The organism is Sphingomonas sp. S-NIH.Pt3_0716 (genome assembly GCF_003950715.1).
Classification (GTDB): domain Bacteria; phylum Pseudomonadota; class Alphaproteobacteria; order Sphingomonadales; family Sphingomonadaceae; genus Sphingobium; species Sphingobium yanoikuyae_A.
Genome location: NZ_QLJK01000007.1, coordinates 1 through 113,061, shown reverse-complemented (window position 1 = coordinate 113,061; position 113,061 = coordinate 1). Strand labels below are relative to the sequence as shown.

Genomic DNA, 113,061 nt, shown 5'->3' with positions numbered 1-113,061 from the left:
TCTCGATCTCGCCACGGGGCGAGAGGGCGATCGTGTCCTTGAGCCATTCGGTGTTCGGGACCAGGCCGATCTGGACGAAAATGCCTTCCAACTCGACATCATGCTCGGTGCCGCTGTTGCGGTCCTTGTAGCTGAGGCCGCTCACACGCTCGCCATTGCCGTTCACCTTGGTGGTCAGCGCCGAGGTGATGATCTTGACGTTGGGCAGGCTGGCGAGCTTGCGCTGCAGCACCGCGTCGGCGCGAAGCTGGCTGTCAAACTCGATCAGCGTCACATGGGCGACGATGCCGGCCAGGTCGATCGCGGCTTCGACGCCGCTATTGCCGCCGCCGATCACCGCCACGCGCTTGCCCTTGAACAGCGGACCATCGCAGTGCGGGCAGTAGGCGACGCCCTTGTTGCGATATTCGTCCTCGCCGGGCACGCCCATCTGGCGCCAGCGGGCGCCGGTCGACAGGATGATGGTGCGGCCCTTCAGCGACGCACCATTTTCCAGCACGACCTCATGATAGTCGCCTTCGGTCTTGGCCGGGATCAGCTTCGCCGCCTTCTGCAGGTTCATGATCTCGACGTCATAATCCTTGACGTGCGCTTCCAGCGCCGAGGCGAGCTTGGGGCCTTCGGTGCGGCTGACCGAGATGAAATTCTCGATATCCATGGTGTCGAGCACCTGGCCGCCGAAGCGTTCCGCCGCCATACCTGTACGAATGCCCTTGCGCGCCGAATAGATGGCCGCCGCCGCGCCGGCGGGGCCGCCGCCGACCACCAGCACCTCGAAGGGATCCTGCTTGCGGATCTTCTCCGCCGCCTTCGCCTCGGCACCGCTGTCGATCTTGGAGACGATCTGCTCCAGCTCCATCCGGCCCTGACCGAAGGGTTCGCCGTTGAGGAAGATGGTCGGCACGGCCATGACCTTGCGGGCGTCGACCTCATCCTTGAACAGGCCGCCGTCGATCGCGACATGGCTGATCCTGGGGTTGAGCACGCTCATCAGGTTCAGCGCCTGCACCACGTCGGGGCAGTTCTGGCACGACAGCGAGAAATAGGTTTCGAAGGCATAGTCGCCGTCCAGATCCTTCACCTGCTGGATCAGATCCTGCGCGGCCTTGGACGGATGACCGCCGACCTGCAGCAGGGCGAGCACCAGCGAGGTGAATTCATGGCCCATCGGCAGGCCGGCGAAGGTGACGCCGATATCGGTGCCGACGCGGCGGATCATGAAGCTGGGCTTGCGCTTGTCATCGCCCGTGGCGAGGCTGACCTTGTCCGACAGTTCGGCGATTTCGGTCAGCAATTCGTTCATTTCGCGCGACTTCGCGCCATCATCCAGCGAAGCCACCAGCTCGATCGGCTGGGTGATGTTCGCCAGATAGGCCTTCAACTGCCCCTTGAGATTTGCGTCCAACATGTCTGTCTGGCTCCGTGGAAAAAATGGCGGGCCGTCCCGATCGGGAGGACGCGACGGCCCGTCCGGGGAATTGGTGCGACCCAAAAGCCCCGTTGAAACTAAGATAAGTCTGTAGAAAGCGTTTTGAAGGTCCGCCGGGTCCCCTCAATCTGGGCGAACCCGGCGGCCTGTCAGCACCTAATGGTGCTTAGATCTTGCCGACGAGGTCGAGCGAGGGGGCGAGGGTTTCCGCGCCTTCTTCCCACTTGGCGGGGCAGACTTCGCCCGGATGGCTGGTCCAGTACTGCAGCGCCTTGATCTTGCGCAGCAGTTCGGCCGCGTTGCGACCCACGCCCTCGGGGGTGATTTCGACCAGCTGGATCACGCCTTCCGGATCGAGCACGAAGGTGCCGCGATCGGCCAGGCCGACGCCTTCGCGCAGCACGCCGAACTGGTTCGAGATGTCGTGGTTCTGGTCACCCAGCATGTAATAGTTGATCTTGCCGATGGCCGGCGAGGTGTCGTGCCAGGCCTTGTGGCAGAAATGGGTGTCGGTCGACACCGAGTAGACTTCCACGCCCATGCCCTGCAGGGTGGGGTAGATGTCGGCCAGGTCTTCCAACTCGGTCGGGCAGACGAAGGTGAAGTCGGCCGGGTAGAAGAAGAAGACGGCCCACTTGCCCTTGACGTCGGCATCGGTGACGTCGACGAACTTGCCTTCCTTGAAAGCGGTTGCCTTGAAAGGCTGCAGGGGGGTGTTGATGAGAGCCATGGGCTATCCAGTTCCTTGATTAGGGTTGCTGTTGCGAAGCCTGTTTAGGGAAGCGGATGATTCGGGGGAAATTGGTTTTCTCGGACATGTTGATAGATAAAAGCGATCACACGCTATCCGATTAATCGAACGGTTCATTGATCCCGCAGGGCATGACCCATGGCCCGTTCGACCAGCTGCTGCGCCTCCGCCGCGCTGAAACTGGTGGGGTCGAGGCAATATTCCAGCCACAGCCCGTCGACCAGCGCGGTCAGGCCGATCGCCTTGAGCCGTACTTGCGCGGGCGAGAAGGCCGGCGCGGCGGCGGCGACCAGCCCCTCCAGCTGCGCGCGCGAGGCGGCATAGATGTCGGCATGGGCGGCCGCGACATCGGCGTTGGACTTGATCAGGCTCCAGAAGGCGATCCAGGTGGCGAGCAGGTCGGCGTCCAGCACGGGCTCGCGGAAATTGGCCTGGAGAAAGGCGCGCAGCCGGTCCAGCGGATCATCGCCCGCGCCTATGATCGCATCGTCCATCGCCTGGGACACGCGCTGCCCGACATCGCGGTAGGTGGCGAGGATCAGCGCGTCGACGCCCTCGAAATAATGGGTCAGCAGCCCGGACGACACGCCCGCGGCGGCGCAGATGGCGCGGACAGAGGTGCCTGCCACGCCCTTTTCCGCCAGACATTTTGCCGTTGCGTCGATCAGTGCCTGCCGCCGGACATCGGCGGACTCCCGTACGAATTTCGCTCTCACTTGCCCCCCGGCATGGGACGACCCGGCGCCCCGAACATGCTATTCTGTTGCCGCTCATTGTGCGGAAATGACGGGCGCTGGCAAGCGCCGTTCGACCCGATTGCGGATCGATCCGGCCGGTTCGCCCGTTTGCTCCGCATATTGTCGTCATGACAGCAAGGAGACCATGGATGATCCGACAGCCCGCCACCACGTCCGCCCTTCGCCTGATCCTGCCCGGTCTGGGCGCGGTATTGTTGCTGGGTGGCTGCGCCAAGGGCGTGGACAACGAAACGGTGGCGAACAATGCGAGCGTGCCGGCCCATGCCGAAGCGATCGAGGATACGGACTCTGTCGCGGCCCCGGACAATGTAGGTGCGGCGCTGCCTACCGACGAATGGGTCGGGCGCTGGACCGGGCCGGAAGGGCTGTTCCTCGACATCCAGCCCGCGCCCGATGGCAAGCCGGGCCATTATGCGCTGGCCAACAAGGATAATCTCGACCGGGAGGCGACCTATAGCGGCCTGGCCGATGGCGCGACGATCCGCTTCGTGCGCGATGGCCGCGATCTCGCCATTCGGCCGGGCACAGGGGCGGAGGCGGGCTTCAAATATCTCGCCGACAAGCAGGACTGCCTGATCGTGAAGCCGGGCGAGGAAGGCTATTGCCGATAAAGCGGGAACGGCAAAGGTCATACCGACGCGACAGGGCCGAAGTTCACGGTGTCGTGCGGCATTCAGGGCCGTTTGCACGGGATACGCGCCTGCGACGCGCCCATGACGCGACCGTCGCGCGTCAACGGGGTCAGGACAGCCTCGCACCGACGCGCCGGTCGGGCCATGTCGACGCGACAGGGAGGCGACACATGGGTCACCGCCTGTTGTGGGCTGCGGTCGGGGCGAGGGAAGGGCGCGGTGCTGGTGCATCGCCCAGGGTAGATCAGAGATTGGGCGAGTAGGACAGGACTTCGCTGCGCTTGGCTGACGCTGTCGGGTTTTGACGGCTGAGGACCAGAAGCTGACGTTTCCAGTTCCTCCCCAAGCTTGCTTGGGGAGGATTTCGGACGGTTCGCTTCCCCCCAACTTCGTCATCCACGCCTTCGGAGGGATGACTGTGCCAGAGACGTTCAGTTTCTGCTCCGTCTCTGGGCCTTGCTGGGGGGGGGCGCGGCAGCGGAATCAGGCGCCGGTCGTTGCCTGGCCGAGCTGGCGGGCGAGGGTGACGAATTCTTCGACGCTGACGGTTTCGGCGCGGCGTTGCGGGTCGATGCCGATCGCTTCCAGTGCGTCGAGCGCGCCTGGGACGGACTTGAGGCTCTGGCGCAGCATCTTGCGGCGCTGGCCGAAGGCGGCGGCGGTCAGGCGTTCCAGGATCTTGAGCTGCACGCCTTCGGGCGCCGGCCTGGGGGTGATGTGGACCACGGCCGACATCACCTTGGGCGGCGGGGTGAAGGCGCTGCGATGCACTTTCATGGCGATGCGCGCGTCGCTGCGCCACTGGGCGAGGACGGCGAGGCGGCCATAATGGTCGGTGCCCGGTTTCGCGACGATGCGTTCGGCCACTTCCATCTGGAACATCAAGGTCAGGCTGGACCACCAGGGCAGCGGTGCCCATAGCGCAGACAGCCAGCCGACCAGCAGGGCGGTGCCGACATTATAGGGCAGGTTGGCGATGATATGGGCGCCATCGCCGGCTTCGGCATGGGCGTCGATCTCCATCGCGTCGCCGGAAATGACGCGCAACTGACCGGGGAAGGCCAGCTCCAGTTCGGCGAGTGCAGGCAGGCAGCGCCGGTCGCGCTCGACCGCGACCAGCTTGCCGCCGGCGCGCAGGATCGCGCGGGTCAGGCCGCCGGGGCCGGGGCCGACCTCGAACGCGGGCTGATCCTGGATGCTGCCGGGAATGGCGGCGATCCGGTCGAGCAACTGTTCGTCGAGCAGGAAATTCTGGCCAAGCGCCTTGCTGGCCTGAAGCCCATGGGCGGCGATCACGTCGCGCAGCGGCGGCAAGGTAGGGCGGGCGTCAGCCGGCATAGGCAATCCGTGCGCGGGCGGCTTCGGCCGCCATCTTGAGGGCGGCGATCATCGCGCCGGGATTGGCGCTGTCGGTGCCGGCAATGCCGAAGGCGGTGCCATGATCGGGCGAGGTGCGCACGATCGGCAGGCCCAGGGTGATGTTGACGCCATCGTCGAAGTTCAGCGTCTTGATCGGGATCAGCGCCTGATCATGATACATGCAGAGCGCCGCGTCATAGGCTTCGCGGGCGCGGGCATGGAACATGCCGTCGGCCGCCAGCGGGCCGACAATGTCGATCCCTTCCGCGCGCAGCGCTTCGATCGCCGGGCGGATCACCTCAATCTCCTCGCGGCCGAGTGCGCCATTCTCCCCGGCGTGCGGGTTGAGGCCGGCGACGGCGAGACGAGGACGGGCGATGCCGAAATTGCGCTGCAACCCCTTCACCGTGGTGAGGGCGCGCGCGCGGATCAGATCGATGGTCAGCGCCGAGGGCACATCGGCCAGCGCGATATGGATGGTGATCGGCACCACCTTGAGCGACGGGCCGGCGAGCATCATGACCGCGTTCTGGGCCGAGACGCCGCAGCGTTCGGCGACGAATTCGGTCTGGCCCGGATGGGTGAAGCCGACGCCGTACAGTTGTTCCTTGCCGACCGGCGCGGTGACGATGCCGGCAGCCGATCCGGTGCGGGCAAGGCCGACCGCGACCTCCAGTGCCTGGAAAGCGGTGCGGGCGCCGTCGATGCTGGGCGTGCCGGGCACGATCTCGCCCGCTTCGGCCACCTGCATGCAGGGCAGGGCGCGCTCGAACACCTGCGCGGCTTCCTCGGGCGATCCGACGATTTCGACCGGGCCGAGCCACACCGCGCGCAGCGATGCGGCATCGCCGACGGCGAAGAAAGTGGGCAGGCCACGCGCTTCGCGCATGACCCAAGCCTTGGCGACGATTTCCGGTCCGATGCCTGCCGGGTCGCCGAGTGAGACGGCGAAGGGCGGCAGGCTGACCGGATCAGTTATATTCGATAACGGCATCGCGGCGAAGATCGCGCAGATAGATGCGGGCGCGCTTGTTGACGCGTTCCTCTTCCAACTGGGCCTGGATCTGTTCGGGATTGGGGGCGTTGGCCGACTGCGGCTCGTCGCGGCCGCAGACGATCAGGACGCGGACGCCATCGTTGATCGAGCCGAAGGGCGGGGTGGATTCGCCGACCTGCAGATTGACCAGAATGTCCTGCAGCTGGGGCGGCAGGTCGCGCAGCTTCACATTGTCATTGTCGACCACGTCGGCGCCGATGCGGGCACCGATCTCGTTCGCCTGGCCGCAGCCCTTGATCTCCTTGACCGCGGCGGCGAAGGTCGCGGCTTTCTGGCTGGCGGCTTCCTTGCTGGTGCCGGCCGGGAAGAGGACCGACAGCTGCTTGAGGCTGAGCAGCGAATCGCGCGGATCGGCGGTCAGCACCTTGCGCTTGTCCATCACATAGATGATCGACATGCCGCCCACCGTCTCGATCGGGCCGGCGAGCTGGCCGACCTGCAATTCGGTGGCGGCCTGCGCCAGTTCGGTCGGCAGCTGGCTGGGGCGGACCCAGCCGAGATCACCGCCGACGACGGCGGTGGAGGCTTCGGAGAACTGACGGGCATAGGCGGCGAAGCTGCCGCCCTGCTTGATCTGTTCGATGATGTTGCGCGCGTTGGCCGTGATCTGGTCACGGTTTTCCGGCGTCGAGGACAGGTAGATTTCGCTGATCCGCACTTCGTCGCTGCCCTTGGCGGCGTTGAGGCGATCGACCACCGACTTCACTTCGTCTTCGGAAACGTTGACGAAGGGCTGGATGTTGCGGCGGAGCAGGCGGCTCCAGGCCAGTTCGCCCTCGATCTGGCGCTTGATGCTGCTGGCCGAGCTGCCCTGTTCGCGCAGATACTGGTCGAACTGGGGCGGCGACTTGCGGAAATTGGCCGCAACGCGCTCATAGCTCTGGTTCACTTCGGCCGGATCGATCTTGATGTCGTTGGCGGCCGCTTCCTGAATCTGCAGCGTTTCGTCGATCAGGTTGCGCAGAACCTGGACGCGCAGCCGTTCCTTCTCCTCGGCCGACACCTTGCCGCCATTGGCGGTGATGATCAGGGCCAGGCGCTGGTCGACGTCGGTGCCGGTGATGATGCGGCCGTTCACGATCGCCGTTGCCTTGCGGACATTGGGATCATTCTTGCCGAAGATGGTGACATCCTTGGGCAGGTTCAGGCCCTGATCGGCGTCATCGTCAACGGCCTGGGCCGATGCGGTCTGTGCCGCCATGCCCAGAAGGGCGGTAGACAGAAGCAGGGTGCGCAGGCCCGAGCGAACGGATTTGGGCGAGAAAACGACAGAAAGCATCGTCGGCAAAAATCTCCAATACGGTCGGGAGCCAATGCCCCGTTCCGCCTTAACCGGTCCTGAGCGGACGGCGGGAAGGCAGTTCCTTATATGCCAATATTGCGAAAAGCCAGCCGCAGCTGGAAGCTGTTGCCGGCTCGCGCGTCACCGTTGGTCTGATAGTCGCGCCGCCATGTAAAGCCCAGCGTCAAACAATCATCCTCATAGGCAACGCCGAGGCGCTGGCGCACCGGCTCATAGCCGTCGGCCGTGGTGCCCGGATCTTCCTGCGCGCCGGTAAGATCGATGACGGTCGAGCCGAACACCGACCAGAAGCGGGCGAACTGGATGCGGCCGCCAAGGCGCAGTTCCTCGCGGTCCTGCAGATCCTCCAGCGTGATATTGGCGTTGCGGTTGAGGCGCAGATAGCTGATCTGGGCATAGGTCTTCTTGCTGCCCACGGTCGCGTCGACCTCGTTCCGGCGGACCGCCAGATTGTCCTTGTCGACCCGGAAGCGCTGGGTGAAGCTGACGAAATCCTTGTAGCGGATGGTCCAGCGGCCGACGATGTCGGACATGCGGTCGGACAGGCCGGTGCCGTCGGGCAGGATGCTGGCGCGGTTGTCGAGCCGGTAGCTCTGGCCGACATTGGCGTCGAGCGTGAAGTCGGGCAGCGCCAGATTATATTCCAGGCCATAGGTGATGCGGCTCGAATCCTCGAACCGGTCATAGCCCGCGAAGCGGTTGAGCGCGAAGAGGTTGCTGTCCTCCAGATCGACCGACCGGGCATCCTCATTGGGCACCGACAGGTTCGCAAGGTGCGGCGAGGCGACGATCTGGACGCGGGGGGCGATACGCTGGACGCCGCCGAACGCCTCACCCATGAAGGGCCAGCGCATGTCGACCGCGGCGGCGGCGATGCCGCGCGCCTTCCAACCCGGATCGCCGGCATAGCTGATCGTGTCGGTCAGCAGATTGTCGCTGCTGTGATAGACATCGCCGCGCAGATAGGTGGTGAAATTCACTTCCTGGCCAAGGCCGGTCAGCTTGCGCAGATTCCATTCGAACGCGGCAAAGGCGCGCTGGGTATCCTGCCCGTCGGTCCGGGTGATCGCCAGCGTATTGGCCTGGAACTGCATCTGGCCGCCGAGCAGCGGATCCTTCATCCGCAGCCGATAATCCATGACCGGCAGGGCGATCGGCATCTGGCCCTGGGGATCGTCGACGCGCAGCGTCTGCACCGCCCAGCCGGCGAGCGAGAAATAGCTGTTCTCGCCGATCCGCTGGACGCCCAGGGTCGAACGCAGCCGGTCGTCGCGGCTGATGTCGTAGCGGCGCAGGAAGGTGCGGTCGGTGGCGACCCGGATCGATCCGTTGACGCTCCATTCGGGCGACAGCTGCATGCCGCCGCTGGCGTCGATCGCGCCACGAATATCCTTTTGCGAATCGGTCGGCGTGATGCCGCTGGATCGGCTGCCATAGGTGGCATAGCCGGTGATCTGATAGGCGCCGCGATCATAGAGATGGCGGAAATTGCCTTCGATCATCGGCAGCGAATCGCTGTAGACGTGCGGCGTGACGGTCAGGTCGCGATTGGGCGCGAGCTTGAGATAATAGGGGACCGCGACCTCGAAGCCGTTGACCCGGTCATAACGGATATTGGGGACCAGAAGGCCGCTGCCGCCGTCGTCGCCGACCGGATGCGACAGGCCCGGCACCGGGATCAGCGGCAGGCCGAACAGCTCGACATTGGCGCGGGTATAGGAGACGCGCTGCTTGGTCGGGTCATAGACGACCTTGACCGCGTTGATCTGCCAGGTCGGTTCCTTGGGGCAGCCGTCGCTGCCCTCCACCGGACAACCGGTATAGGCGGCGTGGTGCAGCGTATAGACGCCATTGACCCGCTCGCCCTTGGTCGCGGCCATGCGGCCGCCCTTCTGGAGGACCAGCAATATATTGTCGACCGCGCCATCCTTGAGCGTATCGGTGACATCGAAGCGGTCGCCATAGGCGACATTGCCGTCGGGATCGATCACCGAGACGGCGCCCTGCGCTTCGACCTTGCCGGTGTTGCGGTCCCACACGATCTTGTCGGCGCGCAGCCGGTTGCCGTCGCGCAGCAACTGGACATTGCCGGTGGCGGTCACGACCTGACTGTTGGTGTCATATTCCAGCGTATCGGCGGCGAAGCCGATTTCCTGGTCATTGTCGGGCACCGGCGCGTCGGGCGCGCTGATCGGCGTCTGGGGCTCGTTCAGCTTGGGCTCGGGCGCCTGTTGCGCATGGGCCAGCGGCGCCGCGAGCAGGCAGGACGAGGCAGCGCCGGCAAGCAGCGCCTGTTTGAACGACAGGGGAAACACGGAAATCTGCAAGCGTAGGGGCCTCTTTGTGGGCACTTCTGGTCCCTGCCTATCGCACTGCTTGGCCCGCGCCGCAATCGCTGCTCGCATTCGGGACGGCGGAAATCCGCCGAATGGCTTTGCAGAGCGGCAAAGCCGCACTATCTGGCTGAAACAAGAACGACACGGCATTCCAGAGAAAAGGCCCCCAGATGGACATCCAATTCAGCCCCACGCGCCCCCAGGTCGACACGTTGGTCCTTGCCGTGGCGAAGGGGTCTGTCGACAGCCTGCCGCTCGCCGCATCGGCCACGCTGGTCGCCGGCGCCGCCGCCGCGCGCTTTGCCGGTGAGGCAGGCGGCAGCGTCGAGAGCTTCGTCGAGGAGGGCGGCGCGGTGCTGCGCGTCCTGCTGCTGGGCATCGGCAATGGCAGTGCGGCCGACCTGGAGCGGGCTGGCGGCGCGCTGACCGCCAAGCTGTCGACCAGCGGCGCGACCCACGCAGCGGTCGAATTCCCGGCCGGCGTCAGTGGCGAGGATGCCGCCCGGCTGGGCCTGGGCGCGCTGCTGCGCAGCTGGCGGATCGATACCTATCGCACGCGTCAGCCCGAAAAGGCCAAGTCGACGCTGGCGACCGTGACGATCGTCGCGACCGGCGCCGAGGCCGAATGGGCCAAGCTGTCGGCGGTCGCCGCCGGCGTTGCCTTCACCCGCGAACTGGTGTCGGAACCGGCGAACATCCTCTATCCCGAAAGCTTCGTCGCGCGCTGCCAGCATCTGGCCGAGCTGGGCGTCAAGATCACCGTGCTGGACCGCGCGGCGATGACGGAGCTGGGCATGGGCGCGTTGCTGGGCGTGGCGCAGGGGTCGGCGCGTGAAGCGCGGCTGCTGGCGATGGAATGGGACGGCACCGATGGCGCCGCCGACAAGCCGGTCGTGTTCATCGGCAAGGGCGTGACCTTCGACACCGGCGGTATCTCGCTCAAGCCTGGCCCCGGCATGGAAGACATGAAGTGGGACATGGGCGGCGCCGGTGCCGTCGCTGGTGCCATGAAGGCGCTGGCCGGTCGCAAGGCCAAGGCGCGTGTGGTCGGCATCTGCGGCCTGGTCGAGAATATGCCCGACGCCAATGCGCAGCGCCCCGGCGACATCGTGACGTCGATGTCGGGCCAGACGATCGAGGTGCTGAACACCGACGCCGAAGGCCGTCTGGTGCTGTGCGACGCGGTGACCTGGGCGCAGAAGACCTATGAACCCGAAGTGGTGATCGACCTCGCCACCCTGACCGGCGCGATGATGATCGCGCTGGGCAGCGAGCATGGCGGCCTCTTCGCCAACGACGATGCGCTGGCCGACGACCTGCTGGCAGCGGGCAAGACCAGTGGCGAGAAGCTGTGGCGCTTCCCGCTGTCGGAGGCCTATGACAAGCTGATCGACAGCCCGATCGCTGACATGAAGAATATCGGTCCGCGCTTCGCCGGCTCGATCACCGCTGCCCAGTTCATCAAGCGCTTCGTCAACGAAGGCGTGAAGTGGGCGCATCTCGACATTGCCGGCATGGTCTGGTCGGACAAGCCCGGCGCCACCGCCGACAAGGGCGCGACCGGCTATGGCGTGCGCCTGATCGACCAGTTGGTGGCCGACAAGTTCGAGCGCTGAAGCCGGTGCAGGTCGACTTCTACCAGCTGAGCCGCGATCCCGTGGAAGGGGTGCTGCCCGCGATCGCGGCGCGCATCCTGGACATGGGCGCGCGGCTGCTGGTGGTGGCCGACGAGCCGGAGCGGCTGGCCCGCATATCGGCGGGCCTGTGGGCGGGGCCACCCGAAAGCTTCCTGGCCAATGGCCTGGCAGGCGACGGGGTGGACGCCGCCCAGCCGGTGCTGTTGGCGCAGAGCTGTGACGCGGCCAATGGCGCCAGGCATATCGCGCTGGCGGACGGTGTATGGCGCGAGGAGGCGCTGGGCTTCGATCGCGCCTCCTATTTCTTCGGTGCGGACACGATCGACGGGGCGCGGGCCAGCTGGCGGGCGCTCAGCAAGCGTGAGGGCGTGACCCCGCGCTTCTGGCGGCAGGAAGGCCGCAAATGGGTGCAGGGGCCGTGAACGCCCGGAAATAGGGACTTCTACCAAGCCCACTCGCGCCCCTCTTGCGAAGTGATCCGGCCCAGTCTAAAGGGCGCGCAACTTTATTCCAACAATCCGGAGTTATGAGGGCCATGGCCGTCACGCGCACTTTTTCGATCATCAAGCCCGACGCAACCCGTCGCAACCTGACCGGCGCCGTCACCAAGATGCTGGAAGAAGCCGGCCTGCGCGTCGTCGCTTCCAAGCGCATCCGCATGAGCCGCGAACAGGCCGAAGGCTTCTATGCCGTTCACAAGGAACGCCCCTTCTTTGCTGACCTGGTCGCCTTCATGATCTCGGGCCCGGTCGTCGTCCAGGTTCTGGAAGGCGAAAACGCCGTGACCCGCAACCGCGACATCATGGGCGCCACCAACCCGGCCAATGCCGACGCCGGCACCATCCGCAAGGAACTGGCCGAATCGATCGAAGCCAATTCGGTCCATGGTTCGGACAGCGAAGAAAATGCCGCGATCGAGATCGCCTATTTCTTCAAGCCCGAAGAAATCGTCGGCTAAACCCGACACCCGTCCACGGACGAGCAAAAGGCCCGGCGCTCCCCCAAGGAGCGGCCGGGTTTTTTTGTTGCCAGGATGACAAAGTTGAGTGGGAACAAGACATAGCCCCTCCCTTCCAGGGAGGGGTTGGGGTGGGTTGCGAGCGTAGCGAGCTTCTGCCCTATCGACCGTAGGCCGCCGCTACGCGGCGCACCCACCCCCGGCCCCTCCCTGGAAGGGAGGGGAGTAGGGAACGTCCGCTTCTGGTCGCTTGCGGCCTGCCTGAACGTGGCCGGGCGGGCCTAGCCTTTCGTCTGGCGGGCCCAGCGGGCGTCGATTTGGGACTGGGCGTCGGCGCCCTGGGCGTGGCTGACCAGGGACAGGCCGCGCAGGGTCAGCTTATGGCCGGACAGCCATTTGCCGGCGATGCCATAGCCGATGTCGTAGACGGCGGAATCGCTGTGGGTGTCGCCATTGACGACGAACTGGGTGACGATGGTCACCGGCAGTTTCTCGTCACCGATGCTGTCATCGGGCAGCTTGGCGGCATTGCGCGCCTTTTTCAGCGCATCCTCGAACCAGCCGGCCTCGATCCGCGGTTCGCCGGTCGTGTCGACCGGGGCGATGCCGAGCGCCCTGGGGAAATGGATGGTCTGGCTCTGCACCAGTTGATCGGGATCGGCGGGCTTGAGCGTCAGGCGGCTGTCGCCATCGGCCGAAGCGTTGAGCACCAGCCGGGCGGCGCGGGCGGAGGCCTTGCTGCTTTCGGCGGCCTTGCTGGCGCGTTCGTCCTTCTTGTCGGCCCAGTTGAGATAGAGGGTGAGGGCGGAGATCAGCACCGCCGCCACCGCCAGCAACTCACCAAGCGTGATCCAGCGTCGGCGGATACGGGCGGCTTCCTCCTTGCGGGTCTCCTGCTTGGCCTCGGGGCTGTCGCTCATCGGATCAGGCCGTCTGTGGCGGGACTTCGAACTTGTCGATCACCCATTCCTCGGCCTGCGCCTCGCCGATCCATTCCTGCATCCAGGGATGGGCGATGATCGCGCGCATATAGGCTTCGGCAAAGCGGGCGACCGGCAGCTGATAGGTGATGAAGCGGGTAACGACCGGCGCGAACATCAGGTCGACGGCGCCGAACTCGCCAAACAGGAAGTCGCCCTCGCCACCATAGCGGGCGCGGGCCTGGGCCCAGAGCTGCATGATCCGGCTGATGTCATGGGCGACGGCCTCCGACGGCGGGACCGGATCATAGATCTGGCGGATGTTCATGCTGTGCTCGCGGCGGAGCGCAGCGAAGCTGCTGTGCATTTCGGCCGCCATCGAGCGGGCCATGGCGCGGGCGCCCGGATCGGTCGGCCAGAACTGGTCGCCTCCGGCCTTTTCATTGAGATATTCGACGATGGCCAGGCTGTCCCACACGACGATGTCGTCGCCATCCCACAGGATCGGCACCTTGCCGGAGGAGGGGGCGAACTCATCGCCCTCGCGACGCTTTTCCCATTCCTCGTCATAGAGGGGGACCACCACTTCCTCGAACGGAAGGCCGGAGAGCTTGCACGCCAGCCAGCCGCGCAGCGACCAGCTCGAATAGGCCTTGTTGCCAATGAACAGCTTCATCATGGGCATGTCTTAGCCGGGCGGGCTTCGATAAGTCGAGAGCCGATAGAGAGGGCTTTCCACTTCGCGTCGAAACGCCTAAGGGGCGGCCATCCCCGGGGGGCCGCTCATGCGCGGCTGAGAGGTGGTCAGCAGACCACGACCCGCTGAACCTGATCCGGCTGATACCGGCGTAGGGAGGGCAAGGCGGCAGGTCCGTCGTCCCTCCTGTGGAGTGGACGTGAGATGAAGACTGCCCGATTACCCCATGTTGGAAGCGCCTGCCTGACGCTGGCCCTGTTGATGATTGCATCGCCCGCGATGGCGGAGGATGAGCTGGACCAGTCGACCAATATTCAGGTCGTCGGCCATCCCGACCCCGAAGGCCTGTTGCCCGACCAGAGCGCGCCCAAGGCGGTCAGCGCGATCTCCACCGACTTCATCATCAAGCAGGCGCCGACGCTCAACGCGTTCCAGCTGGTCAACCTGCTGCCCGGCGCCAATGTCTCGTCCAGCGACCCCTATGGCCTGTCGGCGTCCTCCAGCCTGACGCTGCGCGGCCTGGGCCAGGACCAGATCGGCGTATTGATGGAAGGCGCGCCGCAGAACGACATCGGCTATTATTATGCCTATCCCTCGCAATTTGCCGATGCGGAGAATGTGCGGCAGGTGATGCTGGCGCAGGGCGCGGCAGACATTGACTCGCCCGTGGTCGCGGCCGCCGGTGGCCTGTTGTCGCTGACGCTGGATGATCCCAGGGCGGAGGCGGGCGGCCTCGTCAACCTGTCGGTCGGTTCCTATGACGAGCGGCGCGTCTTTGCGCGGATCGACACGGGACGGATCGGATCGACCGGGCTGAAGGCCTTCATTTCCTATTCCAACAACCGTGCCGACAACTGGCGCGGGGCGGGCCATGATCAGCGCCAGCATATCGATGCCAAGCTGCTGAACGAATGGGGCGATGGCAACCGGGCGAGCATCGCCTTTTCCTTCAACGACGCCAAGACATCGACCTATCCCAGCCCCAGCAAGACGGATTGGGAAGCCTCTGGCCGCGGCTATAATTTCGACGAGACCTATAGCGAGGGGAACACCAACTACTGGCGCCTCTATCGCGCGCCGTTCCGCAATTTCTATGTCGCGGCGCCCGTCCACCTGAAGCTGAGTGACACGCTGAGCTTCGACAGCAGCGCCTATCTGCAGATGGGGCATGGCAATTCGCCCTATGGCACGCAGCTCGCCACCACCGGCAATTATCTGGGCACCGAGGAACTGACCCAGCCGATCGACCTGCCCGGTGCGGTCGATGGCGTCGCAACGGTGCTGGGCAACTGGACCGGCAAGCAGTTCCGCGTCGGCGACGTCAGCAAGCTGACGCTGCAGGCCGGCGCGCATCGGATCGTGGCTGGCCTCTGGTTCGACTATGGCACCGACCGGGTGACGCAATCCTATACGTCGATCGATGCCGATGGCCGGCCGGTCGACCAGTGGGGCTATCAGGACAAGGCGATCCGCACCGCCGACGGGCGGCTGCTCGCCTATGAAAATCAGCGCACGGAGACGGTCACCAAGGGCTTCTTCCTGGCTGACAGCATCGCGGTGACGCCCAAGCTGGGCATCGACATTGGTTTCAAGGGCGTCAACCTGCTGCGCAACGGCCGCAATTATCTGCCCGGCCCGCAATCGACGGTGCGGATCGACAGCTTTGCCGCGCTACCGCGGGCGGCGATCCATTATCAGCTGGACGACCGGCAGCAGCTGTTCGCCAACATCACCACCAATTTCCGCACGCCCAACGAGTTCGCGCTCTACAACAGCTATTATGGCGGAGAACTGGTGAGCCAGGGCACCGACGGCCTGAAGAACGAATATTCGATCTCGCAGGAACTGGGCTATCGCTATATCGGCCCCAGCCTGTCCTTCTCGCTGACCGGTTTCCATTATCATTTCCGCAACCGCCAGGTGGCGACGGTGATCGACAGCGGCGGCGCGCTGGTCAATTCGACCATCAACGCCGGCAGCCAGAGCAGCTATGGCCTGGATGGCGAGATCGACTATCGCCCGGCCAAGGGGATGAGCATCTATGCCTCGGCCGAATATCTGCACACGCGGCTGAACGACGATCTGGCGATCAACGGCGATTATCTGCCGACCAGGGGCAAGCGGGCGGTATCGGCCCCCAGCTTCCAGTTCGCGCTGGGCAGCACCTATGATGATGGCCGGCTGTTCGGCAGCAGCGCGCTCAAATATGTCGGCCGCCAATATGCGACCTTCATGAATGACGAGAGCATCAAGGGCTATGCCACGCTGGACCTGTCGGTCGGCGTGCATCTGGCCGGGCTGATCGACGCGCAGGTGATGGACCTGCGCATCAACGCGATCAACGTGACCAATCCGCGCGTCCTGTCGGGCGTCTATGCGATCAGCACCAACGCGCAGGACACGGTCGGGCGCAACGGCACGCTGATCGCCGGTTCGGCGCCGACCTATCATGTCGGCAGCGGGCGCGCCGTGGTGGCGACGCTGTCGCGCGCCTTCTGACGATGAGCGCCGCCGCCCCGCATCTGGTCCATGGCATGGGGCTGGCGCTGGAGGCGCCGGCCTGGCCGGCGATCACGGTGGACGAGGCGGCGGCGGTGCTGGCCCATTTTCCCGACGCTGGCCGGCTGGCGGCGCTGGCCTGGCATTCGCCGCGCCCCTTTTCGGCGGCGGCGCTGGTCGAGACGGATCGCGGCCCGCTGTTCCTGAAGCGGCATCACCAGCGCTTGCGGACGCCGGCGGCGCTGGCCGAGGAGCATGGCTATATGGCGCATCTGCGCGGTGCCGGACTGGCGGTGCCCGATGTGCTGCGCGCCGCCGATGGCGCCGGCGCGATGGCGCTGGGCGAATGGAGTTACGAACTGCATCGCCAGGCGCCGGGTATCGATCTCTATCGCGATCGCCAGTCCTGGACGCCCTTCCTGTCGCCCGATCACGCCTTTGCGGCCGGCGTCGCGCTGGCGCAACTGCATCGGGCGGCGGCCGGTTTCGCCGCGCCGGCACGCGGGCGGCATCCGCTGGTGTCGAGCTTCACCATATTGCCTGCCGTTGATCCACTGGCCGCAGCGGACGCCTATGTCGCGGCGCGGCCGGCGGTGGCGGCCTTCCTGGCGGACATGCCCTGGCGGTCGGAACTGGCGCGGCTGTTGGCGGCATTGGGGGAGGGGCTGGCGCCGCGGCTCGCAGAGCAGCCTGCGCTCTGGACCCATAATGACTGGCACCCCTCCAACCTGCTCTGGTCGGCGGAAGGCGCGGTCAGCAGCATCTTCGATTTCGGCCTGTCGACCCGCAGCTGCGCCCTGCATGACCTGGCCACCGCGATCGAACGGACGGCGATTCCCTGGCTGGCGCTGGAGCAGGGGCGACTGGCTGAGCCGGCGGATATGGATGGGGCACTGGCCTTGCTGGCGGGCTATCGCAGCGTCCTGCCGCTGGGGCCTGGCGAGATCGATACGCTGCTGCGCCTGCTGCCGCTGGTCCATGTCGAGTTCGCCCTGACCGAGATCGACTATTTCTTCGGCATATTGGCCGATCGCGAAGGGGCCATGCTGGCCTGGCAAGCCTATCTGGTGGGCCATGCCGACTGGTTCCTGTCTGGCGAGGGGCAGGACTTTCTGGCGCGACTCCGTGAGGGGGTGGCGGCCTGATGTCGATGCTGGAGATCGTCGCTGTCATCATCAGCTTCCTCGGCATCTGGCTGACGGCGCGGCGGCATTTGCTGTGCTGGCCGATCAACCTGATGGCCTGCGCCCTGTATGCCAAGCTGTTCCTGGACGTGCGCCTCTATGCCGACATGGTGCTGCAGGGGCTGTTCGGCATCGCCATCATCTATGGCTGGATCGGCTGGGCGCGGGGCAAGCGGGACGAGGGCGAGGTAAGGGTGGTGCCGCTGCCACCGATGCGGGCCGCCAAGGGGCTGGCGCTGGGCGCACTCTGTGCCGGCGCGATCGGCTGGTTCACCCATCATTATACCGATGCGGCGCTGCCCTGGATGGATTCGGCGCTGAGCAGTTTCAGCCTGGTCGCCCAATATTGGACGGCGCGGCGCCATGCGGCGAGCTGGCTGCTGTGGATCGCGGTCGACATTTTCTATGTCGGCATGTTCATGTTCAAGGGATTGTGGCTGACGGCCGGCCTTTATGCCGCGATGATCGGACTGGCAGTATTGGGCTATTGGCGTTGGCGGCAGGCGATGCGTCGCAACACAGCCTGAGCAGGGCTGGTGCCTTGAGTCGGCAGGGATCGGATCTATCTGGAAAATGGAGGCCCGAGCCGGAATCGAACCGGCGTGCAAGGATTTGCAGTCCTCTGCGTCACCACTCCGCCATCGGGCCTTCCGTGCGGTGGAGGCGGCAAATGTCCGCCTTTGATCGCAAAGTCAAGCGCGGGAAGGCGAACAATCCCAAGAATCTCGCTCTCCATCGTGGAAAGCCGCTTGGCGCGGGGGAAATGCTGATTTAGAGGTCCGGTAATCCCCTAAGTGTATTGCATTGCCAATACAGTTGTGCCAAGCGAGGAACTATCGTGACCGAGCAGAACTTTTCTTCGATGCGGACCGCCATGGTCGAGAGCCAGCTGCGCACCAGCGCCGTGGACGATCAGCGCGTGATCGCCGTGATGGCGAAGGTGCCGCGCGAGGACTATGTCCCCGCCGAGCGTCGGGCCATGACCTATGTCGATCGCCCGATCCCGCTGGACGGCGACCGTGCGCTGAACCCGCCGCTGGTCACTGGCCGTCTGCTCAAGGAAGCCGATGTCCAGGCCGGCGAGAAGGTGCTGCTGATCGGCGCCGCGACCGGTTACAGCGCGGCGCTGCTCGCCGAGCTGGGTGCGCAGGTGACGGCAGTGGAGGTCGAGGGTGGTGCGGAGATCGCAGTGCCCGGCGTGACCGTGGTGCGCGGCCCGCTGGCCGCCGGCGCATCGGCCGGTGCGCCCTATGATGTTCTTTTCATTGACGGCGCGGTGGAGGAAGTCCCCGCTGCGCTCGTCCAGCAGCTAGTCGATGGGGGACGGGTGGTGACGGGCGTCGTCGAACGCGGTGTCGCTCGCCTGTGCAGCGGCCGCGCGGTGGCGGGCGTGCTGGGTCTCGCCAGCCTTACCGACATGGAAATGGTCGTGCTTCCCGGTTTCGCCGCGCCGGAGCAGTTCGTTTTTTGAGACAGGATAGATGACAGCAAAGCGTATGACCCTTCGGCGCCAAGCCGCTACAGCCTTGCTGTTGCTATCCTCCTCCATGGCAGGGGTGGCGCATGCCGAAACCCTGCAGGGCGCGCTGGCCAAGGCCTATCGCACCAACCCGACCCTGACCGGCGCACGCGCCGGTCAGCGGGCGACGGACGAGAATGTCCCGATCCAGAAGGCAGCGGGGCGGCCCACGGCCAATTCGCAGCTCCAGTTCCAGGAACTGGTCATCCGCCCGTCGAACAGCTTCCTGGCGCCGCATCGGTCCGCCAGCGCCAGCGGCAGCATCGATGTGCCCATCTATTCCGGCGGCACCGTGCGCAACAGCGTGAAGGCGGCGGAAACGCGCGTCGAATCGGGCCAGGCGAATCTGCGCGGGACCGAGGCGAGCGTGTTCTCGCAGACGGTCGCCGCCTATATGGATGTGATCCGCGATATCGCGCTGGTGTCGCTCAATGCCGCGAATGTGAAGGTGCTGGAGGTCAATCTCCAGGCGACCAACGACCGGTTCGAGGTCGGCGATGTCACTCGCACCGACGTCGCCCAGTCCGAATCGCGTCTGGAACTGGCCCGCTCCGACCTGCAGCGCGCCGAATCCAACCTGATCACCAGCCGCGAAAATTATATCGCGATGGTCGGCGAGGCGCCGGTCGATCTGGAATCGCCGCCCGCTCTGCCGGGCCTGCCGGCCGATCCCGACAGCGCCGTGCGCGTCGCGCTGGCCGATAATCCCGATATCCTGGCTGCGCAGAAGTCGCGTGAGGCGGCGCGTTATGACGTGAAGGCGGCCAAGGGCGCCACGCTGCCGACCCTGAGCGGTTTCAGCCAGGGCAGCTATACCGACTATATGGACAAGGACATTGCGGCCAACAAGCAGGCGGCCGTCGGTGCGACCCTGACCATTCCCTTCTACCAGGGCGGTCGCCCGGCCGCACAGGTGCGCCAGAACCAGGCGCTCGAGTCGCAGGCGATCGAGCGGCAGATCGAGGTCGAGCGCGGCGTGATCTCGCAGGCGCGTGCCGCCTATGCCGCGTTGCAGGCGTCGCTGCGCACGATCCAGTCGAGCCAGAAGGCGGTCGATGCCGCCGAACTGTCGCTGGAAGGTGTGCGGGCGGAAAACTCGGTCGGCAGCCGCACCATCCTCGACATCCTCAATGCCGAGCAGGAATCGCTCAACGCCAAGGTCGAACTGGTGACCGCGCGCCGCAATGCCTATGTCGCCGGCTTCACCCTGCTGGCCGCGATGGGCCATGCCGAGGCTGACGATCTGGGCCTGGAAAGCGGCACCCTCTATGACCCGATGGTCAATTATGACCGGGTCGAGGGCAAGTGGTTCGACTGGGACTATGACGGCAAGCCCCAGGCGGTTTCGACACGTACCGTTGACACGCCGGCTCAAAACGCCAAAGTCGATGCCGCGCAGCCTTAACCGCTTGTTAACCTGAACAGGTAATCTTGGCGGAATAGGTGCGGAATGAAATTTGGACGGGAATTATCCATGGGTGACATGACCAAGGAACCCTCGATGGAAGAGATACTCTCGTCCATCAAGCGGATCATCGCCGAAGAGGGCGAGGACGCCGTTCAGGCCGCGCCGCAGCGCCGCCAGAAGACCCCGATCGACCTGAGCGCCGCGTCCCATGCGGTGATGTCGGCTGAGGTCGAGGAAGTGCTGGAACTGACCGACGAGATTCCGGTGGAGGAAGTGATGCCCGCGCCCAAGTCGACCCGCGCCGTGAAGGCCGTGGCCCCGTCCGAATCGGACGGCGACTCGATCCTGTCGGTGGAAAGTGAAGTGGCCGCGCGTCATTCGCTCTCGGCCCTGTCCACCATGCTGGTCAGCCCGCGCGAGGGCGAGGACAATACGCTGGAGGCTCTGGTTCGCTCGATGCTGCGGCCGATGCTTAAGGAATGGCTCGACGCGCGCCTGCCCGCGCTGGTCGAGGACATGGTCGCCAAGGAAATCTCCCGCATCACCGGCCGCTGAGGCCGACAGGCCGGCGATCGCGCGCCGGCCTCTTGCCGGGGGCGTAAGGCACGCCTAGACCACGGATCATCTCATCGACGCGCCCGGCCGTGCATCGCATGCGCCGGCACGCCGTGTTTTCGATCCGAGGGTGATTTTTCCATGAAACATATCCTGCTTGCCGGCCTTGGCGCACTGGCCCTGTCGCCGATGCTGTCGTCTGCGCTGGTGGCGCCGGCGGCTGCCCGTCCCTTCACGCCCAATGACATGGTGTCGCTGGACCGGGTGTCGTCGCCGACGGTGTCGCCGGACGGCAAGTGGATGGCCTATCAACTGCGCAGCACGGATCTCGCCAATAATCGCGGCCGCACCGACCTGTATCTGCTGGCGATCGACAAGGCGGGGCAGGCGCCCCGGCTGATCGCGTCGGTGCCCGACAAGAATGAGGCATCGCCGGTCTTTTCGGCTGATGGCAGCGCGCTTTATTATGTCTCCAACGCCAGCGGCGACGATCAGCTGTGGCGCGCGCCGATCGCGGGTGGTCAGCCGGTGCAGATCAGCAAGGCGCCCGGCGGCATTTCCGGTTTCCTGCTGAACCCCCAGGGTGACAAGGTGGCGCTGTGGGCCGACCGGCCGGTCGGTGCGCGCACGATCGACGATGTGAAGGCGCCGACTCCGCCGAGCGCGGGCAGTGGCCGGGTCTATGACCAGCTGTTCGTGCGCCACTGGGATACGTGGAGCGACGGCCAGCGTTCGCAGATTTTCGTCATGCCGGTCGCGGGCGGCAAGGCGGTGTCGGTGATGGGCGGTCTGGTCGGCGACAGCCCGTCCAAGCCGTTCGGCGGAGCGGAGGAACTGGCCTGGAGCGCGGATGGCAAGACGCTGTTCTTCACCCTGCGCGAGGCCGGGCGGATCGAGCCGCTGTCGACCAACCTCGACATCTTCAGCGTGCCGGCCGACGGCAGCGCCAAGCCGGTCAACCTGACCGACGCCAATGATGCGACCGACACGATGCCCGTGGTGTCGTCCGATGGCAAGTGGCTGGCCTATGCCGCGATGAAGCGGCCCGGTTATGAGGCTGATCGGCTGGTCCTGATGCTGCGCAACATCGCCACCGGCGAGACGCGCGCGCTGACGCAGGGCTGGGATCGCTCGATCGGCTCGATCGCCTGGGAAGCCAATGGCAAGGGGCTGCTGGTCACCGCCAATGACGTGCTCGACAATCCGGTGTTCCGGGTCGATGCCGCATCGGGCAAGGTGACGCGCCTCACCGAAAAGGGCCATGCCGGTAGCGTCGTGCCGCTGCCCGATGGCGGTTTCGTCTATGCGCTGGACAGCATCCAGTCGCCGGCCGATTTCTGGAAGATGCCGGCGAAAGGCAAGCCGGTGCGCCTGACGAATGTCAACGCGCAAAAGCTGGCCGGGGTGGATGACGTGTCGGTCCAGCGCTTCAGCTTCAAGGGTGCCAATGGCGACACGGTCTGGGGACAGATCGTCAAGCCCATGGCTGCCAAGGGCAAGCTGCCGGTCGCCTTCCTGGTGCATGGTGGGCCGCAGGGCAGCTTCAACGACAGCTGGTCCTATCGCTGGAACCCCAAGGCGTTCGCCGCCCATGGCTATGCTGCGGTGATCGTCGATTTCCATGGTTCGACCGGTTATGGCCAGGCCTTCACCGATGCGATCAACAAGGACTGGGGTGGCAAGCCGCTGGAAGATCTGAAGCTGGGCCTCGCGGCCGCTGCGGCGAAGGATGCCAATGTCGATGCCAAGAACGCTTGCGCGCTCGGCGCCAGCTATGGCGGCTATATGATGAACTGGATCGAAGGACAGTGGGCCGACGGCTTCAAGTGCATCGTCCAGCATGACGGCGTGTTCGACGCCCGCGCCATGGCTTATGAGACCGAGGAACTGTGGTTCGACGAATGGGAGCATGGCGGCCCCTATTATGAGAAGCCCGAAGAGTTCGAGAAATGGAACCCGGTCAATCATGTCGCCCAGTGGAAGACGCCGATGCTGGTCGTGACCGGCGAGAAGGATTTCCGCATTCCCTACACCCAGGGGCTGGCTGCCTTCACCGCGTTGCAGCGGCGCGAGATCCCGTCGCGCCTGGTCGTCTTCCCGGACGAGAATCACTGGGTGCTGAAGCCCAAGAACTCGCTGCAATGGTATGATGAGGCGCTGGGCTGGCTGGACCAGTGGACCGGCGCGACCAAGGGGAAATGAGCCTTTAAGGGCCTGGCCCGGCCTGCTATATTGGCCCCATGGCAAAGATGAAGGTCGATATCGTCGATGGTCCCATCGACCTCGGCAAGCCGGGCAAGCCCAGATACCGGACCGTCCACAAGGACGGCAAGGCCGTGAAGCTGCGGGTGGTCGATGCCGACAGCCCGCAGTTCGAGGCCGAATTCCTCGCCTCCTTCCGCGCCAGCGTTCGCAAGGCGCGGGAAGAGAATAAGGCGATCAGGGACAAGATTTGATCGGCAAGGGCCATGCGCGGCCGCGCCTGTGGATCGTCGCGGGCCCCAATGGCTGTGGCAAAAGCTCGGCCTATGGTCGCAGCGACGTGGCCGAATTTGATGGTTCGGTCTGGATCATCAATCCCGACCTGCTGACCGCCCGGTTGCGGGAAAGTGAGGGGCTGGCGCAGGACGCCGCCAATCTGGCGGCCGTGCAGCGGATCGAGGCCTGGCTGGATGCGTCGATCGACGTGCATCAGACCATCGGCGTGGAGACCGTGCTGTCCAGTCCCAAATATCGGCGATTGGTGGAGAAGGCGCGGGCGCGCGGCTTCGAGATACGGCTGATCTATGTCTATCTGGATTCGGTGGAGCGCCAGCTGGAGCGGATCGCCTATCGCGTGGCGAAGGGCGGGCATGATGTGCCGGCCGACAAGGTGGCGGCGCGGCGCATAAGATCCTTTGCGCAACTGCGCTGGTTCTTCGACCAGGCGGATCGGGCCTGGGTGTTCGACAATAGCCTGAGCGAACCGCAACTGGTCGCCCGAAAGGGGGATGGTAGCATCACGATCCGCGCTGGCCTGCCGTCCGAAGTCATGGATAGCCTGATCTGACGCGCGCCATGCCTTGCGTGTCGTGCGGCAGGCGTTAAAGCGCGATCATGACCGAACTGCCCAAAACCTTTGACCCCGCCGCCATCGAGACCCGCTGGTACCAGCATTGGGAGGCCAATGGCCTGTTCCGTCCGGACCGTCCGGGCGCGGAACCCTTCACCATCGTCAATCCGCCGCCGAACGTGACCGGCAGCCTGCATGTCGGCCATGCGCTCGACAATACGCTGCAGGACATCGTCGTGCGCTATGAGCGGCTGCGCGGCAAGGATGCTTTGTGGGTAGTCGGCACCGACCATGCCGGCATCGCGACCCAGATGGTGGTCGAGCGGCAGCTGAACGCGGCCGGGCAGAAGCGCACCGATTTCAGCCGCGACGATTTCGTCGCCAAGGTGTGGGAATGGAAGGCGGAAAGCGGCGGCGCGATCACCAGCCAGCTGCGCCGCCTGGGCTGTTCGATGGACTGGGCCAATGAACGCTTCACCATGGACGAGGGCTTTTCCAAGGCCGTCATCAAGGTGTTCGTGGAACTGCACCAGCGCGGCCTGCTCTATCGCGACAAGCGTCTGGTCAACTGGGACCCGCATTTCCGCTCGGCCATTTCCGACCTGGAGGTCGAGACCAAGGAAACGCAAGGCGGCTTCTGGCGCTTCCGCTATCCGCTGGCCGACGGCGTGACCCTGGCCGATGGCAGCGACCATATCGTCGTCGCCACCACCCGCCCGGAAACCATGCTGGCTGACATGGCGATCGCCGTGCATCCCGAGGATGCCCGCTATCAGGCGGTTATCGGCAAGGAGATTCTCCAGCCGATCACCGGCCGCCGTTTCAAGATCGTTGCCGACGAACATGCCGATCCGGAACTGGGTTCGGGCGCGGTCAAGATCACGCCGGGCCATGACTTCAACGATTTCGAGGTCGGCAAGCGCGCGGGCATGAAGGCCGCGGACATGCTCAACATGTTCGATGCTGACGCCAATGTCGTGCAGACCGCCGACGGCCTGATCCCCGATCGCTTCCTGGGGCTGCACCGCTTCAAGAAGGACGGCGTGGACGGCGCGCGCGAGATCGTCGTCGCCGAGATGAAGGCGCTGGGCCTGCTGGTGCCGCATGTCACGAAGAACAAGGAAGGTGAGGAGGTCGCCGCCGATTTCGAGCCGCGCACGATCCAGACCCCCTATGGCGACCGTTCTGGCGTGGTGATCGAGCCCTGGCTGACCGATCAATGGTATGTCGACGCCGGCAAGCTGGCGGTGGCGCCGATGCAGGCAGTGCGCGACGGCCGGATCGAAATCGTCCCCAAGAGCTGGGAAAAGACCTTCTTCAACTGGATGGAGAATATCCAGCCCTGGTGCGTGTCGCGCCAGCTCTGGTGGGGCCACCAGATCCCGGCCTGGTTCGATGACGAAGGCAATGCCTATGTCGCCGAAACCGAGGAAGAGGCGCAGTCGCAGGCCGGCAACAAGAGGCTGGTCCGCGATCCCGATGTCCTCGACACCTGGTTCTCGTCCGCCTTGTGGCCGTTCGGCACGCTGGGCTGGCCGGAACAGAGCGAGACGCTCAGCCGCCATTATCCCAATGACCTGCTGATCTCTGGCTTCGACATCCTGTTCTTCTGGGATGCGCGCATGGCGATGCAGGGCATGGAATTCATGGGCGATGTGCCGTGGAAGAAGCTCTATCTCCATGGTCTGGTGCGCGCCGCCGACGGCCAGAAAATGTCCAAGTCCAAAGGCAATGTGGTCGATCCGCTGGGCCTGATCGACAAGTTCGGCGCGGATGCGCTGCGCTTCTTCATGGCGGCGATGGAAAGCCAGGGCCGCGACGTGAAGATGGATGAGAAGCGGGTCGAGGGTTATCGCAACTTCGCGACCAAGCTGTGGAACGCGGCGCGCTTCCTGCAGGCCAATGGCGTCACCGCCTCGACCAGCCGCGAAGCGCCGCATGCGACGCTGCCGGTCAACCGCTGGATCATCGCCGAAACGGTGGCGACGGTGCAGGCGATCGACACCGCCATGGCCGAACTGCGCTTCGACGCGGGCGCCAACGCCATCTATCACTTCGTCTGGGACCAGTTCTGTGACTGGTATATCGAACTCACCAAGGGTTCGATGGATGAGGAGACGAAGGCGGTCGCTGGCTGGGCGTTCGACCAGATTCTGGTCATGCTGCACCCCTTCATGCCCTTCATCACCGAAGAGCTGTGGCAGCTGACCGGCGAGCGCGCGCAGGAACTGATCGTGGCCGAGTGGCCGGTCGCCCTCTATGAGGTCGACACCGACGCGCAGGGCGAGATCGACTGGCTGATCCGTCTGGTGAGCGCGATCCGCACCGCGCGGACCGAACTCAACGTGCCGCCGGGCGCCAAGCTGCGCATGGTCGTGCGCGATGCGGCGGACGCAACCCGTGGCCGCCTGGATCGCCAAGGCGCGGCGCTGGCGCGTCTGGGCCGGATCGAGAGTCTGGCCTTTGGCGAGGATGTCGCCGGCGGCGCGGCGCAGATCGTCGTCGACGAGGCGACCTTCATCCTGCCGCTGGAAGGCGTGATCGACATTGCGGCGGAAAAGACCCGCCTCGAAAAGGCGCTGGCAGCGGCGGCCAAGGAACGGGATTCGCTGGGCGGTCGCCTGTCCAACCCGGCCTTTGTCGAGAAGGCCAAGCCCGAGGCCGTGGCCAAGGCGCGCGAGGACCATGCCGAAAAGACCGCCGAGGCGGAAAGGCTGAAGGCGGCACTGGACCGGCTGGGCTGAGCCGCCTAGCCTGCGCCGCAATCGGGGATAAGGGGTAAGGGCGAATGGCAGCAGGGGCACAAGGGGCGCGGGACCTGACACAGGGGCCGATCGCCTCCACCTTGCTGACATTCGCCATCCCGACGCTGGCGTCCAATATCCTCCAGTCGCTGAACGGATCGATCAACGCGATCTGGGTCGGACGCTTCCTGGGGCCGCAGGCGCTCGCCGCGACGGCGAACGCCAATATCATCATGTTCCTGATGTTCTCCGTCGTGTTCGGCTTCGGCATGGCGTCGACGGTGATGATCGCGCAGGCGGTCGGCGCGCGCGACATGGACGCGGCGCGGCGGGCGTTTGGTTCGGCGGTCGGCTTCTGCTTCCTGCTGGCCATGGGCGTGGCGGTGGCGGGCTGGTTCGGTGGGCCGGCGCTGCTCCATCTGCTGGCGACCCCGCCCGAAGCATTTGATATGGCGCTGACCTATTTGCGCGTCATCTTCGTCGCGATGCCGGCCTCGTTGCTGAGCGTCATGATGATGATGGGGCTGCGCGGCACCGGCGACGCGCGCACGCCGCTGATCTTCATGATCCTGTCGGTGGCGATCGACCTGGTGCTCAATCCGGTGCTGATCCTGGGGCTGGGGCCGATCCCGGCCATGGGCATTGGCGGTTCGGCAGCGGCAACGGCGGCGGCCGGCTTCGTCAGCCTGATCGCGCTCGTCATCTATACCTATGCCAAGGATCTGCCGTTGCGGCTTCGCGGCGCGGAGCTTGGCTATCTCAAGCCCGCGATGGACGAGATGCGGGTGTTGTCGACCAAGGGCCTGCCGATGGGCCTGCAGATGATCGTCATGTCGACGTCCGGCCTGGTGATGATCGGCCTGGTCAATCGCGAGGGGTTTCTGGTGACCGCCGCCTATGGCGCGGCGCAGCAGATCTGGACCTATCTGCAGATGCCGGCGATGGCGATGGGCGCGGCGGTCAGCGCCATGGCGGCGCAGAATATCGGCGCGGGTCGGTGGGACCGGATCAGCCGGATCACCGGCTATGGCATATCCTATCTGCTGGCGATCACCGGCGCGATGGTGGTCGTCATCCTGATCTTCCATGAAGCGCTGCTGGCGCTGTTCCTGAGCCATAACCAGGCGGTGATCGATGCGGCCTGGAACATGCAGTTGCTCGCAAGTTGGAGCTTCATGCTGTTCGGCTGCACCATGATCCTGTTCGGGGTGATGCGCGCCAATGGCGTGGTGGTGGCGCCGCTGCTGATCCTGGTCTTCACCCTCTTCGCGGTGCGGCTGGGCTTCTATTATCTCGCCTATCCCCGGATCGGCGCGGATGCGCTGTGGCTGAGCTTCCCGGTGGGATCGGCGGTATCACTGACGCTCGCGGCTCTGGTCTATTGGCAGGGCGGCTGGCGCAAGGCCAAGCTGATGGTGCCGATGCACGAAGAGGAATGCCGCGAGGCGGTGCATAGCGAGACCGAGCCGGCCGGCCGGATTGCGCCGACCGGCTGAGGCCGATACGCCGATCAGCGGCCCTGGTTGCGCCAGCGGGTGATGGTGCGGGTGAGGATGTCGTCCTCGCCGCCGGCCTGGCGCCAGAGCTGGGTGAAGCTGGGATCGCCGGAAGCCGGGCGCCGCGCTTCTTCCAGATTGTCGAGCGCGACGCGGATCGGCACGGCGACACCTTCGCCGCAGATGATGGCCTCGCGGTTGCGCAGGGCTGGGATCGAATCGAGGAAGCCGCGCGCACCTTCGGGCATCGCCGCCTTCACGAAGGCCTGGTCGCGGTCGTTGTTGAGGCGCATCGAGATGATGGTGCCGCACTGCGACAGCACGCCCTCGGCCAGATCCGACGGACGCTGGGTGATAAGGCCCAGCGACACGCCATATTTACGGCCTTCCTTGGCGATCCGCTCCAGGATGCGGCGCACCGCCTGGCCGCCGCCGGCGGTGCTGGCGGGAATGTAGCGATGGGCTTCCTCGCAAACGAGCAGGATCGGCCGTTGCGGTTCGTCGCGTGCCCATAGCGCATAGTCGAACACCAGCCGGGACAGCACCGAGACCACCACCGAGGTGATGTCCGAGGGCATGGAGGACACGTCGATGATCGAGATCGGCTTGCCGCCCGAGGGCAGGCGGAAGACCTTGGCCAGGAAAGCCTGCATCGAATCGGCCACCAGCATGCCGGAGAACATGAAGGAATAGCGCGGGTCGCCCTTGATCTCGTCGACCTTGGACTTGAGGCGCAAATAGGGAAGCGATCCGGTGCCTTTGTCGAGCTTGCCCATCTCGTTCTGCAGGATCGCGGTGAGATCGGACAGGAGATAGGGGACGGGCGAATCCACGGTCAGGCGGCCGATGCTTTCGGCCAGACGGTTCTTCATCCGCGCGGCGAGCAGGCATTTGGCCAGGATGTCGCAATCCTGGGTGCGCTCTGCGCCTTCGGAGGTGACGAACACCTCGCAATGTTCCTCGAAATTCATCAGCCAATAGGGCAGGGCGAGATTGTTCACGTCGAACACTGCGCCATTCTGCTGGAAGGCCGCGCCATATTCGCCATGCGGGTCGATCATGACGATATGGCCCTGGGGCGACAGGTCGCAGATGCGGTGCAGGATCAGCGCCGCGCTGGTCGACTTGCCGGTGCCGGTGGAGCCGAGCAGCGCAAAATGCTTGCCCAGCATCGAATCGACATAGAGCGCGGCGCGCGTGTCCATCGTGGGATAGACAGTACCGATCTGGACATGCGGCCGGTCGTCGGCGGCATAGATTTGCTGCATGTCATAGCTGGACACCGGATAGATGTCGGTGCCGGGCGTGGGATAGCGGGTGACGCCGCGCCGGAAGCCGTAGATGCGGCCGGTCAGCTTTTCCTCATCGCCTTCGCCCAGAAAATCGATATCGGCGATGATCGCCCCGCCATCGCGCCGGTCGAGCATCAGCGACCGGATATTGGCAATCAGCCAGCGTTCGCCGACACGCATCTTCACCTGGCTGCCGACCTGGCCGGCCATGGCGAGGCAGGTGTCGGGATCATGGGCCAGCGCCGCGAGGCTGTTGGGATCGACCAGGATCTTGGAACTCGACCCGGCGATCTGGAACACCATGCCCAGCGCCTGGTGCAGGCCGGCAGACGATGCGGCAGCGCCCGTGTCGTGCGAAAATTGATGTGCGCCCGGCATCTGGGTCATGAGCCTCTATTGTCCCCCGCAGCCGGCACGCGTCCGGCAATCGACCAGATTGCTATCGGGGGGAGGTAAATATTGGATTACCCACGGGCCGAAATGCCCTTTGCGGAGCGGCCCATGGAGAGCGGAAATCCGCGCTGATGCGTCCCATGATCCCGCTTCCGGCTCGCTCCGTCGCGGGGGACGGGGAACAGGAGCCGGTTTCGGGCATTGGAAACCTGCCACAATCAGGATTTTTGCTTGCCCGATATCGTCTTGGCCAATGCGACGCGCCGTTCCGACGCGATCGCGATTGCGCGTGTGATCTGCATTCTGGGTGTCGTCTATGTCCATGCCTGGACCGGACGGAACGGCCAGGATCTGGAATTGCTGCGTGGCTCCCCGCAGGAAGGGTTGCGCTGGGTGCTGATGGAGATTTTCGGCCGTAGCGCGGTGCCGCTGCTGGGCCTGATCTCCGGCTGGCTGGTCGGCGGGTCGGCGCGCACGCGCAACTGGCTCGATCATGTCGGGCGCAAGGCGCGGACGATCCTGCTGCCGATGCTGTTGTGGAATGCGGTGGCGATCCTGCTCGTGTCGGGCGCGGCCTGGCTGCTGGGCCTGTCGGCGCCGGTACCGCAGTCGGGCGGCTGGATCGCCGAGGAATTGTTCATCATCAACCGCAATCCGGACATCAATGTCCAGATGCCGTTCCTGCGCGACCTGTTCCTGTGCATGGTGGCCGCGCCCTTGCTGGTGCGGTTGCCCAACTGGATGCTGATGGCGGTCGCGCTGGCGGCGCTGTCATGCCAGATTGCGGGGCTCGGGCCGCCGGTGCTGATGCGTCCGTCGATCCTCTTCTTCTTCACCATCGGCATATTGGCCCGGCGCGAGGGCTGGGCGGACCGGGCCGCGGCGGTGCCGATGCTGGCAGCTTCATTGCCCTTTGGCCTGCTGATGGGCGCCCAGCTCTATGTCTCGCTCAAGGGCGGGGCGGGGCTGGCGCCGCTGGCCCTGGCGTGCCTCGACATGGCGGTGCGCATGGCCGCATCGCTCTGCTTCTGGCGCTTGGCCTGGGCACTGGCGGAAAGCCCGGCGCGGGGCCTGCTGATGCGGGTCGAGCCCTATGCCTTCTTCCTCTTCTGCGCCCATCTGATCCTGATCTGGCTGGGCGGGCCGCTACTGGGGCAATTGTTTGGTCCGCTCGGATCGCCGCTCTATCCGCTCTATCTGATCGCTCAGCCCTTCCTGGTGCTGGCGGTGGTGATCCTGATCGGCAACCTGATGCAGCGCCTGTCGCCGACCATGGCCGGGCTGATGAGTGGCGGCCGGCTGGCCGCCACCTGAGGCATCAGGCCAGTTCGCGGGCGGCGATCGCCTGCGCCGCTGCCATGGCGATTTCATAGCTGCGCTTGCGCGCCGCCGGATCGAAGATCTGGGCAGCGATGATCACCTCGTCCACGCCGGTGCGATCGATGAAGGCGGCCAGGTCGCGCTCGACATCTGCCTGGGTGCCGATGCTGGAGGCGCTCAGGACATCGGACAGCATCGCCCGCGCCTGCATTGGCAAGCTGTCATAATAGCCTGCCAGCGGCGGTTGCAGCTTGCCGGGCTGGCCGGTGCGCAGCCGCACGAAGGCCTGCTGCATCGAACTGGCGACCAGTTCCGCCTCCGCCGCACTATCGGCGGCGAAGATATTATAGCCGGCCATGGCATAGGGGCGGTCAAGCTGGGCCGAAGGGCGGAAGTCGCGGCGATAGATGGCCAGCGCCTCGTCCAGCGCGGCCGGGGCGAAATGGGAGGCAAAGGCGTAGGGCAGGCCGAGCGCGGCCGCCAGTTGCGCGCCGTAGAGGCTGGATCCGAGAATCCAGAGCGGCACATTGGCGCCTTCGCCCGGCGTGGCCTGAATGCCCAGCCGATCGTCGCCGGCGAAATAGGCCTGGAGTTCGAGCACGTCGCGAGGGAACTGGTCTGCTCCGCCGCTGAGGCTGCGGCGGATGGCCTGCGACACTTTCTGGTCGGAACCGGGCGCGCGGCCCAGGCCCAGGTCGATGCGGCCGGGGAACAGCGCGTCGAGCGTGCCGAACTGTTCGGCAATCAGCAGCGGCGCGTGGTTGGGCAGCATGATGCCGCCAGCGCCGATGCGGATGGACGATGTCGCCTGGCCGATATGGGCGAGCACGACGGCCGTGGCGGCCGATGCGATGCCGGGCATGCCATGATGTTCGGCCACCCAGAGCCGGTGATAGCCCAATGCTTCGACATGGGCGGCCAGATCGGCAGCGTCGGCAAGGGCGGCGGACACGTCGCTGCCTTCGCGGACAGGGACGAGATCAAGGACGGAGAAGCGGGTCATGGCCGCCATATGGGGCCATGGTCAGTTTTATTTCAATACCGAATATCAGCCGGCGCGACCAAAGCCCTGCGGTTCGACGCGGCGGCCGAAGGTGGGACGGCGCGCGACCAGCGGATTGGCGTCGCGATCGAGCAGGGCCATGGTCTCGGTAAAGCAGGGGCGCAGCGCCACCACGGTCTCGATCAGTTCGTCCGGGCTCTCGCGAAATTCGACGCAGCGGCGTGCGACCATTTCGATCTCCTCGGCCATGGCACTGAGCCGATGGGCGCCGAACTGAGCCGATTCGCCCTTCAGCGTATGAGCCGGACGGACGAGGGAGACGGCATCGCGGTCGCGAAAGGCCTGCTCGATGGTGCCGATCGCCTTTTCACCATCTTCGCGGAAATAGCCCAGAATGCGCATGAAGGCCGTACCCAGCTCCGTGCGGGTCCGGGCAAAATCGTTCCAGTCCACCAGCTCGGTAGCGTGTTCGGGCACCTGCGCACTCCTTTCCTGACGCTCGCGAGATTAACCGGCGGGCGTAAACAGCCGGTTAAGCCGGCACCTTGCTGAGCGCGAAACGCTGCGGGGAAAGGGCGGAAAATTGCCATCCATGCTGCTGCGCCAGCGCTGCCAGTTCGCGCGGGGCGATAGCGTCGTCGGCATCGATCGTCACATGATCTGCGTCACGCATCGCTCGGGCGGCGCGCAGGACGGGCCAGGGACATTTCATGCCCCTGGCGTCGACATGAGAGGGGGCGGCATCGGGGCCGCCCGCCTCATTTGGCATAGGGGTTCTTGGCGCTGCGCAGCGTCAGGCGCACCGGCACGGCGCCGAAGCCCAGTTCCTTGCGGATGCCGTTCACCAGATAGCGACGATAGCTTTCGGGCAGTTCGTCGAGCCGCGTACCGAACAGAACGAACGTCGGCGGGCGCGTCTTGTTCTGGGTGATGTAGCGCAGCTTGATCCGCTTGCCACCCGGTGCCGGCGGCGGATTGGCCTCCAGCGCGGCTTCGAACCAGCGGTTGAGCACGCCGGTCGAAATGCGCTGCGACCAGGCGGTGCGGGTTTCGAACGCGACCTTGATCAGGTCATCGAGCCCCTTTCCGGTGGCGGCCGACACGGTCATGATCGGCACGCCGCGGACCTGCGCCAGGCCGTCGAACAGCGCCTGCTTGATGCCCTGATAGAGGGCCGAGCCATGTTCCACCGTATCCCATTTGTTGAGGGCGACGATGAGGGCGCGGCCTTCCTCCAGCACCTTGTCGGCGATGCGCAGATCCTGCGCCTCCAGGCCGCGGGTGGCGTCGAGCAGCAGCACCACGACTTCGGCGAAGTTCACGGCGTTCAGGCCATCGGAAACGGCCAGCTTTTCCAGCTTGTCCTGCACCTTGGCGCGCTTGCGCATGCCGGCGGTGTCGATCAGGCGGACGGGGCGTTCCTCGCCCTCATAGCTGGTCCACATCCAGTCGACGGCGATGCTGTCGCGGGTGATGCCGGCTTCCGGTCCGGTCAGCAGGCGGTTTTCGCCAAGCAGCCGGTTGATGAGAGTCGACTTGCCGGCATTGGGACGGCCAACGATGGCGAGCTTGAGCGGCGCGCTCTCCTCGTCCTCGTAAAATTCCTTCTCATGCTCCTCGCCATCCTCGCGTTCGAGATAGGGGAGCAGCGCCTGGAACAGGTCGGCCAGACCCTGGCCATGTTCGGCGGAGAAGGGGATAGGTTCGCCCAGGCCCAGTATGAAGGCTTCCATGACGCCGGCTTCGGTCGCCTTGCCCTCGGCCTTGTTGGCGACCAGGATCACCGGGGCATCGCCCTCGCGCAGCCAGCGGGCGATTTCCTCGTCCAGCGGGGTGATGCCGGCGCGGGCATCGACCATGAACAGGGCGACGTCGCAATTCTCGACCGCGGCCTGGGTCTGCATGCGCATGCGACCGGGCAGGCTGTGGGGATCCTCATCCTCATAGCCGGCGGTGTCGATGATGGTGAAGTCGAGGCCCAGAAGATGAGCCTCGCCCTCGCGCCGGTCGCGGGTGACGCCGGGCTGGTCATCGACCAGCGCCAGCTTCTTGCCGACCAGGCGGTTGAAAAGGGTGGACTTGCCCACATTGGGCCGCCCGACAATGGCAACTGTGGGCAGCATGATGTGGGCCCGTTTCCTTTCTATCGCTGCCCTTAACGCAGCGCCGTCAGCTTGCCGTCATCGGCAAGGATGTAGAGCATGTTGTTGGCGACCACCGGCGAGAGCGACATGGACTTGTTCATGTCCACTGCCTGCTGGATGGTGCCGGTCGCCGGATCGACATAGTTCAGATCACCATGGGTCGATACCAGAATCAGGCGGCCACCGGCAAGGACCGGGCCGGTCCAGCGGATCGCCTTGTCCTTCTTCTTTTCCTTCTGCCAGCGGCGCAGCTGGCTGATCCAGCGGATCTTGCCGGTCGCGCGGGCGACGCAGAGCAGCTTGGCATCGCTGGTGACGGCAAACACCCACTCACCCGCGATCCAGGGGGTGGAGATGCCGGCGATGTTGATTTCCCACAGGCGCTGGCCGCTGGTGAGTTCATAGGAGGCCATGCGGCCGCCCTGGCCGATCGCGAAGACGCGGCCGCGGTCGATCACCGGATCGGCGTCGATGTCGGTCAGCGAGGCGACGGCGGTGGAGATGCTGGTGCGCGAGAGCGCATCGCCCCACAGGGTGCGGCCATTTTCATAGCGATAGGCGTTGATTTCGCCCGAGCTATAGCCCGCGATCACCGTGCCCTGCGCAGCGGCCGGAGCGGCCACGCCGAAAATGCCGGTCACCTGCAGCGTGCCGCTGTCGGTCCACTGGGTCGCGCCGTCGCTCTGGTTGAGGGCGAAGATCTGGTTGTCCTGGGCCATCACATAGACATGGCCATTTTCCAGCGTCGGGGCGCCGCGCAGCGGGCCGCCGGGATGGACCTTCCACCCGATCGAGCCATCGGCGACATTCATCGACACGACGTCGCCGACGCCGGTGCTGGCGAATAGCTTGTCGCCCAGGACGCTGACGCCGCCGCCGAACAGGGCGCGGCCATTGCCTTCGGCCGGAAGGCTGGTCTGCCACAGCTTCTGGCCGGTGTTGGCATCCATCGCGATGACATGGGCGCCGGCGTCGATCACGAACAGCTTGCCGCCGGACACGACGGGGGCGGAGGCCAGGCGCGCCTGGGGCGTGCTGCCTTCGATCGATGCGGTCCAGGCCTGCTGCGGCGATGCGCCCAGCGCCAGATGGCCCATCGCCTTGGACGGATCGCCGCCGGGCTGCGACCATTGGTCATTGGCGTAGGATTCGGGCAGGGCGACGGGCACGTCGGCCAGGGTCGGATCGACTTCGATCCCCTGCTCGTTGGACAGGATCGAGGTGCGGTTGCCGACCACCGGGGTCTTGGGGCCGCCCTTCTTGCCGCCGACCACGCCGCAGCCCGCCAGCATCGCAACCAGGGCGACGGTGGTCAGGGTACGGCCCATCGGGCCGAATTTCGTGATGCTGTGCTTAGCCATGCGCTTGCTTATCCCTGTACCGGTTCGGCGGGCGTTTCGACCGCATCAATTCCCAATAGCCCCGCCATCTGTCGCGCACGTGAACGGATCGACTGGGGCACATTCTCATCCTTGGCCATGGCCGCGAACATCGGGCCGGCCAGTTCGGGCTTGCGCATCTTCATATAGGCGATGGCAACCAGTTCGCCGGCGCTGCCGAACCAGGGCGCACCCTCGACGGCGAGGGGCTTGAGGCGGTCGACCACCTGCTGCGGCTTGAGCGCATCGAATTCGATCGTGGTCTGACGGATCAGGGCCAGGTCGCGATAGGGCTGGTCGAGCGAGCTGTCCGCCGCCATTGCCTTATAGGCTTCGATCGCGGCCTTGTTGTCGCCCTTGCGCGCGGCGAGGCCGGCCTTCACCAGCAGGGCGGAGGCGCGATAGCCGGGCTGGCTGGCCTTCGCCAGCGCATCGACATCCTTGGCATCGGGTGTGCCGCCGCCGACCGCAGTCGCCAGCATCTTGTCCATCTGTTCGGACACGGCTTCCGACTGGGTCTTGCTGTAATGCTGCCAGTAGAGCCAGCCGCCAAAGGCGGCGAGGCCGACGATCAGCAGGACGGCCAGGGCGCGGCCATAACGCTGCCAAAAGGTCAGGAGCTGGTCCTGGCGGACGGCGTCATCGACCTCCCGCATGAAGGCTTCGCTGTTTTGCGGCGTCAGGGCCACGGGAATCTCCGAAAAATGGTCAGTAGGGGCAGCCGGAAGGCGGGATCATTAGCGGCGTGGCAGAGACTCGCAAATCACTTTTTCGGCCGATAGACCTGATCATCGCCCGGAAAGCTGCGATTGCGCACCTCTGCGGCATAGCTTTCTGCCGCCTGGCTGATCGTTTCGGCAAGGTTGGCGTAGCGTTTCACGAAGCGGGCGGTGCGTTCGAACATGCCCAGCATGTCCTCCGCCACCAGCACCTGGCCATCGCACCGGGCCGATGCGCCGATGCCGATCACGGGTATGTCGACGCTGGTGGTGATGATGTCGGCCAGTTCCTCCATCACCCCTTCGACCACCATGCCGAAGGCGCCGGCAGCGGCCACGGCCTTGGCGTCGCCCAGGATCTTGGCATGTTCCTCCTGGCTCTTGCCGCGCGCGCCATAACCGCCCAGCGCATTCACCGCCTGCGGCGTCAGGCCGATATGGGCCATCACCGGGATGCCGCGCTGGGTCAGGAAGCGGATCGTCTCCGCCATCGCCTCGCCGCCTTCCAGCTTGACGCCGGCGCAGCCGGTTTCGGCCATGACCCGGCTGGCGCTGGCAAAGGCCTGCTGCGGCGATGCCTCATAGGAGCCGAAGGGCATGTCGACGAGGACGACGCTGTGATAGCTGCCGCGCACCACGGCGGCGCCATGGGCGATCATCATGTCGAGCGTGACCGGCAGGGTGGAGGGCAGGCCATAGATGACCTGCGCCAGCGAATCGCCGACCAGCAGCATGTCGCAATGCGGATCGAGCAGTTGCGCCTGGCGCGCGGTATAGGCGGTCAGCATCACCAGCGGCTCGTCGGTCTTGCCCTCGAACTTGCGGCGCTGGATCTGGGGCACGGTCAGCCGCTTCATCGGCGCGGGCGTGGGATTGGCGCGGCTGGTCGCGGTGTCGAGCGTGAAGGTCGTGGACATGGGGCGCGGTCTAGCCCAGCGCGGGGCGGCGTGCAAATGCCGGACCGGCCGGCGCGGCATGATGCACGCGCCGGCCGGCCGTCCTGTCCGTGTCCGATCGGATCAGAAGGAGAATTTGATCGTGCCGCCCCAGGTCTGCGGATCGCCGACCTGGCCGGCGATCAGGCCGGTATTGCCCGGCGCGACCTGAAGATTTTCGATATAGTTGACGTCGAAGGCGTTGCGCACCCAGCCGAACACATCGAAGCCTTCGCCGCGGAAGCCGGCGCGGACGTTGGTCAGGGCATAGCCCTTCACTTCGGTGTAGATGGATGGCGAAGCATTGCTGTTCCAGTGCGAACGGTAATTGCCGTCGACGCCCAGATAAAGCTGCCCGTCCTTCGCCAGCAGCGTGACCGGGATGTTATATTCCGCGCCGTAGGAGAAGGCCCATTTCGACACGCCGGGCAGGTTCTGCCCCGAAATGTCGCACTGGCGCGGGCTGAGCGCGCCGGGGACGCCGGGCTGCGAATAATCCGGGGTGGCGCCCGACGGCTGATAGGTGCCGCCGGACAATTCGGGCGGGCAGGGGGCGTCGACGAACTTCTTGTACTTGGCGTCGGTGAAGGCGCCATTGGCATAGGCGGTGAAGCGGTCGCTGGCGACGATCTTGAAATCCGCCTCGATCCCCTGCGAGCGCACCTTGCCGGCATTGGCGAGATAGCCGCGCACCGTGCCGAACTGGCCGCCATTCACGGTCGCCTGGAAATTCTTGATGTCGGTGCGGAAGGCGGTGAGGTTGAAGGTCGCCCGGCGATCCAGGAACTGGGTCTTGAGGCCGATCTCATAATGATTGACCGATTCCGGCTTCACCGTGCTGGCGTCATAATTGACCGTGTTGTCGGCGTTGAGCGGCAGGCCATTCTGGTTGATGCCCAGCGTCTTGAAGCTCTTCGCATAGGTCGCATAGGCCAGCACGTCCGGCGCGATCTTGTAATTGACGTTGAAGTCATAGGTGAAGTTCCAGGCGCTGTCGGACGGGGAACTGACCTGCGGCTGATAGACGCCGCACTGTTGCGTCGTCCCCTTGATGGTGCCGGGCTCCGCAACCGTGGTGCAGCTGATGGCCTGGCCCTGCGCATTGGTGACGACACGCTGGTAGAAACCGGACTTCTTGTCATAGTTCAGGCGCACGCCGGGCTGGATGGTCAGGGCATCCGTGACCTTCCAGCTGAGCTGCCCGAACAGGGCGGCGCTGTCGGCCTTGAGCCATTGCGTGTTGCTGGCGGTCAGGCCGGCCAGAGTGGCCGGAATATTGGCGGGGTTGGTCGGGTCGGTCGAGGGGGCAAGGCTCCACTGGGCCGCATCTTCGCCCTGCTGTTCGGTGCCCTGGGTGTCGATCCGCTGCTTGAAGCCGAACAGGCCGACGACGAAGTCGATGTCCTTGCTTTCGTAATTATAGCGGAATTCCTGGCTATACTGGTCCTGCTGCGAGGGGTTCTGCGACTTGGAGACGATCGACAGGCCGGTGAAGTCGCGGTCATTTTCCGGCTTCCAGTCCCAGAAGCGCCAGGCGGTGACCGAGGTCAGCGTGCCGGGGCCGACATCCCATTTGATCTTGGCCGACACGCCGCCAATCTTGTTGCCGGCATTGAGGTTGGAATCGAGGTCGGTCAGTCGGTCATAGGGGTTGCGGCTGGGCACGACATAGCCCTGGGCAGCGGCCAGCGCATCATATTGGCGATTGAGCGGACGCTGGGTCTTGCCGACGCGCACGAAGGTGGTGCCGCAGCATTCGGGATCCTGCTTGCTATAGTCGCCCGACAAGGTGAGGCTGAAATCCTCGGTCGGCTGGAACAGCAACTGGCCGCGAATGCCCAGATTGTCCTGCTCGTTGATCCAGCGCTGGCTGGTCACATTGTAGAGCGTGCCGCGGCGGCTGGTGGCGGCGACGGCGATGCGGGCGGCGATCGTGTCCGTCAGCGGGCCGGAAATGGCGGCCTTCGCCTGCTTGTAATTGAGGTTGCCGACCGTCAGTTCGGCGCGCCCCTCGAAGTCGAAGGTCGGCTGGTTGGTCGTGATGTTGATCGCGCCCGCCGTGGTGTTCTTGCCATAGAGCGTGCCTTGCGGACCGCGCAGCACTTCCACCTGGTTGACGTCGAGGAAGTCGAAGGTCGCGGCAGCGACGCGGCTGTTATAGACATCGTCGACATAGATGCCGACGCCCTGTTCGAAGCCGTCGCTGGTGAGGCCGAACGGCACGCCAAGGCCGCGGATGTTGACCGAGGTGTTGCGTGGATTGGTGGTGTAGACCTGCAGCGTCGGTGCGAGCTGCTGCAGCTTCACGATGTTGAAATTGCCGGTCGCCTCGATGCTGTCGCCCTTCACCACGGAAATGGCCAGGGGCACTTCCTGCGCGGTTTCCTGACGGCGGCGGGCGGTGACGACAATCACGTCGCCGCGCGGGCTGCTGGCCTGCTGGTCATCGGCGGCAGCGGGTTGGGCCGCTTCGGCCGCAAAGGCGGCAGGCGTGACAAATGACGCGCTCGCCACGCTGGCGAGCAACAGAAAACGCGCAATCATGTTCTTCCCCTTGGTTCCGGAGGTCCGGTGAGTTTTGATCGCGGCGTTTCCGGTGGTCCGGTCAAAGCCGTGCTGGGGTCGTTTCTGGTGATGCGGCGTCCCCAGTGCCGCATCGGCATGCCATCCCCGACATGCCCTGATCTATGCGCTTGCCCTCCCTTGATCGGTCAGGCGGTCAGGCGCGTCTTTTCGGTGACGTCGATCTGCACGACGCGGGCGTCATGGACGGTCAATGTGATGGAGCCGAAGCGCAGCCCTTCCAGTACGTCGCGCACCTTGTCGATGCTGGCGATGATGTCGGGGCGCTGGCCTTCGGCGCGGCTGTGGCGAAGTTCGATGGTTCTATGTTCGGTCATGTTCATCCCTCTGGCCGCGTTTTAACTCAACTGCATTAGTAGACAAAAAAGCAAATATAAGGGGCGCGCAAGATTCTCTTGTCGCGCCCCGGCGATGTCTGGGGCCGATATCAGCTGGTCATGCGCAGCCCGTCGGACGGGCGATCGAGCCGCGCCATCGGCATGGCCGGGCGCATCTGGCGCACGGCGGACGCCTGTTCCTGCGCATTGTCGATCAGCCGTTCCAGCAGCGCCTGGCCAAAGCCCCAGGCGCCCAGCCCCGAATCCGCGTTGATATGGCCGCTATGGCCGGCATCGACGAACTGGCTGCCCCAATTCTTGCCGATGCTGTGGGCGCGTTCGAAGAAGATATAGGGGTCGTTGCGACTGGCGACGAGAATCGACGGGAAGGGCAGGGGCGTGCGCGGCGTCGGGCCGAATCCGCCGATCGTCTCGGGCGTTTCCATCCGGTCGCAATCGGGCGGCGCGACCAGCAGCGCGCCGGTCACCGGCCAGCCATAGGCCTGGCTTTGCAGGGCGCCCCACCAGGCGACGGCCAGGCAGCCCAGGCTGTGCGCCGCCAGGATGACCGGCCCATCCGCCTGACGAATGGCAGCGTCGAGCCGCGTGACCCAGGCATTGCGATTGGGGCTGGCCCAGCTGCCCAGGTCGACGCGCTGGCAATCGCCGCGTCCGCTGTCCCACAATGTCTGCCAATGATCCGGGCCGCTGTTGTTGAGGCCGGGGATGGTCAGCACGACCGGCTGGCGCGCGTCACCCGAATGTCCGAATCGCTCCATTATCCTTATCCTCGTCCTATATTCTGAGCCTCCCAAAATAATACTATTCATCTGGTAGACAATGGGTGAGCGCCGAAATGTGTCAGAATCTGGGCAACCTGAATGGCAGATAAACGGGCGCGTCGACCCCATGGCCGCGCGCCCGCATCAAGCCCCTGAACGGGCAGGGAAAAGCTACCAGGGGTAGATCAGCCCATAATATTGGTAGACGTTGCGGCCATAGGCATCGTCGAAGGCCGGCCGGTCCTCGTCCAGATAATGGGGCGCCTGTTCCAGCACCTCCTTGGCCAGTTCGATCACATAGCCGCCCTTGTCCATATCATAGGCCAGCATCGACCAGGGCAGGGGATAATGTTCATTGCCCATGCCCAGGAAACCGCCGAAGGACAGCAGCGCATAGCGCACATGGCCGCTGCGCTTGTCGACCATGAAATGGGATATCTTGCCAAGCCTGTCGCCCTGGCGGTTGTAGACGGCGGTGCCCTCGACCCGGTCGGACGCGATCAGGTCATGGCGATGCGCGCTCATCATCTCGGCCATTGTCACTCTCCTGCAAAAACATTCTATTCTGATGCAACCATGGGGAACCGCTGGGGTTCCTCCGCTTCACAGCAAGGAGCATCGGCATGAAGATCAATCGCAGCGGTTCGGCGGCCTGGAGCGGCGGCCTCAAGGACGGCAAGGGCACGATCTCGACCCAGAGCGGCGCGCTCGACGCCTATCCCTATGGCTTCGCCACCCGGTTCGAGGGCATGCCGGGCAGCAATCCGGAAGAACTGATCGCGGCGGCCCATGCCTCCTGCTTCACCATGGCATTGTCGCTGATCCTGGGCGAAGCCGGACTGACGGCGGAAAAGATGGAGACGAGCGCGGTCGTCACGCTGGAGCAGCAGGAGGGCGGCTTTGCCATCACCGCGAGCAAGCTGACGCTGAAGGCGAAGATCCCCGGCGCCGACGACGCGACTTTCCAGGAACTGGCGGCGAAGGCCAAGGCCGGATGCCCGGTATCGAAACTGCTGAAGGCTGATATCAGCCTGGACGCGGAACTGCTGGCCTAACCCGTCGCGATACGCCTGGCGTGGCGATGTTCACGCCAGGCGATATAGAGGCCGCTGGCGATGATCAGTGCGGCGCCGATCCAGGTGGTCCACATCGGCCAGTCGCCCCAGATCGCCCAGCCCAGCAGGGTGGTCCACAGGATCGAGCTATAATCCATCGGCAATACCACCGACACCGGCGCCCAGCGCAGCGCGGCGGTGAGGCAAAGCTGCGCGATGCCGCCGAACAGGCCGATCATCAGCAACAGGCCCCAAGTCTGCGCGTCATGCGCCTGCCCATAAAAAAGCATGCCGATGCCGAGCGGCGGCACCGACAGGGCGGTGAACCAGAAGACCACGACTCCGGCACTTTCGGTGCGGCCCAGTTCCCGCAGCACCAGGCTGACGCTGGCCGTCACCAGCGCGGCGGTGATGGCAACGGCGACGCCCATCGGCGGGAAATGGCCGCCTTCGGGCCGAACCATGATGAGGACGCCCAGAAAGCCGATCAGGACCGCGGCCCAGCGATGGATACCAGTCGGCTCGCGCAGGATCAGTGCCGACAGGATCGTGCCGAAGATCGGCATGGTGAAGCCGATCGTCGTCGCCTCGGCCGGCGGCAACAGGATATAGGACAGGAAATTGAGCGCCATGCCGGTGAGGCCGATGACCATGCGGGTTGCATGGACGCTGATCCGCCGGGTGCGGATGGCGCCGATGCCGCTGCTCATCGCCAGCCAGGCGAAGACCACGGGCAGGGCAAGCGCCTGACGGTAGAAGAGGGTTTCGACCAGATGGACGCCATGGGCGTCGGCAACCCGGCCGGTCACGAACATCACCGCCAGACAGATGACCGCGACCAGGCGCAGGCCGATGGCGAAGAGCGGGCGATGCGGGCGGGACGGGGCGGCGGCGCTGGACACGCCGCTTCCTTAACCCGGTTACGCGATGGCGCAACCGGGCTGGGTCGGGTTTCTTACTTGAGCGGCTTGCGGAATTTCAGCGTCATGCGGTCGCTTTCGCCGATCGCAACATACTTCGCCCTGTCAACTTCGCCGTTACGCAGCGTGGGCGGCAGGGTCCAGACGCCCTTTTCCCAGTCGGCCGTGTCCTTGGGATTGGCGTTCACTTCCGATGCGCCGACATATTCGAAGCCCGCGCCTTCCGCGATGCGGCGGATGGTCGAGACCTTGAGATAGCCGCTGCTCTTTTCGAGCGCCGTGTCGCGATCTTCGGGCAGGCGATGGTCGACGATGCCCAGTGTGCCGCCGGGCTTGAGCATGGCGAAAAAGGCCTTGAAGGTCGCATCCTCGCTGCCGCCCATGACCATGTTGTGGACATTGCGGAAGGTCAGCACGGTGTCGACGCTGTTGGCCGGGATGCTGGCGGCTTCCTCGGGATAGGCGACCAGCTTCACCTTGTCATAGGCCTGCGGCTTTTCGGCCAGGAACTTCTTGTAGCCGTCAAGATAGCGGCCGGTCGGCTGCAGCGCGTAGAAGCTGCCCTTGTCGCGCAGCAGCGGCGCCAGGATTTCCGTGTACCAGCCGCCGCTGGGCGCCCATTCCACCACCGTCTGGGTCGGCGTCACGCCAAAGAAGGCGAGCGTTTCCTGCGGATGGCGATATTTGTCGCGGGCGACATTGGCCGGGGTGCGGCTGGATGCGCCGATGGCGGCTGCCACCGGATCGGCGCCATGGCCGGCATGCTGGGCGACGGCCGCGCCCAGCGGCAGGAGGGCAAGGGCAGCGGCAAGCGCGATCGATCGGCGGGGAAAAGCGGACATGGGCAACCTCTCAACGGATCTGGAGCGCAGGGTGTGCCGTGCCCGCATCCCACTGGCAAGGAAATCCGGTGCTTATGGACCGGTTGGTCAGGACCAACTGCCCGCGATCGACTCCGCCGTGGCGTCGATCGCGGCCGGTTCATCCTCGCCGGTCAGCGCGTAGGACATGTCGCCGCGCCGCCAATAGGCCACCGACTGGGCGCCCTCGCGCACCGAATCCGGCCGTTCTGGGGCGTCGGTGCGCCGGTGCATGGCATAGATGGACAGGTCGCGCCCTTCGGGCGTGCGCAGCGCGATCAGCAGCGCGGGCGTGCGTTCACCGGGGAAGAGCTGGACATCGGTCACGCGCCAGTCGGCGGGCAGGCCGGGAATGTCGATATGGGTGCTGGCCAATATCTCGCGCGGGTCGAAGCTGGGCGATTCGATCTGCCCCTGCATCCGGGCGCGGATCATGGCGACGCGGTGGGAGGTTGCGGCATCGACCACATAGGCGGGCGGCCCGTCGCGCACCATGAGCAGGGCAACGAAGCTTGCCGCCAGCAGGCCGAGGCCGCCGCCAGCGCCAATCGCAAAGCGACGATGGCGCGTGGCGGGCGGGCTGATCGCGCTCGCCTGTGCCGCCATGGCTTCGGGCAGGGGCGCGCGGTCCTGCGCCAACAGGCGCAGCCCGGTGCGGGCGCTGAGGTCGCCCATCACCTGCGCGGCGAGGTCGGGCCGGCGCGACAGGCGGGTTTCCACCGCAAAGCGCCGGCCGGGATCGAGCTGGCCGTCGACATAGGCCATCAGTTCGATCTCCGAAGGATCCTCACTCATCCTGTCCTCCCACGATGCGCAGCCGATCGCGCGGCTGCCTGTCCCTGTCCTGTCGCAATGTCGCCCGCGCGCGGGCAAGGCGCGACATCACCGTGCCGACCGCTATGCCCAGAAGGTCGGCGCTTTCCTGATAGCTCAGCCCTTCGACGACGGTCAGGTGCATGACGGCGCGCTGATGGTCGGGCAGGTCGGCAAAGGCGCGGGCGACCTGCATCAGGTCGGCGCGCACCTCCTGTTCGGGATCGGCATGATCGACCTGGATCTGGGCAAAGGCCAGATTGCGGCGTGTTTCCGCAGCCTCGCGCCGCTTGGCCGAGATGAAGACATTGTGGACGATGGCCAGCAGCCAGCGGCGGCGGCTGCGATCGGGCTGGAACTGGTCGCGCCGTTCGATCGCGCGCATCACGGCGTCCTGCACGACATCGTCGGCGACGACATGGTCGCGCGACAGGGCGCGGGCATAGCGGCGCATGGCGCGCAGGTCCGCCTCCATTTCCATGTCCGTCCGCTTGCCCGTCATCCACATCATTCCATTGGGGCGTCCGCCAGTTCGCGATAGACGCGCGCCACCGAATCCAGGACATGGTCCCAGCGATAGTCGCCTGCTGTCGCCTCCGCCGCGCGGCCGAGCCGCCGCCTTAGGCCGGTGTCGCGGACGAGGGAAGCCAGGCCGCGGGCATAGGCGCCAACGTCGCCCGGCGGGACCAGCAGTCCATTGACGCCATTATCGATCAGCGCGGATGCGCTGGGGACGTCGGCCGACAGGACGGCAAGGCCGCTGGCCATCGCCTCCAGATTGACGTTGCCGAATGCTTCTGTGACGCTGGGATTGACCAAGATGTCGGCGCTGGCGACCAGCGCGCCGAGACGTGCCCCTTCGACATGGCCGGCAAAGCTGGCATTGGGCAGATGGCGGGCGAGGGCATCGCGTGCCGGGCCATCGCCCAGGATCAGGGGGCGCAGCGACAGGCCGTTGGCGCGCGCCGCCATGATGGCGTCGGCAAAGATATCGAGTCCCTTTTCCCGGACCAGCCGGCCGAAGAAGAGCGGCACGACATCGTCGGGCGCATAGCCAAGCTGGGCGCGCAGGCTTTCATCTCGCATCGCCGGATGAAAGACGGATCGATCGACGCCCCGGCTCCAGAGGGCAATGCGCTCGGCGCCATGGATTGCGGCGAGGTCCGCGGCAATCGGCGGGGTCGGGGCGAGGATGCGGTCGCAATCGCCATAGAAGCGATCGAGATAGGCCTCGACCTTCGGGCGCAGGAAGCCGAGGCGATAATAAGCAAGATAGGTCTCGAACCGGGTGTGCAGGCTGGCGACGGTCGGCACGGCGTTGCGCCGCGCCCAGTTCAGCGCCTGCCGGCCGAGCAGGTCGGGTGCGGACAGATGCACGATGTCAGGCTGGAACGTCTCCAGATCGGCGCGGGCGGCACGGGTCAGGCCGATCGCGAGCCGATATTCCGGGCGACCGGGGATGCAGAGCGAGCGCACCGATCGGACATCGCCGGCCGAGGCGAAGGCCGGCGTCGGCGCGGTCGGCGAATAGATGCGCACCTCTGCCTTATGCTCGTCCAGCATATGCCGGACCAGGCGGTTGAGTGCCCGGTTCGCGCCATCGCGCACGCAATCATAATTGCCCGAAAACAGCGCGATCTTCAGCGGCCGGGATGATGTCGGCGCCGTGGCGACCGGCAGGGCGGCATGAATATGGGCGCGAAGGGAAGAGAGCGGGGAATGCAGCGTCATGCCCCGCATACGCTTGTCGGATCGCGCCTATTCCATCGATGGGCAATTAAAATTGACGAATGATGCGCAGGCCAGCGGTGGGACGGAAGACATCGCCGCGCGGCCGTTCCGCTCCAAGCCCTGCCTGCATGGCGAAATTGCCGCCCAGTTGCTGGTGCAATTGCGGCATCAGCAGCAGGCCGCCCTCGCTGCCGCCCTGATAATTGATCTCCAGCCCCAAGACCTGCCCTTCGCGGCTGTCATAGAAGGCTGAGTGGTTGAGGATCACGCCATTGCGACCATGGCCGCCCGACAGCGTGACGTCGGCAAGCCCTGCCATCGTCACGCTGCTCCAGCGGTTGTTGTAGCGATGGGCCGCCATATAGGCGAAACTGCTGCGATATTGTTTGGCGCGGCGGTCATAGATGCCGAGATATTGGACGCCATGACCGGTGCGCCCGCCGCCGGTGGTGCCGAAACTCGCCTGCAAACCCAGCTTCAGTTCAGCAAGCCGGCCGTTGACGAAGGGCAGTTCGCCCTCGATCGCGAAGCCGTCGGCAAAGGCATATTCGATTTCCGGCGCCCAATGGACGGCGTCGTCATCGCCCGACAGCGGAACGGTCGCCAGCGTGTTGACCTCCAGTTCGCCGCGCTTGGCGCCCAGCGGCCGCATCATGTCGAAGATCATCGGTTCGGGCACGTCGGGATAGGCGTCGGACGCCAGCGCGACATCGCCCAGAAAGGCGCTCGCCATGGCGGCAAGGCCATGGCGCGAAAGGGATCGAACGGACAAGGAAGGCTGCTCCCGCGATGAGGATGTGAGGATTCACATCCCCGTCTACGCGGGAGCGGAAGCCTTTATTCCCTGAGGGTCAGAGACAGGCTTCGAGGAAAGGCTGATCGAAGCCGAACATGCGGGCCTTGTCGAGCGTATAGGGGCGCAGGCCCATCGAGCGATATTCGCCGATGATCTTACCGCTGTCATCCTCGTCATGATATTCGAACTTGAACAGTTCCTGGGTGACGATGACGTCGCCTTCCATGCCGATCACCTCGGTGACGTTGGTGACGCGGCGCGAACCGTCGCGCAGGCGCTTCACCTGGACGATCAGGTCGACCGAGTCGGCAATCTGCTTGGAAATGGCTTCCTTCGGGATCTTGATGTCGCCCATCAGGATCATGTTCTCCATACGGCCCAGGCATTCGCGCGGGCTGTTGCTGTGCAGCGTACACATGGAGCCGTCATGGCCGGTGTTCATCGCGGCGAGCAGGTCGAAACATTCCGCACCACGAATTTCGCCCAGGATGATGCGGTCCGGGCGCATACGCAGCGCGTTCTTGACGAGATCACCGATGGTGATCGCGCCCTGGCCTTCCAGGTTGGGCGGGCGGGTTTCGAGCGGCAGCCAGTGCGGCTGCTGCAGGCGCAGTTCGGCCGCGTCCTCGATGGTCAGCACGCGCTCGCCCGGATCGATCATCTTCGACAGCGCATTGAGCATCGTCGTCTTGCCCGAACCCGTACCGCCCGAAATGACGATGTTGAAACGGCAGGCACCGGCGATCTTGAGTGCGGTCGCCATCTTCTGGTTCATCGCGCCCCATTGGGCGAGCATGTCGATGGTGATCGGCTTGGCCGAGAATTTACGGATCGAGATGGCCGTGCCCTTGAGGCTGAGCGGCGGCACGATCACGTTGACACGCGAACCGTCGGGCAGGCGGGCGTCGGCCAGCGGCGTGGTCTGGTCGACGCGGCGGCCGACCTTGTTCACGATGCGCTGTGCGATCTGGAACAGATGCTCTTCATCGCGGAACTTGATCGGCGCGATCTGGAGCTTGCCCTTCTTTTCGACATAGGTCTGCTCGGGACCGTTGACCATGATATCGCTGATGTCCGGGTCGGCCAGCAATTCCTCGAGCGGGCCAAGGCCCAGAAGCTCGTCGACCAGCACCTTTTCCAGCGCGAACTGCTCGCGCCGGTTGAGCGTCAGCTTCAGCTCGGCCAGCACTTCCATGATGATCGGCCGGAATTCCTCCGCCAGTTCATCCTTGGTGAGGGTCGCGGCCGCTTCGGGATCGACGCGTTCGAGCAGGCGGGGAAGCACCTGTTCCTTGATCTTGTGAACCGACGCCTCGAACCCTTGCGGACCGGCATCGGCGACATGTTCGGCATTGGCGCGTTCCGACAGGCGCGACATGGCGTCCGCATTGCGCTGCATCTGGCTGGTCGGGGCCGACAACGGATCGAGCGGAATTTCGCCGGGCAGGGCGGCCAGATCGAGCGGCGGGAACTGCTCGCCGCCGCGCGGGGCCTCCTCGCGCGCTGCGCCGCCGCTGTGCATCGGTCGGGCGACGCCGAAACCCGGCTTGATGCCGGCAGGTCCATTTTTCCGTCCAAATGCGCTCATAACTCTCCGCCGGAATTCTGCGATCGGGCCAGCCACCCCAAAATGGGCCGATTCACCATGGCTGGAGAAGGTGAATAAGCTGGAAACTTTGACAAATGGCTAATGCGCCGGCGCCCATTCTGAGGATCGCGGATCGCCGGCAAGGATGGCGTCGTGCCGGATCGGGGCGAAGGGCGGGGCACGGTTACCCGACATTAACCAATCTCGCCGATAGGGATTGCAGGCTTTCAGGATTTCGGTGCCATGCGAACCTTGTCCATCGTCATTCCCGTTTTCAACGAACAGGATGGCATCTCCCTTTTCCTTGATGCGGCGCGGCCTGCAGTGGATGAGGCGCTGTCCCTGATCGGCGCCGACGCGCGCGCCGAATATCTGTTCGTCGATGATGGCAGCGCGGACCGCACCGGTGACGTGCTGGAGATATTGTCGCGGTTCAACCCGGACCTGCGCTATGTCCGGCTGTCGCGCAACTTCGGCAAGGAGGCCGCCCTGGCGGCCGGCATCGACCATGCTGTCGGAGACGCGGTCATCCCGATCGATGTCGATCTGCAGGATCCGCCCGAAGTGATCGTCGACATGGTTCGCCTCTGGCTCGCTGGTGCCCAGGTGGTCAATGCGCGGCGGGCCGATCGATCGAGCGACAGCTGGTTCAAGCGCTGGAGCGCGCGGGGCTTCTATGCGCTGCTCAACCGCCTGTCCGATTATCCCATCCCCGAAAATGTCGGTGATTTCCGCCTGCTTGACCGGCAGGCCGTCGATGTCGTCAAGCAATTGGGGGAACAGGCCCGGTTCAACAAGGGCCTGTTTTCCTGGATCGGCTTCCGGGTCGCGACGGTCGATTATGTCCGGGCGCGGCGGGAAACCGGACGCAGCAAATGGGGACTGGGCAAGCTCTGGTCCCTAGCCGTGGACGGCATCACCGCATCGACCACCATGCCACTGCGCATCTGGTCCTATGTCGGTGGCGCGATCGCGCTCATCGCCTTTGCCTATGCCGGTTTTCTGGTCGTGCATACGCTGGCGACCGGCGTCGACGTGCCCGGCTATGCCTCGATGATGGTTGCCGTCCTGGGCCTTGGCGGGCTCAACCTGCTCAGCCTGGGCATCATGGGCGAATATGTCGGGCGGATCGCCCGCGAGGTGCGGCAGCGGCCACTATATATCGTCGCCGCCGATGCCGGGGCGCGCAACGTCGGGGGCGCCGCGACCCCGACGCTCGATCAACTGGAAAGGGACGAAGAATGGACCGCTCAGCCTATACGAGCATGAATGCTCAGGAGGGCGAACATTAGTGGTTCGTCGCCCGCCGCGCCATCATCGATGGCCTGATCCGCGATCATGTCGCCTTGCCCGATGACGCCCGCATCTTGGAAGCCGGCTGCGGTACCGGCGGCAATCTGGCGCTTCTGGCGCAGCATGGTAGCGTCGATGCGCTTGAATATGATGACGAAGCACGGGCCATCGCGGCCGCGCGGGGCGTCGCCACCGTGGAGGCAGGCGCCTTGCCGGAGAAGGTCGGCTTCGGCGATCGGCGCTATGACCTGATCGCCCTGCTCGACGTGCTGGAGCATGTCGACCAGGATGAAGCGTCGCTCACCGCACTGCGCGACCGGCTTGCGGCAGGCGGGCGACTGCTCGTCACCGTGCCGGCGGTTCCCTGGCTATGGTCCGATCATGACGTGCTGCACCATCACAAGCGCCGCTATACCCATGATGGCCTTGCTGGCGTCGCCGCGGCGGCCGGCTTGCGGGTTGAGGCATCGGGCTATTTCAACAGCCTGTTGTTCCCGCTCGCCGTTGCCCAGCGGATGGCGCATCAGTTGCTTCGGCGGGAAGCACCGCTCGATGCCCGCCCGGCCCCCTGGCTCAATCGCTCGCTGCAACAGGTGTTCGCGGCCGAACGCCACATGCTGGGCCGCATCAATTTCCCGATCGGCCTGTCACTTTACGCGATTCTCTCCGCCTGATCCTGGCTGCCGGAAATTATGCGGACTGAACCATAGTCCGTCCCAGCACCGGGCTGGTTCGCTGGCAGGAACAGGTGTGGGCCTTGCCGGTCGCACCAGGGCGGGCATGGCGGGCAGGGGCGCGAAATAGGATCCCTTGGGGAAGGCGGCAAAGGTCTGATCCCACGCCTTCGATACCGAACAGCGCACTTCGGGCGCAGGCGGATGGACAAGCGCGCGGCGGATTTCGGCCAGCCCCGTCAGGCTGCCGATCAGCAGCATGGCGATCAGCCAGGTGCGCCGTTCGTTCCCATTGCCCAGTTCATCGGCCAGCATCGCTGTCAGGATGGCCAGCGCGGTGATGGATGCCCGCGCCATGAAATCGATCGACCAGCCGATCTGCACGAACGGGATCAGCATCAGCCAGGCGAAGGCCAGCCAGAGCGTGTCTCGGCCAAATCGCGACGGTCGGGCGACCAACAGCAACGGCAGCAGATAGGGCAGGGTCTCGATCCCCTGGAACATCAGCCATTGCAGCGGCGGAATCGGCTGGAACCGCAGTCCCACGTCCGCGCCAGATGCCGCGCCGAGATAGAGAAGGGACGGGACGGCCAACAGGCTGGCCAGAGCCGGGAGCAGCATTTCGGCGATACGCAGCCGGCGCGCCGCCAGGGTACGGATGCCGGCCAGCGCGGCAAAGGGCATCGCGCCCATCAGGCCGAGCGGGGACCATAAGGCCGTCAGCGGCAGCAGCGCGAGATAGGGCGCCAATGGCAATCGCTCGCGGCGCCAGAGCAGATAGCCCATCGCCCCGATCCAGCCGGACATGGCATGTTGCGGAACCCAGAAGGCCAGGGTGATGGTCGAGGAATATTGGAGGCCGATCCAGTCCTCCAGATGGTCGCCCAGCCGGCCGTTGAGGAGCAGGTCGCCGATCGCGTCTAGGCCGCTGAAGCCGAGGAAGACGAGCAGCGCGACCAATCGACCGCGCCGGCCGTCGAACAGTTGCGCGGCAAGCGCGAGAGTCAGGCCCAGCAGCAGGGCATTTTGCGCCAGCAGTGCGATATCGCCCGCGCGCACGCCCAGCGCCTTGTAGAGCAGGGCAGGGGCGAGGAACATGCCGATCGGCGCCCGCAACAGGTCGGGGACAGCCCGTTCGGTATAGACGAAGGGCCAGGGATTGACGGCCATGTCGCGAAGCGCGGCGAGCCGCACCTGCCAGTCGACATTGGCATAGAAGAACCGGCCTTCGCCGCCGAGCATCAGCAGCAGCAGAGAGACCCCCGTGCATAGCAGCAGCGTGCCGATGCTCGGCCCCGATCGGTCGGGCATGGTGCGCAGCATGACGGTGCACAGCCCGCCGATCAGCAGCAGGGCGAGGGGATAGGCCCAGGACGGGGCGACATCCAGGAAGCGCCAGAGCAGCAACTGGTCGAGGCCGAGCCAGGCAAACAGCGCGGCGATCAGCCAGCCGGCCGGAACGGTGTGCGCGAGCAGGCCGCCAGAGCCGGCCGGTGGCGCAGAAACAGCGGTCTTGGCGGCGAGGGCGGTCATCGGCGGGCGGCACTCACAAGAAAAAGGGGCGCGAAGCGCGCCCCTTGGTCCGTTCGTCTGGCATGAATGCGGCAGGTTGGAAAGAGCCTGGCTCCCACATCGGCCTGCGCGCCAGGAAGCCTCAGCCCGCCTTTTCGGCGAGAACCGTCAGGCCCTTTTCATTGACCTCAGCAAAACCGCCCTCGACCGGGATGATTTCCGGTGCGGCGCCAGCCGATGCGAAGATCTGGATCGCGCCGTCGCGCACGGTCGACATGAAGGGCGCGTGGCCCTCCAGCACGCCGAAGTCGCCATCGGTGCCGGGAACGACGACCTGATAGACCTCTTCCGAGCGGACGAGCTTTTCAGGGGTCACGAGTTCGAAATGCAGTGCCATTCTAAAATCTCCCCCCTCCCTTCCAGGGAGGGGCCGGGGGTGGGTGCCATCGCGATGCGATGGCCTGCGCCCTAGCCGAGAGACAGGAAGCGCGCTTCGCTCGCTACCCACCCCTCAATCCCCTCCCTTGGAAGGGAGGGGAGGGTTTGTTGCTTAGGCTGCTTCTGCAGCCAGCTTCTTCGCCTTTTCGATGGCTTCGTCGATGCCGCCGACCATGTAGAAGGCGTTCTCGGGCAGATGGTCATATTCACCATCGACCACGGCCTTGAACGACTTCACCGTGTCTTCGATCTGGACGAACTTGCCCGAGATGCCGGTGAAGACTTCGGCGACGTGGAACGGCTGCGACAGGAACTTCTGGATCTTGCGCGCGCGGGCGACGGTGATCTTGTCCTCTTCCGACAGCTCGTCCATGCCCAGGATCGCGATGATGTCCTGCAGCGACTTGTACTTCTGCAGGATCGACTGGACGGCACGGGCGGTGTCGTAATGTTCCTGGCCGACGACGCGGGGCTCCAGAACGCGGCTGGTCGAGTCCAGCGGATCGACCGCCGGATAGATGCCCAGTTCCGAAATGGCGCGGTTGAGAACGGTGGTGGCGTCAAGATGCGCGAACGAGGTCGCCGGCGCCGGGTCGGTCAAGTCGTCCGCGGGGACGTAGACGGCCTGAACCGAGGTGATCGAGCCCTTGTTGGTCGAGGTGATGCGTTCCTGCAGCTGACCCATGTCGGTCGCCAGGGTCGGCTGATAGCCCACGGCCGAAGGAATACGGCCGAGCAGAGCCGACACTTCCGCGCCCGCCTGGGTGAAGCGGAAGATGTTGTCGACGAAGAACAGCACGTCCTGGTTCTCGACGTCGCGGAAATATTCGGCGATCGTCAGACCCGACAGGGCGACGCGGGCACGGGCGCCCGGCGGTTCGTTCATCTGGCCATAAACCAGGGCCACCTTCGAACCTTCGCTGATCGCGTTGCCGTCGGCATCCTTGGCGATGACGTTGGCGTCGAGGAATTCATGGTACAGATCGTTACCTTCACGGGTGCGTTCACCCACGCCCGCGAAGACCGAGGTGCCGCCATGGCCCTTGGCGATGTTGTTGATCAGTTCCTGGATGAGAACGGTCTTGCCCACGCCGGCGCCGCCGAACAGGCCGATCTTGCCGCCCTTGGCATAGGGGGCCAGAAGGTCGATGACCTTGATGCCGGTGACCAGGATCGAGGCGTCGGTCGACTGGTCGACGAATTCCGGTGCCTTGGCATGGATCGGCGAACGCAGTTCGGTGGCGACCGGGCCGCGCTCGTCGATCGGCTCGCCGACGACGTTCAGGATGCGGCCCAGGGTGGCCGGGCCGACCGGAACCGAGATCTGCGCGCCGGTGTCGGTGACTTCCTGGCCGCGGGTCAGACCGTCGGTCGAGTCCATCGCAATGGTGCGGACGGTGTTCTCACCCAGATGCTGGGCGACTTCCAGCACCAGGCGCTGGCCGTTGTTGCTGGTTTCCAGCGCCGAAAGGATCGCCGGGAGCGCATCGGGGAAGGTCACGTCGACGACGGCGCCGATGACCTGCGAGATGCGGCCTACATTGTTGGTGGTTGCCATGACTATGTCCTTGCCTGCTTGTCCTTAGAGGGCTTCGGCGCCCGAGATGATTTCGACGAGTTCGGTGGTGATCGCGGCCTGGCGGCTGCGGTTATACTGGATCGTCAGCTTGTTGATGAGATCGCCGGCATTGCGGGTCGCATTGTCCATCGCGGTCATCGACGCACCCTGTTCGGACGCGTTGTTTTCCAGCAGTGCCTTGAAGAGCTGCACCGTGACGTTGCGCGGCAGCAGGTCGTCGAGGATCGCTTCCTCGCTCGGCTCATATTCCACTGTGGCGGCGATCGCGTTGCGGTCGGCGTCGGCGGGGATCTTCACCGGGATGATCTGCTGTTCGGTCGGGATCTGCGCGAGCGCCGACTTGAAGCGCGAATAGAAGAGATGGGCGACGTCGAACTTGCCGTCGAGGAACATCTGGCTGAGTTCCTGCGCCACCGCCTGGGCCTGGGCAAAGCCCGGCTCCTTGGCACCGGTGGTGTCGTAATTGGCGACGATCTTGCCCGGATAGGTGCGGTTGATCACCGGACGGCCCTTGCGGCCGATCAGGTAGAACAGCACCTTCTTGCCATCCAGCTCCAGCGCGCGGGCCTTGGCCAGCGCGGCCTTCACGATATTGGCGTTGAACGCGCCGGCAAGGCCGCGATCGCTATTGGCGACGACCAGCAGATGGACTTCGTCCTTGCCGGTGCCGGCGAGCAGCGGCGAAGCGCCTTCGCCCGAGCCACCGGCGATCTTGGTCGCCAGGCTCGCGACGACCGCTTCCAGTCGCTCGCTATAGGGGCGGGCAGCTTCGGCAGCGGCCTGCGCCTTGCGCAGCTTGGCCGCGGCGACCATCTGCTTTGCCTTGGTGATCTTCTGGGTCGACTTCACCGACCCGATGCGCAGCTTCAGTTCCTTGAGGCTAGCCATAGTTCAAATATTCCGAGCAAGGGCCAGACGGCCCGCGAGACCAAAGAAACCGACGCCCATGGCGCCTTCGAACCAGCGCATCGCGCTGCTCTGCCCCACTTTGCGGCCCGCCTTGGTGGCGAGCAGCGCGAGCAGGGCGCACCACAGGAAGCCCAGCCCATAGACGATCGCGATCAGCAGCATGCCCTGCCACGGCGCATCCGGGCCGGTGCCCACGAACTGCGGCAGCGCGGCGAGGAAGAAGATCGCGACCTTGGGGTTCAGCACGGTGCTGACCAGGCCTTGGGCGAAGGGCGATCCGCCGATCCGGACCTTGGGCGTTTCGCTTGCCGGCGCCGGCTTGATCGCGCCGCGCAGCAGGCCAAAGCCCATCCAGGCCAGATAGAGGGCACCGGCGATCTTCACTGCCATGAACAGCCCCGGCACCGCATTCAGCACGCTGAGGAAGCCGAAGCCGCACAACAGCATGTAGAACAGGCCGCCGAGCTGGATGCCGCCGATCGCCGCCATTCCCGCCTTGAAGCCGCGGCGCGCTGCGTGGCCAGCCACCAACATGGTGTCCGGCCCCGGCAGCAGCACCAGACCGATCGACATCACGGTCCAGGCAAGAAGGGAATGGGCGGTCAGCACAGCGTCTTAAGCGAAGGTCTTGCCGAACGAGTCCAGCGCAGCCTTCAGCTTGCCCTTGGCGTCGTCGCCCAGATCCTTGCTGTCGCGGATCGCGGTCAGCACTTCGGGGTGGTCGTGACGCAGATAGGCGAGCATCAGCTCTTCATAACGGGTCACGTCCTTGACCGGGATGCCGTCCAGATAGCCGTTGGTGCCGGCGAAGATCGACGCGGTCTGCTCTTCGAACGGCAGCGGCGAGAACTGGCCCTGCTTCAGCAGTTCGGTCAGGCGCGCGCCGCGGTTCAGCAGCTTCTGGGTCGAGGCGTCGAGGTCCGAACCGAACTGGGCGAAGGCCGCCATTTCGCGATACTGGGCCAGCTCCAGCTTGATCGAGCCCGAAACCTTCTTCATCGCCTTGGTCTGCGCGGCCGAGCCGACGCGCGACACCGACAGGCCGACGTTGATGGCCGGACGGATGCCCTGGTAGAAGAGGTTGGTTTCGAGGAAGATCTGGCCGTCGGTGATCGAGATCACGTTGGTCGGAATATAGGCCGACACGTCGCCTGCCTGGGTCTCGATGATCGGCAGCGCGGTCAGCGAACCATTGCCATTGGCGTCGTTCATCTTCGCAGCGCGTTCCAGCAGGCGGCTGTGGAGATAGAAGACGTCGCCCGGATAGGCTTCGCGGCCCGGAGGACGACGCAGCAGCAGCGACATCTGACGATAGGCGACGGCCTGCTTGGAAAGGTCGTCATACACGATCACGGCGTGCATGCCGTTATCGCGGAAGAATTCGCCCATGGTGACGCCGGTATAGGGCGCCAGATACTGGAGCGGAGCGGGTTCCGAAGCGGTCGCGGCGACGACGATCGAATATTCCATCGCGCCATTTTCTTCGAGCTGCTTGACGATCTGCGCGACGGTCGAGCGCTTCTGGCCGACGGCGACATAGATGCAGTAGAGCTTCTTGCTCTCGTCGTCGCCCGCGTTGATGCCCTTCTGGTTGATGAAGGTATCGATCGCGACGGCGGTCTTGCCGGTCTGGCGGTCACCGATGATCAGTTCGCGCTGGCCACGGCCGACGGGGACGAGGGCGTCAATCGCCTTCAGGCCGGTCTGCACGGGTTCATGCACCGACTTGCGGGGGATGATGCCCGGCGCCTTGACTTCGACGCGCTTGCGCTCGGTATATTCGATCGGGCCCTTGCCATCGATCGGGTTGCCGAGGCCGTCGACGACGCGGCCCAGCAGGCCCTTGCCGACGGGAACGTCGACGATGGTGCCGGTGCGCTTGACGGTGTCGCCTTCCTTGATCTCGGCGTCCGAGCCGAAGATCACGATGCCGACATTGTCGGCTTCGAGGTTGAGTGCCATGCCCTGAACGCCATTGGCGAACTCGACCATTTCGCCCGCCTGGACGTTGTCGAGGCCATGGACGCGGGCGATGCCGTCACCCACGGTCAGAACGGAACCGACTTCGCTGACCTGCGCTTCGGTGCCGAAATTGGCGATCTGGTCCTTGATGACCTTCGAAATTTCTGCGGCGTTGATATCCATGTTCAGCCTTTCATCGCCAGGGCGAGACTATTCAAACGGGTGCGGATGGAGGAATCGATCATCTGGCTGCCGATCTTGACGACCAGCCCACCCAGGATCGCGGGATCGACCTTGGCCTCGACGGCAACGTCGCGGCCGACGCGCGCCTTGAGGCCCTTGGCCAGCGCGGTCAGTTGAGTCTTGGTGAGCGGATGCGCGCTCGTCACTTCGGCGCGGGCCTCGCCCTTGTGATTCGACAGCAGCGTCTCATAGGCGCGGATGACCGCGGGAAGCTGCGAGAGGCGACGGTTCTGGGCGAGCACGCCCAGGAAATTCGTCGTCAGCGGATCGATCGACATGGCGGATGCAACCGCCGCGATCGTCTTACCCGCTGCGTCGCGGCTGAGAACGGGACTGTTGATCAGGCCCTTGAAATCAGACGATTCTGCGATCGCCGCCTTGATTGCCGCGAGGCTCGCTGCGACGGTGTCGAGCGTCTTGCCGTCGCGGGCCAGATCGAACAGCGCCACCGCATAGCGGCCGCTGAGGCTGGCCTGAATACCGCCGGTAGTCTCCACGCGCTTACCGTCCTCCAACTTGATTTGCCGGTCATGCAAAAAGAGGGGGAGCAGTAATAACCGTCCCCTGTTGTCGGGCCGGTTAGCAGTGCCAATATGACTATGCAAGTCATGTGACACGATTCCATCGCATCGACGAAATCAAGCCAATTTGACTGAGTTTTTCGGGAAAACGGACAGGCTAGGGGGCAGGGTCTGCGGGGGCAAGCCGTCCTTTTTGGCAATGATAGACCAGCCGCTCGTTCGGCTGGGGCGGCAGCAGCGCGGCGAGGTCCGACTGGAGCGTCGCGATCCGGGTCAACATCGTGGAATCGCTGCTGCATCCCTTGATCGGGCCATCCTTCAGCAGGGCGCGGGCCTTGTCCATCGTGTCGCCATCGGGCAGCCAGCGCTGCACCCGCAACAGGCCGGTGGCCGGGTCGAATTCGCTGCGGCTGACATAATTGCCCTCGTCGGGCACATGGGCGCGCTGCCAGGTCGTGCCGGTCGCCTGATATTGGGTGTCGCCGTTGACGCAGCCGCCCTCGGCCCAGTTCAGGCCGACATCATTGGGCTGCGACACGGTCAGTCGGCTGCGGTTGAGGTCGATCCGGCAGATATTGTCGCCGGCCCAGGCAAAGGCCTTGTTGCTGACCACGCTCTGGTCCTCGGGCAGCTTCACCCGCTCGTCGATGCTGGCAAAGCTGGGCTTGAAGACGAACAGGCCAAGCGCGCCCATCAGCAGGATGCCGCCACCGGCGATGAACCAGGTGGCACGCTTTTCGCGGCCCTGGCTGTAGAAGAGGCCGCCAGCCCCCAGGCCCAGCACGGCGAGGGCCAGCAGCACGGCGGCGCCCGCCATCGCATTTTCGCGGCCGGAAATGACGTCGCGCTCGGCGGTGTCGCGGGCCTGCTGCAGCGCCTGCTCGCGCTTGTCGGCGGCGGCGCGGTCATTCTGTTCGGTCAGCTGCGATTCGCGCTGGGTGATCGAGGCTTCGGCCGCGTCGGCTTCGGCCATGGTGCGGCAGGCGACGACGGTGTGGAGCGAGGACACGCCGGCCTGGCGCAGGAAGGAGGCGACTTCGCGCCAGGATACGGCAAAGCCGAATTCGGCATCATTGCCGTCCGAGATCGAGCCGAAGCTGTTGACGCCCAGCACCCGGCCGCAATCGTCGACCAGCGGGCCGCCGCTGTTGCCGGCGGCAAGGGGGGCGGTGTGCAGAATGGTGTCGAAGCTCTGGCTGGACCGGCCAGACGAGATGCTGCCGCTGGTCTTCACCGTGCCGAGCGGCTCGACCAGTTGCTTGAGGCTGAGGCCCTGAGCGCGATCGACGGTGCCGGGATAGCCGATGGCGGTGACATGCTGGCCGTCATCGACCGCCCCGGCATAGAAGGTGGCGACCGGCAGGCTGCCTTCCTCCAGCTGGATCAGGGCCAGGTCATTGCCCGGCGAATAGGCGATGATCCGCCCGCCATAGCTTTTCTTGCCCTCCGACGGGATCACGCCGATGACGAGATCCTTCTCCTCGCGCGCCAGTTCGACGACATGGGCGTTGGTCAGCACCTTGTCCGGGGCGATCGCGATGCCGCTGCCATGGCCCACGAAATAGGCGTCCGCGCCATTGGTCGCGACCAGGGCGACGCGCACCACGCTGCGCGCGGCGGCGGTGATATCCTGCTGTTCGGCCCGTGCGGGGCTGAGCAGGACGAGGGACGCGACAAGCGCGGCGATCGGGCGAAGGCGACGGAAAAGGGCGACCATAGGAGGCGCATACATATGCGAAGGCCCGCTTTAGGCAATCGGGAAAAAGCGGATGCGACGGGCCGTGTGCTTTTGACCGCAAGCGACGGGAAGCCTCGCCAAGCCGTCTGGATTACCCCATATCCATGAACCAGATGACACGCCCCGAACCCGTCCCTGCCGCCATGCCCGATGCCGCAGCCTGCTGGACCGCCTTTCTGGCGCGCGATCGCCGACAGGATGGCTGCTTCGTGGGTGCGGTGCTGACCACCGGCATCTATTGCAAGCCCAGCTGCCCGGCCCGGCACCCGAAGCGGGAGAATATGATCTTCCTGCCTGATGGTGCGGCGGCCCGTGCGGCGGGCTTCCGTGCCTGCCTGCGTTGCCGGCCGGATGAGGTGGGGCGCGACCAGCAGGCGGTGGAGGCGGCGATCCGCCTGATCCGCGCGGCCGAAACGCCGCCCCGACTGGAGGAGATGGCCGACCATGTCGGCTATGCGCCGCATCATTTCCATCGCTTGTTCAAGCGGATCACCGGCCTGACCCCGGCCGCCTATGCCCGCGATCTGCGCACCGAGCGGCTGAAGGCGGCACTGGCGACGCCGGGCAGCGTGACGGATGCGATCTATGAGGCGGGCTATAATGCGCCGAGCCGCGCCTATGCCGATGCCGAACGGCATCTGGGCATGACGCCCAGCGCCTGGCGCGAGGGCGGGCGCGGCGTCGATATCCGCCATGTCGTGATCGGGACGAGCCTGGGCGCGCTGCTGGTCGCGGCGACCGAGCGTGGCCTGTGCCGCATCGCCTTTGAGGAAGGGGAGGCGGACCTGCGCCGCCGATACCCCAACGCGACTCTGTTGCCCGCGGACGCCGCGCTGGATCGCTGGGCGGCGGCAGTGGCGGCGCTGGTCGACAATCCGGGCGCCGACGCGGACCTGCCGACCGATGTCGGCGGCACCGCCTTTCAGCAGGCGGTCTGGGCCGCCTTGCGGGCGATCCCGGCGGGCGAGACGCGCAGCTATGGAGAAATCGCCGCGGCGATCGGCCGGCCGGGCGCCGTGCGCGCGGCAGGGACGGCCTGCGGCGACAATGGCCTGGCAATATTGGTGCCGTGTCATCGTGTTTTGCGCAGCGACGGAAGCCTGGGCGGCTATGCCTATGGAGTCGATCGCAAGCGGAGCCTGCTGGAGCGGGAGCGACGTGCGAAGATGACAGCGAAGGCGACAGGTGAATGATCCTTTCTCGATCCGCTTGCGTCACAATATTCTCGTAATTTAACTTTTGATTAACTATAGGCTCGCGCCTTCTTCGATGGGGGCGGGTGGGCTTGCGTAGTCTGTTGTTCTGGCTGTTGCTGATGACACCGACCATGACAGTGGCCTTGCCGCTGGCGCGGCCGGTGGCGATGCCGATTGGCCCCGGCCCCGACCGGATGGCGGCCGGCGTGGCGCGCATGGTCGGATCCATCCTGGAATTTACCCGCTGGCCAACCGCGCGGCCGGTCGTGCGCATGTGCATGGCCGGTGTCGTCGCCCATGGCGACCAGTTGGATGAGATCAGCCTGACGAACGGGGCGCGGATCGCCACGGTGGCGCTGGCCGCCGACGAGGCCGCGCCGGCCGCGCGGTGCGATGCGCTTTATCTCGGAAGCCTGGACGCGGTGGTGCGCCAGCGTTTGATCGCCGCCGTGCGCGGCAATCCGGTGGTGACGATCGCGGAGGATGATCGCGACTGTGCGGGCGGGGCGATGTTCTGCCTGTTGTTTGCGCCGCAGACCCTGTCCTTTCAGCTCAACATCGATGCGGTGTCCCGATCTACGGTGCGGATCGATCCGCGCGTGCTGCGCGTGGCGAAGGGGGGCTATTGACCATGGCCGAACCAAGTTCGACCGCAATGCCGACCTTGCGTCAGTTGCTGGCGCGGGCGCATCTGCGCCTGATCCTGTTCGCCGTGTTGATGGCGGGCCTGACGCTGACGGTGACAGGTGTCACCGTCATTCGCGGCTATGCCGCGCGCAACCTGACGCTGATCGCGCAGACCGTCGCCTATACGGTCGAGCCGGCCCTGGTGTTCGAGGATGTCGACGCGGCACGGCGCGGGATCGCCACGGTGGCGGCATCCGAAAGCGTGCGATCGGTCGAGTTGCATGATCGTGACGGACGGCTGATCGCGGCCTGGAACCGGCCCGATCGCGGCATGGCCGGCAACCTGTCCCGGATCGTGGACGCGCTGTTCTGGCCCAGCCCGGTGCGGGTGCCGGTTCATCATGGGCCGGTCGTCGTCGCCGAAGTGCAGGTGTTCGGCGATGCCGGAGGGCTGGGGCGCTATATCCTGTCGGGGGTGGCCACTGCGCTCGCCTGCCTGGGGCTGACCATCGTCGCGACCCAGTTGCTGGCGCGGCGGTTGCAGCGCGACGTGACGGGACCGCTGGCCCATATCGCACAAGTCGCCCATGCAGTTCGCACTGACCGCCAGTTCGATCGGCGCGTGCCGGTCGCCGGCATTCATGAGGTCGATCAGTTCGCGCGCGATTTCAATGCGCTGCTGGATGAACTGGACGAATGGCACACCGGCATTTTGAACGAGAATCGTATCCTGGAGCGCCAGGCGACGCGCGATCCGCTGACCGGCCTTGGCAATCGTGCGATGTTCGAGCGAGAGCTGGCGGCGACCATGGCGCAGGCCGATGCAGGCGACACATCCTTCGCGGTCATCTATGTCGATGTGAACCGGTTCAAGCAGGTCAATGACAGCCATGGCCATGATGCCGGCGATGTCATGCTGATCGTCATCGCGGCGCGGCTGCGGATGGCCTTGCGGCCGGGCGACATGGCCTTCCGTCTGGGCGGCGACGAATTTGCGCTGATCCTGGCGGCCGGGGCGACCCGATCCGAGGCCGATCAGATGTCGGCCCAGATCGGGGCCGGCATGACCCAGCCGATCATGTTGCCGAGCGGCGTCAGCATCCGATCCTCGCTGAGCATCGGCAGCGCTCTCTATCCACAGGACAGTGTCGATCCGCGCGCACTGCTGCGCCATGCCGACGCGGCCATGTATGCGGCCAAGGCGCGGAGCGACGGCCGGAATTGATGATGAGGAACAATATGCGAAAGCTTCTTTCCCTCCTGGCGCTGACTTTGCTGGCAGCCTGTCAGACGGTGCAGCCGAGTGATGGCTTCACCGAAGCACAGAAGACGGTGCTGCGTGCCAATGGCTTTCAGCCGGTCGGCAGCAACTGGGAATTCGGCATGGCCGACCGGCTGTTGTTCTCGACCGACCAGAGCGTGCTGATCCCGGCGCAGCGCGATGTGATCAGCCGGATCGCGAGCGCGCTGGTCGCCGTCGAAGTGCGCGGCGCCAAGGTGGAGGGGCATACGGACAATACCGGCACGGCCGCCTATAATGAGCAATTGTCGCAGAAGCGGGCGCAGGCCGTTGCCGACGCGCTGGCGGCGGGCGGCATGACACCGGCGGCTCTGCATCCGGTGGGCATGGGGTTGCGGGTGCCGGTGGCGAGCAATGACAGCGAGGTCGGCCGTCAGGAAAACCGCCGCGTGGTCATCATCGTCGCACCAGGCGATGCGATGCCGCTTTAACGGCGGATCGGCTCGAAATCCTTCACCCGCGCCATGACGGCGGTGCGCTGGGCATCGGTCATGCTGCGCCAATGGACGATTTCGTCGAGGGTGCGGCCGCAGCCGGTGCAACCTCTGCGTTCCGCATCAAGCGAACAGAGATTGCGGCAGGGGCTCTCGATCGGCGCGGCCATCACATGAAGCTGTAGGGATCGACGTCCACTGCGACGCGGGTGGTCGATTTCCACACCAAATTCCCCAGCCATTCGCGGATCACCGACTGGATGTCGACCTGGCGCGTGGCGTGGATCAGCAAGCGATGGCGATGGCGGCCGCGAAGGACGGAGAGGGGCGCAGGGGCGGGGCCATAGACCCGCATGCCCTCCACCTGCGGCGCCGACTTGCCGATCAGCCGGGCGGTCTGTGCAGCTTCGTCGCTGTCCTCGCTGGAGATGATGATCGCGGCGAAGCGGCCGAAGGGCGGGGCATTGGCGCGGCGGCGATTTTCGGTCTCGATCAGATAGAAGCGCTCGCTGTCGCCGGCGATCAGCGCCTGGATCACTTCGGCATCGGGCATGCGGGTCTGGATGAAGACATGGCCCGGCTTTTCGCCGCGTCCCGCGCGCCCGGCGACCTGCATGATCTGCTGGAAGGTGCGTTCAGACGCGCGCAGATCACCGCCCTCCAGCCCCAGGTCCGCGTCGATCACGCCGACCAGGGTCAGGTTGGGGAAATGATAGCCCTTGGTGATGAGTTGGGTGCCGACGATGATGTCGATGTCGCCGGCCTCGACCGACTTCACGAAATCGGCGGCGCGGGCGGGCGAATGCAGCGTGTCGGACGTGGCGATGGCCACCCGCGCCTGTGGCCACAGCGCCTTCACCTCGTCGGCGATGCGCTCGACGCCTGGGCCGCAGGCGACCAGGCTGTCCTCTTCCTTGCATTCGGGGCAGAAGCGCGGCGCCGGGATGACATGGCCGCAATGGTGGCAGGCGAGCCGCTTGGTCAGGCGATGCTCGACCATCCAACTGGTGCAATTGGGGCATTGGAAGCGATAGCCGCAATGGCGGCACAGCGTCAGCGGCGCATATCCGCGCCGGTTGAGGAAGAGCAGGCTCTGTTCGCCCTTGGCCAGCACTTCCTCCATCGCCACCACCAGCGGCGGCGCGATCCAGCGGCCGCGCTCGGGCGGATCGGTCAGCAGGTTGATGCCCTCGATATCGGGCATCTGCGCGCCGCCGAAACGGGCGGGCAGCTTGATCTCGCGATAGCGGCCAAGGTCGACCTGATGCCGTGTCTCGATCGCCGGCGTGGCGGAGGCCAGAACGACCGGAAAATGTTCGATGAGGCCCCGCATCACCGCGACGTCGCGGGCGTGATAATGGACGCCTTCCTCCTGCTTGAAGCTCGCCTCATGCGCCTCGTCGACGACGATCAGGCCGAGATTTGGGTAGGGCAGGAACAGGGCGGACCGGGCACCGACGACGACACGGGCCTCGCCCGCCGCGATCGCGCGCCAGGCGCGCCGGCGTTCGCTCTGGCGCAGGCCGCTATGCCAGTTGACGGGGACCGTGCCGAAGCGTTTTTCGAACCGCTCCAGAAAGGGTTCGGTCAGGGCGATTTCGGGCAGCAGCACCAAGGTCTGTTTGCCGGCGCGGATGGCAGCGGCGATCGCCTCGAAATAGACCTCGGTCTTGCCCGATCCGGTGACGCCGTCGAGCAGGAAGGGGGCGAATTCATGGGCACGCACCGCGTCCGCCATGTCGGTCGCGGCCGCCATCTGCTGATCGGACAGGGCCGGCGGCGCGTGAGCCGGATCGGGCTCGGGGAAGGGGGTGTCGACGCTGACCTCGACCGGCTCGAACGCGCCGGCCTTCACCAGACCACGGATCACCGTATCGCTGACCCCGCCGATCATCGCCAGTTCGCGCACCAGCCCCTGCCGGTCGCCGATCCGCTCCATCGCCTGGGTCCGCTGTTCGGTCATGCGATCGGGCAACTGGCCGCTGGCACGATATTCGATGACGGTGCGCGTGCCCTCCAGCGCGGACATCGACGCCAGCGCCATGCGCAGCACGGCGGCCGGCGGGGCGAGATAATAGTCGGCGGTCCATTCGATCAGCCGGCGCAGCGTTTCGGGCAGCGGCGGCGCGTCCAGCACTTCCAGCAGGTTGCGCAGCCGGTTGTCGCCGACCGTCTCGACATCCGGAAAGGACTCCTCGTCCCAGACCACGCCGACCAGCTGGCGTGGGCCCAGCGGGGCGACCACGATGCTGCCCGGCCTGGCCGTCATGCCATGGGGGATGCGATAGTCGAGCGGGCCGAGGGCGGCATTGAGCAGGAGGACACGGGCGCGGGCCATGGAGTGTCCTTAACCGCTCTTGCCGTTCTGGCAAATCGTCAGAGCCGCCAGGCGATCGCCAGCCAGGGGACATGGACGACCTCATCGGGTCGGTTGTCGGGGAAACTATGCTGACGCATATAGCTGAGCTGGACGCCGAGCCGTGACGTCAGCACATGACGCAGGCCGATCAGTTGCCGGGTGGTCACAAGTTCGCTGTCCTGGACCGCGCTTGGCTTGTGCAGTTCGAAGAAAAATTCGGCGGAGGTCAGGAGGAACCATTTGCGCTGCTTTTCCAGCGGGATGTCGAGCTGGATACGTTCGCGCAGGCGCCAGGCCGGGCGCGCGGCGCTGTCGATGTAGCGCTGTTCCAGCCGGGTGCGGCTCTGCAGTACGCCCAGGTCGATGATCAGTTGCTGGTGGAAGCGCATTTCCTTCTGCTTCCGGCTGGTAACGAAGGCGAAGCCGCCGCCCAGCTGCACGCCGTCGGCAATCCGATGATCCAGGGTGATCCGTTGCAGCAACTGGTCGTCGGCCGGCCGCAGGCGATAGCTTGTTTCGATGCCGATGCGGTCATTATCGTCAATCTGCACGACGCCGCCAGCGCTGATCCAGGTCTGCGCCTCCTGATCCGCAGCGCGGGCAGAAAAGGGCAGGACGAGCATGGCGAGGGCAGTCAGGCAAATATATGCGCGCATCGCAAATTTCATGGCCGCTCCCCCGTCGCGGAAGAGGTAGAAGGCGGCGGGGGCCAAGGCAATCGCCGTTCGCCCCGATGGCCAATCCATCGGCCAGCCGCTAAAGGGAGCCGATTCGCGAATCCTGCCCTGGAGCATCCCATGAAATTCTTCGTCGACACCGCCGATATTGCCGAAATCCGTGATCTGGCTGCCACCGGCCTGCTGGACGGCGTCACCACCAACCCGTCGCTGATCCACAAGTCGGGCCGCAAGTTCCTGGAAGTGATCGAGGAAATCTGCGGCGTCGTCGACGGCCCGGTATCGGCCGAAGTCGTCGCGCTCGACCATGAGACGATGATGAAGGAAGCTGCGGTCCTGCGGAAGATCGCGCCCAATGTCTGCATCAAGGTGCCGCTGACCATCGACGGCCTCAAGACCTGCAAGGCGCTGACCGACGATGGCGTGATGGTCAACGTCACCCTCTGCTTCTCGGCCAACCAGGCACTGCTCGCGGCCAAGGCCGGCGCCAGCTTCATCTCGCCCTTCGTCGGCCGTCATGACGATAATGGCTTTGACGGCATGCAGTTGATCGAAGACATCCGCCTGATCTACGACAATTACGCGTTCGACACCGAAATCCTGGTCGCTTCGGTCCGTCACCCGATCCACGTGCTCGACAGCGCCAAGATCGGCGCCGACGTGATGACCGCGCCGCCGGCCGTCATCAAGGCCCTGTTCAACCATGTGCTGACCGACAAGGGCATTGCCGGCTTCATGTCGGATTGGGCCAAGACCGGCCAGTCGATCCTCTAAGCGACATTGCCGGCGGGCGGGCGATCGGCCTGCCCGCCGGAACTCCTGCCGCTGCCCGGCCATTGTCTCCGCACAAGGAGGTGGCCATGTTCGTTGCGGTCTATTGGTGGCGCGTCCACCCCGGCAAGGAAGAGCAGTTCCGCGCAGCTTGGCGCCGCGGCACCGACCTGATCCGCGAAAAATATGGCAGCTGTGGATCGCGCCTGCACAGTGATGCGGACGGGCGGTTCGTGGGCTATGCCGAATGGCCGGACGAGGCGACCTGGCGCGCTGCCTTCGACGCGAAGATGGTCTATGACGATCCGGAAACCCGCGCCGCCTTTGTCGATGCAATCGCCGAGGTGCCGGCCGATGCCGACCCGATCTTCACCATGACGGTCACCGACGACCTGCTGGTGCGTGCGACGAGCTGAGCCGGGCGGGAACCTTTTGTTCAGCATATTCGGCTAGATAGCACGCTCCTTTCCCCGATGAACCTGTCCATGCCGATCGACGCCGTCACCATGCTGCTCATGACCCAGGCCATCGCCCTTGTTGCGGCGCTGGTGCTGGCTGCCGAATGGCGTCTGGCGAAGGTGCGCTCGCTCGCCTGGTGGAGCGCGGGATTTGCGACCATCGTGGTGGGCAGCGGCATGTCGGTGCTGCGCACGGCGGACAGCTTCCTTCTCTATGTCTGGCTGGCCAACGGCCTGCTGGTGGTGGCGCATCTGTTGTTCGCCAAGGGCGCGGCCGCCTTCGCCGGGCGACGCCTTCCCGGCATCTGGCTGGGCGTGCTGCTGGTCTGGGTGGCGCTGCTGGGCACCGATCCGGCAAGTGATCGCACTGCCCTGTTCGGCCTCGTCAATTCGGCGCTGGTCGCAATCCTGTCGCTCAAGGCCGCATCCCTCCTGCTTTCGCTCCGCCGCACCAGTGAGGTGCGCGATGCGGTGCGGCTGGGGCATATTTTCCTTGGCCATGGCATCTTCTACCTCGCCAAGTCGGGGCTGATCTTCATGCCGGGCCTGTTCGTTAGCCTGATCGGCTTTAAGGGGCTGCTGATCAAGGCTTCGCTCTATGAGGGCATATTGGTCGAGGTATCGCTGGCGCTGCTGATGCTGGCGGCGGTGCGGCACCGGCGCGAACGGCAGATCACGGCGCTGGCGGAGCGGGATTCGCTGACCGGCGCCTATAATCGCCGCGCGTTCGAGGCGAAGGCGGCGGCCGGGATGGCGCTGGCGCGGCGGGCCGGCCAGCCGGTGGCGCTGCTGCTGTGCGACGTCGATCATTTCAAGGCGGTCAATGACGGCTTTGGTCACGCCACCGGCGACCGGCTGCTGTCGGCGCTAGCCGGGATATTGACGGATTGCGTGCCCGCCGATGCACTGGTGGCGCGGCTGGGCGGCGACGAGTTCGCCGTTCTGCTCTTTGGCCTTCCGCCCGAAAATCTGCCGGCACTCGGCCGCCGCATCTGCCATCGTTTTGCGCAGAGCGGGGCGGGTGTCGCCGGGGCGAGTTTGCAAGTGTCGACCAGCATCGGGGCGGCGGCCAGCATCACGGGCACGGAGGAGTTGCCGCATCTTTTCGATCGGGCGGACCGCGCGCTCTATGATGCCAAGCGCAAGGGGCGCGATCGCATGTCGGTTGAATCGGGCGTGGACCTGAGCGTCGCGACTCCGCCGCTGCGCCTCGCCAAAGTGGCACGTCGCGCCTGATGTCGGTTGTCAGCAAGACTGCTCCTGACCCCCCAGAGTTTCCGGTGCTTTTGTCATCAGAGGATCACGGCTGATTTTCAACTTCTGCTCCTCTGGAAGGGGGGCATTGTCAACTTCTGCTCCGATCCTTGTTTTATGGGCGCGGCAAAGGGGTCTGCTGGCGGACAAGTGTCGCTGGCGGCCATGCCGACAAATCAGATTCACGAAGATCGCGGCGAGGTCCGGGGTAGATCGCGGACACGTTCGGCGCTCAGCGGCATCATATCAATGATGACGAATGACGGAGCGCTTCTGAGGTCCATGTAGGCATTGCCGATGAAGCGGCCTCACAAAGCCTCTGCCTGATGTGCTGTGTTATTCCGATGGTTCTGTAATGCCCATAAGACGGGGGTTGGCTATTTTGGCAAATTGCGCCTTGTGTCTGGGCTGGTATGTAAATTTATTCGCATGATACTTATCGGCGCCATGATGTATATTCGATCGCATCATAGTTTAGGTAAAGTTAATCCGTGATGATATGGTGTATCAGTGCGCTATCATGGCACAATGATCTGATGTAACATTCAGAAACAGTCCAATATGCCGCGATTTTACTTTTGCAGATGACATTCTGCGGAAAGCCTACTATGTAGCCTGTCATGCGCCGCTTGGGACGTTTCCTGCTCTGCCTGATTTCGTTGTCCATGCTGACGACGACGATGGTGCATGCTCAGGAAGTTCCTAACGCTCAGGCGCCCACGATCGAATGCTCCGGTTACGTGCATAGCGATGGCGATGCCGACCAGACGCAGGGTGATGCCGACAAGGGCATGCCGCACCATCATGGTGGTTGTCAGGGCGCTCCGGCGTTTGTGCCGGCTTCGGCCAGCGATGATATGCTCCCCTCCGCGGTGAACGCTCCTGCGTTCATTCCTGCGCCGATCCCGTCCAAGCGCTGGGCCATCGGTCCCGACCTACGCCCACCCATAGCCTGACAGAGCCATAGTGGACCGTTGCGCCTGAATTCAGGCCGCCGGTCGTCCATGACTCGTGTTCAGGATTCCTATTCATGTTCCGATCCATTGCAGCCTTATTGGCTGCCGTGTCCTGCGTCGCTGTGGCGCAGGCACAGGAGATGCCCGCTGCGGTAGCGGGGGCATCACCCTATACGCTTGATCAGGCGGTTGCCGCCGCTGGTGGCAGCGCCCCGGCGGCTGAAGCCGCGCAGGCCAATGTCGAAGCGGCCCGCGCCGCACGTACCGTCGCTGGTCTTCGTCCCAATCCCACCGTGCAGACGCAGGTGGAGAATATCGCAGGAAGCGGACCGTATCGCGGCGTTGGTAGCGCCGAGTCGACGGTCAGCATGGCTGTTCCCATAGAACTGGGTGGCAAGCGGTCCGCACGCATCGCGGTCGCTAATGCCCAGACCGACAAGGCGCTGCTAGTCTCGGCGATCACGCAGGCAGACATCAGGCTGCAGGTCACGCAGCTGTATATCGAAGCGGCTGCTGCCGAACGGCGTGTCCAGACGGCGCGCGATCAGGCGCGCATAGCCGGCGACGCCGCGAACGCTGCGAGTGTACGGGTAAAGGCCGGGCGGGCCTCTCCAATCGAGGAGCAGCGCGCCAATGTCGCGAAGATCAACGCCGATGCCGAACTGGTTCGGACTATCCGGCTGGCACAGGCCAGCCGCGCCAATCTCGAGCGTCGGATTGGGCAACCGATGGGCGGACCGCTCGATACGGCCTGGTTGGAGCGTTTGCCACGTGGTTATGGTCCCGAAGTCCCACCGAGCGCGGTAGGTACGCTGGCCCTGGCGGCCGCAGATGCGGACCTTGCCGTGGCTGATGCCAATGTTCGACTCGCCAATTCTCAACGAGTCCCCAATCTCGAAGCTGGCCCCGGTTTACGCAGGCTGTCAGCCACCAACGACACGGCCTTGATCTTCACGGTCACGATGCCGATCCCGATCTTCAATTCGGGCAAGGCAGCTGTCGCGCAGGCTCGCGCGCAGCGCAATCAGGTGGAAGCCCAGAAGCGGATGACAGTGCTCGATGTCGAGCAGGCAATCACCGACGCGCAGACATCGGCATCGAATGCCGCAGTCACTGCACAGACGGCTATTGGTCCTGCCCTTGAGGCGGCCCAGGAAGCAGCCCGTATTGCGCGCATCGGCTATCGCGAAGGCAAGTTCGGCCAGCTCGATCTGCTCGATGCCGAACGCACGCTGGCCCAGACGCGCCTCGCCGCCATCGACGCACTTGCCTCTTATCAGAATGCCCGCGCGCAACTGGAGCGCCTGACAGCGCCCGCGCCGGAACAGGGGAACTGATCCATGACATCCAAGAAGATCATCTACGCCGCCTTGCCCCTGTCCCTGATGCTGGCGCTCGCCGCTTGCGGAAGCGGTGCCGAGGAGAACCCGACCAACGAGGCGGCGCCCGCTGCTGAAGCAAAGACAGGGGATAAAGCCGAAGAGGGCAAGATCACGCTCTCGGCCGATCAGATCGCATCGGCTGGCATTCAGACGGCGCGCCCGATGATGGGCGGCTCGGGCACGATCGAGCTCCCCGCTACCATCGATGGCGACCCTCAGGGCACGCAGGTGGTATCGGCCGCGATCGGTGGCCGCGTGGTTTCGCTGACCCGTAACCTTGGGCAGTCGATCGGTCGCGGCCAGACGCTTGCCGTGATCGAGAGCCGCGAGGCCGCCTCGCTCAACGCCGAGACCGAAGCTGCTCGCGCACGGCTGTCTCTGGCGAACAGCAATCTCGCCCGCGAACAGCGTCTGTTTTCGCAGCGCGTCTCGCCTGAGCAGGATCTCATCGCTGCACGCACCGCAGCGACCGAAGCCCGCATCGCCCTTCGTCTGGCGCAGCAGCAGGTTTCTGCTGCGGGCACGGGTGGCGGCGGCCTCAATCGCATCGGCATCGTGGCGCCTATGTCGGGTCAGGTTATCGGCCGCAGCGTGGTGCTGGGGCAGACGGTCGCGGCGGATGCTGAATTGTTCCGCGTCGCCAACCTTTCGAGCGTGTCGCTTTCGCTCAACCTGCAGCCGCAGGATGCGGGCCGGGTGCGTCCGGGCGCAACGGTGAATATCAAGGCAGCTGGTCGACAGGCGACCGCGAAGGTGACGTTCGTGTCGCCGGCGCTCGATGCCAATACGCGACTGGTTCCCGTCATCGCGACTCTCGACAATCGTGATGGCCTCTGGCGCGTCGGCGAGCCGGTTACGGCATCGGTCGCGCTCACCGGCAGCGGCGGCGATGGCGCGATCCGTGTGCCGCTGACTGCCGTGCAGACGGAAGAGAGCCGGTCGGTCGTCTTCGTCCGGACCAAGACCGGGTTCCAGGCAACCGCCGTCCAATTGGGCGACAGTGCCGGCGACAGCGTGATCATCAAGTCGGGCCTGAAGGGCACCGAGGAGATCGCCACCGTCAATAGCTTCACGCTCAAGGCCGAACTCGGCAAGAGCGAAGCCGCGGAGGACTGAGCCGATGATCGCCCCAATCGTAACATGGGCGGTTCACAAGCGCTGGCTCGTCCTGCTGCTGACCGCCATTGCCGCCGTGATCGGCGCCGCCGCCCTGTCTCGCCTGCCTATCGACGCAGTGCCGGACATCACCAACAATCAGGTGCAGATCAACGTCCGTGCGCCCGCGCTTTCGCCCGAACTGGTCGAAAAGCAGGTGGCGTTCCCGATCGAGACTGCGCTCGCCGGCATTCCGGGCCTCGAATATAGCCGTTCGCTTAGCCGCAATGGTTTCGCGCAGGTGACGGCGGTCTTCTCCGATCAGACGGATATCTTTTTCGCCCGCCAGCAGGTCGGCGAGCGCCTGACAGGCGTGTCCGAGAACTTGCCCGATGGCGTAACGCCCGAAATGGGCCCGATCGCCACCGGTCTGGGCGAGGTCTATATGTGGACCGTCCGTCTGGAGCATCGCAAGGACGACAAGCACCAGCCGGGTGAACCCGGCATGCAGCCCGATGGCAGCTACATCACGCCGGAAGGCGAACGGCTGACGAACGACACCGACAAGGCGACCTACCTGCGTACCGCGCAGGACTGGATCGTTTCGCCGCTGCTGAAGAACACTCAGGGCTTGGCCGGCGTCGATTCGATTGGCGGCTATGCCAAGCAGTTCCTCGTCGTGCCCGACGTCCAGCGCCTGGCTTCGATGGGGATCACGCTGACGCAGCTCAGCACAGCCCTCGAACGCAACAACAACAGCGTCGGTGGCGGCTTCGTCAATCGCAATGGCGAAGGTCTGGCAGTCCGTGCGGACGCTCTTGTCCGTAACGCCGACGAACTTTCCAAGATCGTGGTGGCCACCCGGGAAGGTGTACCCATCACCCTTGGTCAGGTTGCATCTGTTCGTACCGGTCAGGCGATTCGCATGGGGTCGGCGTCCGAAAACGGAACTGAGGTCGTCGTCGGCACCGCCATCATGCGGATCGGCGAGAATAGCCGCACCGTCGCGACCGCAGTCGCCAACCGGCTGGAGGAGATCAACGCCTCACTGCCGCCAGACGTAATCGTCCAGCCTGTGCTGAACCGTACGGCGCTGGTGAACTCGACCATCAAGACGGTCGCCAAGAATCTGGGCGAAGGCGCGGTCCTTGTCATCGTGGTGCTGTTTCTGCTGCTCGGCAACTTCCGTGCCGCGCTGATCGCCGCCGTCATCATCCCGGTGACCATGATGCTGACCGGCTTTGGCATGTTGCGTGCCGGGGTGTCAGCGAACCTCATGAGCCTTGGCGCGCTCGACTTTGGCCTCATTGTCGATGGCGCCGTCATTATCGTCGAAAATGCCCTGCGACGCATGGCTGAGCATCAGCATCACGAAGGGCGTCTGCTCACCGTGAAGGAACGGCTGGATACGGTCGCTTCTGCTGCCCGGGAGATGATCAAGCCGTCGGTCTATGGCCAGGCGATCATCATCCTCGTTTATGTGCCGCTCCTCACCCTGACCGGTGTCGAGGGCAAGACCTTCGTGCCGATGGCGCTTACCGTCATCATCGCGCTGGTCTGCGCCTTTATCCTCTCCCTGACCTTTGTTCCCGCCGCGATCGCCCTGTGGCTGTCCAAGCGGATCGAAGAGAAGGAAGGACGGATCATGAGCTGGCTCAAGGCCCGCTACGAACCCGGTCTCGACCGGGCGATGAAGCGGCCTGTCGTCACTGTCGGCGCGGGTGTCGGCGGCTTCGTCCTTGCAATCCTGGCCTTCATGTCTCTGGGACAGGTTTTCCTGCCGCAGCTCGATGAGGGCGACCTGTTGATCCAGGCCCTGCGTATTCCGGCGACGTCGGTACAGCAGAGCCAGGCGATGCAGGTGCCGCTTGAACAGATGATGTCGAAGCAGCCGGAGGTGAAGTTCGTCTTCTCCAAGACGGGTACGGCCGAACTGGCATCCGACCCGATGCCGCCAAATGCCACGGACATGTTCGTCATCCTCAAGGACCGGAAGGAATGGCCGGACCCCAGCCTGAAGAAGGAGGAACTCATCTCTCGGATCGAGGGTGAGCTCGCCAAATTCCCGGGCAACGCCTACGAGATCACTCAGCCGATCCAGATGCGCTTCAACGAGCTCATCGCCGGCGTGCGCGGTGATATCGCGGTCAAGGTCTTCGGCGACGACTTCAACTCGATGAATGCGACGGCGGAGAAGATCGCCAGCGTCCTGCGCCGCACGCAGGGGGCGGCTGACGTGAAGGTCGAGCAGACCACGGGCCTTCCGATGCTCGACATCCGCGTCAATCGCGATGCCATGGCCCGCCTCGGCGTTACCGCTCAGGACGTGCAGGACATCGTGAACGCAACGCTGGGCGGCCAGCAGTCGGGCATGATCTTCGAAGGCGACCGCCGTTTCCCGGTGGTGATCCGTCTTTCCGAAGCGCAGCGCGCCGACATATCGCTGCTGAGCCAGGTTCAGGTGCCGACTCCGGGCGGGCAGTTTGTCCCGCTGGCCAGCGTGGCGGATATCCGCGTCGTTGACGGTCCCAACCAGATCAGTCGTGAGAACGGCAAGCGTCGCGTCGTCGTCCAGGCGAACGTGCGTGGGCGTGACGTCGGCGGCGTGGTCGCAGATGCGCAGGCTGCCATTGGTAAGGAAATGCGTCTTCCTCCAGGCAGTTATCTCGAATGGGGTGGCCAGTTCGAGAATCTGGCATCGGCTCAGGAACGCCTGCAACTGGTGATCCCGGCCTGCTTTGTCCTGATCCTGCTGCTCCTCTATGGAGCGTTGGGGTCGGTCCGTGATGCAGCGATCGTGTTCACCGGCGTTCCGCTCGCTCTGGTGGGTGGCGTGCTGGCCCTCTTCTTGCGGGGCATGGACTTCTCCATCTCCGCAGCGGTCGGGTTCATCGCGCTGTCCGGCATCGCGGTCCTGAACGGCCTCGTCATGGTGTCCTCCATTCAGGATCTCATGCGAACCGGCATGGACCGCGCCGAAGCCGCTCGGGTGGGCGCGCTTCAGCGTCTGAGGCCGGTGGTCATGACGGCGCTGGTTGCGAGCCTTGGCTTCGTGCCGATGGCCCTGGGCAGTGGTGCTGGCGCCGAAGTCCAGAAGCCGCTGGCGACGGTCGTAATCGGCGGCCTGATCTCCGCGACGCTCCTGACCCTGTTCGTCCTGCCGACGCTCTACGCGCGATACGGCCGCACGACGATGGACGAGGAGGATGATCCAGAGATCGAGGTCTCCCCGTCTGTTCAACCGCAGCACTGATGTGACGGGAGGGCAGCAACTGCCCTCCCGCCTCTTCCTGATCGAAGGAAAGGATCAGACCGATGAGAGAGGAAACCATGTTCAGTCCTCAGATCTCGCGTTTGCGGGCGTGGACGCTGTTGGCCGACCTCAATCGCTATGAAGCATGGCATCCCCACTATCGCTTTGGCGCGGGGGTCGTCGAACTTGGGAACAAGATCGACATGACCTGGACGCTGATGGGCAAGCAGGCATCGCTGGAAGCCAGAATTGTAGCCAATGATAAGCCCGATATCATCCGCTGGAGAGCAGCCACATTGCCGCTTTTCAGCATCGAAGAGGGGTATGAAATTTATGAGGATGAGACCGGTCTGCATGTCCGGCATAGCTTCGAATGCAAGGGTATCCTTGGATTGTTGGCACGCCCGCTAGCTACAGGCCTTCGCCGTCAAATGAGAACGCAGGACGCGAGTTTCATGGCGGCGGTGAAGCGCACGGTCCGCGCAGTCTCTCCAGCCAATCGCCACAAGCGGCGCTCGCTCAGCGTGATCAAGGGCAGGGGGAAGAGCGATGGTTGAGACCAAACCTGCCGGTGATCAGAGGATGGAGCGCAAAACGCTCTGGATCGTGCTGATCTTGAATGTCCTCATATCTGTTGCCTTCTTTGTCGTGGGCTTCACTGGAGACTCCAGCGCGCTCATCGCCAATGGCGTCGACAATCTGTCGGATGCTCTCGTCTATGCGCTGAGCCTTGTAGCTTTGAGCCGGGGACTCTTGTGGAAGAGCAGGGCGGCAATGTTCTCCGGCTCCATGCTGCTGGTCTTTGCAGTCGGCATCCTCATCGATGTCGGTCGTCGATATGTCTATGGCAGCGAGCCCATCGGCACGGCGATGATGGCGATGTCGGCAGTGGCAGCCGTCGTAAACTTCATTTGCCTGAGGCTTCTGCAACGGCTTGAGCAGCCCGACGTCAACATGCGTGCTGCGACCACCTTCAGCTTCAACGACTTCATCTCGAATGGCGGGATACTGATCGCAGGCGTGCTGGTCTGGTGGCTCGGCACAAACTGGCCGGATCTCCTTGTCGGCGTCGCGACTGCGCTGATCGCCATCAAGGGCGGGGTCGAAATCCTTCAGGACGCTCGTAGCGAAATTCGGGAGGCCAAAGGTCGCCCAGAAACCAAGGAAGTCTGACATGACGAACCGTACTTCTTCGAATGGACTTCCCTGTCCGGTCTGCAAAGTCGACCTCCTCATGAGCGAAAGGCAGGGTATCGAGATCGATTATTGTCCCCAGTGCCGCGGGGTTTGGCTCGACCGTGGTGAACTCGACAAGATCATCGAACGCAGCATCAGCGAAACTCAGCCGGCCGAACGGCGTGAAGGCACGCTGGGTGTGTTCGGCTCAAAGCATGGAAGCGATCGTGGCGATAGCCACGGATCTCGGGGCGGCCATCATGGTCGTCGCAAGGGCTTCCTGCGGGAACTGTTCGACTGATGACCAGCTTGGCCGCCGCACCTACCCCTGTGTGTGAGAACGGCCCGCGCCATGGGCGGCTTCCCTCGCCGTCCATGGCGACAGTTTATCCTCCGGATCCGGGAAACAATATGCGCCTGAAACAATATCGTTTGAGCCGTCTCTCCCTGACTGGAGGAGCCCTGATGCTCAGCCTGATGGGATGCCAGCAGAATAGCGGCGGTGATGAAAGTCGCCATGATCGTAACTCAACGCCAGCGTTAGTAGGCGAGCATCTCTATGTCTGCGAGGATGGCACCCAGCTCGATGGGGATTTCCTGGTCGACGGACTGACACTCGATCTGGCCATCCTACCGGATCAGAAGCCTATCCGGCTCACCGCGCCCGACACGGGCCTGACCTATGTCGGCAACAAGCTGAACGTCAGCCTGACCGGCGTAGACACGTTGAAGCTGGTACGCGCGGATCAGAAACCGCTGATCTGCAGGAGAACTCGGACGATCAGCAAGCAAGGACGCCTGCATCCACCCTGATGGTAACTGCTTTTACCGAAGATAGCGTGCCCCAACCAGGATGATGGTCATGATTGAAAAACTCCGCCTCGATGTCCCCCTGCTGCTCCCCGAAGTCATCGACACGGCTGATGGCTGCGTTTCGCGCCTGATATCCTTGATCGAAAGCCGTCCCGGCGTCTCTGAAGTGCATGTAACGAAGGAGCCAGCCGGTACACTGCCGCAGTTGTGCATCCACTATGATCCGGACGCGATCTCACTTCCGCGTATCCGGGAGCTGGCGAAGGCGGCGGGGACGCAGATCGCAGAGCGCATCGGCCATGTGGTGTGGGAGGTCGACGGCATCGGCCACCAGAGGCGGGCCAGGTCCATTGGCGAAACGCTTCGCGCGCTGTCAGGCGTGCTCGAAGCCGAAGCCATTCTTCCTGGGACAGTGCGGGTCGAGTTCGATCGTATGCTCACTTCGGAAGATGGAATTCTTACGGCGCTTCGCGATGCAGGTGTAAGCCCGAGGGCTCTCACCGCTCCGGACAAGAAGCCGTCGGCACATGACCATGACAAGGATCACGATCACCCGGCTGGCGAGAAGCACGACCATGATCATGGGCACGGCGGATTGCTTGGACCCAACACCGAGCTGATTTTCGCTTTGGCCTGCGGCGGCGCGCTGGGCGTGGGTTACCTCATCGAGACGTTCCTGCAGGCACCCGCCTGGGTTCCGTTCGCTCTCTTCATCGCTGCTTATGTCTTCGGCGGTTTCTACACCGTGCGTGAGGCTATCGAAAATCTGCGCCAGAAGCGCTTCGAGATCGACACGTTGATGCTTGTGGCAGCAGCAGGTGCGGCCGCTCTTGGGGCATGGGCCGAAGGTGCTTTGCTGCTGTTCCTCTTCAGTCTGGGGCATGCGCTAGAGCACTACGCCATGGGCCGCGCCAAGCGTGCAATCGAAGCGCTGGCCGAACTGGCGCCGCGGACGGCCACTGTTCGGCGCATGGATGGTGGCTCCAGTGTCGTGCCGGTCGAGGAACTGGTCCTCGGTGATGTCGTCATCATCAAGCCGGACGAACGCATCGCGGCCGATGGCTTCGTCATCAAGGGGAACTCTGCCGTCAATCAGGCGCCGGTTACCGGCGAAAGCATCCCCGTCGATAAGGAGCCTGTAGAAAGCCCTGAGGCGGCCCGAACCAATCCCGACCGTGTCGCGGCAGCAAGCCGGGTCTTCGCCGGCACAATCAATGGCAGCGGTTTGATCGAGATCGAGGTCACGCGGCTGTCGAGCGAAAGCACGCTCGCCAAGGTCGTGAAGATGGTCAGCGAAGCGGAAACGCAGAAATCGCCGACACAGCGGTTCACCGATCGTTTCGAGCGCTTCTTCGTGCCTGCGGTGCTTGTATTGGCGTTCCTGTTGCTGTTCGCATGGGTCGTCGTCGACGAGCCTTTCCGCGACAGTTTCTATAGGGCGATGGCCGTCCTTGTGGCCGCCAGCCCCTGCGCGCTGGCCATCGCGACGCCGAGCGCCGTGCTGTCGGGTGTTGCCCGTGCAGCGCGTGGCGGCGTCCTGGTGAAGGGCGGTGCCCCGCTCGAATTGCTGGGTTCGCTCGACGCTATCGCGTTCGACAAGACCGGCACGCTGACGATGGGTGAGCCGCGCATCCAGCAGATCATCCCGGCGCCTGGCGTCACCAGGGACGAGCTGATGGCGCTGGCGGTGGCTGTAGAAAGCCTCAGCGACCATCCCTTGGCCCAGGCAATTGCGCGAGATGGGCGCGAGCATATTGGCGATCATCCAGTTCCGGAGGCTGAAAATCTGAAAAGCCTCACGGGTCGCGGCATCTCGGCTCTTGTCGGTGAGGACGAAGTTCTCATTGGCAAGGCCGAGATGTTCGGCAGCGATGGCATCGCCCCGCTGTCCACCGAGATGGATGCTGCGATCAAGACGCTCCGGGAGGCAGGACAGACCAGCATGGTCGTGCGCAGCGGCTCGCGGGATATGGGGGCTATCGGTCTTCTGGATACGCCGCGCGAAGCAGCCCGCGCGGCGCTGGAACGCCTGCGCGAGATCGGCATCAAGCGGATGGTCATGATCTCGGGCGATCACCAGCGTGTGGCTGATGCCATAGGCAAGCAGGTCGGGATCGATGAAGCCTGGGGCGATCTCATGCCTGAAGACAAGGTCGAGGCCATCAAGAAGCTGCGAGCCGAGACCAAGGTCGCCATGGTCGGCGACGGCGTGAACGATGCACCAGCTATGGCGACCGCAACCGTGGGTATCGCCATGGGCGCAGCCGGCTCAGATGTTGCTTTGGAGACAGCCGATGTGGCGCTCATGGCCGACAATCTGTCGCACCTGCCGTTTGCGGTGGGCCTCAGCCGGAGCACGCGCTGGGTTATCAGGCAGAATGTGTTCGTCAGCCTGGGTGTCGTCGCCTTCCTCGTACCGGCGACCATCCTGGGTCTTGGCATCGGACCGGCTGTCGCCCTTCATGAAGGATCGACTCTGTTGGTGGTCATCAACGCGCTGCGGCTTCTGGCATATCGGGATCCGGTCCGTGCCTGAGCAGGGCGCGGGCCACCATCGAGACGCGACGTGAGGATCGGACGATTCGACGCCATCTTCGTCGGGACAGGCATATTGATATGCGTCGCGCTCGCTGTCGTGGGAGTGTGGGTGGTGTCCGGCGTACTGCACGCACCGCCCAATGATCCTCCCGCCGCGAAGCGTATGAACTTCACGATCCGGCCGGGCGAAACGCAGCGGGTAGCAGTCTATGTGGCGGGCGAGGGGACCGTACGGTTCGTGAGCGACAGTCTCGGGGCGAAGGTCCGCTATCGCCTTCGCCTGGAAGATGGGCACCAGGGCTCCATTCTTGCCGATACGATTGCTTCAGGCGCTCAGCGGGGGGAGTTACGCCCCCAGCATGGCAGCTTGTACGAATGGTCTTGGAACAACCTATCGCCCGGGCCGGTGCATGTAGGCTTCTTTGCCGAGGGCAATTTCGACATCCTGAACCGAACAGGCGCTCGTCAGCCTGAATCCTTGGTGGCCCCCTGATTTTAAGAATTGGGCGCTACACCTCTCACATCATAGACAATGGAGCACCGCGATGATCGTCGGAGCGCGTCCCCGCCTGCAGCAGATAATCCTCGAAATCTGGAAGCCACTGACCATCCTGTTTGCTTGGGATGTGGCAGTCACCATCTTCCACCGGTTCATGCCAATCAAGGAGCCCGCGCTGCCAGTCGCACTGTTCGGCACGGCCATAGCTTTGTTTCTCGGCTTCAGGACGAACGCCGCTTACGCCCGCTGGTGGGAGGCGCGCACCTTATGGGGCGCCTTGATCAATGCATCGCGCAGCATTGCCCGGTTGTGCCGCAATGTATTGCCAGCTGGCCCGGAAGCGGAGGCCATTGTGCTGCGGCAGATCTCTTTCGCGCACGCGATGCGGTGCCGGCTGCGGGGGCAGGATCCGACAGAGGATATTGAGCGGCTGGCGGGCAAGGAGGCGGCCGAAGTCGCTGCCGAGCGTACGAACCGCCCCAACGCGCTGCTCGAGGACATGTCTCGCATCGTGTCTGGAGCGCGGGCTGATGGAAAGATCGACACCATCCAGCAGTCCCTGTTCGAACGAGTGATGATCGACATCGCCAATGCCCAGGGTGGCATGGAGCGGATCAAGAACACGCCGCTGCCCAGCGGCTTCGAGTTTATGCCGAACTTCTTCACGCGGCTGTTCTGCGTGCTGTTACCGATCTCGTTGGTAGAGACGCTGGATCTCTACACACCGATAGGATCGACCCTGATCGGGATGATCTTCCTGGCTGCGTTGCGGATCGGGCAGGATCTGACGGACCCGTTTGCCAACACCGTCCATGACGTGCCGCTATCAACGATGTGTCGGACGATCGAAATCGACCTTTTGGAGTCTTTGGGGCGGAAGAGCCCGGGGCCGCTTCCTCCTGTGGCGGGAACGCAGTGGTAGGGTAGGGGATCAAAGGCCGGACGTAGCCGTTACACCCTCCAACAGGCCGTAAAGGGGCGGAAATCAATCGTTACGATCGAGTTGGGCGCCGGCGACAGACGGTTCCTATCTGCCTTGCGCCCCCATTCATTTGAAGGAGTATGAAGTGGCAACAGCAAGCGTAATCAACACGCAACCGACACCGGACGAGGCCCTGCAGCGCCTGGTCGATGGCAACGAAGCTTTCGTGGCCGATGCGCCGGTGCCGGCCGACTTGTCACGCGAGCGGCGCTTGGCGCTGGCAGAAGGTCAGCAGCCGTTTGCGACGCTGGTGGGCTGTTCGGACTCTCGCGTTGGCCCAGAACAGCTGTTCGGCGCCGGCCTCGGCGAACTGTTCATTGTCCGGACTGCCGGTAACAACGTGGACACCGCCGGCATGGGGTCAATCGAATATTCGGTGGCCGTGCTGAAGGTGCCGCTCATCGTCGTGCTGGGGCATGAAAAGTGCGGTGCCGTTGCGGCAGCCGCCGACGTCGTGACGAAGGACACACGGTTTCCGGGCAGCATCGCTCGTATGATCGAGCCGATCGTGCCGGCCGTTTTGGCGGCTCAGCGCAACGTTGGCGAAGACAAGCTGGTCGATACCGCGGTCGAGGAAAACGTCCGGCGCATGGTCGAACGTCTGCAGAAGTTTTCGGAGCCGATGCTGATAGAGCCGCAAGATCGTGGAGAGTTGAAGGTCGTGGGCGCTGTGTACGAGCTGTCAACGGGCCGGGTGCGCTGGCTATAAGGCGGCAAGCATCCCTGACGGACGTGATCGGAAATTGAACCGATCATGTCCGTTAAGATGGCATGGATATTGGAAGTGTAGGTAAGCTTTGATACGATTTCTCCAGTGGCATATCGTAACATGATCGATATCCACAGTTTTCGGCAAGAAAAGGGACGTCGCAGCCGAAAATCACTGTAGCGTCGTTGCCAAGATGTTCTATCATTGGCTCATGGGGAAGAAGATCACCGATAATCAGCTCATTGGCGAGCTGGGAGAAGCGGCCGTTCGCAAGCGGTTCCTGTCCATGGGCTTTCAGTTTGACCATCGCAGTCGACTGGAAGCCGGTATCGACGGGCTAGCTGAGGTCATGATTGAGGGTGAGCCGACAGCGCGGATGATCGCCGTCCAGATTAAGTCGACCAGGGCTGGTAAATACACGTCCGAGACGGAAACTGGGTTTACATATCTCCTCGACGTGAAAGACCTTCAATATTGGAAGACGTCCAATTTGCCGGTCATCGTGGTGATGTATCGCGAAAGCGACGATAGCCATTATTGGGCTCAGGTTCAGTCGCAACCAGGCGTTGAGCAGCGCCGCCTCACTTTCGATAAGGCTCGGGACGTTCTCGACAAGTCATCTCTTGATAGGCTTGCGGCCCTGACGGTCCCTATCAACGGTTTTGGCTACTATGTGCCGCCGTTGGGCGGTGGTGAAACCGCATTGGTCAACCTGCTGCCGATCAAACTGCCGGCCGAGATATTCGTCGCGAGCACCCCTTTCGATCGCAAAAGCGCGATCAAAGAGATGTACGACACGGGTGAAACGGTGCGGTACGACTGGGTGATCAAGGATGGGACGTTTTGGTCGTTCCATGATCCCCGCGAAGCGGTGACTGGCGCCATAGTCGATCTGGACCAGGTGGAAGCCGTCGAGACCCGCATGATCGGATATCATGAGGACATCGACGAGCAGAACAACTTCGCGTTCCTGTTGCGTCAGACGCTCCAGCACCAGATGCAGGACGACCTGGCATGGGACAAAGATGGTCGGGTGTTTTATGTCAGGGCGCTTGAAGACAGCCAGCCTCGCACGTTCCATTATCAGTCCGCCAAGGTGAAGACGAAGGCCGACGTGGTGAACGTCATCATGAGCACCAAGGTGAAAGACAAGGTCGGCTTCGTGCGGCATCACGCCTTTGCACCCAAATTCGAGTGCATGATGGATCAGTGGTTCTTGATGGTCAGCCCGACCTACCACTTCACGACAAACGGCTACTATCGCCATCCATTCCCCGACGCGTTGCTGTCGGGGAAGAAGCGTTTGGAAAATAATGCGGCGATACGGGGGCAGGTGATCATGTGGCATCGTTTCCTCACAAAGAATGAGGAAGGTGGCACCGATCTGTTCGCCGAGCCTGTCGGGCCAGCAGTGGTGTTGCGCTTTGATCCACCCCCGGAGATCGAACTGCCAACGACCGTACCGGATGATGTCTGGGGACGGCGGCCGGCCGCAGAGCAAGATGATGGTGAGACGTCGGGGTCATTGTTCGATGAAGTTTGAATGTCGGATATTCGACGAGCCGCTGCTCGAGTTCGGCGACCAGCATAGCCATCAGGATCCTCGCCTCGGCCTAACCGACGCTGGTCCTTTACAGGCTCCGTTGGGCGATAAAATTCGCGTAGGTGTCGTAGGCGATGCCAAGACCGTCGAGGGCTCTAAGCAGTTCTTGGTGGCGGCGGCTAGCGGCTTTGCGTCGAAGGCGGAAAGCCATCCAAACATGAATCCCCATTTTCCGGGCCTTCATAACAACAACCCTTTCCGCTGTGGCTTTGAAATTGACGATGACGCTTGCAGCACGCTGACTAGAGCGCAGATCGATCGCATCCTGAAAGAGCCTCATCACGGCAAAGCCGTTGAGATGGCAGTTGATGCCATCATGGATAGTCTCCAGGCGATCGATGACAGCGGAAATCGACCTGATGTCGCATTAGTTGCGCTTCCGGTTGCCCTCATTGAGCGGGTCTGGAACGCCAAAACGGATGCCGATGGGACCACAGAGCAAGAAGATGCGGGCGGCTCTGATGCTCCTAATTTCCGGGGCCTGCTCAAGGCCAAGGCGATGCCGCTCAACTTCCCGATCCAGATCATCTGGGAAGACGTCATTGACGAGAAGGCCAAGATCCCTCGGAAGGTGAAGGTCAGCAGCGATCGGAAGATCCAGGATCAGGCCGGGCGGACCTGGAACCTGCTAACCACCCTCTACTACAAGGGAACGGGGCGTATCCCGTGGCGTCGTTTGCCGAAGGAAGGCGAGTTTCGCGCCTGTTACATCGGGGTCAGCTTTTACCGGGATGTCAGCGGCCAACAGCTTTGGACCAGTGCGGCTCAGATGTTCGACGAACGTGGCCGTGGGTTCATTTTGAAGGGCAAGCGGGCACAGACGGAGACGCGAGGCCGGCATCCTTACATGACCGAAAGCGACGCCTATGATCTGGTGAAGGGCGCGCTCAAAGCCTATCGCGACCATCACAAGCATCCGCCAGCGCGGGTGATCATTCTGAAAACATCGCGCTTTCGGGCTGAAGAGGCCGATGGCATCCTTCGCGCGCTCGACGAAGCAGAAACCGAGTTTCGCGATCTTGTCTGGGTCCAAGAGTCGTATGACGCCAAAATCCTAAGAGATGGCGATTATCCGGTTCTGCGAGGTACGTTCGTCGAGCTGGACGGCAAAGGGTTACTCTACACGAACGGCAGCATCCCGTATTACGGCACATATCCAGGCCTGTATGTGCCGCGGCCGCTGCTCCTATGTCCTCATCCTAGCAGCGACAGCACAGTGGCACAGATTGCTGAAGAGGTCTTTTCGCTGACCAAGATCAACTGGAATTCAACCCAGATGAATCAGCGTCTACCGGTCCCCATTCGCGCTGCTCGTAAGGTCGGCGAGGTGCTGAAGTATCTGGAGGAGGGGCAGTCGGTTAGCGCTGACTATCGACGGTACATCTGATTTGGCGTTCAGGTGAGAGGCGCCGATCGTATGTTGTCATAAATTTATCCCACATTTTCTCGAATCGTAAAAATGTGGGATAAATTGCGATATTCCTGTCGGTTATGCCACTGTCGCGACTTCGACGGTAAGGTGCTGGAGCTCATGAACGGGCACCAGGCGCCGCCGGATTTCCGTCGCATCTACACCCGGATGGGCAGCGACGCCGACGATCGCTGAGTGGGCTTCGGGGCCGACCTTCCAGACGTGCAGATCCGTGATCCGGGCATCGCCTGTCGTTTCGACCAACTCGCGGACTTCATCGGCTACGTGGCGATCTGTGCGGTCCAGGAGAATGGCGGCCGTGTCGCGCATCAGCGACCATGACCAGCGCGCAATCACGATGGCGCCGACGATGCCCATGATTGGATCCATCCACACCCAGCCCAGATAGCGGCCGGCCAACAGAGCTGCGATTGCCAGCACCGATGTCAGGGCATCAGCGAGAACATGCATATAGGCGGAACGCAGGTTGTTGTCGCCACCATGGCTGTGGCCATGCGAATGCCCATGATCGTGGTGGTGGTGATGACCATGGTTGTGTCCATGACCACCAGATAGGAGGAAGGCCGACGCTATGTTCACGAGCAGTCCGAGGATTGCGATCCATGTGGCTTCCGCGAAGGCGACGTTGATAGGCTCAAACAGCCGCATGACGGACTCAACGCCGATAGCGAGGGCGATGATGCCCAGGACGAGGGCCGATGCGAAGCCGGCGAGATCCCCGACTTTCCCGGTGCCGAAGCTGAAGTCGCCGTTATGAGCATTGCGTTTCGCGTAGGCATAAGCCGCGGCTGCAACACCAAGCGCTCCGGCATGGGTGGCCATATGGAAGCCGTCAGCCAGTAGGGCCATCGATCCAGTAGTGTAACCAGCGACAATCTCTGCCACCATCATGAGGGCGGTGAGCACCACGACCCAGAGTGTCCGGCGGGCATTGTCGTCATGGCTGGCGGCCAGGAACATATGTTCGTGCGTCAGATGGCCGGTATCGGCCAGCACGGCGGTCTTGGTGCTCACTTGCTGTACCTCCGGATGATCGTGACGAGATCCTCTGCGCCCTGCTGGCGTTCTTCTGCCGACAAGCCGTCGCGAGCGACGTGCGACTCTAGATGCTCGACGATGATCTCATCGAGAAGCCCATTCACGGCGCCGCGAACGGCTGCGACCAGATGGAGGACTTCGGTGCAATTCGCATTGCCGCCAAGCGCGCGTTCTACTGCGCCAACCTGACCCGCGATGCGCTTGATTCGCCCGAGTAGCGCGTCTCGGTTCTCATTGATGTGAGCCATTTTCCCTCGGCAGCCTCGGTGTCACGCAGCAAATTGCTGCTGGTCGGATGATGCCTTATAGGGTAGGGGGGTAGGGTATTCAAATAAATTCGATGGAACGATCTGTGCGCTCGCCTTGCATTGAACTTTGTGGTTTTGACGCCTCGTCCGGCTGGTGCCGTGGTTGCGGCCGTTCTCGTGAGGAAGTGCGTCGTTGGCGCAATCTGCGCCCGGGCGAGGCGTGTAAGGTTTCGGCGGACTTGCCACAGCGCCTGTCCAAGCTGCGCGCAAAGAGCCTGACGAATGATCGCACCGACGACTGACTAACTTCTCGGCTGATGTCGTCAGTGCGATGGGTGGCAAGCTGAAGCTTTTAGCCAGGCGCGACCTTTAACTGATGATCGTCTCCGTATCGAATGCGGCAGGAATAGCCATGGCCGCACTCAGCGTGCATCTGTGACACGGCGGCTTTGGTCAGCCGCTGTGTCTGGCCGCTATCTTCGATTTCGATCCGTTCGACCGATTGGAAATCGAATGGCGCGACAGGGACGTTTTCCCGACCCTGTTTGATGAGCACCCCATAGTGCGATGTGCCTTTGAAATAGGTCACACGGATGTCGTGGGAGCTTTCATTCTTCCATCTGGGGTGGACCGGCCCACAGGCGGACAGGGAGAGGGCCAAGGCGGTCAGTAAGATCGTCGGTCTCATGATTTCTTCTTATTCGCTAGAACCGCGCATAATAAAAAGCCCGGCCTAACGGGGCGTGAACAGCGATGTCCTGAAGGCGATCGAGCGGCGTTCGTAGCTGCTCCGACGCCCGCTCTCGTAGCAGGGAAGAGTAAACTCTCACCGGAATAGCGGAAGCATTAAAAAACTCGTTTCGCATTAGAAATCATGCTGCTAGAGTTTTGTTACGGGGTTCTCCCCTCGCATACGCGCTGTAGCAACTGCGGCGTAAGAGTTAATGTCTGCGCATATCATACGCGCCATGATTTTCCGTTATCTCATGGTGACTGGAAGGGAGACCCCGTGCCACCGGCTCATATTTTTGGACCGATGAGCTTCGTAAAGTTGCCGCCACAATTGACGACTGAAGCAAGTTTTCTTGCTTATCTTGGCGTCAGTCCCGCGGAGCTGAGCGTCATTAGGTGGTACGCCGGCAGGATGTACCATAACTTTGACATCAAGAAGAGGTCGGGCAAGTCGAGGGTTATCAATGCACCCGATTATCGACTCAAGATGCTGCAGCGAAAGATCGCCGATTTGTTGACGCCTCTCTACCGGAGGCGCAACCCCGTTCACGGGTTCGTTATCGGTCGGTCTGTGAAGACCAATGCTCAGTCCCATCTGGGCAGCAAGTTCATCGTCAACTTGGATTTGAAGGATTTCTTCCCGTCCATTTCGTACGGACGTGTGACGGGTGTGCTGCGCTCGCTTGGTATGAAGCGGGAGATTGCGGAGGCGATCGCGACTATATGCTGCTTGAATGGGACGTTGCCCCAAGGGGCCCCTAGCAGTCCGATCTTGTCCAATATGGTTTGCTTCCGCATGGATAGGAGGCTGCGGGAGTTCGCTAAGGACGCCCGTTGCATTTACACCCGCTATGCGGACGACCTGAGCTTTTCCAGCTACCAGCCGCTAATGGGATTGTTCGAAACGACACCACCGGCATCAGGGCATTTCTCACCGGATCTGTTGTCGGAGAAACTCAAGCAGATTTTCAGCGGTAATGGGTTTGTGCTGAACCCAGACAAGGCTCACTATGCGGATAAGCATTCGCGCCGCACCGTGACAGGCATCCGGATTAACGAGGCTCTCAATGTCGACCGGCGGTTTGTGAGGAATTTGCGGGCGGCCCTTTACTCTGTTGAAACGCTGGGACTGGCCGCCGCCCAGGCAAAATTCAAATCCTCGCATGGTGGTAAAGCTGACGTCGGCCAGCACTTGCAAGGCAAGGTATCGTGGCTGGGATACATCAAAGGCGCATCTGACCCGGTCTTTCGCAGTGTCGCATCCCGTTTCAACGCTGCATTCCCGCCGCTCGCGCTCGACATTTTGCCCAGTCCCCAGGAAATACGAGAACGATCAGTGTGGCTGATTGAGCATTGGGAAACAGGGGGTGACCAAGGCACGGCTTTCTTCATGAAAGGCGTTGGCCTGGTTACGGCAGAACATTGCGTATCGCCGTCCGGGCTAGTCGAGCTTTATCATCCATCGAAGCCGTCGAATAAATTCCCGGCGTATGTGAAGCATCGTTGCCCAAATCGAGATCTGGCGGTTCTCGACCATGCAATCCCAAGTAACGAGTTCTATGAGCTCGAGACCGCCGCCAAGGCGGCCGCGACAGGTGAGGCCACGACCGCGATCGGGTATCCCGGCTACGGCCCCGGCGATAGACTGAACATCCGACCTGGTGCGGTTACATCCCTGCCAACCAAAAGCGCGGTGAAGATGGTGGAGGTTCAGCAGATGCTGACACCGGGGATGTCAGGGGGGCCATTGCTGGATGTGGATGACCGCGTTGTTGGCGTCGTTCACAAGGGTGGCCATGATCATGGTCGGCAGCTCGCCATTGCCATATCTGAACTGCATGCTTGGCTGCCCTGACCAGGTCCGCCGTTCAGCTAATCGCGCAGGCGCCGAACCAGTCGTTTCCAACTAGCTTCGCTGTTCATCCAGTCAGGCCGGTCTGGCTGTCGAGGCGTTGGAGCAAATCGTTCAGGATGTCCCCGACAGCGCGTGCAGCGCAGGTGCGATCCGACGGTTTCCATAGCGGTGTTCCAGCAATGCGCGAGGAACCAGCGGTTGAGTTTTTCAGCATCGATTACTCCTGAGTGGCCGCATTTGCAGATGATGAAAAGATTGGCGTTTCGGTGGGCATAATCGCCGAGGTTTCGCAGGGGGACGTTCGCCCCCACGTCAAAGGGGAAGGGTCATATGCCTGCGATCAAAGTGAGGCGGCTGACGTTCCATGGCCACGATAATTGTTTGGGCCAGTTCTACAGCAGCTTGCTCCCGCAACCGTTCGTTTGGCGCCGTCAGTGCCACTCGTGCCCACCCAGGGGCGTTAAGAAGGCTCTGCGCGAGCCAGAGAGAATCGGGCTGTGTCATGTCCGGCGATATGCGAACAAAAAGAGAACATGGCAAGAGCCTGTTCTTCGGCAAACGAGGTTGATGGATGGGCTTGGACTAGCCGAAAGGGGGCGGTCCCTCATCCCGGTGCAGCAACAGGTTACGCTGAGGACGTGCCTATTTTTGTCAGTCGTCGGCAAGGAGAGACGCGAAGCCGTGGATCGTGAATGGCATGGCGGCGTCAGGCACCTTCGCCTCGCTTGGAACCTCATGCATGAGTAGCAGCATGCCCTCATGTGGAAGATAGGCGCAGCCGAAGCCCTCCTCCCGTCGCTGTTTTGCGGCTTCGAGAACAGCTGCGCGGTAGGCGTCATGAACCTTATTTCCGACATGCAGCTTGGTGAGATCGATGAAGCCCAGTGCATCGCCATTCGGGCCCTCTTCGCTGACGCCGAAGATCATGGTTTCATCGGGCATTTCGAATCCTCATTTCATTTCGCGAACATTCGCGAAGTGTGTTTCCAAGCATGACGACGTCGGCGCGCGGGGCCTCAATGATCATCTGGTCGCGCGCTATTGCGCCTTTAATCGCGGCCTCGACCGCGAGGCATAGCAAAGCTGTGCTGTTCGCTTGCATCTGGATCTGTGCGGCCTTTCGGCTTGATGACTAATTCGAACTTGATGTCGCTCGCCTGCGAAGCGATCCCGCGAGTAACTGCCTCAGATAGGTAGGTTCCCTCCGCATCGCCCCCGGTGATTTCAGATTCCCGATCGAGGCCATTGGGCACTGGCTCTAGCGCTTGTGAAGCAAGGCGTTCCAACCGCGCATCTAATGCTGCGGCGCCAGGGCCACTGGCTCGCGCTAAAGTAGCCCCTAAATCGATCCCTGCTCGATGGAATTCTGACACTCGCTCATAACGGCCGACGGCTGCCATGGCGATGTCCTGCTGACCCAGGCCGTCCTTCTCCAGCGTTCGGATGCCCATGCTGGATACGAGCTCCTGAGCGGGCTTGGCGATCGCCATGCCTCGGCTGACACTCAGGGCTCCGCCTCGGCCGATCAGTTCGAGGCCACGCGCCTCTTCCTGAGTGGCGACGTCGTAGAGGATCATCCGGGCCTTTTCATTTGGCGAAAGGGCCCCATTCGCCGCCTCGTAGATTTCTGCACGGACAAAGGCGCGTTCGGTCGCCGCAAAGCGGTGCTCATTGAGAGGCATCCCGGCATCGCCAAGGGTCAGGACCGCGCGTTCAAGGGCTGGATCAACAGCGATCGTTGCGTCGCGGTAGCGAAGCTTGTCCTGAACGGTCCGAATTTCAGTGGCGGCGCGGACCAACTCAGCAAGCGTCAAAGTCCGGAAAGGGCGATACTCTTCCGCCTGAGGGCCGGTGGCCATCTCCAGCCGCGCCAAATCGAACGCTTCAACGCCGGAAGCTGCGGCTGTCTTCGCCGCAGCGCCTATGGCAGCCGTCGTGGCATTCTGTCGTTCCTTCGGCATCGCGTGCCGTTCAGGCGCATCAGACAGCCATTCCTCAATTGCTCTGAAGTCCATTGTAATGCTTCCCTGCAAGACCGGGAGTAATTGTCTCAGACCGATTGGGCAAATTCCAGACCCCCTTCACCACAGGTTGCATTGAATATGGAACAGGCCGCTTCGAATCTTACGGAAAGCGGCTTATGCGCCGCAGTTATCGGCGGCGTTGGATTGAACCGATGGGCTGGCCAGGCTAGTCCAATGGGGGACTATTCTTTATGGACTTCAGTGCTTCCGATGCAAGATAGAGTTCGTCTTGGGCTGCCTCCCATTCACGGCGGGCTTCATCCCAGCGCCGCTTAGCGATGAGCAGGCGATCTTGCGCTTCCTGTTGTTTATTCCGTGCACGGGTGCGGATGCGTTCCCCCGTTCGGCTTAGCGGCAACCGATAGACGTCGTTGTCGGTCAGCTTTCGACCGCACGACTTTGGGCTATGTTGATTGCGTATGTGGGCCCATGATCCTTGCAGCTTGTGGACGGAATTACCGCAGCGCTTGCAAAACCATTCGCGCTCAATGCGATCGGCCCTCACAGCAGCACTCCGATCATCAGGCCGACGAGCATCCATGTGAGGCCGGTCATGACTTGCACGGGATCGCGCCAGTATGCGCGTTCAATTATGGCAGAGCTGCCGCTGGCCACATCCCTGAGATCGTCGCGACACCCGGGATAGGGATATTCCTCATCCAGATGGTTTGCGAGACGTTCGAACGCGGCTTTCTTGTCGGGGGGAATATTCCCGGGCATGCTTTCCTCAATCGCTATCGGCTATACGATAGTAATCGTCGGATTTCCCGGCGAGACCCTCGTTGAGCTTTTGCACTGGTCTGCAGCAGGACCGCGGGTTCGGATTTGCGGCAGTCAGGCATCGCACCTGGGCAGTGGACGTAGCTGGCACATGCATCTTGCATGGGATATTATCGGTACCTGAGCAGGGATGTCGCAGGCGGGCTGCACATTTCTAAGATGGACCGGGATCCACGGAAGGGATGGAGCGGTATGATCATCACCCTCTCAGACCTTTTAGCGGGAATCCGAGAGCGCAAGGCTGCCTTGGGCATCATCGATACCCCAGAGCGTACCGATGCCATGCGCAATAGCGGATCGCGCCGAACAGCGCGCAAGCGTGCTATGTTGGCCCGGATCGAGGAGCGCTCACGCGACGCAGGCGTCGTCTAGGCTGACCAAGCGCCTTGTTTCATGATGTTGGCGAAGCGCATGCGGCAGTAGCCCGCATCATGTATCGTGGGCAAACCGACCTTCCGCGCCCACTTTTGTGCTGACTGGGGAGGCAATCCCATCCTGTAGCCGATCTCGACCGATCCTATGATCTCTGCTGCAGCCTGAAGAACATCCGCTGCGAGATATGCTTTACCCTGGCGACGTATGCGGCCGGTGGCGACGAATCTGAGAAACTGATTGGTGGCCAGGTTGAGTATCTCGCTGGCATCGGTGCCTGATAGCTCATCCTCGACATGGGCGCCGGACAACGGGTTTTCCAACATCCGCAAAGTGTCGATGAGGTCGGCCGGGATTAGTATCTGGTGGGACAGGTCTGTCGCTTCGGGGGCCAGACCAAATCGACCATCCGGCCCCAGAAGCCAGGCGAAGATGCCGGCCCAAGGCTTGGCGCGACCGCCAATGGCCCTAGCTGCGATTTGTAGCGGTATGCCGTCAACTATAGCAGGATCGGCTTTGGCTTGGATTTTTGCCTCGAATGCCGCCCAGGCCTTGGTGGTGGTATTGCGGACGCCATATCGCGCCTCCCAATAAGGGTGGGTCAGCGGGGCGAGTAATCCAGATTGCATCAACTGCGCTATGGCATAGCGGGGCAACTGAGTTGACTGCGACACGGCGGTCAAAGGCAGACGGTCAGGCTTGGTACGTGCCAGTTCCTCGATTTCTTCGGGATCATGGAACGGTCGAACCACGCCATGAACTCGCACGTCGGTTAGCTTGAAGACGCCAGCGGCTCGCAGCTTTGCGATGATGGTATCCGTCTCGCGCAGCACACGCACGGCTGATTTGGCGGAGATCAGTCCAATTATGTCATTCCCCTCGTCGGCCGACGGGAGGTCGGTCAGATCAGGGCTTTGACTGAGATCGGGTTGCTCTTGCTGCAGGCCATGTAGAAACATCGCGAACAGGGCTTTGACGCGGGGCGAGGAGCGGCCGATCCGGGCTTGCTTGACGGCGTGCCCCAGCTTGTTCGACCAGTTGTCCCCTTCGCCTGGAGTTGGAAGTAGCTGGGCTGGAACGATGGGCCATTGGCGCAGCAGCGTTACAGCGTCATGAAGCGCGCTGACGACCGCCATTGTAAGGTCAGGATTGGTCAGCCATTTTCCGCGCAGTTGGTCGTTTAGCCAGGGGGAGAGCTTCAAGGCCAAGTCGGCAATGTCGTGCGGCTCCAAACTCGCAATCGGGTCAGGAAACTGTGATCGCGAAGCGGCACGTACATCGGGATCATGGCTGAAGAGGCCAGCATAGATGCCCAAATTGTCGCGCATCTCGAGAGGGATGAACTCGGCCGGTCCCTCACGCAGGTCCGCGCTGCAGACATCTTGGTCGCAGGTGGCAATGCCGTTGGCATACCGCCATCGTTGGGTGACGCCGCATTCGTGACATTCGCTGCGCAGGATCTGAAAGGTTTCCGGGCAGAATGGGACGGAGGCCAACTGCCAAATCGCACGATGATGAGCCGATAGGGCAAGGCTGGCCGGTGCGTACCTGCGGATGGTGGTTCTCAGTTCGCTCTGCCATGCGCGTCCACCAAACCAGTGTATTATAGCGCTGCCGTCTTCTGGGCCGTGGGCATGGTGGAGTAACTGGGGGTATGGCACCACCAGAATGTCGGCCAGCGCCGGTAGATGTTCGGCATTGGTTGTGGCCGCCGTCGGCTTGTTGTCGTAAACCCAGCCAGCCTCGGCCAATAGCGTTCCCGTCCGCGGATACCCGTTCTCGGCAGTCACACGGGCGACAAGGCCCATGAGACTTTCGCCAGCGATCGGCGCGAGCGGGTATTTCACTTGGCTCAAGCTTCGATCTCCACGAACGGATTATAGTCGATGAAGCTATGGGCAATGGCCCAGCTGTTCACTGCCATGGCGAGATCGTTGCGGGTAATCGCATGCCGACCTTCACGCACGACATTTATCGCCGCCGTTTCCACGATGCGGCAGGTGCGGCCGATGATTCCGCTGCTTGCGAGGCAAAGGGGGCGAGCAATGTCCTCTTCGACCAGGCCGCTGGCGACCTTCATGATCTGCTTGTCGACCATGGCGGTATCGAGGTCTTCGACGAAGTCCAGGAATAGGTCTCGATCGTCATCCGCCCACCAATCAAGGGGAGGAAGCGTGAGGGGAGGGAAGAGCCGGCCGTTCAACTCGTGGCTGGAGTGGAACAGCTTGTCCGCGTCGTGGGTGCCGAAAAAGGCGATAGGAACAAGGCCAGAATCAAGGAACGTCTTCAGGCTATCCGTGACATGGGTTGCCGCCGATGACCGGCGCGACAGATGTTGGATTTCATCGATGACGAGCAACTGCACGTTATCCCGTTTGATGGCTTGCACGGCGCGCTTGTGCAGGTTGGGTTCGGTGCCGCGGTCATAAAAGGGGTCGTCCAGGGCCTGCAGGATGGAAGAGAATAGCGACCTGGCGGTGCCAGTGCTCATGAGCTTGACGATCAGGACGGGCCGGCTGCCTTCGGGAAGTTCGCCCAGGCGTTCGATGCCGTCCCGGAAATGTTCGGCTGCTGTCGTTTTGCCGGAACCGCTTTCAGCCAGGAGGGTGATGCCATATTGCCGCTCGCCACGGGTGGCGATGCCAGAGCGCCGGACCTCATCCAGCCCTGCAATGATAGCCTCTTGGCGAGGATGAACAATCTTAATCTGGCGGAACGCGCTGCGGGCATCTGCCACACGTTGAGAGCGGGCAGCGGCTTCATTCGGCCGTACAACGGGCGGGTTTGATGTGGTGGTAGTCATGTGTTGCCTTTCGGGTAGGGGTTAGAAGTAGCTGCTGTCGTTCGAGCGCTTTTTGCGTTCACGGCGTGGTTCGGGGTCGGTGGTCGACGCGTCCGGGGTGGGTGGCGGCGCAGGAGCACGCCGGTCGCGCTCTGGCATGTCCTCTGGCGTCGCCTCTCGGGCATTGGCAGCTTTCGCCTTCTGCCGGTTGCTCCGCCGTTTAGATGCGGTAGGGGCAGCTTTCTGTGGAGCGGGGCGACGAGACAGGGTGTCGGCATCGTGCATCTCGTGCTCGATCACGTCTGCATAGATGATCGGGATATCGACCGGCTCGGGGCGCTCGCGCTGCAGGCTGGCGAGTTCACCGGTGATGCTGCGGATGCGGTTGTTTTCGTACAGCTTGGCCAGAAGCTTGCGTTCACGCTCCTTGGCTTCGGGCGTCAGCTGGTCGATGGCGTCGAGAAGCTCGGCGCGGCAGGCGTCACGCCATTCCCGTGAGTTGAAGTCGGCGGCTTCCGCTTTGGCCTTCTCACGGATCTGTTCGTGCATCCACAGGCTGATCGGCTCATCGCTATAGCCGGCCGTCTGGCAGTACAACTCGACGTCCTGATTGGTTTTGCGGTTGATCACCCAAATCTTGCGCAGATCGTATGGGTCATAGCGGAACGACACCGTTGCAGTGGCATTCTTCAGGCGCTGACGCTTGCCTTCCAAAGGGACAAGATCGGCGAGCAGGTCAGGCACGGCTTTGAAATCGCCGAAGCGCAGGCCATTCCACTCGATGCCAGCGTGGGTCAGCCGGTGCGAATTGATCTTGGGGAGGAGGGCCTTCTCGAAGATGCGAGGGTCACGCGGTAGAACGATCCCGTACTGGGCGGTGCCCTGTTTCCAACAGAGCAGAGGCTGTTTCTCGTTCAGGCCGCCATGCGGGGTCGTGTGATAGACCGCGATGGCGAACATGATGAGTGCCTCGAGTTCGTCGAGCGTCAGCACGGCATCCACGGCGGGGTCGTAATCATACTCGCGGGAGAGGGCGATCGGCAGATGGGCGCCGGCCACCTTCGATGACACGTAATTGTGGATGGTGAGGAAGATGCGCTCAACAAGGGCTCGTTCGCGCGGCTTTTTCCGACCACTGATGCGGATCGTTGCACCGGTCGCCTTGCTCATGCTCTCCATATCGTGGCTGCGGAATTCCATACCGCCATCCACGTGATATGTGCTGCACAGGCCGCAGACGTCCTGGGCTTCAGGGTGCTTGTTCTTGATGATCGGCGGCACGATCTTGGGCAGAACAGACCGGCGAAGCAACTCCGACACGGTGGCGTATGATGGGGCATTGAAGGACAGCATGTGCGAGAGCACGACCCTGCTGAACCCATCAACAAGTGCGGAGAAAGTCGGGCGGCCCAGAATGATGGCGCGTTCCACGTCGATGACGAGGAGAGCGGGTATGGGGGTGTGATCCATAAGCCCGAATTCCAGAGGACGCTCCGCCTCATGCCCTTTCCCTGCGCCACGCCACCGAGAGTAGGCTGCCTGCTTGCCGTGGCGGGCAGCGACCGTTTGCTCGCACTCAAGCATTTTGATGTCGCGATATGTGGTGCTCAGGCTCACCGGGAGGAGCGGCTCCGTAGGCATCTCGTATTCGAGCGAAGTGCCATCGTTGACGCGGCTAATCTCAGCGTTGGTCAGCACATTGATATCGGTGACGCTCTTCTTCGACGCATAGTAAGTCAAAGCCAGGCGCTGGCGGATTTCCATGCGGATGCCATCTTCATCATAGCAATGGCGCCCCTGGGCGCTCGTGGCCTCACGAGCATCGCGGTCGCCGACTTTACCGCGCTCCCGCATCCAGCGTTTCACGGTGTGTGGATTGGGTGCCTCGCCATATTTGGTGTGCAGCTCGGGGGTCCAGTGCTCGGCAAGTCCTTCAGAGATTGCCTTCACGCCGGTCATTACGCCGTTCCGATCGAGCAGCCGTAACGTTGCCAGCCGGAGCGCGCTGTCGGCGTCGAGTTCCTCGCATTCGGCAGGCGTCAGATGTGATTCAGCGATCTTGTTCTTGGCCGGCGACTGCCCACGGTCTGCCATCTGGAAGAATTGACCGTTCTGAAGCAGCGTCCGGAAGCGATCCTGGTCCATTGGACGGACGACGCCGGCGTCATCGAGATATTCGACGGGCTTGCCTGTGGCAGCATGTTCGAAGTTCAGGCGTGTGCGATATCCATGTGATGTAAAAACACAGGGTTGACCTTCGATACTGTATAGCTGATTGCGTTTGAGCTTATAGGGGAAGTAATTCACGTATCTCTCCCGAGATTTGGGTATTCTGAGGGCGCGCAAAATCCATCAGCAGTAGATATTTCTACGCTGCGAATGGCATTGCTTCTGTTGTGATGGGTGCCTGCGGGTTCGTCAGGCAGTTATGATTTCACTCTAGGTCACGGTTGAATCCTTCCTGGGGTATTTGATCTATGATCAGATGAAGCTGACAGGCATCTCATCGATGAGAGGCTGCGTGAGATCGAGCGACACGATGCGCCTCACCAGCATGGCGAAAGTGATTGCCCGCCCTTGGACAAAATTTCCGGGCGCCATCAGCTCAGCGAATTCGCCCAACTGCATGTCATCGCCTTTGCTGCGGAGGCTTTCGACGAGCCGCTTCTGCGACGATGAGATGGCCGTGCGGCGCATCGAGCTGGCGAGGCGTACGTTGAAGCGGTGGCGGCTATTCTCGAAAATTTCGGAACCGAAGGTGATACGGAACTCATGGCCCACCCGGCGGCAAATCTCGGCGACGCCGGCGAGTTTCAGCCGATATTCTGGATCTCGGAGGTCCGCATCGTCGCCTTTGACTTCGACGACCGCCAGGCGGCCATCGGCGTCCAGTATGTCGACGTCACTGGTGTACCGCTCCTTCCTCCGCAGGATGAATTCGAAGCGGCGAGCCTCTGATTGGTAGTGGACGACATTGGGGTCCGTCTCGCACCGCTCGATCAGTGCAAGCTGATGCAGGCTCTCATAATGCTGTGTGCGGCCGACCTTCACGGAAGGGTACCAGCCACTCGCATGGTGTGTTCCGCCAGAGACTGTTCGGAGTGAACCATTGTCGTTGGCGACCACGATGCGAGCCATGGTGTTGACCAGGCTGTTGTGCTTCCTGAGCAAGGTTTCGGCGCGCAACCGGCCAGCGGAGGGTTCGTATGACGGGTTGCGCAGCATGAGGTTGATAGCGGCGCGAACGTCGATCTCAGCCAGTTCTTCATATGCGTCAGTCATTCCAGAACGTCCAGCCGCGACGGTTGCTGTTGGGCCACTTGGAGCGAGAACGACTCCACGTCTTAACGCGCTGCTGTCGTTCAAAATGTCGGATGATCTCGATCAGATACTCTGTATAAACGATTGAAACGAGGTTGTTTCGATCTGCACTTCGCGGTTTAGTCGTCATCGCACTGTCTCCATGTTGGTCACGATACTGTGCATTTAGGAACGCTAAAATGACCGTGATGGCAACAGGAATGTGGTTTCAACTGCACAGTATCGTGACCAACTCACTTGACGATGCGTGCCTTACTGTTCTAATAAGTCATGGATGAACAGTAAGAAAAACGGCACGCGCGACGTTGGTTCGGACCGGTCGGCCCTCGAAACTGACGAGGAGTTGATCAAACGGCATGCCGCTTCAGGCTTTTCTGGCGAATCAGAGTACGCCCTGTTCCTGTCTCTGGATGATTCTAAGCGGGAGGCGGTGATTGCCAGACTGAGGACGATGGACCTCTATCTTCGCGACGATGACCCTATGCCCGTGGGCGACGCGTGCAGCGCGCTCGATATGGAGCAGCGCAATTTTTACCGACTGCTGAAGAAGCTGAAGGATCTGGGCCCAACACGAGGTCTGTCACCGAGCTTCCGGGTGAAGGCTGTCGCGGCACCAGCACAGAAAGGCTTCGCACCCGTTGCCGAGCGTGCGCTGCGCTGGAAACTGCAGCATGAGCCCGCGGCTTCGCCCGCGTCGATCATACGCTGGATATTTGAATCCTGCGCGGACGCGGGCGAGGCGCCTCCGTCCGCATCTTCGATCCAGCGACGCATAAAGGTACTCCGCCGGGAAGGTGTCGCAGAGCCGGCGGCTGGGGCTGCTGGTCTTCAGATCCTGGTGGACCAGACCGCAGTCGATGTGATGGTTCAGATCAGCGGCCGGGTGGAATTGGCTACGGCTACGTTCATTGTCGATACCAGCTCTAGGATGATCCTTGGATTGGGGGTGGGCGATCCGCTGATTCCGGAAGACGGGCTTATGCGCGCTACCCGCAATATGGATGACGACCTCATGCGCCATCTCGTGCAGCACACGCAGGTGCATTTCGATCGCGTGGAGTCGATCGACTTTATCGCGCCTCCAGGCGGGGCGCGGCAGAGCAAGCAGTTGCAGAAGCGCTTTCGGGTCTTCAACCGCCGAGTGTCGTTTGACATTCATGCAGGCGGAAAGTGGCGTCACGGTACGCAGCTGGTCCGCTACCTGGGTGACACGCTGGGGCCATATCAGTTCAAACCGAGATTTACGGAGGAAGGGGCTCCTCTCAGCAACTCGATCAGCGAGGGGATTGAGCAAGAGGTTCTCGAGCGGGCGCTGCTCGTAGAGGCGATGCGCTGGAACGAAAGCCAGTGGCAGCAGGCGGAGCCGACGGTCGAGAAGTCTCAGCGCATGCGTGAAGAGCGGGCGAATGCGATCACCGCCCTTTTCCGTGATGTAGTCATGCGGCCCGAGTTCTAGTCGGGCCCGAGCAACGCGATTATTGCGATGTTACGATATGTCGATTTCTAGCAGATACGCTGGAACGGTGCGTTTCAACGTTTCGTAGTGCGGGCCAACTTTGGAGGCGGTGACGTCGGCAATGTGGGTTTCGCGGGTTAAGGTCAGTTGTGCGCCGGTGGCGAAAACGACCTCCTTCTCGTTGCCGAGGTCTCCATCCCGACTGTAAGCGTAGGCTTTGGTTTGTGGCTGGATGACGTGGACGACCATCAGGTCCATCCGGCCAGCGTCATAAGCTTTGCTTTTCCACTCTGCATTCCTGCGTGCCACTTGCGGGCAGAAGGATGTGGAGAATGGGCGGGTCGTCGTGAAAGTTTGTACGCCGAGCGGCCATAAGCCACCGTGGAACAAGAATTGTCCATTTGGCATCGTCACCCCGATAGCTTTGATCGCGCTATCCGCCGCAGATAAGTCAGCCTCTGAGAACTCAGCCTGATAAGCACTTAGGGCTTGAGGCACGTTTGACGGCATCAGGTTGCGGAGATCGCGATATTCAGAGCTTGCTGACAGCGCTTTGTCTATGTGACGCTCGAGCGCGTTATCTGCACCCTCACGAAGCATGCGCGCCGCGGCCTGGACATGGTTCGAGACTTCCTCAAGCAGCTTGTCTTTCGTGGTGAAGGATTCGGCTAACGAATAACCCTTTTGGCAAAGGGATAGCGCTTCTTCATCGGTGGACTGGCGGTAACTCCATGCTTCGTATGGGGTGGAAAATACGTTCACAACCCGAGCGATCTGATTCATTTGGCTTGGTCATCCACCCTGTGAGGTTTTCTTAAAGCGATCGGCCCTCAGGCTTCAGAAAGCTCTATGAGGAGCGCTTCCGCGTCTCCGACGCCGACTATGGTTATGACTTCAACATCGTTGATGAGAATTCCGTCGTTGCGGTTGGCGACAACATCACCGACCTGAACAGCGCCGGCGAGCGGCACGACATAGCCGAAATTGCCTGCTTCAAATCGGTAGTCCGCAGTGCCACTGTCGGTCAGCACAATGCGCGAGAGGCGGGCATTGGTTCGCATTGGCAGTGAATTGCCTTCATTGTCGAACCCGCTGGCCAATGTAACGAACTGCCCCGGCTCACCATCGTCAGCGAACCCATTCGTGAAGGAAAATGGCTCGCCAGCCTGATGGTTGGGCATCAGCCAGATCTGGACAAATTCGACTGGTTCAGCTTCGTCTGGATTGCCGCGCCTGATAAAGACACCAGTTCCAGCTGACATGATCTGACAATTGCCTGCCTGGAGCATCCCGACATTGCCCAGGTTATCTTCGTGATAGAGGAACCCACTGGTGACGTAGGTCAGTATCTCGGTATCGGCATGCGGAGTTTGCGGCAGGGCAGCGCGGGGAGAGATCGTCTCGTGGTTCCACATGATCATATCGCCCCACTGCATCGGATGTCCGCCGCAGCTCTCAGGCCCGAAATGCTGAAGGCTTTGGAAATGATCCAAACGGAAGCTGCCGAAGTCGCGGGAGGGGCGTAAGGTGATCATCAGGGTTCCAGTGCGAATATGAATGGCTAAAGCGGGTTTGAAAAAAACCAAACTGGCTTTGGACAGGCAGTTGCTATGCAAACGCGCTGCATTTCCGGGTGGACGCGCAGCTAGACGCTGGCGTTGGGCAAAACCTTGCCCACCCTGCGACCCAAAGCGGCCGCATGCGCGGAGAGACCGCGCGCAAGGATGTTGATTGCGTTGTTGGTGCCTCGTGGGACATCGGCGCCGCAGGCACAGATGTGCCGGTCAGCATCGTTACTTTCAGAGGTTGGTGATCCGCATGCATTGCACGTTTGCGTAATGTGTCTCGGATCGACAACGACGACTTTGCCACCAGCTTTTTCAGCTTTGTAGCGGATCATCTCAAGAAGGCGCTTTGGTCTTGGCTCGGCCAACACCTGACCGTTTTCTCGTATCGCGATTGCGCCAACGCCGTCTGATGGGCGTCGTGTGCGTGTTGGTCGGGGAAATTGTTTGAGCGCGAGATCTTCGACCACGATCGTTTCAAATCGATTAGTGATCGCCGCCGAGATCTGATGCAGCCGCGTGGAACGGAGGTTTATCACCCGTTGACTGGCGCGGTCTTGGCGTTCGCGCAGCTTTTTACTTCGGCGGGAGTCTTTCTGGCATCTTGCCAGTGCCCGGTAGGCCCGACGCAACGCGGAACTCTGAGTGGTCTTACGGGGTGTGTCGTCGAAGAGAGAGCTATCTGACAGCGATGCTAGTTGCTCTATGCCGAGATCGAGGCCGCATGCGCTACCGGGTTTCTTATGCTCTTGATCGCCGACTTTGCAATCAATCAGGATGGCAACATGCCATTGGCGGGCTCTGCGGGTGAAGGTGAGTCTGGCGAGGCGAGCGTCAGCCGGCAAAGGGCGATGCATGCGCATGCGCAATTTCCCGACGATGCCATCGACCGTTAGGTAGCCGTCGGCAATAACACATCCTCGTACGCCGTGGACGCCAAAACTGCGCCAACGCTCTTCGGAGCGGAAGCGCGGGAACCCGGCGTTGGGGTTGGCCGTCAGGCGATCGCGATACCTCGTCATTGCGGTATCGACGCAGCGCAAGGTCCAGTTGTTAATGCCCCAGGGCAGGGCAGTATGCTGGCGGTTGGCCATTCTATACGCAGGGAGAGACTTGGTATCGTCTTCGTATGTGAGATGGACGCCGCGCTGAAAGGCTGCACGCCGATTTTGGAGCGCGTCGTTGTATAAATTTCGCTGCAGCTGCAGGATCGACGCCAGGCGCGCATGTTGCGCCCGGCTTGGCTCGATCGGAAATTTATACTGCAAGAACATGCGCTTGCATCTGACGTGCAAAAGTTAACGCAAGGTGGATTTTCAAAGATCAATCGAACGGCATGACGGTGGGGATCCATTCGGACAGAATGATGAGATGCCTACTGTTGGATCGAATTCTGTGATCTGCGGGTGCGCGAAATCTTCAGCGTCGGAAGCGTCGCTTCGCCGGTAATTGCCGGGCAGCCAACGCTGTGCCGCGGACGTTGATCTCGATGCGCCTGCGGCCGATAATCCGACCCCACTGGTAGACGGTGAGATCCATTGCGTGGTTGCCATTATACGCTGAATGCTCGGATACTTCGTAACCATCGCCTGAGCAGTGTCCAATATCATTCTTGGTCCACGCTTCATGTCCGCGGTTCCTAACCGTCCATCGTACCGAAGCGCCCACTGGGAGCGAGGCTGCGTTGACCAATGTAAAGTCGATGGAGCAGTCTTTCAGGATCGTGGGAAGCTCGTTCACCCCGAAGCGCTCGTAATTCTCATTGTTTTGGGACCAAGCCCGAACGTGAATTTCGGGGTCGAAGCTGTAAGCGACCAAAGCGTGATTTTTTGCAATATCGCTGCGTGCTGCAGTGGTGGCGTTTGCTTCACCCTCAACATCCTCCGGCATAGGGAAGAAATGCTCAAAGGCCTCCGTCCAGATCTGGGCCGCCGTCGCCTCGCTGGTCGCAGCGTTCGCTCGGCGCGCGGTGTCTTCGAACTCGCGGAGGCGTTCGCGGAGATTGTCGTTTGCGTCGTCAGAAAGACGGTTCAAATTTTCTTGGGTATCGATCGGGTTTTCGACCTCAGTATCGTCATCAAGGCGATCTGCGATGATCGTGATAATTTCCGCGAGGACGTCGTCGTCGTCTCTGGTCTCTGAAAGATCAATCCCATCCAGAGCTTCGGCGACCAGAACCGTAAGTGTGATCGATGAAGGTCGGCTTGCCTCGTCTTCGATCTTCAACGCTGCCCACATCTTGAAATAGCAAACGAGTCGACGCAGCTGAGCCCGAATTGCTTTGTCGTCGTGGAGATCCTTGAACCACACATAGATCGCCTTGGGGTCGCTTGCCTCCCAGCCTTTGGTCTCTGTTGCCAGCGCGCGCCGGTCCTTGGCACGATCAAGGTGATAGCAGGGCACATCGATGTGAAAGTCGGGATTGAAGGCAATGCGGCAGCATCGCTCTTTGGGCTCTTCGACCCCTGAGGCGTCGTTGTCCTCGTCGTCTGCATAATCGAGGAGAGCGTTCTGGATCAGCTCTTTGAAACCTTCAGGATCATAGTCGCCGTCATCGTCAGAGCCGGCCCATTCGAAATATAGTCCGAGGTCTATGTCGAACTGGGCGCCCGTCGTCCACGGCCTGATCTGAGTGTCGAATTTGTAGGAACCCTGCAGCCAGGTGCTGATCGGATAGCCGGTGTCGTCTTTCATTCTGGATTTCAGAAAGTCGGCAAGGTCATTCCAGCGGGCTTGTTGAGTCGCGAACTGATCGGTTGATGGGGTGATGCGCTCGTAAAGCGTCTGATCGGACTTCGAATGAAAGAGGCGTGCAGCAGTGGACATCGGACACTCAAAGCTTAGCGTTGACGAAAGCGAATGGCGGGGCCTCGTGTGACAGCAGTTGCCGGAGGCGAGGGTCGGCTGACACCTCGGCAAACGAGCCCTTGGCGATGGAAAGTAAATTGCTGATGGCGCTGGGGGTGGCGGCATCCAAGGCAAGTTCTTGCCGTTGTTCATCTGCCTGTCGACGGTCAATCCGTAGGTAACGATCTTTCAGCAAATGCTTCATCATGTCATCGGCCAACGCCTGTTGTGATCCGATCATCACATCGGTCAGGCGCTGGTTTTTCATCCAACCCATCACCCCAATGTTGGGATTGAGCGAACTGGACATGGCGAAGTCTGTGGTAGTGGTGCCGACGCTTAAGACTGAGATGTCGTCACGGTTAATGCCCAGAAACATGTCGGCCTCATGAAGGGCGATCATATCGGGTGAGTTGGCGAACATCCCTCCGTCCGAAAACAACTCGTCGCCGATCCGATGTGCAGGGAAATAGGTCGGCGCTGCCGAGGTAGCCAATGCGACGTCTACGACCTTCAACTGCCAATCGAGGACAAATCGCTTGTGATGTCCTGTCTTGAATACCTTAGGTCCGCCCTTGGTAAGGCTGACAGAAGGGATGACCGTCGGCCGGGCGAGGTCCGACATCAACGTTTGGGGACCGACGATTTCTTCGATCGTCTCGCGCAGCGCGTCCTGCTTGTAGAGAGGGGCAGGCAAATTTCTGGTGAAACGGATCAACCAAGCCAGTTTGGAGTTCGCTGGCGCGCGAGGGAAAATTTTAGGACCGTGCTCGATGAAGGCATCACGGATTTCAGTGGCACTCTTCCCAGCTGAAAGACCCAGAGCAATAATGCCGCCAATCGACGTGCCGGCGAACATATCGAAGCACTCGTTCAGGCGCTTGCCCGAACGCTGTTCTAGTTCTGCAAGAACTGCGGCGGTGTAGAGGCCCAGAAAGCCTCCTCCCGACAAGGATAGGATTTGAAACGCCAAGCGACACCCCCTCTTGCAAGTTAGAGAGGCGCCTCGAAGTTTCAAGCTAAGCTATCATGATAAAAGAATGCACCTGGGCGGGCACATGACCAATGGCCTATCTACTTGCGTGGAGAGATGGGGGATAGGCGTTTCCAATCGGCGTCGCTTTGGCTGGCCCCTTGGTAATCGCTTGGACCGCTGCCGCGGCTGATACGGCAGGCTCGGCCTCTCGATTGATCTGCAGGCCAGCGTGATAGCGCTCCAGAAGCAGAGCGACGGCTGGACGCACGACAGGCAGAGGCAGAGTTTCGCGAATTGCGAATGGGATGGAAGGATTGCGGCGCGGATTGAGAGGCACGCGGCCGAGCTTGGTGCCGAACATGGCAGTGAGGGCCAATCCTGGCCGACGAGAATCCACCTGAACGTCTGACTTGGCGATGCCGATCGAGCGCAACTGGGCTTTCGTGCGTAGGTCATCGACAGGAGCGTTGCGGTATATTGCCAAAGACGCGCGTGCGGGTGATGCGGAACTCATCTGTTCAGCGGCCTCGGTGACCAACTGGAGGATGTCGTCGGCAGTTGGCCTATCTGCAGTCACCACATGGGCAAGAGCGATACCACGGCTGACGTCGATGAACGCGGTGAGGACAGCGTGATAGGGGATGTCATCAGGGCCATCGACCGCCACATCGAGTGGCGACATATCGATGGCGTAATCGGTATTCATGCCGGTGTAGGACGCGATATCGGTCACTTCCATGGGCAGATTGAGTCTCGTGCGGACTGCCCGTTTGCTTGGTGGACTTATTTTACGCTTCTCGCACAAGGCTTCGGCGGCAGCCTGGATCGCCCCTGGCCGAGCGCCCGGGCCGGCGTGCGCGATGGCTTCTTCGAGAGCTGCTCTCGTTTCAGCAGGAAGCTGGCGGGGGTAGTTGGACAGAACCTGATCGTTCAGCTGGAGCGAGTCCTTGTACGCCCGAATGATCTTGAAGAAGTTGCGCTCCTTATACCCCAGCCGAGTGGCGGCAGCGGTAACAGCTGCTGCCATTCGCCGACCGCCCTTCCTGGGGAGCTCTTCAACTTCCAGAGCGCGCCGATAAGCTTCCGGCCACTGCTGAGGCGTGAAGGTCACCATGTAGTGGGCAATGCGATCTTCCATTTTTCTTCACTCCTGAGTTTCGAGGAGCGAAGCTGAGCGTATTCAGAAAATTCAGGGCGTCACTGAGGCCAGACCATTGAGGTATGTGCTGATGGACGACGCTGCGGCTGTATCAGCCCGATAGATCACCTGTTTTCCCGCACGGCGTGAGGAGACCAGGTGGGCACGCGATAGAATTCCCAGGTGGGAAGATAGCGTGTTTGCAGCGACATTGAGGTGGCGCGCGATTTCTCCCGCCGGCAGGCCTTCAGGCGCCCGGGCGAGGAGGCGGTAGATATCATGCCGAGTCGGTTGCCCCAGCGCAGCCAGGGCCTCGACCATTGCTGATGAGTCCATGGACCAGACTATCAGCGATCCATCCCAACCGGTCAAACGGTTAGTGACGGACAGATCCGTCAGCCAAACCAACAATGTACCGGCCGATGTCCGTTTCGACGTCCGTTGAAACAGCAAATCGGACACCGTTCAATTCTACAATTCCAGAATCATTGAAATGAATGTACAAGTCTGCAAGTGGAGCAAGCGACTCGCGCAGGCTTCTTCTGAAAAGGATGGTGACAGAAAGGGTATCGCAATGCTGACGCATGAGATGTACGAACAGAGAATAGCTGCACGGACCCAGCGCTCAGCGCTGGATTACTTTACCACTTCAGCTCTGTTGGGACGCCCTGATCCGCTAGCCAGCGATAGCCCCGACGATGTGTCATTCGATTTGACCTACAAGATGGTCGATCGCCTCGTGATCGCGGCCGTTGAAACCGGCGCTCGGTTTGAGCGTGACAGCTTGCCGTCCGATCCATTGGCCTGGCTGTATAGCCCGCAGCCTCCGTTTGACGGGGCGCGACCGCTGGAAGCGTGTTTGACAGCGCCGGGGTTGATGAGGTGCATCATGTTCCACTCGCTCGATCTGGAACTGGGCATGCCAAGTGATCTGGTCGATCAAATCCTCCGTCGTGACGCGGGCATGACCGGAGAGACGGTGGCCGGGGGGCTCTGGAATACCGGCAGGGACCGGGACAGTGTCGAACATGGTCGGACGCTTTACACCGCGACGATCGTCGATGTGCAGGTGAGCCAAATCCATCATGTCTACCATGCGATGATGGCCTGCGATCTCGCTGAGGCGAGAGGATTGCTCAGACTTCGTTATGGAAGACAGTTGGCGGACCAGGCTGAGGTCCGCAGAGGGTACGACGCGAGCAACCCGCTGGCGGTCTCTATGGTGTCGGACGCGATGGGGGCGATCTTGGCGATGGTAGCCAGCAATCCTCAAAGTGCGTTGGCTGAAGGGCTGGACCTGCAGCTCGAGTCTAGGTTCGCGCCGTAGAGAGGCGCGCAGGCCATGATGGTCGTCACGATCACAATCTGGCCGGGTGGCGATGAGGCAGCGGCTTTCGATATCGCTCAGATGAAGATCGAGAACGAGAGTAGGCTGGCGGACGTCAGCGACTATACCGCCCGCATCGTCCAGCGGGAGAATTCCCGGATAGGAGTGCTAGGGATGGATACCTGGGTGGGAATATCATCGCATCCGCGCCGGGATGGACCTTGGGCATTGCTCAAGCGGATACTCGATCGCCTCGATTTGCCATCCTGAATGGACGTTCCTAATTCCTCGCTGACGGCGAAAACCCCTACTTCGCTACACCCTCTAAGAACCGGAATGGCCGAAATTGGCCATTCTTGCAGCTCAGAGGATCACGAAAATGAAGTAAAGGAGCAGTCTTACTGACAACCGAAACCTGATTGGCGACCCCGGCAGGATTCGAACCTGCGACCATCCGCTTAGAAGGCGGATGCTCTATCCAACTGAGCTACGGGGCCGTGCGCGGGAGCGATAGCGGGGCTTGGGCCGCGGCGCAATCTTTCGCAGCCGTTGCAATCGTGTGTCGGCGGGATATGCACCGAAGGATGAGCGACGCGGGCATCCGGAAAATCGACGCGACCGTGCTGGGCGCACGGCCGCTGCGTTATTATGATTTCTTCATGGCGGCCTTCGTCGCCATATTGCTGCTGTCCAACCTGATCGGTGCGGCCAAGCTGTCGTCGCTGGGCGGCGTGACCTTTGGCGCGGGCATCCTCTTCTTTCCGCTCGGCTATGTGATCGGCGACGTGCTGACAGAGGTCTATGGCTATGCGCGGGCGCGGCGCTGCGTCTGGGCAGGATTTGCCGCGATGCTGTTCATGGCGCTGATGAGCTGGGTGGTGGTGGCCTTGCCGCCGGCCGAGGGCTGGCCCGACCAGAAAGCCTATGAGGCGGTGTTCGGGAGCACCTGGCGGATCGTCTTTGCCTCGCTTTGCGCCTTCTGGGCGGGGGAACTGGCCAACAGCTTCGTACTGGCCAAGATGAAGATCATCACCCAGGGACGGCATCTGTGGATGCGCACCATCGGCTCGACCGTGGTGGGGCAGGGGGTCGACAGCCTGCTCTTCTATCCGCTGGCTTTCTATGGCGACTGGACCACGACGCAGGTGCTGACCGTGATGGTCACCAACTGGGCGATGAAGGTCGGCTGGGAAGCGGTGCTGACGCCGGTCACCTATGTGGTGGTCAATGGCCTCAAGCGACGCGAGGGGCTCGACGTCTATGACGCGGGCACCGACTTCACCCCGTTCCGCACCCGGCTCCAATAGGCTGTGGTCAGTAAATTATGTAATCTAAAGAGAGTCTTTACCTTGTTGGGCGCAGGAGGAAGCGACAAAGTCAGGAAAGAATAGTCGCCCATCGTGCCCATCGCCTCCGCCCAGTCCATTGTTCCTGATCGCGATCCCGTGATGACCCCGGATGCGATCTGCCGGATCGACCGCCTGACCCATGTCGCGCGGGCGCTGAGCCAGGAGGCGCAGACGATCCAGGCCAATCTGGCCAATGCGGAGCGCCGGTTTCAGGCGACCTTCCAGCACGCGCCGGTCGGCATTGCCCATGTCGCGCTCGACGGCACCTTCCTGACCGTCAATCCCCGCTTCGAGGAGATTACCGGCTATTCGGCCGCGATGCTGATGCGGCTGGGTTTCCAGCAGATCACCCATCCCGATGATCTGGATGCCGATGTCGCGCTGCTTGGCCGGCTGCACCGAGGCGAGTTGCAGCGCTATACGCTGGAGAAGCGCTATATTCGTGCGGATGCAGCGCTGATCTGGATCAACCTCACCGTGGCGCTGGTCCGCGACGAGCGGGACGAGCCGGAATTCTATGTCGCCGTGGTCGAGGATCTGTCGGAAATGCGGCAGGCCCATTTCGATGCGATCCATGATCCGCTGACCGGTCTGCTCAACCGTCGCGGCTTCGTGGTGCGGGCGCGGGCCTTGTTGCGGCAGGCAGCCGAGGTGCATCGCGCCGTCAGCCTGATCTATCTCGATCTCGACGGGTTCAAGCAGCTCAATGACAGTCTCGGCCATAGCGCCGGGGATCGCTGCCTGGTCGAGGCGGCGCGGCTGATCGAGGATATGGTCGCCACTCGCCATGTCGTGGCGCGGATGGGCGGCGACGAGTTCGTGCTGCTGGTCGATGAGGAAGGCGCGGATCTGGGCGAGGCGCTGCGCGTCGGATTGATGAAACTGGGCGGCGCACATGGCGGTGTCAGCGGCAGCTTTGGGCTGGTCACGCTGATCCCCGACGATGACACCGAACTGGACAGCATCGTGGCGCGCGCGGACGAGGCGATGCTGGCGGCCAAGCGCGCCGGCAAGAATCAGCTGGTGACCACCGCGCTGCTATAATCGGCACGCACGAAATAGAGACCGTCCGGCGGCGCGTTGAGCGCCAGCCGGGCGCGGTCACGCGCCTCCAGCGCATCGCGCAGGTCATCGGCGCTCCAGCGGCCCATGCCGACCATGGCGAGGCAGCCGACCATCGAGCGGACCTGATGATGGAGGAAGGATCGCGCCTCCGCCCGGATGGCGATGCGATCGCCCTGTCGCTCCACATCCAGCATCGCCAGCGACTTCAGCGGACTGGCCGCCTGGCAATGGACCGAGCGGAAGGTGGTGAAGTCATGATGACCCACCAGTATCTGCGCGGCGTCATGCATGGCGTCGGCGTCGAGCGGCTGGATCACCCGCCAGGCGAGACCCGATTCCAGGGTCAGCGGCGCGCGGCGATTGGCGATGCGATAGACATAGGCGCGGCCGATACAGCTGAAACGGGCATGCCAGTCCGGCGCGACTTCCTCACAGGCGAGGATCGCGACCGGATGGGGCCGCAGCTTTGCATTGATCGCCTCCATCAGGCGAAAGGGCGTCAGCGGCTTTTCGACATCGGCATGAGCGCGCATGGCAAGGCCATGGACGCCGGCATCGGTGCGGCCGGCGGCGTGCAGGATGGCGCGCTCGCCGGTGACGGCATGGATCGCATCCTCGATCGCCTGCTGGACGCTGGGGCCATGGGCCTGACGCTGCCAGCCCATGAAGGGGCGGCCGTCAAATTCGACGGTGAAGGCGAAACGGGCCATCGGGTCAGGCGTCGATCCGGCTGCCGGTGGGCATGTCGAAACCGCGCAGCAATTCGCCCGCCGACATCGCCGCCTTGCCGGCGCGCTGGATCAGGGTCGGGCGGATCGCGCCATGGCTGCAGCCGATCAGCAGGCTGTGGTCGAGCAGTTCGCCCGCCGGCCCGGCATGATCCTCGACCGTGGCGGCGAGGATGCGGAAGCGTTCGCCGCCATATTCGAAAAAGGCGCCGGGAAAGGGGTTGAAGGCGCGGACCTGACGTTCGACCTGATGCGCGTCGCGGCTGAAATCGATCCGTGCCTCCGCCTTGTCGATCTTGGCGGCATAGGTGACGCCCTCTTCGGGCTGGACTACCGGCGGATGGCCGGCAAGATCGTCCAGCACATCGACCATCAGCTCGGCACCGGCCTGCGCCAGTTCCTGCGTCAGTTCGCCCGCCGTCTTGTCCTCGATCGGGGTGATATGCTTGGCGCGCATCGGTCCGGTGTCGAGCCCCGCCTCCATGTCCATGATGGTGACGCCGGTGACATTGTCGCCGGACAGGATGGCGCGCTGGACCGGCGCGGCGCCGCGCCAGCGCGGCAGCAGCGAGCCATGGATGTTGAGGCAGCCATGGCGCGGCATCGCCAGGATTGTACGCGGCAGGATAAGGCCATAGGCGGCAACCACCGCGACATCGGCGTCGAGCGCGGCAAATTCGGCCTGCACCGCCTCGTCCTTTAGCGAAACCGGCGTGCGCACCTCGATCCCCAGTTGCTCGGCGCGGGCCTGGACCGGCGAGGGGCGCAGCGCCTTGCCACGGCCGGCCGGTCGGGGCGGCTGGCTATAGACGGCGACGATGTCATGCCCGGCCTTCACCAGTGCATCGAGCGCTGGAACGGCGAAATCGGGGGTGCCCATATAGATGATACGCATAGTTTTTCCGCTTCCCGCACCAGCCCGCTCCCCCACCCGGCCACCCTTTAAGATACTGCCGTTGGGTGGCCGGGTTGGGGGAGCGGGCTGGCACCGCATTTGAAATCTGCCTGGGGCCTATTTCCAAGATCGCTCTCAAACCTCTTGTCGGGACGACTTGCAAGCCCTTATCTCGGTTCCATGGCATCCCCAGAAATCGAGACGCTGACCCAGGCGCTGTCGCGACTGCCCGGCCTTGGCCCCCGTTCGGCGCGCCGCGCGGTGCTGCATCTGCTCAAGAAGCGCGAGGGCGCGCTGGAGCCGCTGTTGCGCGCGCTGGCGGCGGTCAACGAACGGCTGGTCACCTGCCAGACCTGCGGCAATGTCGACACGGTCGATCCCTGCGGCATCTGTGCCGATCCGCGCCGCGACGCGCGGGCGCTGTGCGTGGTGGAGGATGTCGCGGACCTGTGGGCGCTGGACAAGTCGCGCCTCTTCCCCGGCCGCTTCCATGTGCTGGGCGGGCGCCTCTCTGCGCTGGAGGGGGTGCGGCCGGAGGATCTGAGCATCGACGCGCTGGTCGCGCGGGTCGAGGCGGGCGGCATCGACGAAGTGGTGCTGGCGATGAACGCCACGCTGGAGGGGCAGACCACCGCCCATTATCTGGCCGAGCGGCTGGAGCGCTTCCCGATCCGTCTGACCCAGCTGGCCCATGGCGTGCCGGTGGGCGGCGAACTCGACTATCTGGACGAGGGTACGCTGGCCCAGGCGCTGCGCGCGCGGCGGCCGCTGGGCTGAGGGACGGCCCAAAGGCGGGGGCACGCGTGTCCCGAAGTTCACACCGTTATCGGGGTTTCTGGGCGAAATGCGCCGGGAACGCGCCTGCGACGCGACAATCGCGCTTCTGTCCCGCACCAAGGACGCCCCTATGGCGCGATCACCACGCGTCGATGGCCCGTGCGCAGCGGGCCATGACAGGGGTAGAAGGGCAGGGGGATGGTGATCCATCCGGGCAGTAGATCAGACAAGCGGCGTGTAGGACAGGCCGGATGATGGACGGGAAGGGCGGCGGATTTTGGGTGTTTCCTGCCATTCCCCTCCCGCAAGCGGGAGGGGCAGCGAGACTTGCGCGCGCAGCGCGTTAGTCGCAGCGGGGTGGGCTTTCGCGATGTCCAACACACCCCCTCCCCCCCCCCCCTCCCGCCCACGGGAGGGGGAACAGGTCCGCTTCTGGTCGGGCAACTTTCCTCCCCAGGAGCGGACCGAACGCTAACGGG

General features: G+C 63.2%; 108 protein-coding genes, 2 tRNA genes and 1 riboswitch (1 of these 111 only partly in view). Of the genes, 49 read left to right on the top strand and 61 right to left on the bottom strand.

Annotated features, from left to right (window positions below; translation table 11 throughout):
* From ahpF to betI, 3 genes are all read right to left on the bottom strand, one after another.
* Positions 1 to 1,408, bottom strand: the 5' portion of a protein-coding gene (ahpF, locus tag BRX37_RS07490; protein ID WP_125986092.1) for an alkyl hydroperoxide reductase subunit F. It extends 173 nt beyond the left edge of the window; 1,408 of the gene's 1,581 nt are visible here — the first part of the coding sequence; its start codon is at positions 1,406 to 1,408; its stop codon lies beyond the left edge, outside the window.
* Between the two features lie 187 nt (positions 1,409 to 1,595).
* A complete protein-coding gene (ahpC, locus tag BRX37_RS07485) occupies positions 1,596 to 2,159 on the bottom strand; it encodes an alkyl hydroperoxide reductase subunit C (protein ID WP_004210655.1) in 564 nt (187 codons plus the stop codon).
* 134 nt (positions 2,160 to 2,293) lie between these two features.
* Positions 2,294 to 2,896, bottom strand: a complete 603-nt coding sequence (gene betI / locus BRX37_RS07480; RefSeq protein ID WP_017503573.1) for a transcriptional regulator BetI — start codon at positions 2,894 to 2,896, stop codon at positions 2,294 to 2,296.
* Between the two features lie 170 nt (positions 2,897 to 3,066).
* Between betI and BRX37_RS07475 the strand changes: the two genes are divergently transcribed.
* Entirely contained in the window at positions 3,067 to 3,549 is a 483-nt protein-coding gene (locus BRX37_RS07475; protein ID WP_125986091.1) for a hypothetical protein, read from the top strand.
* 504 nt (positions 3,550 to 4,053) lie between these two features.
* On the opposite strand, the gene rsmA is transcribed toward BRX37_RS07475, so the two are convergent.
* From rsmA to BRX37_RS07455, 4 genes are all read right to left on the bottom strand, one after another.
* Entirely contained in the window at positions 4,054 to 4,908 is an 855-nt protein-coding gene (gene rsmA, locus BRX37_RS07470; protein ID WP_125986090.1) for a 16S rRNA (adenine(1518)-N(6)/adenine(1519)-N(6))-dimethyltransferase RsmA, read from the bottom strand.
* On the bottom strand, positions 4,898 to 5,923 hold the full coding sequence (pdxA, locus tag BRX37_RS07465; RefSeq protein ID WP_099231855.1) for a 4-hydroxythreonine-4-phosphate dehydrogenase PdxA: 1,026 nt from the start codon (positions 5,921 to 5,923) through the stop codon (positions 4,898 to 4,900). The genes rsmA and pdxA overlap by 11 nt, the downstream gene beginning before the upstream one ends.
* Positions 5,901 to 7,265 (bottom strand): peptidylprolyl isomerase, encoded by a 1,365-nt coding sequence (locus BRX37_RS07460; RefSeq protein ID WP_125986089.1) that lies wholly within the window; start codon positions 7,263 to 7,265, stop codon positions 5,901 to 5,903. The genes pdxA and BRX37_RS07460 overlap by 23 nt, the downstream gene beginning before the upstream one ends.
* A gap of 86 nt (positions 7,266 to 7,351) precedes the next feature.
* Positions 7,352 to 9,616, bottom strand: coding sequence for an LPS-assembly protein LptD (locus BRX37_RS07455; RefSeq protein ID WP_125986088.1), 2,265 nt, complete (start codon positions 9,614 to 9,616; stop codon positions 7,352 to 7,354).
* Between the two features lie 179 nt (positions 9,617 to 9,795).
* Here BRX37_RS07455 and BRX37_RS07450 point away from each other — a divergent pair, with 179 nt between their 5' ends.
* From BRX37_RS07450 to ndk, 3 genes are all read left to right on the top strand, one after another.
* Positions 9,796 to 11,241: a leucyl aminopeptidase gene (locus BRX37_RS07450; protein WP_125986087.1), complete on the top strand. Its 1,446-nt coding sequence runs from the start codon at positions 9,796 to 9,798 to the stop codon at positions 11,239 to 11,241.
* A gap of 5 nt (positions 11,242 to 11,246) precedes the next feature.
* Complete coding sequence (locus BRX37_RS07445; RefSeq protein ID WP_125986086.1) at positions 11,247 to 11,684, top strand: DNA polymerase III subunit chi; 438 nt, start codon at positions 11,247 to 11,249, stop codon at positions 11,682 to 11,684.
* 113 nt (positions 11,685 to 11,797) lie between these two features.
* Positions 11,798 to 12,220 (top strand): nucleoside-diphosphate kinase, encoded by a 423-nt coding sequence (ndk, locus tag BRX37_RS07440; RefSeq protein ID WP_004210674.1) that lies wholly within the window; start codon positions 11,798 to 11,800, stop codon positions 12,218 to 12,220.
* Positions 12,221 to 12,501: 281 nt separating this feature from the next.
* On the opposite strand, the gene BRX37_RS07435 is transcribed toward ndk, so the two are convergent.
* Positions 12,502 to 13,140, bottom strand: a complete 639-nt coding sequence (locus BRX37_RS07435; RefSeq protein WP_125986085.1) for a hypothetical protein — start codon at positions 13,138 to 13,140, stop codon at positions 12,502 to 12,504.
* Between the two features lie 4 nt (positions 13,141 to 13,144).
* Entirely contained in the window at positions 13,145 to 13,819 is a 675-nt protein-coding gene (locus tag BRX37_RS07430; RefSeq protein WP_083575487.1) for a glutathione S-transferase family protein, read from the bottom strand.
* An 83-nt stretch (positions 13,820 to 13,902) separates the two neighbouring features.
* A riboswitch (TPP riboswitch) is annotated at positions 13,903 to 14,012 on the top strand.
* A 29-nt stretch (positions 14,013 to 14,041) separates the two neighbouring features.
* Here BRX37_RS07430 and BRX37_RS07425 point away from each other — a divergent pair.
* The 3 genes from BRX37_RS07425 to pnuC are packed head-to-tail and all read left to right on the top strand — an operon-like array spanning position 14,042 to position 18,047.
* Positions 14,042 to 16,336, top strand: a complete 2,295-nt coding sequence (locus BRX37_RS07425) for a TonB-dependent receptor (protein ID WP_125986084.1) — start codon at positions 14,042 to 14,044, stop codon at positions 16,334 to 16,336.
* A gap of 2 nt (positions 16,337 to 16,338) precedes the next feature.
* A complete protein-coding gene (locus BRX37_RS07420) occupies positions 16,339 to 17,481 on the top strand; it encodes a phosphotransferase enzyme family protein (RefSeq protein ID WP_125986083.1) in 1,143 nt (380 codons plus the stop codon).
* On the top strand, positions 17,481 to 18,047 hold the full coding sequence (pnuC, locus tag BRX37_RS07415; protein ID WP_125986082.1) for a nicotinamide riboside transporter PnuC: 567 nt from the start codon (positions 17,481 to 17,483) through the stop codon (positions 18,045 to 18,047). The genes BRX37_RS07420 and pnuC overlap by 1 nt, the downstream gene beginning before the upstream one ends.
* Before the next feature lie 47 nt (positions 18,048 to 18,094).
* Here the strand turns inward: pnuC and BRX37_RS07410 are convergent.
* Positions 18,095 to 18,168: transfer RNA gene (locus BRX37_RS07410), tRNA-Cys, on the bottom strand.
* A gap of 190 nt (positions 18,169 to 18,358) precedes the next feature.
* Between BRX37_RS07410 and BRX37_RS07405 the strand changes: the two genes are divergently transcribed.
* The 8 genes from BRX37_RS07405 (at position 18,359) to BRX37_RS07370 (ending at position 28,294) form a co-directional block, all read left to right on the top strand.
* On the top strand, positions 18,359 to 18,991 hold the full coding sequence (locus tag BRX37_RS07405) for a protein-L-isoaspartate O-methyltransferase family protein (protein WP_004210712.1): 633 nt from the start codon (positions 18,359 to 18,361) through the stop codon (positions 18,989 to 18,991).
* Positions 18,992 to 19,001: 10 nt separating this feature from the next.
* On the top strand, positions 19,002 to 20,444 hold the full coding sequence (locus tag BRX37_RS07400) for a TolC family outer membrane protein (protein WP_063976333.1): 1,443 nt from the start codon (positions 19,002 to 19,004) through the stop codon (positions 20,442 to 20,444).
* 69 nt (positions 20,445 to 20,513) lie between these two features.
* Positions 20,514 to 21,002, top strand: coding sequence for a DUF2497 domain-containing protein (locus BRX37_RS07395; protein ID WP_004210714.1), 489 nt, complete (start codon positions 20,514 to 20,516; stop codon positions 21,000 to 21,002).
* 141 nt (positions 21,003 to 21,143) lie between these two features.
* The gene (locus BRX37_RS07390; RefSeq protein WP_125986081.1) at positions 21,144 to 23,204 is read left to right on the top strand and encodes an alpha/beta hydrolase family protein; all 2,061 of its coding nucleotides are present in this window, start codon (positions 21,144 to 21,146) and stop codon (positions 23,202 to 23,204) included.
* A 38-nt stretch (positions 23,205 to 23,242) separates the two neighbouring features.
* Entirely contained in the window at positions 23,243 to 23,458 is a 216-nt protein-coding gene (locus BRX37_RS07385) for a hypothetical protein (RefSeq protein WP_004210716.1), read from the top strand.
* The gene (locus BRX37_RS07380; protein WP_125986080.1) at positions 23,455 to 24,051 is read left to right on the top strand and encodes an ATPase; all 597 of its coding nucleotides are present in this window, start codon (positions 23,455 to 23,457) and stop codon (positions 24,049 to 24,051) included. The genes BRX37_RS07385 and BRX37_RS07380 overlap by 4 nt, the downstream gene beginning before the upstream one ends.
* A gap of 47 nt (positions 24,052 to 24,098) precedes the next feature.
* Positions 24,099 to 26,798: a valine--tRNA ligase gene (locus BRX37_RS07375; RefSeq protein WP_125986079.1), complete on the top strand. Its 2,700-nt coding sequence runs from the start codon at positions 24,099 to 24,101 to the stop codon at positions 26,796 to 26,798.
* Between the two features lie 44 nt (positions 26,799 to 26,842).
* The gene (locus tag BRX37_RS07370) at positions 26,843 to 28,294 is read left to right on the top strand and encodes an MATE family efflux transporter (protein ID WP_099231838.1); all 1,452 of its coding nucleotides are present in this window, start codon (positions 26,843 to 26,845) and stop codon (positions 28,292 to 28,294) included.
* Between the two features lie 14 nt (positions 28,295 to 28,308).
* Here the strand turns inward: BRX37_RS07370 and BRX37_RS07365 are convergent, their stop codons facing one another.
* Positions 28,309 to 29,973, bottom strand: coding sequence for an ATP-binding protein (locus BRX37_RS07365; RefSeq protein ID WP_125986078.1), 1,665 nt, complete (start codon positions 29,971 to 29,973; stop codon positions 28,309 to 28,311).
* Between the two features lie 237 nt (positions 29,974 to 30,210).
* Here BRX37_RS07365 and BRX37_RS07360 point away from each other — a divergent pair, with 237 nt between their 5' ends.
* On the top strand, positions 30,211 to 31,293 hold the full coding sequence (locus tag BRX37_RS07360; RefSeq protein ID WP_125986077.1) for an acyltransferase family protein: 1,083 nt from the start codon (positions 30,211 to 30,213) through the stop codon (positions 31,291 to 31,293).
* A gap of 4 nt (positions 31,294 to 31,297) precedes the next feature.
* Here the strand turns inward: BRX37_RS07360 and BRX37_RS07355 are convergent, their stop codons facing one another.
* The 11 genes from BRX37_RS07355 to BRX37_RS07305 all read right to left on the bottom strand — a co-directional run bounded on the left by BRX37_RS07355 (position 31,298) and on the right by BRX37_RS07305 (position 41,698).
* Entirely contained in the window at positions 31,298 to 32,302 is a 1,005-nt protein-coding gene (locus BRX37_RS07355) for an LLM class flavin-dependent oxidoreductase (protein WP_026109036.1), read from the bottom strand.
* A 45-nt stretch (positions 32,303 to 32,347) separates the two neighbouring features.
* Positions 32,348 to 32,779, bottom strand: a complete 432-nt coding sequence (locus tag BRX37_RS07350) for an Hpt domain-containing protein (protein WP_004210730.1) — start codon at positions 32,777 to 32,779, stop codon at positions 32,348 to 32,350.
* Positions 32,780 to 32,834: 55 nt separating this feature from the next.
* Positions 32,835 to 33,071: a sulfurtransferase TusA family protein gene (locus BRX37_RS07345; protein WP_010338560.1), complete on the bottom strand. Its 237-nt coding sequence runs from the start codon at positions 33,069 to 33,071 to the stop codon at positions 32,835 to 32,837.
* Positions 33,061 to 34,425 carry a ribosome biogenesis GTPase Der gene (gene der, locus BRX37_RS07340; RefSeq protein WP_010338561.1) on the bottom strand — a complete coding sequence of 455 codons (1,365 nt, stop codon included), beginning with the start codon at positions 34,423 to 34,425 and terminating at the stop codon, positions 33,061 to 33,063. Before der ends, BRX37_RS07345 begins: the two co-directional genes overlap by 11 nt.
* A gap of 32 nt (positions 34,426 to 34,457) precedes the next feature.
* Positions 34,458 to 35,807, bottom strand: coding sequence for a PQQ-binding-like beta-propeller repeat protein (locus BRX37_RS07335; protein ID WP_206434129.1), 1,350 nt, complete (start codon positions 35,805 to 35,807; stop codon positions 34,458 to 34,460).
* 8 nt (positions 35,808 to 35,815) lie between these two features.
* Positions 35,816 to 36,514 carry a tetratricopeptide repeat protein gene (locus tag BRX37_RS07330; RefSeq protein WP_004210734.1) on the bottom strand — a complete coding sequence of 233 codons (699 nt, stop codon included), beginning with the start codon at positions 36,512 to 36,514 and terminating at the stop codon, positions 35,816 to 35,818.
* 74 nt (positions 36,515 to 36,588) lie between these two features.
* Positions 36,589 to 37,461: a 3-methyl-2-oxobutanoate hydroxymethyltransferase gene (panB, locus tag BRX37_RS07325; RefSeq protein WP_004210735.1), complete on the bottom strand. Its 873-nt coding sequence runs from the start codon at positions 37,459 to 37,461 to the stop codon at positions 36,589 to 36,591.
* 102 nt (positions 37,462 to 37,563) lie between these two features.
* The gene (locus BRX37_RS07320) at positions 37,564 to 40,023 is read right to left on the bottom strand and encodes a TonB-dependent receptor (RefSeq protein WP_122927856.1); all 2,460 of its coding nucleotides are present in this window, start codon (positions 40,021 to 40,023) and stop codon (positions 37,564 to 37,566) included.
* A 167-nt stretch (positions 40,024 to 40,190) separates the two neighbouring features.
* On the bottom strand, positions 40,191 to 40,379 hold the full coding sequence (locus BRX37_RS07315) for a YezD family protein (protein WP_004210739.1): 189 nt from the start codon (positions 40,377 to 40,379) through the stop codon (positions 40,191 to 40,193).
* A 110-nt stretch (positions 40,380 to 40,489) separates the two neighbouring features.
* Positions 40,490 to 41,158, bottom strand: a complete 669-nt coding sequence (locus BRX37_RS07310; RefSeq protein ID WP_010338566.1) for an RBBP9/YdeN family alpha/beta hydrolase — start codon at positions 41,156 to 41,158, stop codon at positions 40,490 to 40,492.
* 174 nt (positions 41,159 to 41,332) lie between these two features.
* Positions 41,333 to 41,698, bottom strand: coding sequence for a PRC-barrel domain-containing protein (locus BRX37_RS07305; protein WP_004210742.1), 366 nt, complete (start codon positions 41,696 to 41,698; stop codon positions 41,333 to 41,335).
* 86 nt (positions 41,699 to 41,784) lie between these two features.
* Between BRX37_RS07305 and BRX37_RS07300 the strand changes: the two genes are divergently transcribed.
* Positions 41,785 to 42,216 carry an OsmC family protein gene (locus BRX37_RS07300; RefSeq protein WP_017500508.1) on the top strand — a complete coding sequence of 144 codons (432 nt, stop codon included), beginning with the start codon at positions 41,785 to 41,787 and terminating at the stop codon, positions 42,214 to 42,216.
* Here the strand turns inward: BRX37_RS07300 and BRX37_RS07295 are convergent.
* The 7 genes from BRX37_RS07295 to BRX37_RS07265 all read right to left on the bottom strand — a co-directional run bounded on the left by BRX37_RS07295 (position 42,213) and on the right by BRX37_RS07265 (position 48,924).
* Positions 42,213 to 43,118 carry a DMT family transporter gene (locus tag BRX37_RS07295; RefSeq protein WP_125986076.1) on the bottom strand — a complete coding sequence of 302 codons (906 nt, stop codon included), beginning with the start codon at positions 43,116 to 43,118 and terminating at the stop codon, positions 42,213 to 42,215. The genes BRX37_RS07300 and BRX37_RS07295 overlap by 4 nt on opposite strands.
* Before the next feature lie 53 nt (positions 43,119 to 43,171).
* Entirely contained in the window at positions 43,172 to 43,978 is an 807-nt protein-coding gene (locus BRX37_RS07290) for a class I SAM-dependent methyltransferase (RefSeq protein ID WP_010338569.1), read from the bottom strand.
* A gap of 87 nt (positions 43,979 to 44,065) precedes the next feature.
* Positions 44,066 to 44,791 (bottom strand): anti-sigma factor family protein, encoded by a 726-nt coding sequence (locus BRX37_RS07285; RefSeq protein ID WP_125986075.1) that lies wholly within the window; start codon positions 44,789 to 44,791, stop codon positions 44,066 to 44,068.
* Positions 44,784 to 45,320 (bottom strand): sigma-70 family RNA polymerase sigma factor, encoded by a 537-nt coding sequence (locus tag BRX37_RS07280; protein ID WP_318276632.1) that lies wholly within the window; start codon positions 45,318 to 45,320, stop codon positions 44,784 to 44,786. The genes BRX37_RS07285 and BRX37_RS07280 overlap by 8 nt, the downstream gene beginning before the upstream one ends.
* Positions 45,317 to 46,540 (bottom strand): glycosyltransferase family 4 protein, encoded by a 1,224-nt coding sequence (locus tag BRX37_RS07275; protein WP_125986074.1) that lies wholly within the window; start codon positions 46,538 to 46,540, stop codon positions 45,317 to 45,319. The genes BRX37_RS07280 and BRX37_RS07275 overlap by 4 nt, the downstream gene beginning before the upstream one ends.
* Before the next feature lie 46 nt (positions 46,541 to 46,586).
* A complete protein-coding gene (locus BRX37_RS07270; protein ID WP_318276631.1) occupies positions 46,587 to 47,312 on the bottom strand; it encodes a hypothetical protein in 726 nt (241 codons plus the stop codon).
* Positions 47,313 to 47,391: 79 nt separating this feature from the next.
* A complete protein-coding gene (locus BRX37_RS07265; RefSeq protein ID WP_004210759.1) occupies positions 47,392 to 48,924 on the bottom strand; it encodes a TadA family conjugal transfer-associated ATPase in 1,533 nt (510 codons plus the stop codon).
* Between the two features lie 243 nt (positions 48,925 to 49,167).
* Between BRX37_RS07265 and BRX37_RS07260 the strand changes: the two genes are divergently transcribed.
* Both BRX37_RS07260 and BRX37_RS07255 read left to right on the top strand, forming a co-directional pair.
* A complete protein-coding gene (locus BRX37_RS07260) occupies positions 49,168 to 50,193 on the top strand; it encodes a glycosyltransferase family 2 protein (RefSeq protein ID WP_069336642.1) in 1,026 nt (341 codons plus the stop codon).
* A 77-nt stretch (positions 50,194 to 50,270) separates the two neighbouring features.
* Positions 50,271 to 50,891 (top strand): methyltransferase domain-containing protein, encoded by a 621-nt coding sequence (locus tag BRX37_RS07255; RefSeq protein ID WP_318276630.1) that lies wholly within the window; start codon positions 50,271 to 50,273, stop codon positions 50,889 to 50,891.
* Here BRX37_RS07255 and BRX37_RS07250 read toward each other — a convergent pair.
* From BRX37_RS07250 to BRX37_RS07215, 8 genes are all read right to left on the bottom strand, one after another.
* Entirely contained in the window at positions 50,865 to 52,424 is a 1,560-nt protein-coding gene (locus BRX37_RS07250; protein WP_318276629.1) for a hypothetical protein, read from the bottom strand. The genes BRX37_RS07255 and BRX37_RS07250 overlap by 27 nt on opposite strands.
* A gap of 121 nt (positions 52,425 to 52,545) precedes the next feature.
* A complete protein-coding gene (locus tag BRX37_RS07245; protein WP_004210764.1) occupies positions 52,546 to 52,800 on the bottom strand; it encodes an ATP synthase F1 subunit epsilon in 255 nt (84 codons plus the stop codon).
* Between the two features lie 153 nt (positions 52,801 to 52,953).
* A complete protein-coding gene (gene atpD / locus BRX37_RS07240) occupies positions 52,954 to 54,399 on the bottom strand; it encodes a F0F1 ATP synthase subunit beta (protein WP_004210765.1) in 1,446 nt (481 codons plus the stop codon).
* A gap of 24 nt (positions 54,400 to 54,423) precedes the next feature.
* Positions 54,424 to 55,308 (bottom strand): F0F1 ATP synthase subunit gamma, encoded by an 885-nt coding sequence (locus BRX37_RS07235; protein ID WP_004210766.1) that lies wholly within the window; start codon positions 55,306 to 55,308, stop codon positions 54,424 to 54,426.
* A 3-nt stretch (positions 55,309 to 55,311) separates the two neighbouring features.
* A complete protein-coding gene (locus tag BRX37_RS07230; protein WP_125986073.1) occupies positions 55,312 to 55,902 on the bottom strand; it encodes a LysE family translocator in 591 nt (196 codons plus the stop codon).
* A gap of 42 nt (positions 55,903 to 55,944) precedes the next feature.
* Positions 55,945 to 57,474 carry a F0F1 ATP synthase subunit alpha gene (atpA, locus tag BRX37_RS07225; protein WP_004210768.1) on the bottom strand — a complete coding sequence of 510 codons (1,530 nt, stop codon included), beginning with the start codon at positions 57,472 to 57,474 and terminating at the stop codon, positions 55,945 to 55,947.
* Positions 57,475 to 57,476: 2 nt separating this feature from the next.
* A complete protein-coding gene (locus BRX37_RS07220; protein WP_004210769.1) occupies positions 57,477 to 58,031 on the bottom strand; it encodes a F0F1 ATP synthase subunit delta in 555 nt (184 codons plus the stop codon).
* A gap of 181 nt (positions 58,032 to 58,212) precedes the next feature.
* Positions 58,213 to 59,772, bottom strand: a complete 1,560-nt coding sequence (locus BRX37_RS07215) for a S1C family serine protease (protein WP_010338580.1) — start codon at positions 59,770 to 59,772, stop codon at positions 58,213 to 58,215.
* Between the two features lie 125 nt (positions 59,773 to 59,897).
* On the opposite strand from BRX37_RS07215, the gene ada reads away from it, so the two are divergent.
* The 4 genes from ada to yfiB all read left to right on the top strand — a co-directional run bounded on the left by ada (position 59,898) and on the right by yfiB (position 63,347).
* Positions 59,898 to 60,986, top strand: a complete 1,089-nt coding sequence (gene ada / locus BRX37_RS07210; protein ID WP_125986072.1) for a bifunctional DNA-binding transcriptional regulator/O6-methylguanine-DNA methyltransferase Ada — start codon at positions 59,898 to 59,900, stop codon at positions 60,984 to 60,986.
* A gap of 86 nt (positions 60,987 to 61,072) precedes the next feature.
* Complete coding sequence (yfiR, locus tag BRX37_RS07205) at positions 61,073 to 61,618, top strand: regulatory sequestration protein YfiR (protein WP_234415643.1); 546 nt, start codon at positions 61,073 to 61,075, stop codon at positions 61,616 to 61,618.
* A gap of 2 nt (positions 61,619 to 61,620) precedes the next feature.
* Positions 61,621 to 62,841 carry a diguanylate cyclase DgcN/YfiN gene (gene dgcN / locus BRX37_RS07200; protein ID WP_125986071.1) on the top strand — a complete coding sequence of 407 codons (1,221 nt, stop codon included), beginning with the start codon at positions 61,621 to 61,623 and terminating at the stop codon, positions 62,839 to 62,841.
* A gap of 14 nt (positions 62,842 to 62,855) precedes the next feature.
* On the top strand, positions 62,856 to 63,347 hold the full coding sequence (gene yfiB, locus BRX37_RS07195; protein WP_125986070.1) for an outer membrane lipoprotein YfiB: 492 nt from the start codon (positions 62,856 to 62,858) through the stop codon (positions 63,345 to 63,347).
* Here the strand turns inward: yfiB and BRX37_RS07190 are convergent.
* From BRX37_RS07190 to BRX37_RS07180, 3 genes are read right to left on the bottom strand one after another with little or no spacing between them, the layout of a single operon-like run.
* Complete coding sequence (locus BRX37_RS07190; RefSeq protein ID WP_125986069.1) at positions 63,344 to 63,520, bottom strand: DUF1289 domain-containing protein; 177 nt, start codon at positions 63,518 to 63,520, stop codon at positions 63,344 to 63,346. The genes yfiB and BRX37_RS07190 overlap by 4 nt on opposite strands.
* Positions 63,520 to 65,688: a primosomal protein N' gene (locus BRX37_RS07185; protein WP_125986068.1), complete on the bottom strand. Its 2,169-nt coding sequence runs from the start codon at positions 65,686 to 65,688 to the stop codon at positions 63,520 to 63,522. Before BRX37_RS07185 ends, BRX37_RS07190 begins: the two co-directional genes overlap by 1 nt.
* 38 nt (positions 65,689 to 65,726) lie before the next feature.
* Positions 65,727 to 66,365, bottom strand: a complete 639-nt coding sequence (locus BRX37_RS07180) for a DUF2490 domain-containing protein (protein ID WP_318276628.1) — start codon at positions 66,363 to 66,365, stop codon at positions 65,727 to 65,729.
* Between the two features lie 141 nt (positions 66,366 to 66,506).
* On the opposite strand from BRX37_RS07180, the gene fsa reads away from it, so the two are divergent.
* The 17 genes from fsa (at position 66,507) to BRX37_RS07095 (ending at position 85,262) form a co-directional block, all read left to right on the top strand.
* Entirely contained in the window at positions 66,507 to 67,160 is a 654-nt protein-coding gene (fsa, locus tag BRX37_RS07175; protein ID WP_004210778.1) for a fructose-6-phosphate aldolase, read from the top strand.
* Between the two features lie 86 nt (positions 67,161 to 67,246).
* Positions 67,247 to 67,573 (top strand): antibiotic biosynthesis monooxygenase family protein, encoded by a 327-nt coding sequence (locus BRX37_RS07170; RefSeq protein ID WP_125986066.1) that lies wholly within the window; start codon positions 67,247 to 67,249, stop codon positions 67,571 to 67,573.
* Between the two features lie 69 nt (positions 67,574 to 67,642).
* Positions 67,643 to 68,851: a diguanylate cyclase domain-containing protein gene (locus BRX37_RS07165; RefSeq protein WP_318276627.1), complete on the top strand. Its 1,209-nt coding sequence runs from the start codon at positions 67,643 to 67,645 to the stop codon at positions 68,849 to 68,851.
* Positions 68,852 to 69,534: 683 nt separating this feature from the next.
* Entirely contained in the window at positions 69,535 to 69,825 is a 291-nt protein-coding gene (locus tag BRX37_RS07160; protein ID WP_312251023.1) for a hypothetical protein, read from the top strand.
* Between the two features lie 74 nt (positions 69,826 to 69,899).
* A complete protein-coding gene (locus tag BRX37_RS07155; protein WP_125986064.1) occupies positions 69,900 to 71,162 on the top strand; it encodes a TolC family protein in 1,263 nt (420 codons plus the stop codon).
* A gap of 3 nt (positions 71,163 to 71,165) precedes the next feature.
* Positions 71,166 to 72,323: an efflux RND transporter periplasmic adaptor subunit gene (locus BRX37_RS07150; protein WP_125986063.1), complete on the top strand. Its 1,158-nt coding sequence runs from the start codon at positions 71,166 to 71,168 to the stop codon at positions 72,321 to 72,323.
* A 4-nt stretch (positions 72,324 to 72,327) separates the two neighbouring features.
* Entirely contained in the window at positions 72,328 to 75,555 is a 3,228-nt protein-coding gene (locus BRX37_RS07145; protein WP_125986062.1) for an efflux RND transporter permease subunit, read from the top strand.
* Between the two features lie 62 nt (positions 75,556 to 75,617).
* A complete protein-coding gene (locus BRX37_RS07140) occupies positions 75,618 to 76,112 on the top strand; it encodes an SRPBCC family protein (RefSeq protein ID WP_048938607.1) in 495 nt (164 codons plus the stop codon).
* Entirely contained in the window at positions 76,105 to 76,728 is a 624-nt protein-coding gene (locus BRX37_RS07135; RefSeq protein ID WP_048938608.1) for a cation efflux transmembrane domain-containing protein, read from the top strand. Before BRX37_RS07140 ends, BRX37_RS07135 begins: the two co-directional genes overlap by 8 nt.
* A 61-nt stretch (positions 76,729 to 76,789) precedes the next feature.
* Positions 76,790 to 77,032: a TFIIB-type zinc ribbon-containing protein gene (locus tag BRX37_RS07130; protein ID WP_048938609.1), complete on the top strand. Its 243-nt coding sequence runs from the start codon at positions 76,790 to 76,792 to the stop codon at positions 77,030 to 77,032.
* A gap of 74 nt (positions 77,033 to 77,106) precedes the next feature.
* Positions 77,107 to 77,544 carry a hypothetical protein gene (locus BRX37_RS07125; RefSeq protein ID WP_318276626.1) on the top strand — a complete coding sequence of 146 codons (438 nt, stop codon included), beginning with the start codon at positions 77,107 to 77,109 and terminating at the stop codon, positions 77,542 to 77,544.
* A 49-nt stretch (positions 77,545 to 77,593) separates the two neighbouring features.
* Positions 77,594 to 80,080 (top strand): heavy metal translocating P-type ATPase, encoded by a 2,487-nt coding sequence (locus BRX37_RS07120; protein ID WP_182115411.1) that lies wholly within the window; start codon positions 77,594 to 77,596, stop codon positions 80,078 to 80,080.
* A 165-nt stretch (positions 80,081 to 80,245) separates the two neighbouring features.
* The gene (locus BRX37_RS07115) at positions 80,246 to 80,575 is read left to right on the top strand and encodes a hypothetical protein (RefSeq protein ID WP_279606490.1); all 330 of its coding nucleotides are present in this window, start codon (positions 80,246 to 80,248) and stop codon (positions 80,573 to 80,575) included.
* A gap of 52 nt (positions 80,576 to 80,627) precedes the next feature.
* Positions 80,628 to 81,503 (top strand): bestrophin family protein, encoded by an 876-nt coding sequence (locus BRX37_RS07110; protein WP_037510716.1) that lies wholly within the window; start codon positions 80,628 to 80,630, stop codon positions 81,501 to 81,503.
* 130 nt (positions 81,504 to 81,633) lie between these two features.
* Positions 81,634 to 82,272, top strand: a complete 639-nt coding sequence (locus BRX37_RS07105; protein WP_318276625.1) for a carbonic anhydrase — start codon at positions 81,634 to 81,636, stop codon at positions 82,270 to 82,272.
* A 211-nt stretch (positions 82,273 to 82,483) separates the two neighbouring features.
* A complete protein-coding gene (locus BRX37_RS07100) occupies positions 82,484 to 83,815 on the top strand; it encodes a DUF4365 domain-containing protein (RefSeq protein WP_037510774.1) in 1,332 nt (443 codons plus the stop codon).
* On the top strand, positions 83,805 to 85,262 hold the full coding sequence (locus BRX37_RS07095) for an argonaute/piwi family protein (RefSeq protein WP_037510712.1): 1,458 nt from the start codon (positions 83,805 to 83,807) through the stop codon (positions 85,260 to 85,262). The genes BRX37_RS07100 and BRX37_RS07095 overlap by 11 nt, the downstream gene beginning before the upstream one ends.
* Positions 85,263 to 85,364: 102 nt before the next feature.
* Here the strand turns inward: BRX37_RS07095 and dmeF are convergent, their stop codons facing one another.
* Together dmeF and BRX37_RS07085 are read right to left on the bottom strand one after the other, a co-directional pair.
* The gene (dmeF, locus tag BRX37_RS07090) at positions 85,365 to 86,267 is read right to left on the bottom strand and encodes a CDF family Co(II)/Ni(II) efflux transporter DmeF (protein WP_052076666.1); all 903 of its coding nucleotides are present in this window, start codon (positions 86,265 to 86,267) and stop codon (positions 85,365 to 85,367) included.
* Positions 86,268 to 86,317: 50 nt separating this feature from the next.
* On the bottom strand, positions 86,318 to 86,593 hold the full coding sequence (locus BRX37_RS07085; protein ID WP_080727059.1) for a metal/formaldehyde-sensitive transcriptional repressor: 276 nt from the start codon (positions 86,591 to 86,593) through the stop codon (positions 86,318 to 86,320).
* Positions 86,594 to 86,685: 92 nt separating this feature from the next.
* Between BRX37_RS07085 and BRX37_RS07080 the strand changes: the two genes are divergently transcribed.
* Positions 86,686 to 86,895: a DUF1289 domain-containing protein gene (locus BRX37_RS07080; protein WP_318276624.1), complete on the top strand. Its 210-nt coding sequence runs from the start codon at positions 86,686 to 86,688 to the stop codon at positions 86,893 to 86,895.
* A 50-nt stretch (positions 86,896 to 86,945) separates the two neighbouring features.
* Here the strand turns inward: BRX37_RS07080 and BRX37_RS07075 are convergent, their stop codons facing one another.
* The gene (locus tag BRX37_RS07075) at positions 86,946 to 87,281 is read right to left on the bottom strand and encodes a hypothetical protein (RefSeq protein ID WP_029547811.1); all 336 of its coding nucleotides are present in this window, start codon (positions 87,279 to 87,281) and stop codon (positions 86,946 to 86,948) included.
* A gap of 348 nt (positions 87,282 to 87,629) precedes the next feature.
* Between BRX37_RS07075 and BRX37_RS07070 the strand changes: the two genes are divergently transcribed.
* Complete coding sequence (locus BRX37_RS07070) at positions 87,630 to 89,180, top strand: reverse transcriptase domain-containing protein (protein WP_063141230.1); 1,551 nt, start codon at positions 87,630 to 87,632, stop codon at positions 89,178 to 89,180.
* A gap of 312 nt (positions 89,181 to 89,492) precedes the next feature.
* On the opposite strand, the gene BRX37_RS27245 is transcribed toward BRX37_RS07070, so the two are convergent.
* From BRX37_RS27245 to BRX37_RS07050, 4 genes are all read right to left on the bottom strand, one after another.
* Positions 89,493 to 89,684 carry a DUF6771 family protein gene (locus BRX37_RS27245; RefSeq protein ID WP_081215279.1) on the bottom strand — a complete coding sequence of 64 codons (192 nt, stop codon included), beginning with the start codon at positions 89,682 to 89,684 and terminating at the stop codon, positions 89,493 to 89,495.
* Between the two features lie 147 nt (positions 89,685 to 89,831).
* Positions 89,832 to 90,122, bottom strand: coding sequence for a hypothetical protein (locus BRX37_RS07060; protein ID WP_063141233.1), 291 nt, complete (start codon positions 90,120 to 90,122; stop codon positions 89,832 to 89,834).
* 107 nt (positions 90,123 to 90,229) lie between these two features.
* Entirely contained in the window at positions 90,230 to 91,195 is a 966-nt protein-coding gene (locus BRX37_RS07055; RefSeq protein ID WP_063141234.1) for a hypothetical protein, read from the bottom strand.
* A 510-nt stretch (positions 91,196 to 91,705) separates the two neighbouring features.
* Positions 91,706 to 91,924, bottom strand: a complete 219-nt coding sequence (locus BRX37_RS07050) for a hypothetical protein (RefSeq protein ID WP_063141236.1) — start codon at positions 91,922 to 91,924, stop codon at positions 91,706 to 91,708.
* Positions 91,925 to 92,176: 252 nt separating this feature from the next.
* Between BRX37_RS07050 and BRX37_RS07045 the strand changes: the two genes are divergently transcribed.
* Positions 92,177 to 92,356 (top strand): hypothetical protein, encoded by a 180-nt coding sequence (locus tag BRX37_RS07045; protein ID WP_009821120.1) that lies wholly within the window; start codon positions 92,177 to 92,179, stop codon positions 92,354 to 92,356.
* Here the strand turns inward: BRX37_RS07045 and BRX37_RS07040 are convergent.
* From BRX37_RS07040 to BRX37_RS07025, 4 genes are all read right to left on the bottom strand, one after another.
* Entirely contained in the window at positions 92,353 to 94,203 is a 1,851-nt protein-coding gene (locus tag BRX37_RS07040) for a TniQ family protein (protein ID WP_234780507.1), read from the bottom strand. The genes BRX37_RS07045 and BRX37_RS07040 overlap by 4 nt on opposite strands.
* A gap of 5 nt (positions 94,204 to 94,208) precedes the next feature.
* On the bottom strand, positions 94,209 to 95,159 hold the full coding sequence (locus BRX37_RS07035; protein ID WP_063141240.1) for an ATP-binding protein: 951 nt from the start codon (positions 95,157 to 95,159) through the stop codon (positions 94,209 to 94,211).
* 21 nt (positions 95,160 to 95,180) lie between these two features.
* Entirely contained in the window at positions 95,181 to 97,445 is a 2,265-nt protein-coding gene (locus BRX37_RS07030) for a Mu transposase C-terminal domain-containing protein (RefSeq protein ID WP_125986061.1), read from the bottom strand.
* A 174-nt stretch (positions 97,446 to 97,619) separates the two neighbouring features.
* On the bottom strand, positions 97,620 to 98,420 hold the full coding sequence (locus tag BRX37_RS07025) for a hypothetical protein (protein WP_037510701.1): 801 nt from the start codon (positions 98,418 to 98,420) through the stop codon (positions 97,620 to 97,622).
* A 313-nt stretch (positions 98,421 to 98,733) separates the two neighbouring features.
* On the opposite strand from BRX37_RS07025, the gene BRX37_RS07020 reads away from it, so the two are divergent.
* Positions 98,734 to 99,915, top strand: a complete 1,182-nt coding sequence (locus tag BRX37_RS07020) for a hypothetical protein (protein WP_037510700.1) — start codon at positions 98,734 to 98,736, stop codon at positions 99,913 to 99,915.
* 30 nt (positions 99,916 to 99,945) lie between these two features.
* Here the strand turns inward: BRX37_RS07020 and BRX37_RS07015 are convergent, their stop codons facing one another.
* The 7 genes from BRX37_RS07015 to BRX37_RS06985 all read right to left on the bottom strand — a co-directional run bounded on the left by BRX37_RS07015 (position 99,946) and on the right by BRX37_RS06985 (position 106,903).
* Complete coding sequence (locus BRX37_RS07015; protein ID WP_037510698.1) at positions 99,946 to 100,698, bottom strand: hypothetical protein; 753 nt, start codon at positions 100,696 to 100,698, stop codon at positions 99,946 to 99,948.
* A 47-nt stretch (positions 100,699 to 100,745) separates the two neighbouring features.
* A complete protein-coding gene (locus BRX37_RS07010) occupies positions 100,746 to 101,450 on the bottom strand; it encodes a pirin family protein (protein ID WP_063141244.1) in 705 nt (234 codons plus the stop codon).
* A 110-nt stretch (positions 101,451 to 101,560) separates the two neighbouring features.
* Entirely contained in the window at positions 101,561 to 102,754 is a 1,194-nt protein-coding gene (locus BRX37_RS07005) for an RNA-guided endonuclease InsQ/TnpB family protein (protein WP_080727058.1), read from the bottom strand.
* 145 nt (positions 102,755 to 102,899) lie between these two features.
* Entirely contained in the window at positions 102,900 to 104,306 is a 1,407-nt protein-coding gene (locus BRX37_RS07000) for a CBASS cGAMP synthase (RefSeq protein WP_125986060.1), read from the bottom strand.
* Between the two features lie 7 nt (positions 104,307 to 104,313).
* Entirely contained in the window at positions 104,314 to 105,300 is a 987-nt protein-coding gene (locus BRX37_RS06995) for a CBASS cGAMP-activated phospholipase (RefSeq protein ID WP_125986059.1), read from the bottom strand.
* A 97-nt stretch (positions 105,301 to 105,397) separates the two neighbouring features.
* A complete protein-coding gene (locus tag BRX37_RS06990) occupies positions 105,398 to 106,441 on the bottom strand; it encodes a hypothetical protein (protein ID WP_063141247.1) in 1,044 nt (347 codons plus the stop codon).
* 51 nt (positions 106,442 to 106,492) lie between these two features.
* On the bottom strand, positions 106,493 to 106,903 hold the full coding sequence (locus BRX37_RS06985; protein WP_201038968.1) for an ArsR/SmtB family transcription factor: 411 nt from the start codon (positions 106,901 to 106,903) through the stop codon (positions 106,493 to 106,495).
* Positions 106,904 to 106,934: 31 nt separating this feature from the next.
* Here BRX37_RS06985 and BRX37_RS06980 point away from each other — a divergent pair, with 31 nt between their 5' ends.
* Together BRX37_RS06980 and BRX37_RS06975 are read left to right on the top strand one after the other, a co-directional pair.
* Positions 106,935 to 107,768, top strand: a complete 834-nt coding sequence (locus BRX37_RS06980; RefSeq protein WP_063141250.1) for a hypothetical protein — start codon at positions 106,935 to 106,937, stop codon at positions 107,766 to 107,768.
* A gap of 15 nt (positions 107,769 to 107,783) precedes the next feature.
* A complete protein-coding gene (locus BRX37_RS06975) occupies positions 107,784 to 108,038 on the top strand; it encodes a hypothetical protein (protein WP_063141252.1) in 255 nt (84 codons plus the stop codon).
* Positions 108,039 to 108,188: 150 nt separating this feature from the next.
* Here BRX37_RS06975 and BRX37_RS06970 read toward each other — a convergent pair.
* Positions 108,189 to 108,265, bottom strand: a tRNA-Arg gene (locus tag BRX37_RS06970).
* 87 nt (positions 108,266 to 108,352) lie between these two features.
* Here BRX37_RS06970 and BRX37_RS06965 point away from each other — a divergent pair.
* Both BRX37_RS06965 and BRX37_RS06960 read left to right on the top strand, forming a co-directional pair.
* Positions 108,353 to 109,075, top strand: coding sequence for a queuosine precursor transporter (locus BRX37_RS06965; protein WP_037517900.1), 723 nt, complete (start codon positions 108,353 to 108,355; stop codon positions 109,073 to 109,075).
* Between the two features lie 141 nt (positions 109,076 to 109,216).
* Positions 109,217 to 110,161: a GGDEF domain-containing protein gene (locus BRX37_RS06960; RefSeq protein WP_125986187.1), complete on the top strand. Its 945-nt coding sequence runs from the start codon at positions 109,217 to 109,219 to the stop codon at positions 110,159 to 110,161.
* Here BRX37_RS06960 and truA read toward each other — a convergent pair.
* Both truA and fmt read right to left on the bottom strand, forming a co-directional pair.
* Positions 110,134 to 110,892 (bottom strand): tRNA pseudouridine(38-40) synthase TruA, encoded by a 759-nt coding sequence (gene truA, locus BRX37_RS06955; protein ID WP_125986058.1) that lies wholly within the window; start codon positions 110,890 to 110,892, stop codon positions 110,134 to 110,136. The genes BRX37_RS06960 and truA overlap by 28 nt on opposite strands.
* A 4-nt stretch (positions 110,893 to 110,896) precedes the next feature.
* Positions 110,897 to 111,805, bottom strand: coding sequence for a methionyl-tRNA formyltransferase (gene fmt, locus BRX37_RS06950; RefSeq protein ID WP_125986057.1), 909 nt, complete (start codon positions 111,803 to 111,805; stop codon positions 110,897 to 110,899).
* A gap of 180 nt (positions 111,806 to 111,985) precedes the next feature.
* Between fmt and recR the strand changes: the two genes are divergently transcribed.
* On the top strand, positions 111,986 to 112,582 hold the full coding sequence (gene recR, locus BRX37_RS06945) for a recombination mediator RecR (RefSeq protein WP_017503434.1): 597 nt from the start codon (positions 111,986 to 111,988) through the stop codon (positions 112,580 to 112,582).
* The last annotated feature ends 479 nt before the right edge of the window (positions 112,583 to 113,061 follow it).

Bases quoted from the DNA above. Each gene is read 5' to 3' on its own strand.
- ahpC (WP_004210655.1), bottom strand. From the start codon at position 2,159: ATGGCTCTCATCAACACCCCCCTGCAGCCTTTCAAGGCAACCGCTTTC.
- BRX37_RS07475 (WP_125986091.1), top strand. From the start codon at position 3,067: ATGATCCGACAGCCCGCCACCACGTCCGCCCTTCGCCTGATCCTGCCC.
- rsmA (WP_125986090.1), bottom strand. From the start codon at position 4,908: ATGCCGGCTGACGCCCGCCCTACCTTGCCGCCGCTGCGCGACGTGATC.
- pdxA (WP_099231855.1), bottom strand. From the start codon at position 5,923: ATGCCGTTATCGAATATAACTGATCCGGTCAGCCTGCCGCCCTTCGCC.
- BRX37_RS07460 (WP_125986089.1), bottom strand. From the start codon at position 7,265: ATGCTTTCTGTCGTTTTCTCGCCCAAATCCGTTCGCTCGGGCCTGCGC.
- BRX37_RS07450 (WP_125986087.1), top strand. From the start codon at position 9,796: ATGGACATCCAATTCAGCCCCACGCGCCCCCAGGTCGACACGTTGGTC.
- ndk (WP_004210674.1), top strand. From the start codon at position 11,798: ATGGCCGTCACGCGCACTTTTTCGATCATCAAGCCCGACGCAACCCGT.
- BRX37_RS07435 (WP_125986085.1), bottom strand. From the start codon at position 13,140: ATGAGCGACAGCCCCGAGGCCAAGCAGGAGACCCGCAAGGAGGAAGCC.
- BRX37_RS07430 (WP_083575487.1), bottom strand. From the start codon at position 13,819: ATGATGAAGCTGTTCATTGGCAACAAGGCCTATTCGAGCTGGTCGCTG.
- BRX37_RS07425 (WP_125986084.1), top strand. From the start codon at position 14,042: ATGAAGACTGCCCGATTACCCCATGTTGGAAGCGCCTGCCTGACGCTG.
- BRX37_RS07420 (WP_125986083.1), top strand. From the start codon at position 16,339: ATGAGCGCCGCCGCCCCGCATCTGGTCCATGGCATGGGGCTGGCGCTG.
- pnuC (WP_125986082.1), top strand. From the start codon at position 17,481: ATGTCGATGCTGGAGATCGTCGCTGTCATCATCAGCTTCCTCGGCATC.
- BRX37_RS07400 (WP_063976333.1), top strand. From the start codon at position 19,002: ATGACAGCAAAGCGTATGACCCTTCGGCGCCAAGCCGCTACAGCCTTG.
- BRX37_RS07395 (WP_004210714.1), top strand. From the start codon at position 20,514: ATGGGTGACATGACCAAGGAACCCTCGATGGAAGAGATACTCTCGTCC.
- BRX37_RS07390 (WP_125986081.1), top strand. From the start codon at position 21,144: ATGAAACATATCCTGCTTGCCGGCCTTGGCGCACTGGCCCTGTCGCCG.
- BRX37_RS07385 (WP_004210716.1), top strand. From the start codon at position 23,243: ATGGCAAAGATGAAGGTCGATATCGTCGATGGTCCCATCGACCTCGGC.
- BRX37_RS07375 (WP_125986079.1), top strand. From the start codon at position 24,099: ATGACCGAACTGCCCAAAACCTTTGACCCCGCCGCCATCGAGACCCGC.
- BRX37_RS07370 (WP_099231838.1), top strand. From the start codon at position 26,843: ATGGCAGCAGGGGCACAAGGGGCGCGGGACCTGACACAGGGGCCGATC.
- BRX37_RS07365 (WP_125986078.1), bottom strand. From the start codon at position 29,973: ATGACCCAGATGCCGGGCGCACATCAATTTTCGCACGACACGGGCGCT.
- BRX37_RS07355 (WP_026109036.1), bottom strand. From the start codon at position 32,302: ATGACCCGCTTCTCCGTCCTTGATCTCGTCCCTGTCCGCGAAGGCAGC.
- BRX37_RS07345 (WP_010338560.1), bottom strand. From the start codon at position 33,071: ATGCCAAATGAGGCGGGCGGCCCCGATGCCGCCCCCTCTCATGTCGAC.
- der (WP_010338561.1), bottom strand. From the start codon at position 34,425: ATGCTGCCCACAGTTGCCATTGTCGGGCGGCCCAATGTGGGCAAGTCC.
- BRX37_RS07335 (WP_206434129.1), bottom strand. From the start codon at position 35,807: ATGGCTAAGCACAGCATCACGAAATTCGGCCCGATGGGCCGTACCCTG.
- panB (WP_004210735.1), bottom strand. From the start codon at position 37,461: ATGTCCACGACCTTCACGCTCGACACCGCGACCAGCCGCGCCAATCCC.
- BRX37_RS07320 (WP_122927856.1), bottom strand. From the start codon at position 40,023: ATGATTGCGCGTTTTCTGTTGCTCGCCAGCGTGGCGAGCGCGTCATTT.
- BRX37_RS07315 (WP_004210739.1), bottom strand. From the start codon at position 40,379: ATGACCGAACATAGAACCATCGAACTTCGCCACAGCCGCGCCGAAGGC.
- BRX37_RS07310 (WP_010338566.1), bottom strand. From the start codon at position 41,158: ATGGAGCGATTCGGACATTCGGGTGACGCGCGCCAGCCGGTCGTGCTG.
- BRX37_RS07305 (WP_004210742.1), bottom strand. From the start codon at position 41,698: ATGGCCGAGATGATGAGCGCGCATCGCCATGACCTGATCGCGTCCGAC.
- BRX37_RS07300 (WP_017500508.1), top strand. From the start codon at position 41,785: ATGAAGATCAATCGCAGCGGTTCGGCGGCCTGGAGCGGCGGCCTCAAG.
- BRX37_RS07290 (WP_010338569.1), bottom strand. From the start codon at position 43,978: ATGTCCGCTTTTCCCCGCCGATCGATCGCGCTTGCCGCTGCCCTTGCC.
- BRX37_RS07285 (WP_125986075.1), bottom strand. From the start codon at position 44,791: ATGAGTGAGGATCCTTCGGAGATCGAACTGATGGCCTATGTCGACGGC.
- BRX37_RS07280 (WP_318276632.1), bottom strand. From the start codon at position 45,320: ATGATGTGGATGACGGGCAAGCGGACGGACATGGAAATGGAGGCGGAC.
- BRX37_RS07275 (WP_125986074.1), bottom strand. From the start codon at position 46,540: ATGACGCTGCATTCCCCGCTCTCTTCCCTTCGCGCCCATATTCATGCC.
- BRX37_RS07265 (WP_004210759.1), bottom strand. From the start codon at position 48,924: ATGAGCGCATTTGGACGGAAAAATGGACCTGCCGGCATCAAGCCGGGT.
- BRX37_RS07260 (WP_069336642.1), top strand. From the start codon at position 49,168: ATGCGAACCTTGTCCATCGTCATTCCCGTTTTCAACGAACAGGATGGC.
- BRX37_RS07250 (WP_318276629.1), bottom strand. From the start codon at position 52,424: ATGACCGCCCTCGCCGCCAAGACCGCTGTTTCTGCGCCACCGGCCGGC.
- BRX37_RS07245 (WP_004210764.1), bottom strand. From the start codon at position 52,800: ATGGCACTGCATTTCGAACTCGTGACCCCTGAAAAGCTCGTCCGCTCG.
- atpD (WP_004210765.1), bottom strand. From the start codon at position 54,399: ATGGCAACCACCAACAATGTAGGCCGCATCTCGCAGGTCATCGGCGCC.
- BRX37_RS07235 (WP_004210766.1), bottom strand. From the start codon at position 55,308: ATGGCTAGCCTCAAGGAACTGAAGCTGCGCATCGGGTCGGTGAAGTCG.
- BRX37_RS07230 (WP_125986073.1), bottom strand. From the start codon at position 55,902: ATGTCGATCGGTCTGGTGCTGCTGCCGGGGCCGGACACCATGTTGGTG.
- atpA (WP_004210768.1), bottom strand. From the start codon at position 57,474: ATGGATATCAACGCCGCAGAAATTTCGAAGGTCATCAAGGACCAGATC.
- BRX37_RS07215 (WP_010338580.1), bottom strand. From the start codon at position 59,772: ATGGTCGCCCTTTTCCGTCGCCTTCGCCCGATCGCCGCGCTTGTCGCG.
- ada (WP_125986072.1), top strand. From the start codon at position 59,898: ATGAACCAGATGACACGCCCCGAACCCGTCCCTGCCGCCATGCCCGAT.
- dgcN (WP_125986071.1), top strand. From the start codon at position 61,621: ATGGCCGAACCAAGTTCGACCGCAATGCCGACCTTGCGTCAGTTGCTG.
- yfiB (WP_125986070.1), top strand. From the start codon at position 62,856: ATGCGAAAGCTTCTTTCCCTCCTGGCGCTGACTTTGCTGGCAGCCTGT.
- BRX37_RS07190 (WP_125986069.1), bottom strand. From the start codon at position 63,520: ATGGCCGCGCCGATCGAGAGCCCCTGCCGCAATCTCTGTTCGCTTGAT.
- BRX37_RS07185 (WP_125986068.1), bottom strand. From the start codon at position 65,688: ATGGCCCGCGCCCGTGTCCTCCTGCTCAATGCCGCCCTCGGCCCGCTC.
- BRX37_RS07180 (WP_318276628.1), bottom strand. From the start codon at position 66,365: ATGCGCGCATATATTTGCCTGACTGCCCTCGCCATGCTCGTCCTGCCC.
- fsa (WP_004210778.1), top strand. From the start codon at position 66,507: ATGAAATTCTTCGTCGACACCGCCGATATTGCCGAAATCCGTGATCTG.
- BRX37_RS07170 (WP_125986066.1), top strand. From the start codon at position 67,247: ATGTTCGTTGCGGTCTATTGGTGGCGCGTCCACCCCGGCAAGGAAGAG.
- BRX37_RS07165 (WP_318276627.1), top strand. From the start codon at position 67,643: ATGCCGATCGACGCCGTCACCATGCTGCTCATGACCCAGGCCATCGCC.
- BRX37_RS07160 (WP_312251023.1), top strand. From the start codon at position 69,535: ATGCTGACGACGACGATGGTGCATGCTCAGGAAGTTCCTAACGCTCAG.
- BRX37_RS07155 (WP_125986064.1), top strand. From the start codon at position 69,900: ATGTTCCGATCCATTGCAGCCTTATTGGCTGCCGTGTCCTGCGTCGCT.
- BRX37_RS07150 (WP_125986063.1), top strand. From the start codon at position 71,166: ATGACATCCAAGAAGATCATCTACGCCGCCTTGCCCCTGTCCCTGATG.
- BRX37_RS07145 (WP_125986062.1), top strand. From the start codon at position 72,328: ATGATCGCCCCAATCGTAACATGGGCGGTTCACAAGCGCTGGCTCGTC.
- BRX37_RS07140 (WP_048938607.1), top strand. From the start codon at position 75,618: ATGAGAGAGGAAACCATGTTCAGTCCTCAGATCTCGCGTTTGCGGGCG.
- BRX37_RS07135 (WP_048938608.1), top strand. From the start codon at position 76,105: ATGGTTGAGACCAAACCTGCCGGTGATCAGAGGATGGAGCGCAAAACG.
- BRX37_RS07130 (WP_048938609.1), top strand. From the start codon at position 76,790: ATGAGCGAAAGGCAGGGTATCGAGATCGATTATTGTCCCCAGTGCCGC.
- BRX37_RS07125 (WP_318276626.1), top strand. From the start codon at position 77,107: ATGGCGACAGTTTATCCTCCGGATCCGGGAAACAATATGCGCCTGAAA.
- BRX37_RS07120 (WP_182115411.1), top strand. From the start codon at position 77,594: ATGATTGAAAAACTCCGCCTCGATGTCCCCCTGCTGCTCCCCGAAGTC.
- BRX37_RS07115 (WP_279606490.1), top strand. From the start codon at position 80,246: ATGAACTTCACGATCCGGCCGGGCGAAACGCAGCGGGTAGCAGTCTAT.
- BRX37_RS07110 (WP_037510716.1), top strand. From the start codon at position 80,628: ATGATCGTCGGAGCGCGTCCCCGCCTGCAGCAGATAATCCTCGAAATC.
- BRX37_RS07100 (WP_037510774.1), top strand. From the start codon at position 82,484: ATGGGGAAGAAGATCACCGATAATCAGCTCATTGGCGAGCTGGGAGAA.
- BRX37_RS07095 (WP_037510712.1), top strand. From the start codon at position 83,805: ATGAAGTTTGAATGTCGGATATTCGACGAGCCGCTGCTCGAGTTCGGC.
- dmeF (WP_052076666.1), bottom strand. From the start codon at position 86,267: ATGTTCCTGGCCGCCAGCCATGACGACAATGCCCGCCGGACACTCTGG.
- BRX37_RS07085 (WP_080727059.1), bottom strand. From the start codon at position 86,593: ATGGCTCACATCAATGAGAACCGAGACGCGCTACTCGGGCGAATCAAG.
- BRX37_RS07080 (WP_318276624.1), top strand. From the start codon at position 86,686: ATGGAACGATCTGTGCGCTCGCCTTGCATTGAACTTTGTGGTTTTGAC.
- BRX37_RS07075 (WP_029547811.1), bottom strand. From the start codon at position 87,281: ATGAGACCGACGATCTTACTGACCGCCTTGGCCCTCTCCCTGTCCGCC.
- BRX37_RS07070 (WP_063141230.1), top strand. From the start codon at position 87,630: ATGAGCTTCGTAAAGTTGCCGCCACAATTGACGACTGAAGCAAGTTTT.
- BRX37_RS27245 (WP_081215279.1), bottom strand. From the start codon at position 89,684: ATGACACAGCCCGATTCTCTCTGGCTCGCGCAGAGCCTTCTTAACGCC.
- BRX37_RS07060 (WP_063141233.1), bottom strand. From the start codon at position 90,122: ATGCCCGATGAAACCATGATCTTCGGCGTCAGCGAAGAGGGCCCGAAT.
- BRX37_RS07055 (WP_063141234.1), bottom strand. From the start codon at position 91,195: ATGGACTTCAGAGCAATTGAGGAATGGCTGTCTGATGCGCCTGAACGG.
- BRX37_RS07050 (WP_063141236.1), bottom strand. From the start codon at position 91,924: ATGCCCGGGAATATTCCCCCCGACAAGAAAGCCGCGTTCGAACGTCTC.
- BRX37_RS07045 (WP_009821120.1), top strand. From the start codon at position 92,177: ATGATCATCACCCTCTCAGACCTTTTAGCGGGAATCCGAGAGCGCAAG.
- BRX37_RS07035 (WP_063141240.1), bottom strand. From the start codon at position 95,159: ATGACTACCACCACATCAAACCCGCCCGTTGTACGGCCGAATGAAGCC.
- BRX37_RS07025 (WP_037510701.1), bottom strand. From the start codon at position 98,420: ATGACTGACGCATATGAAGAACTGGCTGAGATCGACGTTCGCGCCGCT.
- BRX37_RS07020 (WP_037510700.1), top strand. From the start codon at position 98,734: ATGAACAGTAAGAAAAACGGCACGCGCGACGTTGGTTCGGACCGGTCG.
- BRX37_RS07015 (WP_037510698.1), bottom strand. From the start codon at position 100,698: ATGAATCAGATCGCTCGGGTTGTGAACGTATTTTCCACCCCATACGAA.
- BRX37_RS07010 (WP_063141244.1), bottom strand. From the start codon at position 101,450: ATGATCACCTTACGCCCCTCCCGCGACTTCGGCAGCTTCCGTTTGGAT.
- BRX37_RS07005 (WP_080727058.1), bottom strand. From the start codon at position 102,754: ATGTTCTTGCAGTATAAATTTCCGATCGAGCCAAGCCGGGCGCAACAT.
- BRX37_RS07000 (WP_125986060.1), bottom strand. From the start codon at position 104,306: ATGTCCACTGCTGCACGCCTCTTTCATTCGAAGTCCGATCAGACGCTT.
- BRX37_RS06990 (WP_063141247.1), bottom strand. From the start codon at position 106,441: ATGGAAGATCGCATTGCCCACTACATGGTGACCTTCACGCCTCAGCAG.
- BRX37_RS06980 (WP_063141250.1), top strand. From the start codon at position 106,935: ATGAATGTACAAGTCTGCAAGTGGAGCAAGCGACTCGCGCAGGCTTCT.
- BRX37_RS06975 (WP_063141252.1), top strand. From the start codon at position 107,784: ATGATGGTCGTCACGATCACAATCTGGCCGGGTGGCGATGAGGCAGCG.
- BRX37_RS06965 (WP_037517900.1), top strand. From the start codon at position 108,353: ATGAGCGACGCGGGCATCCGGAAAATCGACGCGACCGTGCTGGGCGCA.
- BRX37_RS06960 (WP_125986187.1), top strand. From the start codon at position 109,217: ATGACCCCGGATGCGATCTGCCGGATCGACCGCCTGACCCATGTCGCG.
- truA (WP_125986058.1), bottom strand. From the start codon at position 110,892: ATGGCCCGTTTCGCCTTCACCGTCGAATTTGACGGCCGCCCCTTCATG.
- fmt (WP_125986057.1), bottom strand. From the start codon at position 111,805: ATGCGTATCATCTATATGGGCACCCCCGATTTCGCCGTTCCAGCGCTC.
- recR (WP_017503434.1), top strand. From the start codon at position 111,986: ATGGCATCCCCAGAAATCGAGACGCTGACCCAGGCGCTGTCGCGACTG.